Annotated in this window: 105 protein-coding genes and 1 tRNA gene; 39 read left to right on the plus strand and 67 right to left on the minus strand. The window is 57.7% G+C overall.

Annotation, left to right across the window (positions count from 1 at the left end; all coding sequences use genetic code 11):
- Nucleotides 1–76 (plus strand) — tRNA-Lys (locus tag BM007_RS17375).
- A 47-nt stretch (nt 77–123) separates the two neighbouring features.
- On the opposite strand, the gene BM007_RS17380 is transcribed toward BM007_RS17375, so the two are convergent.
- The 3 genes from BM007_RS17380 to xapA all read right to left on the minus strand — a co-directional run bounded on the left by BM007_RS17380 (nt 124) and on the right by xapA (nt 3,214).
- A complete protein-coding gene (locus BM007_RS17380) occupies nt 124–1,014 on the minus strand; it encodes a LysR family transcriptional regulator (RefSeq protein WP_061714688.1) in 891 nt (296 codons plus the stop codon).
- Between the two features lie 67 nt (nt 1,015–1,081).
- Nucleotides 1,082–2,338 (minus strand): nucleoside permease, encoded by a 1,257-nt coding sequence (locus BM007_RS17385; protein ID WP_090420055.1) that lies wholly within the window; start codon nt 2,336–2,338, stop codon nt 1,082–1,084.
- A gap of 51 nt (nt 2,339–2,389) precedes the next feature.
- A complete protein-coding gene (gene xapA / locus BM007_RS17390; protein WP_061714686.1) occupies nt 2,390–3,214 on the minus strand; it encodes a xanthosine phosphorylase in 825 nt (274 codons plus the stop codon).
- A gap of 207 nt (nt 3,215–3,421) precedes the next feature.
- On the opposite strand from xapA, the gene BM007_RS17395 reads away from it, so the two are divergent.
- Complete coding sequence (locus BM007_RS17395; protein WP_032659298.1) at nt 3,422–3,760, plus strand: FlxA-like family protein; 339 nt, start codon at nt 3,422–3,424, stop codon at nt 3,758–3,760.
- Here BM007_RS17395 and BM007_RS17400 read toward each other — a convergent pair.
- Nucleotides 3,757–4,692, minus strand: a complete 936-nt coding sequence (locus BM007_RS17400; protein WP_024907616.1) for a LysR family transcriptional regulator — start codon at nt 4,690–4,692, stop codon at nt 3,757–3,759. The genes BM007_RS17395 and BM007_RS17400 overlap by 4 nt on opposite strands.
- 89 nt (nt 4,693–4,781) lie before the next feature.
- Between BM007_RS17400 and BM007_RS17405 the strand changes: the two genes are divergently transcribed.
- Complete coding sequence (locus BM007_RS17405) at nt 4,782–5,777, plus strand: bile acid:sodium symporter family protein (protein ID WP_024907615.1); 996 nt, start codon at nt 4,782–4,784, stop codon at nt 5,775–5,777.
- Here the strand turns inward: BM007_RS17405 and BM007_RS17410 are convergent.
- The 3 genes from BM007_RS17410 to zipA form a co-directional block, all read right to left on the minus strand.
- On the minus strand, nt 5,774–5,989 hold the full coding sequence (locus BM007_RS17410) for a DUF3820 family protein (protein WP_090420059.1): 216 nt from the start codon (nt 5,987–5,989) through the stop codon (nt 5,774–5,776). The two genes, BM007_RS17405 and BM007_RS17410, sit on opposite strands and share 4 nt — an antisense overlap.
- Nucleotide 5,990: 1 nt before the next feature.
- On the minus strand, nt 5,991–8,006 hold the full coding sequence (gene ligA / locus BM007_RS17415; RefSeq protein ID WP_090420062.1) for an NAD-dependent DNA ligase LigA: 2,016 nt from the start codon (nt 8,004–8,006) through the stop codon (nt 5,991–5,993).
- 69 nt (nt 8,007–8,075) lie between these two features.
- On the minus strand, nt 8,076–9,074 hold the full coding sequence (gene zipA / locus BM007_RS17420) for a cell division protein ZipA (RefSeq protein ID WP_090420065.1): 999 nt from the start codon (nt 9,072–9,074) through the stop codon (nt 8,076–8,078).
- A gap of 230 nt (nt 9,075–9,304) precedes the next feature.
- Between zipA and cysZ the strand changes: the two genes are divergently transcribed.
- The 5 genes from cysZ to crr all read left to right on the plus strand — a co-directional run bounded on the left by cysZ (nt 9,305) and on the right by crr (nt 14,098).
- Nucleotides 9,305–10,066: a sulfate transporter CysZ gene (gene cysZ, locus BM007_RS17425; RefSeq protein WP_024907612.1), complete on the plus strand. Its 762-nt coding sequence runs from the start codon at nt 9,305–9,307 to the stop codon at nt 10,064–10,066.
- Nucleotides 10,067–10,229: 163 nt separating this feature from the next.
- Nucleotides 10,230–11,201, plus strand: a complete 972-nt coding sequence (gene cysK / locus BM007_RS17430; protein ID WP_014884739.1) for a cysteine synthase A — start codon at nt 10,230–10,232, stop codon at nt 11,199–11,201.
- 317 nt (nt 11,202–11,518) lie between these two features.
- On the plus strand, nt 11,519–11,776 hold the full coding sequence (ptsH, locus tag BM007_RS17445) for a phosphocarrier protein Hpr (RefSeq protein WP_000487600.1): 258 nt from the start codon (nt 11,519–11,521) through the stop codon (nt 11,774–11,776).
- A gap of 44 nt (nt 11,777–11,820) precedes the next feature.
- Entirely contained in the window at nt 11,821–13,548 is a 1,728-nt protein-coding gene (gene ptsI, locus BM007_RS17450) for a phosphoenolpyruvate-protein phosphotransferase PtsI (protein WP_032646702.1), read from the plus strand.
- Between the two features lie 40 nt (nt 13,549–13,588).
- Nucleotides 13,589–14,098, plus strand: a complete 510-nt coding sequence (crr, locus tag BM007_RS17455; protein WP_003861316.1) for a PTS glucose transporter subunit IIA — start codon at nt 13,589–13,591, stop codon at nt 14,096–14,098.
- A gap of 44 nt (nt 14,099–14,142) precedes the next feature.
- Here crr and pdxK read toward each other — a convergent pair whose 3' ends face one another.
- The 10 genes from pdxK to BM007_RS17505 form a co-directional block, all read right to left on the minus strand.
- Nucleotides 14,143–14,979, minus strand: a complete 837-nt coding sequence (pdxK, locus tag BM007_RS17460; RefSeq protein ID WP_090420067.1) for a pyridoxine/pyridoxal/pyridoxamine kinase — start codon at nt 14,977–14,979, stop codon at nt 14,143–14,145.
- Between the two features lie 5 nt (nt 14,980–14,984).
- Nucleotides 14,985–15,896, minus strand: coding sequence for a cysteine synthase CysM (gene cysM / locus BM007_RS17465; protein ID WP_061714682.1), 912 nt, complete (start codon nt 15,894–15,896; stop codon nt 14,985–14,987).
- A gap of 117 nt (nt 15,897–16,013) precedes the next feature.
- Complete coding sequence (gene cysA / locus BM007_RS17470) at nt 16,014–17,108, minus strand: sulfate/thiosulfate ABC transporter ATP-binding protein CysA (protein ID WP_008501607.1); 1,095 nt, start codon at nt 17,106–17,108, stop codon at nt 16,014–16,016.
- Nucleotides 17,098–17,973: a sulfate/thiosulfate ABC transporter permease CysW gene (cysW, locus tag BM007_RS17475; RefSeq protein WP_090420070.1), complete on the minus strand. Its 876-nt coding sequence runs from the start codon at nt 17,971–17,973 to the stop codon at nt 17,098–17,100. Before cysW ends, cysA begins: the two co-directional genes overlap by 11 nt.
- Nucleotides 17,973–18,806 carry a sulfate/thiosulfate ABC transporter permease CysT gene (gene cysT, locus BM007_RS17480; RefSeq protein ID WP_004123378.1) on the minus strand — a complete coding sequence of 278 codons (834 nt, stop codon included), beginning with the start codon at nt 18,804–18,806 and terminating at the stop codon, nt 17,973–17,975. The genes cysW and cysT overlap by 1 nt, the downstream gene beginning before the upstream one ends.
- A complete protein-coding gene (locus tag BM007_RS17485) occupies nt 18,806–19,819 on the minus strand; it encodes a sulfate ABC transporter substrate-binding protein (RefSeq protein ID WP_032646709.1) in 1,014 nt (337 codons plus the stop codon). The genes cysT and BM007_RS17485 overlap by 1 nt, the downstream gene beginning before the upstream one ends.
- A 173-nt stretch (nt 19,820–19,992) precedes the next feature.
- Entirely contained in the window at nt 19,993–20,892 is a 900-nt protein-coding gene (locus BM007_RS17490) for a Dyp-type peroxidase (RefSeq protein WP_023332959.1), read from the minus strand.
- A 92-nt stretch (nt 20,893–20,984) separates the two neighbouring features.
- On the minus strand, nt 20,985–21,560 hold the full coding sequence (locus BM007_RS17495; RefSeq protein ID WP_032659315.1) for an RpoE-regulated lipoprotein: 576 nt from the start codon (nt 21,558–21,560) through the stop codon (nt 20,985–20,987).
- A 63-nt stretch (nt 21,561–21,623) separates the two neighbouring features.
- Complete coding sequence (locus BM007_RS17500; RefSeq protein ID WP_090420073.1) at nt 21,624–22,073, minus strand: DUF2919 domain-containing protein; 450 nt, start codon at nt 22,071–22,073, stop codon at nt 21,624–21,626.
- Nucleotides 22,060–22,485: a GNAT family acetyltransferase gene (locus BM007_RS17505; protein ID WP_024907604.1), complete on the minus strand. Its 426-nt coding sequence runs from the start codon at nt 22,483–22,485 to the stop codon at nt 22,060–22,062. The genes BM007_RS17500 and BM007_RS17505 overlap by 14 nt, the downstream gene beginning before the upstream one ends.
- 212 nt (nt 22,486–22,697) lie before the next feature.
- Here BM007_RS17505 and amiA point away from each other — a divergent pair, with 212 nt between their 5' ends.
- Nucleotides 22,698–23,573 (plus strand): N-acetylmuramoyl-L-alanine amidase AmiA, encoded by an 876-nt coding sequence (gene amiA / locus BM007_RS17510; RefSeq protein WP_024907603.1) that lies wholly within the window; start codon nt 22,698–22,700, stop codon nt 23,571–23,573.
- The gene (gene hemF, locus BM007_RS17515) at nt 23,573–24,472 is read left to right on the plus strand and encodes an oxygen-dependent coproporphyrinogen oxidase (RefSeq protein ID WP_032646715.1); all 900 of its coding nucleotides are present in this window, start codon (nt 23,573–23,575) and stop codon (nt 24,470–24,472) included. Before amiA ends, hemF begins: the two co-directional genes overlap by 1 nt.
- A 108-nt stretch (nt 24,473–24,580) precedes the next feature.
- Here hemF and eutR read toward each other — a convergent pair whose 3' ends face one another.
- The 18 genes from eutR to maeB form a co-directional block, all read right to left on the minus strand.
- A complete protein-coding gene (gene eutR, locus BM007_RS17520; RefSeq protein ID WP_090420076.1) occupies nt 24,581–25,633 on the minus strand; it encodes an HTH-type transcriptional regulator EutR in 1,053 nt (350 codons plus the stop codon).
- A gap of 48 nt (nt 25,634–25,681) precedes the next feature.
- Nucleotides 25,682–26,212 (minus strand): ethanolamine utilization microcompartment protein EutK, encoded by a 531-nt coding sequence (gene eutK, locus BM007_RS17525; RefSeq protein WP_090420079.1) that lies wholly within the window; start codon nt 26,210–26,212, stop codon nt 25,682–25,684.
- A gap of 11 nt (nt 26,213–26,223) precedes the next feature.
- Entirely contained in the window at nt 26,224–26,883 is a 660-nt protein-coding gene (eutL, locus tag BM007_RS17530) for an ethanolamine utilization microcompartment protein EutL (RefSeq protein ID WP_024907599.1), read from the minus strand.
- A gap of 9 nt (nt 26,884–26,892) precedes the next feature.
- Entirely contained in the window at nt 26,893–27,789 is an 897-nt protein-coding gene (eutC, locus tag BM007_RS17535) for an ethanolamine ammonia-lyase subunit EutC (RefSeq protein ID WP_024907598.1), read from the minus strand.
- 20 nt (nt 27,790–27,809) lie between these two features.
- The gene (gene eutB, locus BM007_RS17540; RefSeq protein WP_003038029.1) at nt 27,810–29,171 is read right to left on the minus strand and encodes an ethanolamine ammonia-lyase subunit alpha; all 1,362 of its coding nucleotides are present in this window, start codon (nt 29,169–29,171) and stop codon (nt 27,810–27,812) included.
- A gap of 11 nt (nt 29,172–29,182) precedes the next feature.
- Nucleotides 29,183–30,586 carry an ethanolamine ammonia-lyase reactivating factor EutA gene (eutA, locus tag BM007_RS17545; RefSeq protein WP_090420082.1) on the minus strand — a complete coding sequence of 468 codons (1,404 nt, stop codon included), beginning with the start codon at nt 30,584–30,586 and terminating at the stop codon, nt 29,183–29,185.
- Complete coding sequence (gene eutH / locus BM007_RS17550; RefSeq protein ID WP_032646725.1) at nt 30,583–31,815, minus strand: ethanolamine utilization protein EutH; 1,233 nt, start codon at nt 31,813–31,815, stop codon at nt 30,583–30,585. The genes eutA and eutH overlap by 4 nt, the downstream gene beginning before the upstream one ends.
- Before the next feature lie 27 nt (nt 31,816–31,842).
- Entirely contained in the window at nt 31,843–33,030 is a 1,188-nt protein-coding gene (eutG, locus tag BM007_RS17555) for an ethanolamine utilization ethanol dehydrogenase EutG (protein ID WP_024907595.1), read from the minus strand.
- Complete coding sequence (gene eutJ, locus BM007_RS17560; RefSeq protein WP_090420084.1) at nt 33,020–33,859, minus strand: ethanolamine utilization protein EutJ; 840 nt, start codon at nt 33,857–33,859, stop codon at nt 33,020–33,022. Before eutJ ends, eutG begins: the two co-directional genes overlap by 11 nt.
- A 12-nt stretch (nt 33,860–33,871) precedes the next feature.
- Nucleotides 33,872–35,275: an aldehyde dehydrogenase family protein gene (locus BM007_RS17565; protein WP_024907593.1), complete on the minus strand. Its 1,404-nt coding sequence runs from the start codon at nt 35,273–35,275 to the stop codon at nt 33,872–33,874.
- A gap of 11 nt (nt 35,276–35,286) precedes the next feature.
- Nucleotides 35,287–35,574, minus strand: a complete 288-nt coding sequence (gene eutN, locus BM007_RS17570) for an ethanolamine utilization microcompartment protein EutN (protein ID WP_090420087.1) — start codon at nt 35,572–35,574, stop codon at nt 35,287–35,289.
- Between the two features lie 114 nt (nt 35,575–35,688).
- Nucleotides 35,689–35,982 (minus strand): ethanolamine utilization microcompartment protein EutM, encoded by a 294-nt coding sequence (gene eutM, locus BM007_RS17575; RefSeq protein WP_003835054.1) that lies wholly within the window; start codon nt 35,980–35,982, stop codon nt 35,689–35,691.
- 40 nt (nt 35,983–36,022) lie between these two features.
- On the minus strand, nt 36,023–37,039 hold the full coding sequence (gene pta / locus BM007_RS17580) for a phosphate acetyltransferase (protein WP_090420090.1): 1,017 nt from the start codon (nt 37,037–37,039) through the stop codon (nt 36,023–36,025).
- Nucleotides 37,036–37,839: an ethanolamine utilization cob(I)yrinic acid a,c-diamide adenosyltransferase EutT gene (gene eutT, locus BM007_RS17585; RefSeq protein WP_061714675.1), complete on the minus strand. Its 804-nt coding sequence runs from the start codon at nt 37,837–37,839 to the stop codon at nt 37,036–37,038. The genes pta and eutT overlap by 4 nt, the downstream gene beginning before the upstream one ends.
- 9 nt (nt 37,840–37,848) lie before the next feature.
- Nucleotides 37,849–38,553 (minus strand): ethanolamine utilization acetate kinase EutQ, encoded by a 705-nt coding sequence (gene eutQ / locus BM007_RS17590; RefSeq protein ID WP_024907589.1) that lies wholly within the window; start codon nt 38,551–38,553, stop codon nt 37,849–37,851.
- The gene (eutP, locus tag BM007_RS17595) at nt 38,531–39,010 is read right to left on the minus strand and encodes an ethanolamine utilization acetate kinase EutP (protein ID WP_032646741.1); all 480 of its coding nucleotides are present in this window, start codon (nt 39,008–39,010) and stop codon (nt 38,531–38,533) included. The genes eutQ and eutP overlap by 23 nt, the downstream gene beginning before the upstream one ends.
- A 12-nt stretch (nt 39,011–39,022) precedes the next feature.
- Nucleotides 39,023–39,358, minus strand: coding sequence for an ethanolamine utilization microcompartment protein EutS (gene eutS, locus BM007_RS17600; RefSeq protein ID WP_024907587.1), 336 nt, complete (start codon nt 39,356–39,358; stop codon nt 39,023–39,025).
- 160 nt (nt 39,359–39,518) lie between these two features.
- Complete coding sequence (maeB, locus tag BM007_RS17605; RefSeq protein WP_024907586.1) at nt 39,519–41,798, minus strand: NADP-dependent oxaloacetate-decarboxylating malate dehydrogenase; 2,280 nt, start codon at nt 41,796–41,798, stop codon at nt 39,519–39,521.
- 246 nt (nt 41,799–42,044) lie between these two features.
- Here maeB and tal point away from each other — a divergent pair, with 246 nt between their 5' ends.
- Both tal and tkt read left to right on the plus strand, forming a co-directional pair.
- On the plus strand, nt 42,045–42,995 hold the full coding sequence (gene tal, locus BM007_RS17610; RefSeq protein WP_090420094.1) for a transaldolase: 951 nt from the start codon (nt 42,045–42,047) through the stop codon (nt 42,993–42,995).
- Between the two features lie 19 nt (nt 42,996–43,014).
- Nucleotides 43,015–45,003: a transketolase gene (tkt, locus tag BM007_RS17615; protein WP_032646746.1), complete on the plus strand. Its 1,989-nt coding sequence runs from the start codon at nt 43,015–43,017 to the stop codon at nt 45,001–45,003.
- A 71-nt stretch (nt 45,004–45,074) separates the two neighbouring features.
- On the opposite strand, the gene BM007_RS17620 is transcribed toward tkt, so the two are convergent.
- Nucleotides 45,075–45,407 (minus strand): tRNA-binding protein, encoded by a 333-nt coding sequence (locus tag BM007_RS17620; RefSeq protein WP_024907583.1) that lies wholly within the window; start codon nt 45,405–45,407, stop codon nt 45,075–45,077.
- A 138-nt stretch (nt 45,408–45,545) separates the two neighbouring features.
- On the opposite strand from BM007_RS17620, the gene ebgR reads away from it, so the two are divergent.
- The 6 genes from ebgR to ygjK all read left to right on the plus strand — a co-directional run bounded on the left by ebgR (nt 45,546) and on the right by ygjK (nt 55,155).
- Nucleotides 45,546–46,529, plus strand: coding sequence for a transcriptional regulator EbgR (gene ebgR, locus BM007_RS17625; RefSeq protein WP_090420097.1), 984 nt, complete (start codon nt 45,546–45,548; stop codon nt 46,527–46,529).
- 146 nt (nt 46,530–46,675) lie between these two features.
- Nucleotides 46,676–49,759 (plus strand): beta-galactosidase subunit alpha, encoded by a 3,084-nt coding sequence (gene ebgA, locus BM007_RS17630; RefSeq protein ID WP_090420100.1) that lies wholly within the window; start codon nt 46,676–46,678, stop codon nt 49,757–49,759.
- Nucleotides 49,756–50,205: a beta-galactosidase subunit beta gene (locus tag BM007_RS17635; protein ID WP_032646754.1), complete on the plus strand. Its 450-nt coding sequence runs from the start codon at nt 49,756–49,758 to the stop codon at nt 50,203–50,205. Before ebgA ends, BM007_RS17635 begins: the two co-directional genes overlap by 4 nt.
- Before the next feature lie 56 nt (nt 50,206–50,261).
- Nucleotides 50,262–51,698 (plus strand): amino acid permease, encoded by a 1,437-nt coding sequence (locus BM007_RS17640; protein WP_090420104.1) that lies wholly within the window; start codon nt 50,262–50,264, stop codon nt 51,696–51,698.
- Between the two features lie 38 nt (nt 51,699–51,736).
- The gene (gene ygjJ / locus BM007_RS17645) at nt 51,737–52,795 is read left to right on the plus strand and encodes a protein YgjJ (protein ID WP_090420106.1); all 1,059 of its coding nucleotides are present in this window, start codon (nt 51,737–51,739) and stop codon (nt 52,793–52,795) included.
- A gap of 14 nt (nt 52,796–52,809) precedes the next feature.
- On the plus strand, nt 52,810–55,155 hold the full coding sequence (gene ygjK / locus BM007_RS17650) for an alpha-glucosidase (protein WP_090420109.1): 2,346 nt from the start codon (nt 52,810–52,812) through the stop codon (nt 55,153–55,155).
- A gap of 47 nt (nt 55,156–55,202) precedes the next feature.
- Here ygjK and BM007_RS17655 read toward each other — a convergent pair whose 3' ends face one another.
- From BM007_RS17655 to aegA, 3 genes are all read right to left on the minus strand, one after another.
- Nucleotides 55,203–56,246, minus strand: a complete 1,044-nt coding sequence (locus BM007_RS17655) for a DUF1176 domain-containing protein (RefSeq protein WP_024907576.1) — start codon at nt 56,244–56,246, stop codon at nt 55,203–55,205.
- A 101-nt stretch (nt 56,247–56,347) separates the two neighbouring features.
- Nucleotides 56,348–56,941 carry a GDP-mannose pyrophosphatase NudK gene (nudK, locus tag BM007_RS17660; RefSeq protein WP_090420112.1) on the minus strand — a complete coding sequence of 198 codons (594 nt, stop codon included), beginning with the start codon at nt 56,939–56,941 and terminating at the stop codon, nt 56,348–56,350.
- A gap of 66 nt (nt 56,942–57,007) precedes the next feature.
- Complete coding sequence (gene aegA, locus BM007_RS17665) at nt 57,008–58,984, minus strand: formate-dependent uric acid utilization protein AegA (RefSeq protein WP_048989331.1); 1,977 nt, start codon at nt 58,982–58,984, stop codon at nt 57,008–57,010.
- Between the two features lie 152 nt (nt 58,985–59,136).
- Here aegA and narQ point away from each other — a divergent pair, with 152 nt between their 5' ends.
- Complete coding sequence (narQ, locus tag BM007_RS17675; protein ID WP_090420115.1) at nt 59,137–60,831, plus strand: nitrate/nitrite two-component system sensor histidine kinase NarQ; 1,695 nt, start codon at nt 59,137–59,139, stop codon at nt 60,829–60,831.
- Nucleotides 60,832–60,973: 142 nt separating this feature from the next.
- Nucleotides 60,974–64,087, plus strand: coding sequence for a multidrug efflux RND transporter permease AcrD (gene acrD / locus BM007_RS17680; RefSeq protein ID WP_090420118.1), 3,114 nt, complete (start codon nt 60,974–60,976; stop codon nt 64,085–64,087).
- 109 nt (nt 64,088–64,196) lie between these two features.
- Here the strand turns inward: acrD and ypfM are convergent, their stop codons facing one another.
- The gene (ypfM, locus tag BM007_RS23085) at nt 64,197–64,256 is read right to left on the minus strand and encodes a protein YpfM (protein ID WP_015572204.1); all 60 of its coding nucleotides are present in this window, start codon (nt 64,254–64,256) and stop codon (nt 64,197–64,199) included.
- Nucleotides 64,257–64,643: 387 nt separating this feature from the next.
- Between ypfM and BM007_RS17685 the strand changes: the two genes are divergently transcribed.
- The 3 genes from BM007_RS17685 to BM007_RS17695 are packed head-to-tail and all read left to right on the plus strand — an operon-like array spanning nt 64,644 to nt 66,354.
- Nucleotides 64,644–64,994, plus strand: a complete 351-nt coding sequence (locus BM007_RS17685; RefSeq protein WP_090420121.1) for an ArsC family reductase — start codon at nt 64,644–64,646, stop codon at nt 64,992–64,994.
- A 10-nt stretch (nt 64,995–65,004) separates the two neighbouring features.
- The gene (gene dapE, locus BM007_RS17690) at nt 65,005–66,132 is read left to right on the plus strand and encodes a succinyl-diaminopimelate desuccinylase (protein WP_048991267.1); all 1,128 of its coding nucleotides are present in this window, start codon (nt 65,005–65,007) and stop codon (nt 66,130–66,132) included.
- A gap of 24 nt (nt 66,133–66,156) precedes the next feature.
- Complete coding sequence (locus tag BM007_RS17695; protein ID WP_014171111.1) at nt 66,157–66,354, plus strand: YpfN family protein; 198 nt, start codon at nt 66,157–66,159, stop codon at nt 66,352–66,354.
- A 38-nt stretch (nt 66,355–66,392) separates the two neighbouring features.
- On the opposite strand, the gene ypfH is transcribed toward BM007_RS17695, so the two are convergent.
- The 6 genes from ypfH to dapA all read right to left on the minus strand — a co-directional run bounded on the left by ypfH (nt 66,393) and on the right by dapA (nt 72,850).
- Nucleotides 66,393–67,088, minus strand: coding sequence for an esterase (gene ypfH / locus BM007_RS17700; RefSeq protein ID WP_048991268.1), 696 nt, complete (start codon nt 67,086–67,088; stop codon nt 66,393–66,395).
- A gap of 73 nt (nt 67,089–67,161) precedes the next feature.
- Nucleotides 67,162–69,108: a tRNA(Met) cytidine acetyltransferase TmcA gene (locus BM007_RS17705; RefSeq protein ID WP_090420125.1), complete on the minus strand. Its 1,947-nt coding sequence runs from the start codon at nt 69,106–69,108 to the stop codon at nt 67,162–67,164.
- On the minus strand, nt 69,108–69,977 hold the full coding sequence (locus BM007_RS17710; RefSeq protein WP_023308754.1) for a KPN_02809 family neutral zinc metallopeptidase: 870 nt from the start codon (nt 69,975–69,977) through the stop codon (nt 69,108–69,110). Before BM007_RS17710 ends, BM007_RS17705 begins: the two co-directional genes overlap by 1 nt.
- Nucleotides 69,978–70,097: 120 nt before the next feature.
- Nucleotides 70,098–70,811, minus strand: a complete 714-nt coding sequence (gene purC / locus BM007_RS17715) for a phosphoribosylaminoimidazolesuccinocarboxamide synthase (RefSeq protein WP_023332985.1) — start codon at nt 70,809–70,811, stop codon at nt 70,098–70,100.
- Between the two features lie 109 nt (nt 70,812–70,920).
- The gene (bamC, locus tag BM007_RS17720) at nt 70,921–71,955 is read right to left on the minus strand and encodes an outer membrane protein assembly factor BamC (RefSeq protein ID WP_032646781.1); all 1,035 of its coding nucleotides are present in this window, start codon (nt 71,953–71,955) and stop codon (nt 70,921–70,923) included.
- A gap of 16 nt (nt 71,956–71,971) precedes the next feature.
- Nucleotides 71,972–72,850, minus strand: a complete 879-nt coding sequence (gene dapA, locus BM007_RS17725; protein ID WP_090420128.1) for a 4-hydroxy-tetrahydrodipicolinate synthase — start codon at nt 72,848–72,850, stop codon at nt 71,972–71,974.
- A gap of 145 nt (nt 72,851–72,995) precedes the next feature.
- On the opposite strand from dapA, the gene BM007_RS17730 reads away from it, so the two are divergent.
- Nucleotides 72,996–73,565, plus strand: coding sequence for a glycine cleavage system transcriptional repressor (locus BM007_RS17730; protein ID WP_023325845.1), 570 nt, complete (start codon nt 72,996–72,998; stop codon nt 73,563–73,565).
- Nucleotides 73,565–74,035, plus strand: coding sequence for a thioredoxin-dependent thiol peroxidase (bcp, locus tag BM007_RS17735; protein WP_008501635.1), 471 nt, complete (start codon nt 73,565–73,567; stop codon nt 74,033–74,035). Before BM007_RS17730 ends, bcp begins: the two co-directional genes overlap by 1 nt.
- 95 nt (nt 74,036–74,130) lie before the next feature.
- Here the strand turns inward: bcp and BM007_RS17740 are convergent, their stop codons facing one another.
- Nucleotides 74,131–75,195 carry an AI-2E family transporter gene (locus BM007_RS17740; RefSeq protein WP_061714661.1) on the minus strand — a complete coding sequence of 355 codons (1,065 nt, stop codon included), beginning with the start codon at nt 75,193–75,195 and terminating at the stop codon, nt 74,131–74,133.
- A gap of 221 nt (nt 75,196–75,416) precedes the next feature.
- Here BM007_RS17740 and bepA point away from each other — a divergent pair, with 221 nt between their 5' ends.
- Together bepA and arsC are read left to right on the plus strand one after the other, a co-directional pair.
- Nucleotides 75,417–76,880, plus strand: coding sequence for a beta-barrel assembly-enhancing protease (gene bepA / locus BM007_RS17745; protein WP_090420130.1), 1,464 nt, complete (start codon nt 75,417–75,419; stop codon nt 76,878–76,880).
- 18 nt (nt 76,881–76,898) lie between these two features.
- Nucleotides 76,899–77,255: an arsenate reductase (glutaredoxin) gene (arsC, locus tag BM007_RS17750; RefSeq protein ID WP_024907564.1), complete on the plus strand. Its 357-nt coding sequence runs from the start codon at nt 76,899–76,901 to the stop codon at nt 77,253–77,255.
- Here the strand turns inward: arsC and BM007_RS17755 are convergent.
- Nucleotides 77,252–78,076 (minus strand): hypothetical protein, encoded by an 825-nt coding sequence (locus BM007_RS17755; RefSeq protein ID WP_090420133.1) that lies wholly within the window; start codon nt 78,074–78,076, stop codon nt 77,252–77,254. The two genes, arsC and BM007_RS17755, sit on opposite strands and share 4 nt — an antisense overlap.
- 146 nt (nt 78,077–78,222) lie before the next feature.
- Here BM007_RS17755 and celB point away from each other — a divergent pair, with 146 nt between their 5' ends.
- From celB to BM007_RS17770, 3 genes are read left to right on the plus strand one after another with little or no spacing between them, the layout of a single operon-like run.
- Nucleotides 78,223–79,542, plus strand: a complete 1,320-nt coding sequence (gene celB / locus BM007_RS17760; protein WP_024907562.1) for a PTS cellobiose transporter subunit IIC — start codon at nt 78,223–78,225, stop codon at nt 79,540–79,542.
- Between the two features lie 3 nt (nt 79,543–79,545).
- A complete protein-coding gene (locus BM007_RS17765) occupies nt 79,546–80,502 on the plus strand; it encodes a glycosylasparaginase (protein WP_024907561.1) in 957 nt (318 codons plus the stop codon).
- A complete protein-coding gene (locus tag BM007_RS17770; RefSeq protein WP_090420136.1) occupies nt 80,502–81,920 on the plus strand; it encodes a leucyl aminopeptidase family protein in 1,419 nt (472 codons plus the stop codon). The genes BM007_RS17765 and BM007_RS17770 overlap by 1 nt, the downstream gene beginning before the upstream one ends.
- An 89-nt stretch (nt 81,921–82,009) precedes the next feature.
- Here BM007_RS17770 and BM007_RS17775 read toward each other — a convergent pair whose 3' ends face one another.
- From BM007_RS17775 to BM007_RS17790, 4 genes are all read right to left on the minus strand, one after another.
- Complete coding sequence (locus tag BM007_RS17775; RefSeq protein ID WP_166792068.1) at nt 82,010–82,711, minus strand: DnaA inactivator Hda; 702 nt, start codon at nt 82,709–82,711, stop codon at nt 82,010–82,012.
- A gap of 95 nt (nt 82,712–82,806) precedes the next feature.
- Nucleotides 82,807–84,096 (minus strand): uracil permease, encoded by a 1,290-nt coding sequence (gene uraA / locus BM007_RS17780; RefSeq protein WP_024907558.1) that lies wholly within the window; start codon nt 84,094–84,096, stop codon nt 82,807–82,809.
- Nucleotides 84,097–84,182: 86 nt separating this feature from the next.
- Nucleotides 84,183–84,809: a uracil phosphoribosyltransferase gene (gene upp / locus BM007_RS17785; protein ID WP_008501641.1), complete on the minus strand. Its 627-nt coding sequence runs from the start codon at nt 84,807–84,809 to the stop codon at nt 84,183–84,185.
- Between the two features lie 215 nt (nt 84,810–85,024).
- Nucleotides 85,025–86,455 carry a 6-phospho-beta-glucosidase gene (locus tag BM007_RS17790; protein WP_048991281.1) on the minus strand — a complete coding sequence of 477 codons (1,431 nt, stop codon included), beginning with the start codon at nt 86,453–86,455 and terminating at the stop codon, nt 85,025–85,027.
- A 266-nt stretch (nt 86,456–86,721) separates the two neighbouring features.
- Between BM007_RS17790 and purM the strand changes: the two genes are divergently transcribed.
- The 4 genes from purM to ppx all read left to right on the plus strand — a co-directional run bounded on the left by purM (nt 86,722) and on the right by ppx (nt 92,207).
- Nucleotides 86,722–87,759: a phosphoribosylformylglycinamidine cyclo-ligase gene (gene purM, locus BM007_RS17795; RefSeq protein ID WP_024907556.1), complete on the plus strand. Its 1,038-nt coding sequence runs from the start codon at nt 86,722–86,724 to the stop codon at nt 87,757–87,759.
- Nucleotides 87,756–88,397 (plus strand): phosphoribosylglycinamide formyltransferase, encoded by a 642-nt coding sequence (gene purN / locus BM007_RS17800; protein ID WP_032646794.1) that lies wholly within the window; start codon nt 87,756–87,758, stop codon nt 88,395–88,397. Before purM ends, purN begins: the two co-directional genes overlap by 4 nt.
- Before the next feature lie 207 nt (nt 88,398–88,604).
- Entirely contained in the window at nt 88,605–90,665 is a 2,061-nt protein-coding gene (gene ppk1 / locus BM007_RS17805) for a polyphosphate kinase 1 (protein WP_024907554.1), read from the plus strand.
- Nucleotides 90,666–90,668: 3 nt separating this feature from the next.
- Nucleotides 90,669–92,207 carry an exopolyphosphatase gene (gene ppx, locus BM007_RS17810; protein WP_048991287.1) on the plus strand — a complete coding sequence of 513 codons (1,539 nt, stop codon included), beginning with the start codon at nt 90,669–90,671 and terminating at the stop codon, nt 92,205–92,207.
- 4 nt (nt 92,208–92,211) lie between these two features.
- Here the strand turns inward: ppx and BM007_RS17815 are convergent, their stop codons facing one another.
- A complete protein-coding gene (locus BM007_RS17815; protein WP_090420139.1) occupies nt 92,212–94,452 on the minus strand; it encodes an EAL domain-containing protein in 2,241 nt (746 codons plus the stop codon).
- A gap of 351 nt (nt 94,453–94,803) precedes the next feature.
- Between BM007_RS17815 and BM007_RS17820 the strand changes: the two genes are divergently transcribed.
- Nucleotides 94,804–94,992, plus strand: a complete 189-nt coding sequence (locus BM007_RS17820) for a YfgG family protein (RefSeq protein WP_139210922.1) — start codon at nt 94,804–94,806, stop codon at nt 94,990–94,992.
- Here the strand turns inward: BM007_RS17820 and BM007_RS17825 are convergent.
- Nucleotides 94,989–95,879 carry a LysR family transcriptional regulator gene (locus BM007_RS17825; protein ID WP_090420142.1) on the minus strand — a complete coding sequence of 297 codons (891 nt, stop codon included), beginning with the start codon at nt 95,877–95,879 and terminating at the stop codon, nt 94,989–94,991. The genes BM007_RS17820 and BM007_RS17825 overlap by 4 nt on opposite strands.
- A gap of 97 nt (nt 95,880–95,976) precedes the next feature.
- Between BM007_RS17825 and BM007_RS17830 the strand changes: the two genes are divergently transcribed.
- Genes BM007_RS17830 through BM007_RS17840 form a run of 3 tightly spaced genes read left to right on the plus strand, consistent with a single transcriptional unit; the run spans nt 95,977 to nt 98,480 of the window.
- Entirely contained in the window at nt 95,977–97,206 is a 1,230-nt protein-coding gene (locus tag BM007_RS17830; protein ID WP_090420145.1) for an MFS transporter, read from the plus strand.
- Nucleotides 97,207–97,257: 51 nt separating this feature from the next.
- Nucleotides 97,258–97,725, plus strand: a complete 468-nt coding sequence (locus BM007_RS17835; protein ID WP_090420148.1) for a DUF6130 family protein — start codon at nt 97,258–97,260, stop codon at nt 97,723–97,725.
- A gap of 11 nt (nt 97,726–97,736) precedes the next feature.
- Entirely contained in the window at nt 97,737–98,480 is a 744-nt protein-coding gene (locus tag BM007_RS17840) for an alpha/beta fold hydrolase (protein ID WP_090420151.1), read from the plus strand.
- 54 nt (nt 98,481–98,534) lie between these two features.
- Here the strand turns inward: BM007_RS17840 and iolB are convergent, their stop codons facing one another.
- The 10 genes from iolB to BM007_RS17890 form a co-directional block, all read right to left on the minus strand.
- Nucleotides 98,535–99,359, minus strand: coding sequence for a 5-deoxy-glucuronate isomerase (iolB, locus tag BM007_RS17845; protein WP_090420154.1), 825 nt, complete (start codon nt 99,357–99,359; stop codon nt 98,535–98,537).
- A 9-nt stretch (nt 99,360–99,368) separates the two neighbouring features.
- On the minus strand, nt 99,369–100,259 hold the full coding sequence (iolE, locus tag BM007_RS17850) for a myo-inosose-2 dehydratase (RefSeq protein ID WP_090420156.1): 891 nt from the start codon (nt 100,257–100,259) through the stop codon (nt 99,369–99,371).
- Nucleotides 100,260–100,270: 11 nt separating this feature from the next.
- A complete protein-coding gene (iolC, locus tag BM007_RS17855) occupies nt 100,271–102,175 on the minus strand; it encodes a bifunctional 5-dehydro-2-deoxygluconokinase/5-dehydro-2-deoxyphosphogluconate aldolase (protein WP_090420159.1) in 1,905 nt (634 codons plus the stop codon).
- A 12-nt stretch (nt 102,176–102,187) separates the two neighbouring features.
- Entirely contained in the window at nt 102,188–103,321 is a 1,134-nt protein-coding gene (locus BM007_RS17860) for a Gfo/Idh/MocA family protein (protein WP_090420162.1), read from the minus strand.
- A gap of 8 nt (nt 103,322–103,329) precedes the next feature.
- Nucleotides 103,330–104,358 carry an ABC transporter permease gene (locus BM007_RS17865; RefSeq protein WP_008502116.1) on the minus strand — a complete coding sequence of 343 codons (1,029 nt, stop codon included), beginning with the start codon at nt 104,356–104,358 and terminating at the stop codon, nt 103,330–103,332.
- Nucleotides 104,359–104,369: 11 nt separating this feature from the next.
- Nucleotides 104,370–105,917 (minus strand): sugar ABC transporter ATP-binding protein, encoded by a 1,548-nt coding sequence (locus tag BM007_RS17870; RefSeq protein ID WP_024907543.1) that lies wholly within the window; start codon nt 105,915–105,917, stop codon nt 104,370–104,372.
- 54 nt (nt 105,918–105,971) lie between these two features.
- On the minus strand, nt 105,972–106,901 hold the full coding sequence (locus tag BM007_RS17875; protein ID WP_008502118.1) for a sugar ABC transporter substrate-binding protein: 930 nt from the start codon (nt 106,899–106,901) through the stop codon (nt 105,972–105,974).
- Between the two features lie 31 nt (nt 106,902–106,932).
- The gene (iolG, locus tag BM007_RS17880) at nt 106,933–107,919 is read right to left on the minus strand and encodes an inositol 2-dehydrogenase (protein WP_032675319.1); all 987 of its coding nucleotides are present in this window, start codon (nt 107,917–107,919) and stop codon (nt 106,933–106,935) included.
- 301 nt (nt 107,920–108,220) lie between these two features.
- Entirely contained in the window at nt 108,221–110,146 is a 1,926-nt protein-coding gene (gene iolD, locus BM007_RS17885; RefSeq protein ID WP_090420165.1) for a 3D-(3,5/4)-trihydroxycyclohexane-1,2-dione acylhydrolase (decyclizing), read from the minus strand.
- 11 nt (nt 110,147–110,157) lie between these two features.
- Nucleotides 110,158–111,663 (minus strand): CoA-acylating methylmalonate-semialdehyde dehydrogenase, encoded by a 1,506-nt coding sequence (locus tag BM007_RS17890; protein ID WP_090420168.1) that lies wholly within the window; start codon nt 111,661–111,663, stop codon nt 110,158–110,160.
- Between the two features lie 292 nt (nt 111,664–111,955).
- Here BM007_RS17890 and BM007_RS17895 point away from each other — a divergent pair, with 292 nt between their 5' ends.
- Nucleotides 111,956–112,789: a MurR/RpiR family transcriptional regulator gene (locus tag BM007_RS17895; RefSeq protein ID WP_024908667.1), complete on the plus strand. Its 834-nt coding sequence runs from the start codon at nt 111,956–111,958 to the stop codon at nt 112,787–112,789.
- 71 nt (nt 112,790–112,860) lie between these two features.
- Here BM007_RS17895 and BM007_RS17900 read toward each other — a convergent pair whose 3' ends face one another.
- From BM007_RS17900 to BM007_RS17910, 3 genes are all read right to left on the minus strand, one after another.
- Nucleotides 112,861–113,241, minus strand: coding sequence for a DUF1641 domain-containing protein (locus BM007_RS17900; protein ID WP_061714647.1), 381 nt, complete (start codon nt 113,239–113,241; stop codon nt 112,861–112,863).
- Nucleotides 113,241–114,437 (minus strand): NAD(P)/FAD-dependent oxidoreductase, encoded by a 1,197-nt coding sequence (locus BM007_RS17905; protein WP_090420171.1) that lies wholly within the window; start codon nt 114,435–114,437, stop codon nt 113,241–113,243. The genes BM007_RS17900 and BM007_RS17905 overlap by 1 nt, the downstream gene beginning before the upstream one ends.
- A 204-nt stretch (nt 114,438–114,641) precedes the next feature.
- Entirely contained in the window at nt 114,642–115,004 is a 363-nt protein-coding gene (locus tag BM007_RS17910; protein ID WP_308327249.1) for a YcgJ family protein, read from the minus strand.
- Nucleotides 115,005–115,343 lie beyond the last annotated feature (339 nt).

Here is a 115,343-nt window from a genome sequence, read left to right on the forward strand (position 1 = left end):
GGGTCGTTAGCTCAGTTGGTAGAGCAGTTGACTTTTAATCAATTGGTCGCAGGTTCGAATCCTGCACGACCCACCAATGTAAAAAAGCGCCCTAAAGGCGCTTTTTTGCTATCTGCGATTTGTCTACTTCCCAGCCGTCAACGTCGCAATTAACGTCTTCACCGCTGGCGTCGCCTGCTTCTCGTCATACACCACATATAAATCTGCCGGTATCCGCTCTTTCAGCGGACGGAACACCACGCCCGGCCACTGCATTTGCGCGTAGCTGTCTGCGGCGAGCGTAATTCCCATGCCCATGCTGATCATCGCCAGCACCGTTTGCGGTTCAACGGCTTCGCGCACAATCATCGGCGAAAAACCGGCCTGCTGGCAGACGCGATGTAAAAACGCCCAGTCAGAGTGAGCCGACGGCATCGTGACAAAATACTCGTCCTGCAATTCTGCGAGCGCAATAGAAGGTTCCCTGACCAGCCGGTGATCTTCCGGCATCGCCACCAGAAAAGCCGCCTCACGTAACCGCACGCTGGTAAACCCCGCGGTAGGTTCCGTTGCCATTCGCCAGATCCCGACATCCAGCTCCCGGCGCTCAAGCAGCGCCATCTGCATGACCGGGGATTTCTCGCGAAAAACGACATCAACATTCGGATGTTCTTTCAAAAAAGCGCGCATAACCGTGCGCACCTCACTCCACATGGCGGTGCCCACAATCCCCAGCTCAATGCGCCCTGCTTCCCCCCGGCCAATTTGCTCGACGCGAGCCAGAGCCTGGTTTGCGCTGGCGAGCAGCCGTCGTGACTCTTCCATCAGCACTTTACCGGCATGCGTCAACGCGACGCTCCGCGAGTGGCGAATAAACAATAACGTGCCCAGCTGGCTTTCCAGCTCTTTAATATGCAGGCTTAACGGCGGCTGAGACATATTGAGACGGGCCGCAGCCCGTCCAAAATGCAGTTCCTCCGCCACGGCCAGAAAATAGCGCAGCAGCTTGAGATCGGTCCGATAGACGCGTTCCATCAAAACATATCCTGGCGATAACACTTATGCGCCTACCTTAAAGCCTTTCCGCGTCCGGAGGGGAAATTTAGTGCGCAACTGTGCGCATCCCGCTGTTTTTGCTGGTGTGGCGATAGTTAAAGCTGAAGTAAAAGACTACCGCGAGCGCCAGGGCATAGGCCGCAAATACCAGCCAGATCGTCTGCCAGTCCTTCACCCCGTCCAGCGAGAAATAATCAACGGCCATACCGCTCAATACCGATCCGAAATACGCCCCGATACCGTTAACGGTCGTCATAAACAGCCCTTGCGCGCTGGCGCGGATATCGGCGCTGACCTCCTGTTCAACAAATACCGAGCCGGAAATATTGAAGAAGTCGAACGCGCAGCCGTAGACAATCATTGAGAGCATGAGCAGCACGAAGCCCGTCGCGGACGGATCGCCAAAGGCGAATAGACCGAACCGCAGCATCCAGGCCACCATGCTCATCAGCATAACGGCTTTAATGCCAAAGCGTCCGAGGAAGTACGGAATGGTCAGAATGAAGAACACCTCAGACATTTGCGAAACGGAGAGCAGGATGGACGGGTATTTGACAATAAAGCTATCTGCATACGCCGGATTACGCGCAAAATCATGCAGAAAGGGGCTGCCAAACGTGTTGGTTATCTGCAGCACGGCGCCCAGCAGCATCGCGAATAAAAAGAACACCGCCATGCGGGGCTGTTTAAACAGGATAAACGCATTGAGGCCCAGCTTGCTTGCCAGCGACTGAGAGGTTTTCGCCTGTGCAACTGGAATGGCTGGCAATGTCAGAGAATAGAGCGCCAGCAGCAGGGAAGCGGCAGCCGCAATATAGAGCTGCACGTTGCTCAGCTCCGCCCCCATCAGGCTTATGGCCCACATCGCGGCAATAAAGCCCACGGTGCCATACACCCGTACTCGCGGAAAATGGCTCACCGTATCCAGCCCTGCCTGTTCAAGACAGGAGTAAGAAATCGTATTCGACAGCGCAATCGTGGGCATGAAGGCCATCGCATTCACCAGCATGACCCAGAACATCAGGCCGGGCTCATTGACCTGTGCGGCATAGCAGAGCGCGACGGCGCAGACGAGGTGGCAAATCACGTAAGCACGGTCTGCCCGCAGCCATTTGTCGGCAATAATTCCCACCAGCGAGGGCATAACAATCGCGGCAAGTCCTTTGGAGCTGTACACCATGCCCACGTCGGAGCCGGTAAAGTGTAGGGTGTTAATCATGTAAGCGCCGAGAGTTACCAGCCAGCTCCCCCAGATAAAATATTGCATAAAGGACATCAGCTTTAAGCGAGTCGTGATGTTCATAACCCATTCCTTATAGCAGTGTGGCCCTGGCGGGCCACTTTATTGTTTTACTCAGGCAATATGGCGAAGAAAACCGCAGATAAGATTGATAAAGTTCTGGCGGGAGAGCTCGGCGGCGGCAAGGGTTTGTTCATGCGAGAGTTTGACCTCCCCCAGCCCTTCGGCGAGATTGGTAATTGCAGAAACGGCCGCGACCTTCAGGCCGCAGTGGCGCGCGGCAATCACTTCCGGCACCACGGACATCCCCACCACATCGCCGCCGATAATTTGCATCATGCGGATCTCAGCCGCCGTCTCAAAGTTCGGGCCGGGATAAGAGACAAACACCCCTTCATGGAGCGGGAAGCCTTCTTTCGTTGCCACAGTTTGCAGAACGGCACGGTAATCCGCGTCGTAAGCATTGGCCAGAGAGAAGAAACGATCGCCAAAGCGCTCATCGTTCAGCCCCACCATCGGCGTGCCCGGCATGGTGTTGATATGGTCGCTCAGGGCAACCAGGCTTCCTGGCTGAACCTCCGGGCGCAGCGAACCCGCCGCATTGGTGCTAAACAGCAGCTCGCACCCCAGCAGCGTAAAGGTGCGGATCGCATCGGTCATGATGGTCATCCCGCGCCCTTCATAGAAATGGCCGCGCCCCTTCATGCAGGCAACCGGCACCCCGGCCAGATGCCCGAGCACCAGCTCGCCGGCATGGCCATGCACGGTGCTCACCGGGAAGCCCGGCAGCTTTTCGTAGCTCAGGGAAACGGCGTCATCAATCTGGTCGGCAAGTGCGCCCAGGCCAGAGCCGAGAATAAACGCCACGCGAGGCGTGAAGTTCGGCTTAGCGGCGCGAATGATATCGGCGCAGTACCACGGGTTATTCGAGAGGGTCATAGAGGCTCCTTAAGGATGAAAATCGCGATAGCGGGGATCGCATGACTTACGTCTTATATCCGCAGCCTGCCGGTGACCTCCAATACACTTTCACCGCACCATCAATACTGATTGTGTATCGATGCAACTCCCTGCCAGATATGGCAGTTTTGCTCAAGCTAATCCCGTCGGTGCCGATACCTCTGTTTTATAACGCGAGGAAAAAGTATGACGACCATTCAGGCTTCAACCCAACAGATTCAAACCAGCGGCGCGAGTGGCACTTCGAGCAGTAACGATATCTCTGCGCAAATCACCCGCATTCTCGACAAGATCAAAAAGCTGACCCAGCAGTTAAAAGAGCTGGCGAACAGCCCCGTCAGCACGGATGAGAAGAAGAAGCAGCAGGAACTTATTCAGACCCAGATCAAAGTGCTGCAGGCGCAGCTCGCCGCACTGCAGCGCCAGCAGGCTGAAGAGGCCCAGAAGAAGCAGGATCAAAAACTGGGCAAAGTGGAAGGGGTGAACAGCCCGTCAGACAATAATCAGATCGATATCTACATCTAATCTTCTGATGCGTTAAACAGTGGGTCGCGTATGCGGGCTTCGGTTAATCGTTGTGCCTGGATACGCACCACTTCCCAGATAGCCTGCGCCGCCCCCGAGAGTGAACGATTTTTTCGCCGCACCAGCATCAGCTTTCGCTCGACAACGGGCGTTAATCGCTTGACGGCCAGCCGGCTTCCCTGCGGCAGGGGAAGCGCCAGGGCTGGCAACACGCTGATGCCAATCCCGGCTTCCACCATCGGAAACAGCGTCGCCGGGTGACCAATCTCCTGGACAATCGTTGCCTTTACGCCCTGATTCACCAGCGCGGAATCAATCAGCGGACGGCTGCCCGAGGCATAATCCTGTAAAACCAGGTTCGCGCCCTGCAGGGACTGCCAGCTGACTTCCGGCAATGTGGCCAGCGGATCGTCGTCACGACAGAGCAGCAAAAAGGGCTCCGAAAGTATGCTTTCGCACGCCAGATCGCTCACCTGACCGGGATCGATAACAATACCAAAATCCACATCTCCCTGACGGATGCTCTCCAGCACCCACTGTTGCGGCCTGTCATGCAGGACAAAATCAATGTCCGGGTAGCGATGACTGCCCTCGGCTATACACTGCGGAATAAGGTGCGCAGAGATCGTCTGGCTGGCCGCGACCCGCACGGTACCCGAAAGCTGCTGCCCCAGCCTCCCCACGTCTCTGAGCGTGCTGTTCAGCTCATCCAGCAGCCGCTCGAGGCGCAGGGCCAGCTGCTGACCTGCTTCGGTCAACACCACTTCGCGCGTGGTGCGGTCAAGCAACTTCACCCCGGTCTGATTCTCCAGCTCTTTCACGCTGTGGCTGACCGCCGACTGGCTCAGGCCAATCATCTCCCCTGCCCGGCTAAAACTACGAGCCTGCGCCACGGTGACAAAAACACGAAGCTGACGTAATGAATAATTCATCTATTTAATTCATGAATGGATGCAATAAATCAATTTTATTTCTCAAACGGAAGAAAGCACAATAGCGACATCTGTTTTCAGGAGAGATTATGAAACTTTTTCGTATCCTTGATCCGTTCACGCTTACCCTGGTGGTTACCGTTTTACTGGCCTCGTTTTTCCCGGCTCGCGGCGGTTTCGTCCCATTCTTTGAAGGCTTGACCACGGCGGCCATCGCCCTGCTGTTCTTTATGCACGGCGCCAAACTCTCCCGCGAAGCCATTATCGCAGGCGGCGGACACTGGCGACTGCATCTGTGGGTGATGTGTAGCACCTTTATTCTGTTCCCGATCCTCGGGGTGCTGTTTGCCTGGTGGGCACCGGTTAATGTTGACCCGGCACTCTACACCGGCTTCCTGTATCTCTGTATTCTGCCGGCCACGGTGCAGTCCGCCATTGCCTTTACCTCTCTCGCGGGAGGGAACGTGGCGGCCGCGGTCTGCTCGGCATCCGCATCCAGCCTGTTAGGGATTTTCGTCTCTCCGCTGCTGGTGGGCCTGCTGATGAACATGCACGGTGCGGAAGGTAACCTTGAGCAGGTGGGTAAAATCTGTCTGCAGCTGCTGCTGCCGTTTGTCCTGGGCCATCTCTCCCGTCCGTGGACCGGCGCATTTGTGGCGAAGCATAAAAAGTGGATCTCAAAAACCGACCAAACCTCGATTCTGCTGGTGGTTTACTCCGCCTTCAGCGAAGCGGTCGTGAACGGGATCTGGCACAAGGTGGGGGCAGGCTCGCTGCTGTTTATCGTGGTGGTCAGCATTGTCCTGCTGGCGATTGTAATAGCGGTAAACGTCTTTGTGGCACGCAAGTGCGGCTTCAACAAAGCGGATGAAATTACGATTGTGTTCTGCGGTTCGAAGAAGAGTCTGGCTAACGGTATCCCGATGGCCAACATTCTGTTCCCGACCTCGGTGATTGGAATGATGGTGCTGCCGCTGATGATTTTCCATCAGATCCAGCTGATGGTCTGCGCGGTGCTGGCGCGTCGCTACAAACGCCAGACCGAAAAGCTGGCGCAGGAAGAGACCCGCGCCGCGAAGGCTTAAGGACGTTTCAGGGGCTGCACCAGCTGGGTCAGCCCCTCGGTTTTGATCAGTAACGTGATAGCCATCAGCTCGCCCAGTCGCCCTGCCGGGAATTCATCCTTGCGGGCAAACCACAGCAGATACTCCTCCGGCAAATCGATCAGCCTGCGGCCCTTGTATTTACCGAACGGCATCTCGGTATTGGCGATCTCAACGAGCTGCTCTTTCTGCACGTTACTCTCCTAACAGACGCATCATTTCCGCTTCGTCGATAACCTCAATGCCGAGCTCCTGGGCTTTCGCCAGCTTCGAACCCGCCGCTTCCCCGGCGATCACCAGGTCGGTTTTCTTCGACACGCTGCCCGCCACTTTTGCCCCCAGCGCCACCAGACGCGCTTTTGCATCGTCGCGTGAAAGCTGGCTCAGGCTGCCGGTCAGCACCACCGTTTTACCGGCGAATGGGCTGTCGATCTCTTCGGCGTTGACCACTACCGGTGCAGGCCACCTGATGCCCTCTTCCAGCAGTTTGCCGATGACTTCGCGGTTGCTCTCTTCGGCGAAGAAGTTAAAGACGTGCGTGGCGACAACGATGCCGACATCCGGAACTTTCTGCAGCTCCTCGATGCTCGCCTTTTCCAGCGCGTCCAGCGTACCAAAGTATGCTGCCAGACCTGCTGCGGTTGCTTCACCCACTTCACGAATGCCCAGCGCGTACAGGAAACGGGCGAAGGTGGTCTCTTTTGCCGTTTCCAGCGCGTTAACCACGTTCTGGGCTGACTTCGGCCCCATGCGGTCCAGACCGGTCAGTTTGCCCGCCGTCAGTTTGAAGAGATCCGCTGGCGTGTGGACATACTCTTTCTCAACCAGCTGATCGATAATTTTATCACCCATGCCGTCGACGTCCATCGCCCGACGGGAGACGAAGTGCTTCAGTGACTCTTTACGCTGTGCGCCACAGATTAAGCCCCCCGTGCAGCGCGTCACCGCTTCACCTTCCACACGCTCTACGTCAGATCCACACACCGGGCAATGGGTCGGGAAGACAATCTCGCGCGTATCATCAGGACGTTCTGACTCCACAACGTTAACCACCTGCGGGATCACGTCCCCCGCGCGGCGAATCACCACTTTGTCACCAATGCGCAGGCCCAGGCGTTCGATTTCATCGGCGTTATGCAGCGTGGCGTTACTCACCAGCACGCCCGCAACCTGCACAGGCTCCAGACGGGCAACCGGGGTAATGGCGCCCGTACGGCCGACCTGGAACTCTACGTCGCGAACGAAGGTCATCTGCTCCTGAGCCGGGAACTTAAACGCCACCGCCCAGCGCGGCGCGCGCGCCACAAAGCCCAGCTGCTCCTGCAGCGCCAGTGAGTTCACCTTGATGACCACGCCATCAATATCAAACCCGAGCGTCGGACGGTCCTCTTCCACTTTGTGGTAGAACGCCAGTACCGCTTCCGGCGAGTCGCAGAGCTGAACGCGGTTGCTCACCGGCAGGCCCCACGCTTTAAACTGCAGCAGACGCCCGAGATGGGTATCCGGCAGCTCGCCGCCCTCCAGAATACCGACGCCGTAGCAGAAGAAAGTAAGCGGTCGCTTCGCGGTGATACGCGGGTCAAGCTGGCGCAGAGAGCCCGCCGCCGCATTACGCGGGTTAGCAAACACCTTCCCACCGGTGCGACGCGCCTCTTCGTTAATTTTCTCGAAGCCCGCCTGGGGCAGGAACACTTCGCCGCGCACTTCCAGACGCGCAGGAATGTTGTCGCCCTGCAGCTTCAGCGGGATCGCTCGGATGGTACGCACGTTGGTGGTGATGTCTTCACCCGTCGTGCCGTCGCCACGCGTCGCGGCACGCACCAGCACGCCGTTTTCGTAGAGAAGGCTGACTGCCAGGCCATCCAGCTTCAGCTCGCAGCACCAGGTGAGGGAGTCGCTGCTTTTCAGGCGATCCTGCACGCGCTTGTTAAACGCGAGGAAGCTCTCTTCATCGAAGACGTTATCCAGCGACAGCATCGGCACTTCATGACGCACCTGGCTAAAAGCCCCCAGCGGCTCAGCGCCGACGCGCTGGGTGGGGGAATCCGGTGTGATGAGGTCAGGATGCTGCGCCTCTAATTCGCGCAGCTCGCGCATCAGGCGGTCATACTCCGCGTCCGGAACTTCCGGTGCGTCCATAACATGATAGAGGTATTCATGATGGCGAAGCGTGGTTCGCAGTTCAGTGAGTTGTTGTTCGATTGAGTCCATATCGCACCATCAATGAGAAAAAACCCCCGACAGGCGGGGGTTGAGGAGGAGTTGAAGTCAACGCGGCGATTACGCGTTGGCTTCCTTAACTTCGCGGATGCGGTCCTGATACTCGCGCAGTTTCTGCGGGGTCATCATTCGACGCTGATCGTCGAGCACCACACCGCCGACTTCGTCAGCGATATGCTGGGCAGACTGCAGCATCAGCTTAAAGTTTTGCAGTTCATCGCCGTAGGACGGCACCTGCATAAAGATAGTCACACCCGGGGTCATAAAATCACCGGTCATTTCCGGATCAAAGGTGCCAGGGTTAACCATGTTGGCCAGGCTGAACAGCGCCGGACCGCTACCGTCAGGACTCAGGTGGCGATGGAAAATGTTCATATCGCCAAACTTGAAGCCTGCCTGTTGAATACTGTTAAGCAGCACGTCACCGTTAAGATGGCTACCGTGATGCGCGGCCACGTTCATAATGATCACCGCTTCTTTACGCTGCGGTTTTTCAACAACCGGCTCTGGCTCTACAACGGGCTCAGGCTCAACGTGCGGTGCCGGAGCAGGTTGAGGCGCAGGCTGGACATGAACAGGCTGCTGCGGTTGTTGTACCGGCTGAGCAGGCTGTTGTACCGGCTGAGCAGGCTGTTGTTGCACGGGCTGCTGCACCGGTTGCTGTTGAACCGGCTGGGCAGGCTGCTGATAGACAGGCTGTTGCGGCGGCTGGCGCACCGGCTCTTCCACAGGCTGCTGCGCTGGCTGGCGCGGCTGTGCGGAAGCATACGGCGGTTGATACTGGTGCTGCGAAGGACGAGGTGCTTCTTGCTCCCCATGGCCTGCGCCGGGCGCAGTATTGACCCGATGAACACGAACTTCACCCACGCCGTCGTCGTCGCTGCCGTCGATGTCATCTTCACTGTCATCGTCATCACGACTGGACTTCATGCGCTTCAGTGGGCGATCGCGAAACATCGAGGAACGCTCTTTACGGCTGGTCCAGAAACCATGTACCAGTAAAGCGATTATGGCGATCGCGCCAACAATGATTAATATCAGACGCAAATCCTGCATCATTATATTCTCTGTTGTTCTAACACCTTGCCACCACGGCAAACATTTACTCACTAAGAGTATTTGCCGTTTACGTCAAGTGCAAGTGTGTGCAGAGCATTCACAGCATAAAGATGAAGGAAATCGTGCTTTTTGCTGGTTTTTCGAACATTTCCGAACTGGTCATTGCTCCGTAAGTGGATAATATAGGCGGGCAATTCCACTGGTTGTGTAAAAAGGAGTACAGCCTGGCTATGGTTTCAACATCTTCTTCTCCCCCGCGCAGCGGCGTCTGGTATTTTTCTCAGGGCTGGAAACTGGTCTCCCTGCCGGGGATTCGACGCTTCGTCATTCTCCCACTGTTGATCAATATTATTCTGATGGGCGGCGCGTTCTGGTGGCTGTTCACCAAGCTGGAGAGCTGGATCCCGTCGCTGATGAGCCATGTGCCGGACTGGCTGCAGTGGCTGAACTACCTGCTCTGGCCGGTGGCGGTGATTTCCGTGCTGCTGGTGTTTGGCTATTTCTTCTCGACGATTGCGAACTGGATAGCCGCACCGTTTAACGGTCTGCTGGCGGAACAGCTGGAAGCGCGGCTTACCGGCGCGACGCCGCCGGACACGGGCATATGGGGGATCATGAAAGACCTCCCTCGCATTATGAAGCGTGAATGGCAAAAGTTTGCCTGGTACCTGCCCCGCGCGGTTGTGCTGCTTATCCTCTACTTTGTGCCAGGCATTGGCCAGACGGTGGCACCCGTGCTGTGGTTCCTGTTCAGCGCCTGGATGCTGGCCATCCAGTACTGTGATTATCCGTTCGATAACCACAAGGTGCCATTTAAAACGATGCGCACCGCCCTGCGCAGCCAGAAGGTCGCCAATATGCAGTTTGGCGCGCTGACCAGCCTGTTCACCATGATTCCCTTCCTGAATCTGTTCATCATGCCCGTCGCCGTCTGCGGCGCGACGGCGATGTGGGTCGACTGCTACCGTGCTAAGCACGCGTTATGGAAATAATGCAAAAATGTGTAAAGCAGGGGTGGCTTATGCCGCCCCTTATTCCATACTGATCCCCATTATTTCCTTGCAGTATATAGATATGCGAATTCCTTACTTCCCCCTACCTGCTTAGCAGGTATGCTGGGTCGGTATCCCAATTTCATACAGTTAAGGACAGGCCATGAGTAAGATTTATGAAGACAACTCGCTGACTATCGGTCATACGCCCCTGGTTCGACTGAACCGTATCGGTAATGGACGCATTCTGGCGAAGGTCGAATCACGTAACCCGAGCTTCAGCGTAAAATGCCGTATCGGTGCAAACATGATTTGGGATGCTGAAAAACGTGGCGTACTGAAGCCAGGCGTTGAGCTGGTGGAACCGACCAGCGGCAATACCGGTATCGCTCTGGCCTATGTGGCTGCCGCGCGCGGCTACAAGCTGACGCTGACCATGCCAGAAACCATGAGCATCGAGCGTCGTAAGCTGCTCAAAGCGCTGGGCGCGAACCTGGTGCTGACCGAAGGCGCGAAGGGCATGAAGGGCGCCATTCAGAAAGCCGAAGAGATTGTGGCCAGCGATCCGGCGAAATATCTGCTGCTGCAGCAGTTCAGCAACCCGGCTAACCCGGAAATTCACGAGAAGACCACCGGTCCGGAAATCTGGGAAGATACCGACGGCCAGGTTGACGTCTTTATCTCCGGCGTGGGTACCGGCGGTACGCTGACCGGCGTGTCGCGCTATATTAAAGGCACAAAGGGTAAAAAAGACCTGATCACCGTTGCCGTTGAGCCAACCGACTCACCGGTTATCACCCAGGCACTGGCGGGTGAAGAGCTCAAACCCGGCCCACACAAAATTCAGGGTATTGGCGCAGGCTTCATTCCGGGCAACCTGGATCTGAAGCTGATCGATAAAGTGGTTACCATCACTAACGAAGAAGCCATCTCTACCGCGCGTCGCCTGATGGACGAAGAAGGCATTCTGGCGGGTATCTCTTCCGGTGCGGCCGTTGCGGCAGCGCTCAAGCTTCAGGAAGATGAAGCCTTTACCAATAAGAATATTGTGGTTATCCTTCCGTCCTCGGGTGAGCGTTACTTGAGCACCGCACTGTTTGCCGATCTGTTTACCGAAAAAGAGCTGCAACAGTAGTGCCAGCATGTTAATAACGCGTAAAAAAGCACCTTTTCAGGTGCTTTTTTGTGGCCTGCTTCAAACTTTTACCCCTCCTGGCATTGCTTCACCCCGAAGGGTCTGGTATTTAAACCAGCAATTATTTTGATGCGTGAAATTAATCGGCAAACGAAATAGCCTTGCTGAATCGATTTTATGATTTGGTTCAAGTCTTGCTTTCGCTGCATAATGTTTAATGACGATCGAAACGTCAGCGCTAACAATACAGGCTAAAGTTCAGTCGCCAGGCTAGACTTTAGTTCCACAACACTAAACCTATAAGTTGGGGAAATACAATGTTCCAGCAAGAAGTTACCATTACCGCTCCGAACGGTCTGCACACCCGCCCTGCTGCTCAGTTTGTTAAAGAAGCAAAAGGCTTCACTTCTGAAATCACTGTGACTTCCAACGGCAAAAGCGCGAGCGCAAAAAGCCTGTTCAAACTGCAGACTCTGGGCCTGACTCAGGGCACCGTTGTCACCATCTCTGCAGAAGGTGAAGACGAGCAGAAAGCAGTTGAGCATCTGGTTAAACTGATGGCTGAGCTCGAGTAAGTTTCCGGGTTCTTTTAAATATCAGTCACAAGTAAGGTAGGGTTATGATTTCAGGCATTTTAGCATCCCCGGGTATCGCTTTCGGCAAGGCACTGCTGCTGAAAGAAGACGAGATCGTCATCGACCGGAAAAAAATTTCTGCCGACAAGGTTGATCAGGAAGTTGAACGTTTTCTGAGCGGTCGTGCCAAGGCATCTGCGCAACTGGAAGCAATCAAAACTAAAGCTGGCGAAACTTTCGGTGAAGAAAAAGAAGCCATCTTCGAAGGGCACATCATGCTGCTCGAAGATGAGGAGCTGGAGCAGGAAATCATAGCCCTGATTAAAGATAAAGGCATGACGGCCGACGCGGCTGCGCATGAAGTTATCGAAGGTCAGGCAACTGCCCTGGAAGAACTGGATGATGAATACCTGAAAGAGCGTGCGGCTGACGTACGTGACATCGGTAAGCGCCTGCTGCGCAACATCCTGGGCCTGGCCATCATCGACCTGAGCGCGATTCAGGATGAAGTGATCCTGGTTGCCGCTGACCTCACCCCGTCTGAAACCGCACAGCTGAACCTGAAAAAGGTCCTCGGTTTCATCACCGACGCGGGTGGCCGTACCTCCCACACCTCTATCATGGCGCGTTCTCTGGAACTGCCTGCCATCGTGGGTACCGGTAGCGTCACCTCTCAGGTGAAAAATGGCGACTATCTGATTCTGGATGCCGTAAACAATCTGGTTTACGTCAACCCAACCAATGAAGAGATCGATAAACTGCGCGCGGTTCAGGAGCAGGTTGCGACTGAAAAAGCGGAACTCGCTAAGCTGAAAGACCTGCCAGCCATCACCCTGGACGGCCATCAGGTTGAAGTGTGCGCAAACATCGGTACCGTCCGCGACGTTGATGGCGCTGAGCGCAACGGTGCGGAAGGTGTCGGTCTCTATCGTACAGAATTCCTGTTCATGGACCGCGACGCGCTGCCAACGGAAGAAGAGCAGTTTGCTGCTTACAAAGCCGTGGCTGAAGCGTGTGGCTCTCAGGCGGTTATCGTCCGTACCATGGACATCGGTGGCGACAAAGAGTTGCCGTACATGAACTTCCCGAAAGAAGAGAACCCGTTCCTGGGCTGGCGTGCCGTGCGTATCGCGATGGATCGTAAAGAGATCCTGCGTGACCAGGTTCGTGCGATCCTGCGCGCCTCTGCTTTCGGTAAACTGCGCATCATGTTCCCGATGATCATCTCTGTTGAAGAAGTGCGTGCACTGAAGAAAGAGATCGAAATCTACAAACAGGAACTGCGTGACGAAGGTAAAGCGTTTGACGAGTCAATCGAGATCGGCGTGATGGTGGAAACACCTGCGGCGGCGACCATTGCGCGTCATTTAGCCAAAGAAGTTGATTTCTTTAGTATCGGTACCAATGATTTAACGCAGTACACCCTGGCAGTTGACCGTGGTAATGATATGATTTCACATCTCTACCAGCCAATGTCACCGTCCGTACTGAACTTGATCAAGCAAGTTATTGATGCTTCTCATGCAGAAGGTAAATGGACTGGCATGTGTGGTGAGCTTGCAGGCGACGAACGTGCTACACTTCTGTTGCTGGGTATGGGTCTGGACGAATTCTCTATGAGCGCCATTTCCATCCCGCGCATTAAGAAGATTATCCGTAACACGAACTTCGAAGATGCGAAGGTATTAGCAGAGCAGGCTCTTGCTCAACCGACAACGGACGAGTTAATGACGCTGGTTAACAAGTTCATTGAAGAAAAAACAATCTGCTAATCCACGAGATGCGGCCCAATTTACTGCTTAGGAGAAGATCATGGGTTTGTTCGATAAACTGAAATCTCTGGTTTCTGATGATAAAAAAGACTCCGGAACTATTGAGATTGTTGCTCCGCTCTCCGGCGAGATCGTCAACATCGAAGACGTGCCGGATGTAGTGTTTGCTGAGAAAATCGTTGGTGATGGCATTGCTATCAAACCAACTGGCAACAAAATGGTTGCTCCAGTTGACGGCACCATCGGTAAAATTTTTGAAACCAACCATGCGTTCTCTATCGAATCTGATAGCGGTATCGAACTGTTCGTTCACTTCGGTATCGACACCGTTGAACTGAAAGGCGAAGGCTTCAAACGTATCGCGGAAGAAGGCCAGCGTGTGAAAGTTGGCGACCCGGTGATTGAATTCGATCTGCCACTGCTGGAAGAAAAAGCCAAGTCTACCCTGACGCCGGTTGTTATCTCCAACATGGACGAAATCAAAGAACTGATCAAACTGTCTGGCAGCGTCACCGTGGGTGAAACCCCGGTTATCCGCATCAAGAAGTAATTCTTGCCGCACAGAAAAATGGCGCCTTCGGGCGCCATTTTTGTTTATGCGGGAAGAATGAGCTCGTCGTAGCCTTTCGACTGGGTATAAAGCATCACGTCCGTCACCCGATCGCCGGCCATGCGAATGGCATCGGCAACGGTTTTCCCCTCAACAATGCCGCTCACCAGCTCTGAACAGAACAGGTCTCCCGTCCCTTTCAGATTGGTTTCTACCCGCGGATGCGCGCTGACGGTCACGCCTTCATTCGTCACCAGCACCACGTGGATGTTTTGCGGGTCGTCAGCGACCGGCGCGCTGGTGATCGCCACCCACTTCAGGCTGTCAGAGAGCAGTCCCTGTGCCGCCGCGATGGCGCTTTCCGGCGTACGGCACGGTTTGCCGCTTAACACTTCCAGTTCAAAGACGTTTGGCGTGATCCCCTGCGCCAGCGGCAGCAGATGCTCCCGATACGCTTCGGGGATCTCGGGCTTCACGTACATTCCGCTGTCGATATCGCCGATAACCGGGTCGACCAGCACCAGCAGGTCGGGATGCTGCGCTTTGACCGCCTTCAGCCACTGCGCCAGCAGGACGATCTGGCTGGCATTTCCCATATAGCCGGTAGTGACCGCCTTAAGCTCGCGCAGGATCTCGCGCTCTTCCAGCGCCTTCAGGTAACCGCTGAACCACTCGTCGGGGATCACTCCACCATAAAATGTGTCGTAGTGCGGCGTGTTGCTAAACAGTACCGTCGGCACGGCGGTGACGTTCAGCCTGTGGGTTCGAATATTCGGTACCGCAATGCTGTTCCCCACGCTGCCGTAAACCACCTGCGACTGCACGGCGACAATATCGGTTTGCTGCGCCCGGGTATTATCCCGGAATAGAATCATCTCCATGACGCTTAAATCCCCGCCCCCTGCGAATAACTCTCTTCACCAAAGACGCCGGTAGACAGATAGCGATCGCCGCGATCGCAAATAATCGCCACCACCACCGCGCCCGGATTTGCCTTTGCTACCCGAATCGCACCCGCTACCGCGCCGCCCGAGCTGACGCCGCAGAAGATGCCTTCGCGCACGGCCAGCTCACGCATGGTATTTTCCGCCTCGCGCTGGTGAAGATCCAGCACCAGGTCCACAAGCTGCGCATTAAAGATGCCGGGCATATACTCCGCAGGCCAGCGGCGAATGCCCGGAATGCTGCTCCCCTCTTCCGGCTGCAGGCCGACAATGGTGACGGCTTTATCCTGCTCGCGCAGAAAGCGCGATACCCCGGTAATAGTGCCGGTGGTACCCATGCTGGAGACAAAATGGGTGATACGCCCGTCGGTTTGCTGCCAGATTTCCGGGCCGGTGGTGGTGTAGTGCGCGTACGGGTTGTCCGGGTTATTAAACTGATCGAGCAGTTTACCTTCGCCGCGCTCGGCCATTTCTAACGCCAGGTCGCGCGCGCCTTCCATCCCCTGCTCTTTGGTCACCAGAATCAGCTCGGCTCCGTAGGCACGCATCGCGGCGCGGCGCTCCTGGCTCATGTTGTCCGGCATCAGCAGCTTCATGCGATAGCCTTTCAGCGCCGCAATCATCGCCAGCGCGATACCGGTGTTGCCGCTGGTGGCTTCAATCAGCACGTCGCCCGGCTTAATCTCGCCGCGCTTTTCGGCCTGGACAATCATCGACAGCGCCGCGCGGTCTTTCACCGACCCCGCCGGGTTATTGCCTTCGAGTTTGACCCAGATTTCGCTGCCGTTGTCTGGCCCCATGCGCTGAAGCTTGACCAGAGGCGTGTTGCCGATGGTGTTTTCGAGTGTATTCACGTTTTTTACTCAATAAAAAAGCCGGGCGCGCGCAGCGATCCCGGCCTACAAGACGCAGTGATAACTGTAGGCCCGGTAAGCGCAGTGCCACCGGGCGATAAACATCCTAATAACCTATCAGGCTGACTCCGCGAGAGCAATATCCTCGCGCGTCTCGATGCGCTCCTTGCCGTGATAGATACGGGCGTGCTGCAGACCGACAAACAGGCGCTCTCCCCGGTGCGGCGGCACGTCGTCGCGCATGACCACGGTCAGCGGCTCGGTATACCAGCCCAGGGGCTGTACCACCAATTGGGTGTAGTGACCTTTAGGGCTAGCTTCCAGCACCTGCACCGGCAGCGGTGAATCCAGGCTGGTTCGGCGGCTCACGTCCACTTCCCACGGACGCAGGAACAGATCGACCGGTCCCTGATGCGCGGAGGTATAGCCCAGCGGCCAGCGGTGCGCGCCCACGTGGAACTGCCCACCGCGAATAGTACCCTGAAGACGGTTTACCTCGCCCATAAACTCCAGCACGAAGCGGGTCGCCGGTTCGCGCCAGAGCTGCTCCGGCTCGTCAACCTGCTCAATGTTGCCCTGGCTCATGACCACCACGCGATCCGCGACTTCCATCGCCTCTTCCTGGTCATGGGTCACGAAGACGCTGGTGAATTTCAGCTCTTCATGGAGCTGACGCAGCCAGCGGCGCAGCTCTTTACGCACCTGTGCATCCAGCGCGCCGAAAGGTTCATCCAGCAGCAGAATTTGCGGCTCAACGGCCAGCGCACGCGCCAGCGCCACGCGCTGTTTCTGCCCGCCGGACAGCTGGGCCGGGAAACGATCCGCCAGATGAGCCAGCTGCACCATCTCCAGCAGTTTGGTCACCTTCGCCTTAATGGTTGCTGCATCCGGGCGCTCGCGACGCGGCAGCACGGTCAGGCCAAACGCGATGTTGTCGAACACGGTCATGTGGCGGAACAGCGCGTAATGCTGGAACACAAAACCTACTTTACGATCGCGGGCATGCAGGCGGCTCACGTCGGTGCCGTGAAAGCGGATATGCCCGCTGGTCTGATGCTCAAGCCCGGCGATAATACGCAGCAGCGTAGTTTTACCCGAGCCAGACGGCCCCAGCAGCGCCACCATTTGTCCGGAAGGGATATCCAGCGAGATATCATTCAGCACCTGGGTGCGACCAAAAGACTTCTTAATATTGGCAATCTCAATGCTCATGATTTCCCTCCTGATGCTGACGTTTTTCCTGATTTTCTAAACGCCACTGCACCACACTCTTCAAAAACAGGGTCAAAATGGCCATCAGCGTCAGCAACGCTGCGGCAGTAAACGCGCCGATGGTGTTGTAGTCCTGCTGCAGCAGTTCAATCTGTAGCGGTAGCGACAGGGTTTCACCGCGAATGGAACCGGAAACAACGGAAACGGCACCGAACTCACCAATCGCGCGGGCGTTGGTCAGCACCACGCCGTAAAGCAGCGCCCAGCGAATGTTCGGCAGCGTCACGCGGCGGAACATCTGCCAGCCCGAAGCCCCCAGCAGCACCGCCGCTTCGTCTTCGTTGCTCCCCTGGCTTAACATCACCGGCACCAGCTCGCGCACCACAAATGGACAGGTCACGAAGATGGTAACCAGCACCATGCCTGGCCAGGCGAACATGATCTGCAGGTTATTCGCATCCAGCCAGCCGCCCAGCGGGCCGTTGGAGCCGTAAAAGAGCAGGTATACCAGGCCCGCCACCACCGGCGACACGGCAAACGGAATATCCAGCAGGGTAAGCAGCAGCTGACGTCCCGGGAAGTTAAAGCGCGTTACCAGCCACGCCAGCAGGGTACCGAACACCAGGTTCACCGGAACGGTAATCAGGGCAATCAGCACGGTCAGCCAGATGGCGTGCAGCATATCCGGGTTCGCCAGGTTTTCCAGCGCGGGCATCAGACCCTTGCTGAACGCCTGAACGAAGATATAAATCGTCGGCACGACGAGAATGAGGGCGGACACCAGTACGCCCGCCCCAATCAGAAACCATTTACCCCAGTTGATGCGGGGTGCATCGTATCGCTTCAATTGCGTAACTTCCGCCATCAGTGACCTACCACACGTCGACCAAAGCGACTTTGCAGAGTGTTAATCGAGTACAGCAGCAGCAGCGAGGCCGCCAGGATCACCGAGGCAATTGCGCTCGCCGCCGGATAATCAAACTCCTGCAAACGGATGAAAATCATCAGCGAAGTGACTTCCGTTTTCCAGGCGATGTTCCCGGCGATAAAAATCACGGCGCCGAACTCGCCGAGGCTGCGGGTAAACGACAGCGCGACGCCCGCCATCAGCGCCGGAGAGAGCTCCGGCAGCACCACCTTGCGGAAGCTCTGCCAGCGCGTGGCGCCCAGCGTTTCCGCCGCTTCTTCGTATTCCGGACCCAGTTCTTCCAGCACCGGCTGCACGGTACGGACCACAAATGGGATGCTGGTAAAGGCCATCGCCACCGCGATACCGAGCCAGGTATAGGTCACCTTGATGTCAAATTTCGCCAGCCACTCGCCGTACAGCCCGTTCACGGAGAAGAGCGACGCGAGGGTTAAGCCCGCCACCGCCGTCGGCAGCGCAAACGGCAGATCCATCAGGGCGTCAAGCAGCGTGCGGCCCGGGAAGCGATAGCGGGTTAAGATCCACGCCATCAGCAGGCCAAACACGCCGTTAAAAATGGAGGCGACAAACGCCGATAGCAGGGTCACCTTATAGGCCGCCACCACCTGCGGGTTGGTGACCACGTCCCAGTACTGCGCCCAGCTCATCTGAGCAAGCTGCATCACCAGCGCGCTGAGCGGCAACAGCAGGATCAGGCAGACGAACAGCAGGCTGGTCCCGAGGCTTAAGGTAAAGCCCGGCAGCACGCGTTTTGTCGAAACTGCAAACATTACTTATGCCCCGCAGCCAGCAGTTTGTCTAACTCACCGCCGCTGGCAAAATGCGTTTTCATCACGTCTGGCCAGGAGCCGAAATGATCTTCCACGCGGAACAGCGCGGTCTGCGGGAATTTGTCTTTCAGCTTGTTCATCACGTCCGGGTTGTTCACGCGGTAGTAGTAATCGGTAATGATGGTCTGCGCCTGCGGGCTGTACAGGTAGTTGAGATAGGCTTTTGCCGCTTTCTCGGTGCCGTTTGCCTGCACGTTTTTATCCACCCACGCCACCGGGAACTCGGCCAGGATGTTAGTTTTCGGGATAACGACCTCGAAGCCCTGCGCTTCGTACTGTTTGCGGATGTTGTTCACTTCCGACTCGAAGCTGATCAGCACATCGCCGAGACCGCGCTCTGCGAAGGTCGTGGTCGCCCCGCGGCCGCCGGTATCAAACACTTCGACATTTTTCAGGAACTGGGTCATGAACTGCTCGGTTTTGGCTTTATCGTTACCGTCAGCCTTGTCCGCCGCGCCCCACGCGGCTAAATAGGTATAACGCGCGTTACCGGAGGTTTTTGGGTTTGGGAAAATCAGCTTCACGTCGGAACGGACCAGGTCGCTCCAGTCGTGGATATTCTTCGGGTTGCCCTTACGCACCAGGAAGCCCATGGTGGAGTAGAACGGCGAGCTGTTGTTCGGCAGACGACTCTGCCAGTCCGCCGGAAGCAGCTTGCCTTTGTCGTGCAGGATCTGCACGTCAGTGACCTGATTGTAGGTCACCACATCCGCTTTCAGGCCCTGCAAAATCGCCAGCGCCTGCTTGGACGACCCGGCGTGGGACTGCTTGATGGTCAGCTTATCGCCGTTATTGTCTTTCGCCCACTGCTGTTCGAACGGTGGGTTAAGGGCGGCAAACAGCTCGCGGGAGACGTCATACGAACTGTTTAACAGTTCAGTCGCCTGCGCCTGTGCCACCAGCAGTAAACCTGCCAGCGCCAGAGTTCCTTTTTTTAGTACAGTAACGGCCATTGCGCACCCTTATAAATGTGATGACTATCTTATAGTCATAATATTTATAACGGGGATGAAAGGAGTAACGGTTTTATATACCGTTTGGTGATTTAGAAGCAGAAAAGGGAATAAGGGGTGCGGCCTGATGCCCTCACCCCAGCCCTCTCCCACAGGGAGAGGGAGTAAGGCTATTACAGCGCCAGCAGACGCTCAACGGACGGTGCAAAGTAGTAGCCGCCGGTCACCGGTTTGGTGAAGCGCAGCATGGCGTCGCGCTTACCGTCGGTATCGCCGAACATGCTCAGCAGCTGCTGCTCAATGTTATACAGGCGCGCGCAGTAGGCGCAGAAGTAGAGGCCGTGCGTGCCGCTTGCGGTACCGTACGGCAGGCTCTGGCGAACAATCTTCAGCCCTTTGCCGTCTTCCTTGAGGTCAACGCGGGTCAGGTGAGAGGTAACGGGACGGTCGTCGCCGTCGATCTCTTCGTTGGCTTCTTTAGTACGACCAATCATCATCTCCTGGTCGTGCACGCTCATACGGTTAAGCTGCTTGAGGTTGTGCTCCCAGCGCTGCACGAACACGTAGCTGCCGCCCGCGTCCACGCCGTCTTTAATCACCGCCACGTCGCGACGAACCTCTTCACCCGCCGGGTTTTCCGTCCCGTCGACGAAGCCGCTCAGATCGCGCTCTTCCACCCAGCGGAAGCCGTGAACCTCTTCCTGCACCTCAATGCTGTCGCCAAAGGCCGCCACAGCGGCCTGGGCAACGGAAAAGTTCACGTCGTGACGCAGGGAGAGAATGTGGATCAGCACATCATATTGGGTCGCAGGTGCCAGACCTTTGCCGTAAGGGATGAAGTCCTTCAGCTCTTCCGCCCCTTCGCCACCGCTCAGCTGACGCCAGACGTTATTGCCAAAGGCAACAACGGCGCCGAGGTGGGCTTCCGGGAATTTGGCCTGGAAGGTGGCCAGCTTATCAACAAACGCTTTACTGGCCGCACGCAGGGCATCCACGTCCCCTTTAACATTGGCTTCAATCCAAATCGCCGCGCGGCAATGTTCTGGCAAAATGCCACTCTGAACCTGAGACATCGCTCCTCCTGAAATAAAGATGCCACGTCAGCGTGGCATTGATGGCGGGTATTATACCCGGATTTCAGCGAGGCGGTTTGTTCAGGCGCAAATTACTGCTTCCAGAGTATTTTGCTCACTTTCCAGCTCTTGAGCGTGTCGTCAGACGGCATCAGTCCTTCCGGTCCGCTCCAGGTTCCGGTGAAGACATAGCTGATGTGCTGGCTGCCTTCCGCCTTACATTCCACCGCGACCTTGTCGTCAGACGGCACGCTGGTGCAATTGCCAAAAGCCTGCTTATAAAGATCGCTAAACGGGGTCCCTACTTTCACGCCGCTAGCGGTCGGAATATCTTCATCCATCACCGCAATTCGGTTTACCGTGCCTTTGTCACCGTTGATCACCAGCGCCAGCTTGTCGCCCTTCAGCGCTTCGTAATAGCGAACAATATTGCCATTCTCCGTTTTCATGCCGCTGCGCAGACGGTAATCGCTGCTGAGCGCATCCTGAATAGCATTCTGATCCAGCGCCGTCGCGGCGGTAATTTTCCCCACGCCCTGCTCGGTCACTTCCGTTGATGAGCCAAACCAGTTCCACGGATACGCGGCGGACCAGTTAATGGAGGAGAGCGTCGAACAGCCGGTCAACGCCAGCGGGAGAGCGCATAAAAGTAAACGCAGCGATTTCATTGAAACGTCCTTTCTAATTAAATCAACGCTTGTTGGAGTGCGACATCGGCAAAAAGTGCCGGATTAATCATCCTGAGGCGCAAAACAGGCGCGAAGACGCGGGTTTGTCAGCAGCCACAGCAGCGCCACAATATCGGCAACCACCAGCGCAACGCCGGTGCCCGTCAGCGGCTCACCGTACCACCAGAGTACCGGCTGCCAGAAGAGCAGCGCAATCTGGGCAAGGATCAGCAGCCCGCGAAGCGCGCGCCACAAACGCGGGATCGCCTGCCGCCGGCCGCTACACAAAAACGCCACCACCGCCGGTACGCCCGGCAGTAGTCCGAGCCAGAAGGCGTCGTGATCGGGATAAAAGAGATTCAGCAGCGTGTCGCCCTGCCCACGCGACGCGGCGGCCATCACAAACAGCACCCAGGTCCGGGCCTGTAGCAGCAGAACGCACCAGAATAAAAAGGGCAGCCTGACACGACCCTGCGCGTCATAGTCTGCCGGATGGATCTCAGTACTCTTCATCTTCGATCAGACGCTTGCCCAGAGTCAGCACGTCAGCGTGCTCGTAGCCCAGACGCTCATACATGCCCAGCACGACGTCGTTATCTTCCCGCACCATGATCTGGATCTTTGGGCAGCCGCGGGCGATCAGCTTCTTCTCGAGTCGGTTCAGCAGCGCATTGGCAATGCCGCGGCCACGGTATTCCGGGTGAACGCCCAGATAATAGGCCGAGCCGCGGTGGCCGTCGTAACCGCCCATTACCGTCCCCACAACCTCGCCATTAACTTCCGCGACCAGAAACAGACTGACGTCGTGATTCACCTTACGTTCGATATCCATTTCCGGATCGTTCCACGGACGCAGCAGATCGCAGCGCTCCCAAAGGGTGATCACCTCTTCGAAATCTTCCTGGCGAAAAACGCGTATCTCCATGGTATTAACCGCCTTTTCGGGTTTAAAAACAGTGATTATGGCGCGAAGCACGCCTTTAGCCAATAACCGGGGAAAATCTCGCCAAAATTTGGCATAATGTCACTTTGTCACGTATTGAAATGAAAAGTAAAACAATTCTCAATATGGACTGTCGTAACGGGAAACACGATACGATATAACACCAGGACCCCATTTTTTAGTATTCAGGCCGCATGAGCACATTCAAACCATTAAAAGCACTCACATCGCGTCGTCAGGTTCTCAAAGCGGGGCTGGCGGCCTTAACGTTAACGGGCATCGCAAAGCAGGCTCAGGCGAAAGACGAGAGCACGCTCAAAACCAGTAACGGACACAGCAAACCGAAAGCCAAAAAGCCGGGCGCGAAGCGTCTGGTGATGCTCGACCCAGGGCACGGCGGTATTGATACCGGCGCCATCGGCAAAAACGGGTCGAAAGAAAAACACGTCGTGCTGGCAATTGCAAAAAATGTGCGCGCAATTTTACGCAGTAACGGCATTGACGCCCGTCTGACGCGCTCTGGCGATACCTTTATTCCGCTGTATGACCGCGTAGAGATCGCCCACCAGCACGGTGCGGATCTGTTTATGTCGATCCACGCCGACGGCTTTACCAACCCTTCTGCGGCTGGTGCCTCGGTGTTTGCACTTTCCAACCGTGGCGCCAGTAGCGCCATGGCGAAATACCTCTCCGACCGCGAAAACCGGGCGGATGAAGTCGCCGGGAAGAAAGCCACTGACAAAGACCACCTGCTACAGCAGGTGCTGTTCGACCTCGTGCAGACGGATACGATCAAAAACAGCCTGACGCTCGGCTCGCATATTCTGAAGAAGATTAAGCCAGTGCATCGTCTGCACAGTAAAGGCACCGAGCAGGCGGCGTTCGTGGTCCTGAAATCACCGTCCATCCCGTCCGTGCTGGTGGAAACCTCCTTCATTACCAACCCGGAAGAGGAGCGACTCCTCGGCACCACGGCGTTTCGTCAGAAGATCGCCAACGCCATCGCCTCCGGCATTATCAGTTACTTCAACTGGTTCGATAACCAAAAAGCGCACTCCAGGAAACGTTAATGAAACCCGATGCTCAACTGGTCAAAACCTTCCTGCTGCAGCTGCAGGATGAAATCTGCCAGAAACTGGCCGCCGCAGACGGCGGTGAATTTCAGGAAGATACCTGGCAGCGCGAGGCCGGAGGCGGTGGGCGCAGCCGCGTGCTGCGAAACGGCGGCATCTTCGAACAGGCGGGCGTGAATTTTTCCCACGTTCACGGCGACGCCATGCCTGCGTCTGCGACGGCACATCGTCCCGAGCTCGCAGGCCGCAGCTTCGAGGCGATGGGCGTCTCGCTGGTGGTGCATCCGCACAACCCGTTTGTGCCGACCAGCCACGCCAACGTGCGCTTTTTCATTGCGGAAAAACCGGGCGCCGACCCGGTCTGGTGGTTCGGCGGCGGTTTCGACTTAACGCCCTATTACGGCTTCGAAGAGGATGCCGTGCACTGGCACACCACCGCGCGGGATCTTTGCCTGCCGTTTGGCGAAGACGTCTATCCGAAATTTAAAAAGTGGTGCGACGACTACTTTTACCTGAAGCACCGCGACGAGCAGCGCGGCATCGGCGGGCTGTTCTTTGACGATCTCAACACGCCGGATTTTGATACCGCGTTCAGCTTTATGCGCGCGGTGGGTGAAGGCTATACCGACGCGTACCTGCCGATTGTCGAACGCCGTAAAAACACCAACTATGGCGTGCGCGAACGTGAGTTCCAGCTCTACCGTCGGGGGCGCTACGTGGAATTTAATCTGGTGTGGGATCGTGGGACGCTGTTCGGCCTGCAGACCGGCGGGCGCACGGAGTCGATTTTAATGTCGATGCCGCCGCTGGTGCGCTGGGAATATGACTGGCAGCCGGAAGCGAACAGCCCGGAAGCTGCCCTTAGCGAGTTTATTCAGATCCGCGACTGGGTGTAGTTTACCTGACCTGATGACGGCTAGCGCCTTATCAGGCCTGCAACGACTGAGGCACCGCCCCGCAGGCTGGATAAGGCGCAAAGCGTCGTATCCGGCACAATAATGTCATCACGCCCACTGGCGCATACGCTGATGCAGCGTCAACGACGGTTTCTCCGCAAACAATTGCTGATAGTCAGTGGCAAACTGCCCCAGATGCCAGAATCCCCACTGCATGGCGGCGTCTTTTACCGTCACGCTTTGCGACCACGGGCTTATCAGCTCGCGACGCACGGCGTTCAGACGAATACGTTTTAACCAGGCATTCGGACCAATTCCGAGTATCGTATGAAAGGCGTTTTGCAGCGTCCGACGGCTGACGTGCAACTGATTACACAGGTCAAGTACGGTCAGCGGCTCTGACATATTTTCCAGCACATATTCGCGCGCACGCGACAGCAGGCGACGATAGCTCTGATGGCTGATACTCTCGGCCGTGATTATCGGCTGCGCTTCTTCCAGCATTGTGCCCATCGCCAGCAGCAGGTTATCGCCCAGCACTTTGCGTACCGCAGGTTGATGGAGGTTTACCGGATTCTCGCTAAATGTCGCCAGCGCCTGCTGCACAAAGCCCCATAGAGCAGCTTTGTGTTGTTCTTTCACTTCCAGCGCCGACTGGTTACGCAGCATATGCATCACCCTTTCCGGGTTATGCAGGAAGTTGGCCTGACGGGCAATCGCCTCTTCCGAAATAACGACGCCCAGAATGGTGTAATCATCTGGCGTACTCAGTTCAAACTCCGTCCCGCCCGGGCGGGTGGCAATTTCAGCGTTACCCAGACACTGGGTGCCGATAAATCCCTGTTCGCCGCGCGTGGCCGGAATACCAAACCAGAACGAGTTCGGCCAGACAAGACATGACTGACGCAGCGCCAGTCCGGTGTATTCACGGAAAACCTGAATATCGTCGAGCAGGATTTCCGTGAACTCGCCATGAAATTTTCCCGGATGCAGCTGGTCGTAGATTTGCTGCCAGGCGGTAATCGTCAGCGCATGCTCATACACATCCGTTGTGCGCCGCTGATGAACGTTGTCCACCTCCACTTTCGGCGTAAGTTTAACGTCTTCGGGTAATGCTTCATGATAAAGATGGTGCAGGTTTGCAGTTCGGGTCTTTTTCATGATCTTTTAAGCCGGAAGCCTCCACGAAGCCCCCGGCCCTCCGACAGGTTAATTTTTTAAGCGATAGCGACTACTGCGTTTACGCAACGCTCCGTGAGAAAAGAGCTGTTCCAGCGCCTTTCTGGCTTCATCCAGTGACCAGCCAAAGTGGGCAGCCACTTCCCCTGCCGTCATTCCTTGACGGACCGATGCCAACAGCGTCAGAAGTTGCTCAGAGGATTCAGACGTCAACGGGGCATCCTGCGTCTTCTGCGGATTTACCTCTGTTTTCACTTCTGGCTTCTGTTCTGGTTTCTTCGGCTGGCGCGTAAAACCGCCGATCAGCCACTGGGTGTCATCGTCCGGCCGGCCTATTTCCTTACGGCTGATAACACGGCCTGTACGCGCTGCGGCAGCGCTGCCGGCATCCAGCGCTGCGCGGCACGCAGCCAGATCGCCTTCCACCACCAGCGTCAGCCGGCCAGGATCGAGCACTTCGTGGCTCAGCAGACGCACGTTAGCGGCTTTCAACATGGCATCTGCCGCGTCGACGGCAGCCACCATGCCATCCACTTCCAGTAATCCCAGTGCATTGATCATCACTACCTCTCTTACGCGCGCTGGACTGGATTACGGGCAATATCCAGCACGGCATCAGCAAAGGCGTTACAGGCGGCTTTACAGGCGGCCTGGCTACCGGTCAAAAACGCGGCCGAATAGTTGGTTTCTGACGGTGGCGGCACATAGGTGACAATCTGCACATCGGCAGATTTCAGCGCAGCATCAATACCCAACGTCGCCTCCAGCGGCGGCGCCACCAGATACGCCATCGGATCGCCAGGTCGGCATCCTGCGGTCGCCGAGAGATACGACCCGGTACGCGAAACCACATGCGCCAGGAAAGCGGTATCTTCTGCGTCATTTGCCCACTGGAAAGCCGCACCGCTTTCAATATTGGCCACCATCGCGTCCAGACCTGCGCGAACTTCGGCCGGGTTTGGCCCTCCGAGCATAATCAGCACTTCGCCCGAGGTTGGAGAGGGGCTGTGCGCCGCGCCGGCATACAGCGAGCGGCCATAAACCACTTCGACCATTGCCTGTTTTGTCGCTTCGTCTGCGGCAATATACGCCACGTCATCAGAATCTGCTGTGATGAGTCCAAGGCTACGTATATGTGGCGGTAATTTAAGTTCACGGGCAAAACCGTCATTTACCGAGGCAATCACGCGCATTGCGGTGACTGAAGGTCTAATCAAATCTAATGCTGGCATGATGCCTCCTTAACGGGTCATATTGATGCCGGATGCTTTTTGCTCCAGCATGCGCCTGGCCAAATCCACAATCACCGCCGCCGCTTCAACCGGTGGCGTACCGCCCTGGTGAATATTCGAGATACAGGTACGGTCAGCTTCAACGGTCGTCGCCACGCGCGGCGAATAGACGGCATAGCAGGAAAGGCTTTCAGACTGGCCAAGGCCCGGACGTTCCCCAACCAGCAGGATCACCGCTTTCGCACCAAGCAGTTCGCCGATCTGATCTTCGATTTTCACGCGACCATAGCGAACAAAGAACGGTGTCCCAACCTTCAATCCAGCCTGTTTTAAGCCCGACAACAGCGGCGGCAGGATCTCTTCGTAGTTGGCGGTGATGGCGTCGGTAGACAGGCCATCAGAGATAATCACCTGCACATCCGGGTTCATTACACACTGTGATTTCAGCGCTTCAATGGCTTCCGCACTCAGACGACGCCCCAGATCCGGGCGCGTCAGGTACAGGTTTTTGTCACTGATTTCCGAGCGTACTTCCAGCAGCCCCTGGGCTTTTACCCACTCTTCGGGCACTTCTTTCAACACCGTGTCTTTTGAACGCGAGTGATCGGCCAGGAAACGCAGCAGCGCCTGAGTGCGCGGGCGTGGACCGGCACGGCCGGTACATACACGCGCGGCGGTGCTGCGACGCAGCTCGGTCAACACCTCTGCGCGATGCGGGTTCTCAACGCCAATCCACGCTTTGGCCTCGGCTGAGCCTAAATCCATTGCACAGCTTTCACCCGTTGGTGCAGCACACTGCGCGGTGCTACATTTCTCTTCAGGTGACGACGCTTGCGCCTGCGGCTGCGACTCTCCCATTGACGCCATAACGCTGCGTACAATTTCTTCAATCTGTTTTTGATCCATCGTGTGTCATCCCCGCGTCATCAGAAGAACAGTGACGGATCGCCCGCCCGTTTGGTCAGGCGACCGTTTGCCATAATGCCCATGGTTTCCAGCCAGCGTTCAAACTCCGGCGACGGCCGTAAATTCAGCAACTGACGGACGGTGGCGGTATCGTGAAAGGCGGTGGTCTGATAGTTGAGCATGATGTCGTCACCGAGCGGCATGCCCATGATGTAGTTGCAGCCAGCGGTGGCGAGCAGAATCATCAGGTTTTCGTTGAGGTTCTGGTCAGCATCAGCATGGTTGGTGTAGCAGCAGTCGCAGCCCATTGAGATGCCACTCAGCTTGCCCATAAAGTGATCTTCCAGACCCGCGCGAATAATCTGACGATCGTTGTACAGATACTCCGGCCCGATAAAGCCCACCACGGTGTTCACCAGAAACGGATCGTAGTGACGCGCCAGCCCGTAGTTACGCGCTTCCATCGTCACCTGATCGGCACCGAAGTTAGCGCCTGCGGAGAGCGCAGACCCTTGTCCGGTTTCGAAGTACAGGCAGTTTTCACCGGCGATGCGGTTAAACTCCGCGCCCACTGCGCGTGCTTCATCCAGCATCGCCAGCTCAACGCCGAACTCTTTTAAGCCTTTCTCGCTGCCGCAGATACTCTGGAAAATCAGCCCGCCCGGCGCGCCGCGACGGATCGCTTCGATCTGGGTGGTAACGTGTGCCAGTACGCAGCCCTGGGTCGGGATGTTGAATTTATCGATAACGCCGTACACGGTATCCAGTACGCGGCTTAAGTTTTCCACATCATCCGTCACCGGGTTTACGCCAATTACCGCATCGCCCGCACCGAAGGAGAGTCCCTCGTAGATTTGTGCCGCAATACTCTGCACGTCATCACGGGTGTCGTTCGGCTGTAAACGACAGCTGAAAGTGCCAGGCAGACCAATAGTGGTGTTGGCCTTTTTGATCACCGGCATTTTCTTACCGCCGTAGATCAGGTCCGCGTTAGAGCAGATTTTTGCTACCGCGGCGACCACTTCCGACGTTAACCCTTTACGCGTAAACGCAATGTCATCAACGGAGGTTTCATCGCTCAGCACGTACTCGCGCAGTTCGCTGATGCTCCAGTTTTTGATGCGGTTATAGGCCGTTTCGTTGACGTCATCCTGAATCAGACGCGTGACGCAGTCCTCTTCATAGGAAATCACCGGGTTATTGCGGATATCCGCCACCGTCATTTCTGACAGCACCTGCTTGGCCGCCACGCGCTCCTGCGAACTGGTTGCAGCTACCCCTGCCAGCACATCCCCCGAACGCAGTTCGTTGGCTTTTGCCAGCACCTCTTTCACATCCTTAAACTGATAAACATTGCCGAACAATGTGGTCTTTAGTTTCATAAGTCGTTCCCTCAGGAAGGAAATGCGAGTGATTTCACCGTCATCGGCACAACCGATCCGCCAAAAAGAGGCGTACCAATGTCGATATAGTCCCCCGCCCGGACAACCACCTCATCGATGACCGCCAGCGGGTGTTGCTGTAACTGTGGGCGTAACAGCATGCCCAGGGCTTTACCAAAATCCTGCTCGGCTACCACCAGCAGGGGATGCGGATTCGGATAGCGCGCGACAAAGGCCAGCAGCGCATCAATCACCGTTAATAGCGCGGCGTAGCGCACCGGCAGCGAACCGGGCAGCGCCAGCACGTAGGCGTCCGTTTGCGGATCCAGATCGAGTTGCATCAGCGCTTGCTGCCAGGCGGCAACCAGATCAGCCTCATCAACCGGAATCGCCACCGGCAGATTGCGCAGCGGAAGCGCCACGCCTTCCAGCCAGATAGTGCTGCCCGAAAGCGACAGCGTATGCGCACCGGCACCAATCACCGTGGCACGCACGGTCTGCGCCGGGAACTGCACGTTCATCTCACGCAGACGCGGATGTTCATGCAGCGCCGTAGCAAGAAGCGGCCCGATATCGGAAAAACAGAACGGATCGGCAGGTTGGTTGCGGTAGCATTCGCCCACTCCCCCTGAAAGCGTAATCACATCCGGTTTCACACCCGCAGGCAGTAAACCGGTTTGCATCATCGCCTGCGCCAGCGGTGAAAGCGTGCCGTCAATCACCTCCACAATCAGCGCCGCCATCCGTCTGGCCACCTGAACAAGCTGCCCCGCATTGAGGGCTCGGGCGTCAAAGCCAGGACCAAATACGTCATCAACAATCATCTGCCCCGGTTGATGCGCGTGCACCACTCGCCCCTGCCCGTCCGTTTCCAGAAGCCTTCCACCAACGTTCAGGCAGGCCGAACCGCTGACCTTTCCGGCATCGAACAGGACGTAGTTCGACGTCCCGCCGCCGATGTCGATATTCAGTACCCGGCACATTTTTTGCTCGGACAGGGTTTGCACTCCCGCGCCTTGACCGGCAATCACCGATTCCAGATGCGGACCGGCGCTGGCAACCACAAAGTCCCCCAGCGACTGGGAGAGCGCCATCACTGCGGGTCGTGCGTTGCGGGTTTTGGCGCTTTCTCCGGTAATGATGATCGCACCGGAATCGACGGCCTCAGGCTTGATGCCCGCCGCCTGATACTGGGCGAGGATCAGCGCCTTAAGTTCGGCCTCTTTCAACCCGCCCTGCTTATCAACCGGGGTAAAAAACACCGGGCTTTGCCAGCTAATTTCGCGTTTGATGAATTCGTAGCGCGGCACCTGCGACACTGCCGCACGGTTGACCAGCTCAAGGCGCGAGAAGATCACCTGAGTGGTGGTGGTGCCGATATCGATACCGATGCTGAGTAGCTGGCGAATATTCACGATTGCGCCTCCGGATGAGTGTCTGCTGGTGCCGGAACATCTTCGTCTTTCGGTACTAACAGCATAGCCACGCCAATCGCCGTCACACCGCCGATCAACTTGCCGACAATCATTGGGAAGATCATCGCGTTCATGTTGGCAGCGGCGAAGCCTAAGTGGTCCCCCAGAGCAAAGGCCGCAGAGACCGCAAAGGCGCAGTTGATCACTTTGCCGCGGGTATCCATATTCTTCATCATGCCGAACATCGGGATGTTGTTCGCCAGCGTCGCGACCATCCCCGCAGCCGCAATGTTATTAACGTTTAACAGGTTGCCGACGCTCATCAGCGGTTTTTCAAACCAGCGGGTCAACAGCAGCACCATCGGGTAGGCGCCCAGCAGCACACAGGAGATAGAACCGATAACTTCGATGGCGCGCATCACTTCACCCGGCCTGTCTCCCGGTGCCATGAAGATAGGATCAAGACCCGGAATCAGCTCCCAGCCGAGCAGGAATTTGATCACCGCAGCCGCCAGGCCGAGGGTGATCAGCGCCACGAGGAATTTCGCGAAGATCTGGAAGCCGTTGATCATTTTTTCCGGGATGAATTTCAATCCCAGCGCCACCAGCACGGCCACGATCAGCACCGGGATCATGTTCATCAGGATCAGCGCAAAGGTGAACTCCACCGGCTGACCATTGATTTCGACGCCGGAGTACATCGCGACCAAACCACCCGCAATACAGCCAACTGGAATGGTGACAATACCGGCCAGCACGCCCAGCGCCAGATAACGACGATCGGACGGTTCAATAATTCCCAGCGCAACCGGAATGGAGAAGACCAGCGTCGGCCCCATCATCGCTCCGAGGATCAGGCCAGAGTACAGCCACGCCGCAACGTCGCCGCCCGCCAGTTCTTTCGCCAGGAAGAAGCCGCCCATATCGCACGCCAGCAGCGTTCCGGCAAACATCGACGGGTTTGCGCCCAGCATTTCGTACAGCGGAATAATCACCGGCCCAAGCACATGCGCCAGTACGGGTGCCAGCGCGGTCATACCGACCATTGCCAGGCCCAGCGCGCCCATCGCCATGAAACCTTCTTCAAACTGGCCGCCAGAACCCTCAATACTCTTACCGAACTTACCGAGGAAGCGCGCCGAACCGCCGAACTGCGACAGGATCCTGTCCACGGCGGCAATCAGCATAAAGAACATCATGATGTACATGATGATTTCGTTAATTCCCATAACCTTCACTCCCTGTCATATGTGTATTTATTGTGCCGTCGCATACAACGCGATAATGTCGGCCTGCGTGGCGGTGCGTGGGTTACTGCGAATACAAATATCCTCCAGCGCGGCATGCGCCCATGCGCTGTAATGCTCGGGCTTTGCCCCAACGTCAGAGAGTCGTTTTGTCTGGCCCACTTCACTAATCAGCTCGCTGACGGCGTTGATGGCATCGCGATCGTCCGACTTTTTGTTGGTTAACGCCCGTCCGATATGGCTGAAGCGCTCACGACACACCATGCGGTTGAACCCCATTACCGTGGGCAGCAGCATGGCATTAGCCTGTCCGTGCGGGATATGCAGCGCAGCGCCTGGCTGGTGCGCCATCGCATGACACAAGCCCAGTCCCGCGCTGGAAAACGCCATTCCCGCCATGCAGGACGCCAGCAGCATGCTTTCCCGCGCCGCCAGATCCTGACCGTAGCCGACGGCCTTTGGCAGCGATTTACCGATCATCGCAATCGCGCCAATCGCCAGGCTGTCGGTAAACGGCGTCGCGTTCAGCGCGCTATATGCTTCAACGGCGTGCGTCAGCGCATCGATCCCGGTCATCGCCGTGACGTGTGCGGGCACACCTTCCGTCAGCGCGGCGTCAAGGATCGCCACATCCGGCATCAGCAGTGCGTGGGCCAGCACTTGTTTAAGTCCTGTCGCGGCGTCGATAATCACCGTGACGTTAGTGGTTTCTGAGCCTGTTCCGGCGGTAGTTGGCACCGCAATCAGCGGCAGACGCGCACGCAACACGCTGTGCTCCGTCATGTCAGCCAGCGTCTGCGTGGGGTTGGTCACCAGCAACGCGACTGCCTTTGCGGCATCCAGTACGGAACCGCCGCCGAAGGCCACAACGCTATCGCACTTAGATTCACGCAATTGCGCGACCGCCGCGCAGACGTCCGTAATGCACGGTTCGCCCGCCGGACATGGCCACAGCGTCATCGCCACGCCTTTCATCGCCAGGCTGCGCTCCAGTGCAGCGGTCATCCCCGCCTGATGCAGGAAACGATCAACCATGACGAACATATGCGTCAGTCCGCGCGCTTTTGCTTCCTGCCCACAGGTACTCAGCGCTCCCAGTCCACATAACGTAACCGGTGGAACGCTAAACGTTTTTACGCGTTGCAGATTCAGGGTATCGAATGCCTGAAAGAGCGCGGTCTGCAATTCAGCTTGCATAGATTCCTTCCGCTTTTTCTTTTCCGCTATTTGCAATCGCCAGCGGAGTCATAAACAGGCTGTGCTGGGGTAAATGCACCTGCAGCTTCGGGAAACGCTTACGGAACAGTTCATCAACGCCCGGCTGCATACAGGAGCCACCGGCCAGCCACAAGTCAGCGACGCCCTGTCCGGCTATATGGTGAGCCACGATTTCCGCCATCTTTTCGTAGACCGGCTTAACCACTGGCCAGATTTCTTTGCCATTGCTGCGCTTGTACTGCTCGGCTTCCTCCAAATGGATGCGACGGTTCCCGGCGAGCGTCAGAGAAATATGGTGCCCGCCGGTCGCTTCATCGGCGGAATAGATCACTTTGCCCTGTTTAACAATGGCAATCCCGGTGGTACCGCCCCCGATATCCACCACGCCAGCGTTATCGAGCTGCAACAGGTCCGCCACCGCGGTCGGTTCGTCGAGCACATGACTCACTTCAAGTCCGGCAGACTCCAGCACGTTGATCGAAATGCGCCGGTCCGTTCCCGGTGGAAACGAGGTTGCTGCATGGGTAAAGCGGCAACCCAGCTGTTGTTCGAGCGTATCGAGATGGCGACGAACGAGGGTCACCGCGCCGAAGAAATCCCAGACGATGCCATCGCGCACGACATCGGCCCAGTCCAGGTAAACCGCAACCGGCAGTCCGTCACTGTCGACAACCATCGACACCACATCACACGTTCCCAAATCAACGCCCAGCCACAGCGGCGAATCGCTCGCAGCAGGCGTCTGGTTACATAGCGCTGCCGCTTTTAGCAGCCTGGGTGTCAGCCAACGCTGTTCGTCGTGCGCCATCCCTTTTACTCCTTATACAATTCTGAAGGCGTCCACCAACACACAGCGACGCAGACGCACAAACGTGCGCGCGCTGGTCACCCCTTCCCCGGTTGGTGTGGTAATGGTCATCGTGGTCCAGCCTTCGCCGCCGAGCCCAAGCCCCGCAATACACGGTCCGTTCTTGACGAAAATGCTGGTATCAATGGCGTTTGCCATGCGGTTCATGTTGTCGATATTGCGCGAATGCATCGCCGCCGTATGGTGACAGCCGCCTTCAAGCTTGACCGCCAGTTCAATGGCCTCATCGACGCTGGCGACCCGCACGACAGGCAGCACCGGCATCATCAATTCGGTGACGGCAAACGGATGCGTCGCTGAGGTTTCGACGAATAACAGCCGCGTTTGCTCTGGTACGGTCAGACCAATCGTCGCCGCGATTTTTCCTGCATCGCGGCCTACCCAGTCACGACTGACCGTGCCTTTACCGCGCTCATCGATATTTTTCAGCAGCACAGGTTGCAGCTGTTCGGCCTGAGCCGCTGTCAGTTTCACCGCATGCTGGCTTTCCATCAGGCGCATCAGTTCGTCGGCAACGCTATCCACGACGATCAGGACTTTTTCATCGGCGCAGATGATGTTGTTATCAAACGATGCGCCTTTGACGATCGACTGCGCCGCGCGGGCCAGGTCGGCCGTTTCATCCACCACCACCGGCGGGTTACCCGCACCGGCGGCAATCAGACGCTTGTTGGTGTGCTTACGCGCAGCATCCACTACGGCTTCACCGCCGGTCACCACCAGCAGGCCGATGCCTGGGTACTTGAACAGGCGCTGGGCGGTTTCGATATCCGGATTGGCAACGGTCACCAGCAGGTTTGCCGGGCCGCCTGCGGCAACAATCGCCTGGTTAAGCAGCGTAATGGCGCGCTGAGAGACTTTTTTTGCCGCAGGATGCGGGGCGAAGACCACGCTGTTGCCAGCGGCAATCAGGCTGATGGCGTTGTTGATAACAGTTGCGGCAGGGTTGGTAGACGGCGTCACCGAGGCCACCACGCCCCACGGCGCATTTTCAATCAGCGTCAGACCGTTATCGCCGGTCAGGACCTGTGGAGACAAGCATTCCACCCCCGGCGTACCGCGTGCCTGCGCCACGTTTTTGGCAAATTTATCGTCAACGCGTCCCATGCCGGTTTCTGTGACGGCAAGTTCCGCTAATTCTCTGGCGTGCTTTTCGCCCGCCTCGCGAAGAGCCGCGATAGCCAACTGACGCATGGCGACGCTTTTCAACCCCTGCTGGGCCAGTTTTGCTGCCGTCACTGCGTCATCCAGGGAGGCAAAAACGCCCATTTCTTGAACGGCACTGACGGGCTGGCTGCTGTCTTTCATTTTCAGCAGCACCGCTTTCACGACCTGTTCAATATCCTGTTGATTCATGATTTTCTGCCTTATTTATGGAAGATCACCTGGCCACCAGCCACCACTTCATCGACGATGCCAATCACGCACAGATCGACAGGTGATGATTCGTGACGGTGCGCCTGACGGGCTGAGCTGCCGCTGACCAGCAGCACCCACTCCCCGGTTCCCGCTCCGATGCTGTCGATAGCAACAGAGCACTGGCCGTCGGGATTACCCTGGGCATCAATCATTTCCACCATCAGCAACTTGTCGTGCGCGAGCCCCTGATGGCGTACGGTACAAACAATTTGTCCTGTGACGATTGCCAGTTTCATACGCGCCTCCGTGGCATATTTCAGGTAAAACCTCCCCCTACCCTCCGCAGAAGGTAATGTGAAAAGGAGAGAGGGTGACGCCAGCAATGAAATTTGTGGCGTCACATGGACGACTTACATGTCGTTGCTGTCGCCTTTAAAGCTAATCGGGAACACTTCTTCCAGATCGCCATGTGGACGCGGGATCACGTGTACGGAAACCAGCTCGCCAATACGCTGTGCAGCCGCAGCACCTGCGTCTGTTGCCGCTTTACATGCCGCTACGTCACCGCGGACCATAGCAGTGACCAGACCGCCACCGATCTGCTTCACGCCAACCAGTTTCACACGTGCCGCTTTAACCATTGCGTCAGAAGCCTCAATCAGTGCAACCAGGCCCCGGGTTTCAATCATTCCTAATGCTTCCATTTTGCTTTCCTCTTAAGTCAAAGGGGTCCAGAACGGGACCTTATACAACCAGTGTGTGCGAGGCGTTTTCACGACTCACGTCAGTCTGGCGCGGCACAGCGGCCACCAACGCCAGTTCGATAATTTCCTGTACGCTACAGCCGCGAGAGAGGTCGTGAAGCGGTGCGGCAAGCCCCTGAATCAAGGGGCCAACGGCGCGATACCCTCCCAAACGCTGGGCAATTTTGTAGCCAATATTGCCTGCCTCCAGCGACGGGAAAACCATCACGTTGGCATTGCCCTTTAACGGACTGGCGGGCGCTTTTTGCGCGGCGACTTCCGGAACAAAAGCGGCATCAAATTGCAGTTCGCCATCCACGATAAGCTGCGGGGCACGCTCACGAACAATCTCCGTCGCCTGCTGCACGTTAGCGACGTTGGGATGGCGAGCGCTGCCATTACTTGAAAACGACAGCATGGCCACGCGCGGCTCTTCCCCCGTGATCCCCTGCCATGTCTGCGCGCTGGCAATCGCAATATCCGCCAGCTGTGCGGCGGTGGGCTGCGGCACGACGCTGCAATCGGCAAACCCTAATGACGGCCCGAGATACTGTGGCAGCATCAGGAAAATTGACGACAGCGTTTTACAGCCTGGCTGTAGCCCAATAATGCGCAAACCGGCGCGCAGCACGTTTGCCGTCGACGATAGATTGCCCGCAATACAGACGTCAGCTTTACCCGCGCTGACCATTGCCGCGGCGAACATCAGCGGATCGTTGAGTTTTTCCCGGGCATCCGCAGGCGTTTTATCTCCCGCGCGGGCCAACCAGCGCAGCGCAAACTCTTCACGCATTGGCAGGTTGCTTTGCGGATCGATAACCTGAATGCCATCCATCCCCACCCGGTGGCTGAGAGCAAACTGGCGCAGCGCAAACGGACTGGCGACGAGAATGGGACGCGCCAGACGGTGCTGATGCAGATAATTTGCCGCCTTCAGTACCCGAACATCCAACGCATCCGGAAACACCACCCGTGCAGGTGAGCGGTGGGAGAGTTGACGAGCACGTTCAATGATCATGGTTTCTCCCCCAGTCGCTGTTGAATTTGGCTAACCGTCAGCGGGTGCTTCGCAACGCTCAGAATCATCATGACGTAGACCGTACTGGAAAGGCGGTTGAGCGCCTGCATGATGTCCGGTCGCATGACTTCAAAACTACGGGTGATGAAAACCTGGGCCGCCACCGTCTCCGTTTCACGGACTTTGGTACGCAGCAGATTAAGCAGCGCGCAATCATGTCCGTGACTGGCTTCAGGCACCAGATGGTCGTGGTCCAGATAGCGCAGCGGCTGATGCGAAAGGCGGTGTAAATCGTCGTCACTTAAGCCGACGATAGCTTGTGCTCCCAGCAACTCGCCCATCGCATCGGCGCGCATAATGTTGCCCAGGCGCGAACGGATATCCGAAAGCCACGGCTGCCACGGTTGCCCAAGCTCTATCTGCAACCACACGGCCAGCGCGATGGTGCTGTCCAGCGCGGCGCGAAATCCCAGGCGCGGATCACTTTTGGCAACCATCTTGTTCGCCGTCAGATGCGTCAGCGTGTCAGGTTTCTTCGCCACCGGTTGATGACACAGTTCGCAGCTGGCCTGTGGATGCGTATCGCTGCTGGTTAACCCATGCACCGGCTGCGGCTGCTGGTCTTCGTCAGCAATAAACAGGCTGCCCTGCTCGTCGATAAACTTAATGCGCAGATGTCGGCTTTCCAGTAATTCCCGGGCAGAAGGCGTCAGGCGAGCATCAGCGGGGAGATGAATTTCAGCCCCTTCGCTGAGCGTATGATTCGCTCTGAGCCATGCTTCGGTAATGAAATCCTTCATACATCCGCCTTAGCAGGACTGCCAGTTCGCAGGCCAGGCCACATACAGAAACTTCACCGTCGAGGGCGTACCAAATTCGATGCTGGAGCCTTTCGGGATAAACATCACGTCCCCGGCTTTAGCAATCATGGTTTCACCTTCGTGACGAACGTGCAGCTCACCTTCCAGAATCATGTCGATTTCGTCGTAGTTCAGCGTCCATGGGAAAAAGGCGTTATCCCACTGCATGAACCCGGCGGCCATACTGCTGCCGTCCTGGTCGGTCACCAGATCGGTTAACCCCACACAGTGCGGCTGTGCGCCGTCAAAACGACCAAACTTCACGCTACTGCCGTCGATGACTTTGACGCCGCCTTTGCCAGTCACCGAGTTAAAGCTCGGCTGCATTCCGCCCTGCTCCAGCGACTGTTTCTCCTTCATGACTTTGTCCATCAGTTGGGCAACCAGGCTTTCGGTAAACTGTCCTTCCGGTAACTGTGCAATGATGGTTTCGCGAATGCGTTGGTTTTCCGTTTTGCCATCAATCACCGCAGCCGGTTTAGCAGCGGCTGCGCATGGCGTGGATTCATCGCATTCGCTGATGGTGACGCCCAGCAGCTCCGCAACTTCGCGCGCCTCCGGGGTGATGATGCTGGCGCGCAGAACAACTGACATTTCCTGTTCACCGCGTGCGTGGGCCGCACGAATATCGTTAGCTGTGATGAGTTTTTTCACCTGCCCTTTCCTCCTTTTGGCTGAGCTCAGTCAGATAATCCACCAGATGCTGCACGCTGCGCGGGTCATGGCTATTGAGCTCAAAAATCGGCTCCTGAAACCCCATCCCGCAAAGAAGTTGTTGCGTTGCGGCGACGTCGGCATCCGGCAGGTCCGTTTTGCTGATAACGGCGATTTGTCGTTTACTTGCGCCAATATCCAGCAGTCCGGCAGGTAAGCGACTTTCTTTATCATTTGCCGCATGTATATAAATCAACGTATCGACATCCTGCAGCGTAGTAATTAAGGCGTGATACCAGCGAGGATGGCTAAAATATTCCCCTGGCGTATCGATATCGCCATTCTCATTAAACTCCACGGCCTGTGTTTTTCTGGCGAGGGAATAATTTCCCTGTAGCGCATTAAAGAGCGTCGTTTTCCCCGCCCCCACCGTACCGACAAACGCAATACGTTTCATCGCCGCCTCAGATTAACTTTTTGTCAGATTGCACAATGTGAAATTTAATAACCGGCCCAGACCACTTACCGTCTGTAATAACGCTTCTTCTACCGCGCCTACCGAGCCGTAGATAACCAGCGCACCGCTGAATCGATCGAGAAAACCGATATGTACATCTGCCGCCTTCAGGGCTAAGTCACCGGCAATCATCGCCGTTTCCCCTGGCGTCAGCGTCATGATGCCGATGGCACCGGCTTCGGGAACGCCGATCTTTTTCGCCAGTTCCTCTCCGGGGTGCGCAATGAGATGCGCCAGCGTGACCTGTTTCCCCGGCACAAATTCCTGGATAATGCGTTCTTTTTCCATTGCTCACCGCCTCCTCTAAAACTGCCCTCATCGTGGCAATTTTTTGTCAGAGCAAATAACAAAATTCGGCAACCAGGTTTAAAAGGTGAAGTGGATCACTAAGAAAGGGAAAATAAAAAGACGCGGGAGAAACCCGCGCCGGAAATAAATTAAAGTGATATTACAGCGGCTGCGTCTGCGCCTCAACCACCGCCAGCGCCACCATGTTCACGATACGACGCACGGAGGCAATCGGCGTTAACACATGCACCGGTTTCGCCACGCCCATCAGTACCGGTCCTACGGTCACCCCTTCAGAGCTGGAGACGCGCAGCAGGTTATAGCTGATACGTGCCGCTTCCACGTTCGGCATAATCAGGATGTTAGCCGATCCCTTCAGCGGGCTGTCCGGCATACGTTCGTTACGGATGCTCTCTACCAGCGCCGCATCGCCATGCATTTCCCCGTCAATCATCAGCTCCGGCGCGCGCTCGCGCACCAGCGCCAGCGTCTCACGCATTTTGCAGGCCGCCGCGGATTTAGACGAACCAAAGTTAGAGTGCGACAGCAGCGCCACCTTCGGCTCGATACCAAAGCGACGCACGGTCTCGGCGGCCATCACGGTGATCTCCGCCAGCTCGTCCGGGGTAGGATCGTCGTTAACGTAGGTATCAGCAATAAAGGTGTTGCCGCTTGGCAGCAGCAGCGCGTTCATCGCCCCGGCGGTATGGACGCCGTCGCGATAGCCAAAGATCTCCTGCACCACGCTAAAGTGCTCGTGGTAATCGCCGATGGTGCCGCAGATCAACGCATCCGCCTCGCCGCGATGGACCATGATCGCGCCGATCACCGTCGTGTTGCTGATCACCGCTTTCTGCGCCTGCTCCTGAGTGATCCCCCGACGCTTCATGATCGCGTAGTATTCGCTCCAGTACTCTTTGAAGCGCGGATCGGATTCGTTGTTAACGATCTCGAAGTCGACGCCCGGCTTAATCTGCAGGCCCAGCTTCTGGATACGCATCTCAATCACGCTCGGACGACCAATCAGGATCGGTTTCGCCAGGCCTAAGGTGATCAGCTCCTGGGTGGCGTGCAGCACGCGCGCCTCTTCCCCTTCCGCCAGCACCACGCGCTTCGCGTCGGCGCGCGCCTGGGAGAAGATTGGCTTCATGAACAGGTTGGTTTTATAGACAAACTCGGTGAGCTTATCGACGTAAGCGTCGAAATCGTGAATCGGACGCGTCGCCACGCCGGAGTCCATCGCCGCTTTGGCCACCGCGGGAGCAATTTTGACAATCAGACGCGGGTCGAACGGTTTTGGAATGATGTAGTCCGGACCGAAGCTCAGATCCTGGTCGCCATACGCAGACGCGACCACTTCGCTCTGCTCGGCGTGCGCCAGCTCCGCGATGGCGTGAACGGCGGCAAGCTTCATCTCTTCGTTGATCGCCGTTGCGCCGACGTCCAGCGCACCGCGGAAGATGAACGGGAAGCAGAGCACGTTGTTGACCTGGTTCGGGTAGTCAGAACGACCGGTACAGATAATGGCGTCTTCACGCACCGCTTTCGCCAGCGGTGGCAGGATTTCCGGCTCCGGGTTCGCCAGGGCCAGGATCATTGGCGCACGCGCCATCTTCTTCACCATCTCCTGGGTCAGCACCTTCGGACCCGAGCAGCCGAGGAAGATATCCGCGCCGTCGATCACGTCGTCCAGGGTGCGTTTACCGTCGTCTTCCACCGCATAGGCCGCTTTGGTTTCCGCCATGTTCGGCTCGCGGTCTTTATAGATAACGCCTTTGGAATCGCAGACCACAATGTTGTGTTTCTGCATACCCAGCGCCACCAGCAGGTTCATACAGGCGATGGCCGCGGCGCCTGCGCCAGAAACCACCATGCGCACGTCGGAGAGATTTTTCTCTACCACGCGCAGGCCGTTCAGAATCGCGGCGGTGCTGATAATCGCGGTCCCGTGTTGGTCATCATGGAACACGGGAATGTTCATACGCTCGCGCAGCTTCTGCTCGATATAGAAACATTCCGGCGCTTTGATGTCTTCCAGGTTAATCCCACCGAAGGTCGGCTCCAGCGCGGCCACCACGTTGATGAATTTGTCAGGGTCGAGCTCATCCACCTCGATATCGAACACGTCGATACCGGCGAATTTCTTGAACAGTACCCCCTTCCCTTCCATCACCGGTTTACCGGCCAGCGCACCGATGTTGCCCAGCCCCAGCACCGCCGTGCCGTTAGAGATCACGGCGACAAGGTTGCCACGCGCGGTGTATTTGTAGGCCGCCAGCGGGTCTTTTTCAATTTCCAGACACGGGGCAGCTACGCCCGGCGAATAGGCCAGCGCCAGATCGCGCTGGGTTGCCAGCGGCTTGGTTGGGGAGACCTGGATTTTCCCCGGGACAGGAAACTCGTGAAAATCGAGGGCACTCTGTTTTAACTGATCGTCCATCTTGTTATTCCTTTTACGTATCGGTCAGATAGTATCGCCGCAGGACAGCGCATAAACTTTGAAGGCTGCCAAACTCTCACCATCACACATTAAAAATTGTTATCAATTTATAACAGCCATGTTACCCGTCTCAAAAGCAATGCCTCCCCCGTCTGCTATGCTTTTTTGTTAAGTCCATCATGATTTTTCCAGAAGTGTGAACTAACGCACTCAGCTAACGCTTTTATTTCCAAGGAGTAATCATTTATGAACCAGCTAGACGGCATCAAAAAATTCACCACCGTGGTTGCAGACAGCGGCGATATCGAGTCGATTCGCCACTATCAGCCGGAGGATGCGACCACCAACCCTTCGCTGCTGCTCAAAGCGGCCGGGCTTGCCCATTTTAGCCATCTGATTGATGACGCCATTGCCTACGGTAAACAGCGCGGGAAAACGCAGGAGCAGCAGGTCGCCGAAGCCAGCGACAAGCTGGCGGTTAATTTTGGTACAGAAATTCTGAAAAGCATTCCGGGACGCGTCTCGACCGAAGTCGATGCCCGCCTCTCATTTGATAAAGAAAAAAGCATTAATAAGGCGCGTCGTCTGGTGGAGCTCTACCAGGATCAGGGCATCGATAAATCACGCATTCTGATCAAGCTCGCCTCCACCTGGGAAGGCATCCGCGCGGCAGAGGTGCTGGAAAAAGAGGGTATCCACTGCAACCTGACGCTGCTGTTCTCGTTTGCCCAGGCGCGCGCCTGCGCGGAAGCGGGCGTGTTCCTCGTCTCACCGTTTGTCGGGCGCATCTACGACTGGTATCAGGCAAAACAGCCGATGGATCCGTACGTGGTGGATGAGGATCCGGGCGTGAAATCGGTCCGTAACATCTACGATTACTACAAACAGCACCGCTACGAAACCATCGTGATGGGGGCCAGCTTCCGCCGTACCGAGCAGATCCTCGCCCTGGCAGGCTGTGACCGTCTGACCATCTCCCCTAACCTGCTCCAGGAGCTACAGGACAAAGAAGAGACGGTGATCCGTAAGCTGGTGCCCACCTCCACCGTTCTGCCAAAACCGAAAACCATGACCGAAGCGGAGTTCCGCTGGGAACACAACCAGGACGCGATGGCTGTGGAAAAACTGGCGGAAGGTATCCGCCTGTTCGCCGTCGACCAGCGCAAACTTGAAGACCTTCTCGCCGCCAAACTTTAACCTTGCCACGGAGTGAACTATGTCCCGTAAAGAGCTCGCCAATGCCATCCGCGCCCTCAGCATGGATGCCGTGCAGAAAGCCAATTCCGGCCACCCCGGCGCACCGATGGGCATGGCCGATATTGCCGAAGTGCTGTGGAACGACTTCCTGAAGCACAACCCGAATGACCCCACCTGGTACGATCGCGACCGCTTTATTCTCTCCAACGGTCACGCCTCAATGCTGCTCTACAGCCTGCTGCACCTTTCCGGCTACGATCTGCCGCTTGAGGAGCTGAAAAACTTCCGCCAGCTGCACTCCAAAACCCCTGGGCACCCGGAGATTGGCTATACGCCGGGCGTAGAGACCACCACCGGGCCGCTCGGTCAGGGGCTGGCCAATGCGGTCGGGCTGGCGATTGCCGAGCGTACGCTGGCGGCACAGTTTAACCAGCCGGACCACGAGATTGTCGATCACTACACCTACGTGTTTATGGGTGACGGCTGCCTGATGGAGGGGATATCCCACGAGGTCTGCTCCCTGGCGGGCACGCTGGGGCTCGGCAAGCTGATCGGGTTCTACGATCACAACGGCATCTCCATCGACGGGGAGACCGAGGGCTGGTTTACCGACGACACGGCAAAACGCTTCGAGGCCTACCACTGGCACGTGGTGCATGAGATTGACGGTCACGACCCTGAGGCGGTGAAAAAAGCGATTCAGGAAGCGCAGAGCGTGAAGGACAAACCGTCCCTGATTATCTGCCGCACGGTCATCGGCTTCGGCTCGCCGAACAAGGCGGGCAAAGAGGAGGCGCACGGCGCGGCGCTGGGCGAGGAGGAAGTGGCGCTGACCCGGCAGAAGCTGGGCTGGAAATACCCGCCGTTTGAGATCCCAAAAGAGATCTACAGAGCCTGGGATGCCCGTGAAGACGGCGAGAAGGCCCAGCACGCCTGGAACGAGAAATTTGCCGCTTATAAAAAAGCGCACCCGGAGCTGGCCGCCGAGTTCTCCCGCCGCATGAGCGGCGGTCTGCCGGAAGACTGGGACGATAAAACCCAGGCGCTGATTGAAAACCTGCAGTCCAACCCGGCGAAAATCGCCACCCGTAAGGCGTCGCAAAATACCCTGAACGCAATCGGCCCTATTCTGCCCGAACTGCTCGGCGGCTCGGCGGACCTGGCGCCAAGCAACCTGACGATCTGGTCCGGCTCGAAATCGCTGAAAGAGGACATTGCCGGGAACTATATCCACTACGGCGTGCGCGAGTTCGGGATGACCGCCATTGCCAACGGCATCGCCCATCACGGTGGGTTTGTGCCGTACACCGCCACCTTCCTGATGTTTGTCGAGTACGCCCGTAACGCGGCGCGCATGGCGGCGCTGATGAAGGCGCGGCAGATTATGGTCTATACCCACGACTCCATCGGTCTGGGAGAAGACGGCCCCACCCACCAGGCGGTTGAACAGCTGGCTAGCCTGCGCCTGACGCCAAACTTCAGCACCTGGCGTCCGTGCGATCAGGTCGAAGCGGCAGTGGGCTGGAAGCTGGCGGTAGAACGCCATAACGGCCCAACGGCATTAATTCTGTCCCGCCAGAATCTGGCGCAGATTGAACGCACGCCGGAACAGGTGAAAAACATCGCCCGCGGCGGCTACATTCTGAAGGACAGCGGCGGCAAGCCGGACGTGATCCTGATTGCGACCGGTTCCGAGGTGGAAATCACGGTGAAAGCGGCGGAAAAACTGACCGCCGAAGGCCACGCGGTGCGCGTGGTATCCCTGCCTTCTACGGATATTTTTGACGCTCAGGACGAGGCGTACCGGGAGTCGGTGCTGCCCTCTAACGTCGCGGCGCGCGTGGCGGTGGAGGCCGGTATCGCCGACTACTGGTACAAGTATGTCGGGCTCAAAGGGGCGATTGTGGGCATGCGGGGCTACGGTGAGTCCGCCCCTGCCGATAAGCTGTTCCCGTACTTCGGCTTTACCGTTGAGAACGTGGTGGAGAAGGCGCTGAGCGTGCTGTAGTGCGGTCTGCGTTGCCGGGTGGCGCTGTCGCTTACCCGGCCTGGAAAATCGGGTGGCTTTGCCACCCTTTTTTATACTACCCGGACACCCGCCGCCATCGCCCGCTCCGGCGTTAACAACACGCTTTCGCTGGCGTCATCGGTTTCCGCGCAGAGCAGCATGCATTCAGACGTTTCGCCGCGCATCTTCGCTTTCGCCAGATTACACAGCACCACCACCGTTTTTCCCATAAGCTCTTCTTCCCGGTAATACGGCACCAGGCTGGTGACGGTTTGCAGCGTTTTTCCGCCCACATCAATCTGCGCGATATAGAGTTTGTCTGCGTTGGCGTGGCGCTTAACGTCCACAATCGTCCCCACGCGGATCTCCAGCTTTGCAAAGTCATCGTAAGCTATCGTGTCCATGCTCTCTCCTTGGTAAAGTTTTACTAAATACTAGCACGCTATTTGCCGGAAGCAATGGGCAGGATATTTAGTAAAAACGGATGCATGTCCTGATTCATCCTTTACAATGGGTCATCACGTGGGGGAATAAGGACAAACATGGCTACGCTCAAAGACATCGCGACGGAGGCTGGCGTTTCGCTGGCGACGGTATCCCGGGTTTTAAACGATGACCCAACGTTGAACGTAAAAGAAGAGACCAAGCACCGCATTCTGGAGATTGCGGAAAAGCTGGAATACAAAAGCACAACGTCCCGCAAAATGCAGTCTGCCGCGGTGGGTCAGCAGCACATTCTGGCGCTCTACAGCTACCAGCAAGAGCTGGAGATTAACGACCCTTACTACCTTGCCATCCGCCACGGTATTGAGACACAGTGTGAAAAACTGGGCGTCGAGCTGAGCAACTGTTACGCCAATGCCACCCTGCCAGAGAGTAAAAAACTTACCGGCGTACTGATTGTGGGCAAACCTTCTTCAGCAACCTGCCGTAGCGCAATGGCCCTGACGGACAACGTCTGCTTTATCGATTTTCACGAGCCCGGCAGCGCGTTCGATTCCGTCGATATTGACCTCTCGCGCATCAGCAAGCAGATCGTTGATTTCTTCATTGATCAGGGCGTTAAGCGTATTGGCTTTATCGGTGGGGAAGATGAGCCCGGCAAAGCCGATATCCGCGAAGCCGCTTTTGTCGAGTATGGTCGCCTGAAAGGGGTGGTGTCAGAACAGGATATCTGGCGCGGCGGTTTTTCCAGCTCATCCGGATACGAACTGGCAAAAACCATGCTGGCTCAGACAAGCTGGCCTACCGCCCTGTTTGTGGCCTCTGATTCGATAGCCATCGGCGTCTTGCGCGCTATCCATGAAAAAGGGCTGGCGATCCCGGAGGACATTTCGCTCATCAGCGTGAACGATATCCCGACCGCCCGCTTCACCTTCCCGCCGCTCTCTACCGTACGCATCCACTCGGAAATGATGGGCAGCCAGGGGGTTAACCTGCTGCTGGAAAAAGCCCGCGATGGCCGGACGCTGCCGCTGCAGGTTTTCGTGCCGAGCGTACTGAAACTGCGCGGCACCACCCGCTAATTCCCCTCGATTAACACACTGCCGGGCATGCCCGGCATTTTTTTATTTCGTGATCGAGTTAAAGCAAATCAATATTACTGATTTTATTTAGTAAAATATTTACTAAAATCTCCAGCAATGATGTTTACCCCCTACAGGGAGATCGCATGAATCGCTGGGAAAATATTCAACTCACGCATGAGAACCGGCTGCCGCCGCGAGCGTACTTCTTCTCATACGACACCGTCGCGCAGGCTCGCACCTTTGCCCGCGAGGCCAGCAGCCACTTTCTGTCTCTGAGCGGTAAGTGGAACTTTCGCTTTTTCACCCACCCCCTTCTGGTACCGGAAAACTTCACCTCTGAGTACCTGGCCGACTGGGGCGACATTACCGTACCCGCCATGTGGCAGATGGAAGGCCACGGCCAGCTGCAGTACACCGACGAAGGCTTCCCCTTCCCGGTCGACGTGCCGTGGGTGCCTACAGACAATCCGACCGGGGCGTATCAGCGCCACTTCACGCTATCGGACGGCTGGCAGGGGAAGCAGACCCTCATCAAGTTTGACGGCGTCGAAACGTATTTCGAAGTCTACGTGAATGGTCACTACATTGGCTTTAGCAAGGGCAGCCGGCTGACCGCCGAGTTTGATATCAGCCACGCGGTGCACGGCGGGCAAAACCTGCTGTGCGTGCGGGTGCTGCAGTGGGCGGATTCGACCTACATTGAGGATCAGGACATGTGGTGGACGGCCGGCATTTTCCGCGACGTCTATCTGATCGGCAAAAATCCCACTCACGTGCGCGACGTCACGATCAAAACCACCTTTGACGAGGCATGGAAAGACGCCACCCTCTTCTGTCAGCTTGAGCTGGAAAACCTGGCCCCGCACGCATCCGCCGTGTCGCTGGAGTATGCCCTGTATGATGGCGAAGCAGCGATCCATCAGGGCACTACCGACAGCCTGACCGTGACCCGCAGCGTGGAAACCGCCTTTAGCATTGAGGTCAAACAGCCTCAGCAGTGGTCTGCGGAATCGCCCTACCTCTACCATCTGGTCGTAACGCTTAAAGATGAGCACGGACAGACGCTGGAGGTTATCCCTCAGCGCATTGGGTTCCGCGACATCAAGGTGCGAGACGGCCTGTTCTACGTGAACAACCGCTACCTGAAGCTGCACGGCGTAAACCGTCACGACAACGATCACCAGAAAGGCCGCGCCGTGGGCATGGATCGCGTCGAGCGCGACCTGATCCTGATGAAGCAGCACAATATCAATTCGGTGCGCACCGCCCACTACCCCAACGATCCGCGCTTCTACGAGCTGTGCGACCTCTACGGCCTGTTCGTGATGGCGGAGACGGATGTGGAATCCCACGGCTTTGCCAACGTCGGCGACCTGAGCCGCATCACGGACGATCCGGTGTGGGAACATGTCTACGTTGAGCGCATCGAGCGCCATATTCACGCCCAGAAAAACCACCCTTCCATCATCATCTGGTCGCTTGGAAACGAGTCCGGCTACGGCTGTAATATCCGCGCCATGGCCCGGGCTGCAAAGGCGCTGGACGACACGCGCCTGCTGCATTACGAAGAAGATCGCGACGCCGAGGTGGTGGATATCATCTCCACCATGTACACCCGCGTGCCGCTGATGAACCTGTTCGGCGAGTATCCCCACGCCAAACCGCGCGTTATCTGCGAATACGCCCACGCGATGGGCAACGGCCCCGGCGGTCTGAGCGAGTATCAAAACGTCTTCGATCGCCACGACTGCATTCAGGGCCACTACGTCTGGGAGTGGTGCGACCACGGTATTCAGGCGGCAGATGCCAGCGGCAATACGTATTACGCCTACGGCGGCGACTTTGGTGACTATCCGAATAACTACAACTTCTGCCTCGACGGGCTGATCTACTCCGATCAAACGCCGGGTCCGGGCCTGCGTGAATATAAGCAGGTGATTGCCCCGGTCAAACTTCGCTGGCAGAACGGCGAGCTGCACGTTGAAAACCGCTTCTGGTTCACCAGCCTGGATGATTACACCCTGCTCGTTGAGGTGCGTGCCGAAGGTGAAACCCTGCACAGCCAGCCGCTGACAATTTCCGGGCTGGCCCCCAACAGCACCCGCAGCGTGAGCCTGAACCTGCCCGAACTCGACGAGCGCGAAGCGTTCCTGACCGTGCGCATCAGCAAAAACAGCCGCACGCGCTACAGCGAAGCGGGGCACGAGATTGCGGTGTATCAGTTCCCGCTAAAAGCGTGCACGGCTCACGCCACGCCGTTTAGTAACGCTAACGCCACACCGCTGCGGCTGGCAGAAGACCGTCTGAACTGTACCGTGATCGGGCATAACTTCCGCGCACGCTTCTCAAAAGTGACGGGGAAACTCTGCTCCTGGCTGGTTAACGGTGAGGAAAACATCACCCGTGAACCAAAGATTAACTTTTTCAAACCGATGATTGATAACCACAAGCAGGAGTATGAGGGGCTGTGGCAACCCAACCATCTGCAGATTATGCAGGAGCACCTGCGCGGTTTTGAGGTCGAGCAGCAGGACGATGCGATCGTCATTACCACCCGCACGCTGATTGCCCCGCCGGTGTTTGATTTTGGTATGCGCTGCACCTATCGCTGGCGCATTGCCGCCGACGGGCAAATTAACGTTGAGCTGAGCGGTGAACGCTACGGTGATTATCCGCACATTATCCCGTGCATCGGCTTTACCCTCGGCATCAACGGCGAATTCGACCAGGTAAGCTACTACGGACGCGGCCCTGGAGAGAACTACCCGGACAGCCAGCAGGCCAGCACCATAGACCTGTGGCACACCACGGTGGACGAAATGTTCGAAAACTACCCGTTCCCGCAGAACAACGGCAACCGTCAGCAGGTGCGCTGGGCAACGCTCGCCAGCCGTCACGGCAGCGGCCTGCTGGTGATGCCTGAGCAGCCCATCCATTTCAGCGCCTGGCACTACACGGCAGAGAACATCCACGCCGCGCAGCACTGCAACGAACTGCGTCGCAGCGAGGACATCACCCTCAATCTCGACCATCAGGTACTGGGCTTAGGCTCTAACTCCTGGGGAAGCGAAGTGCTGGATACCTGGCGCGTCTGGTTCCGGCCGTTCCGCTACGGCTTCACCCTGCTCCCGCTGGAAGGCGGACACACCGCCGCGCAGACGCTGGCGCGCCATCGGTTCGGCAGCGGTTTCTTCTCCATGAATTCGCATAGCGAGGCAGAAAAATGATCGTTCTCGACAGCCTGGAACAGTTCCAGCAGCGTTATCGCACGGGCCGCAAATGGCAGCGCTGCACAGAGGCCATTAATAACATCGACCACATCCAGCCCGGCGTTGCCCACTCGATTGGCGACTCTCTGGCCTACCGCGTGACCCATGATGCCAGCACCGACGCGCTGTTCGTCGGCCATCGCCGCTATTTCGAGGTCCATTACTACCTGCAGGGCGCGCAGAAAATTGAGTACGCCGCAAAAGACGCCCTTCAGCTTGTGGAGTGCTACCGGGATGAAACCGACCGCGAATACCTGAAAGGCGTGGGCCATACCGAACAGGTGCGGGAGGGACAGATCGTGATATGTGAAAACCACGAGGCGTATCGCTTTATCAGCGAAACGCCAGCCAAAAAAGTCGTCCTCTATGTGACCATCGAAGACGGTTATTTCCATAACAAATAAAAAATCCAGCGGTGCCAATGAAGCACCGCTATCCTCCTCGTACCCGGAGATAGGTTATGTCTGAAACTACCAAGCGTAATACCATCGGCAAATTCGGCCTGCTGTCGCTGACGTTTGCCGCCGTATTCAGTTTTAACAACGTGATTAATAACAACATCGAGCTGGGGCTGGCCTCCGCGCCGATGTTCTTTTTAGCCACCCTGTTCTACTTTATTCCTTTCTGCTTAATCATCGCGGAGTTTGTCTCCCTGAATAAAAACTCCGAAGCGGGCGTGTACGCCTGGGTGAAAAGCTCGCTGGGCGGGCGCTGGGCGTTTATTACCGCCTACACCTACTGGTTCGTGAACCTGTTTTTCTTCACCTCGTTATTACCGCGCGTCATCGCCTACGCCTCTTACGCCTTTTTGGGCTATGAGTACATTCTTACGCCGTTTGCCACCACGGTACTGAGCATGGTGCTGTTCGCCTTCTCGACCTGGGTGTCCACCAACGGGGCGAAGATGCTGGGGCCGATCACGTCGGTGACCTCAACGCTCATGCTGCTGTTGACCCTCTCCTATATTCTTCTGGCCGGCGCGGCGCTGGTGGGCGGCGTGCAGCCAGCCGACCCGATTACCGTTGACGCGATGATCCCCAACTTCAACTGGGCCTTCCTCGGCATCACCACCTGGATATTTATGGCCGCCGGGGGCGCAGAGTCCGTTGCGGTATACGTTAACGACGTGAAGGGCGGGTCAAAATCCTTCGTCAGGGTGATCATTCTGGCGGGGATTTTCATCGGCGTGCTCTACTCCATCTCCTCGGTGCTGATTAACGTCTTTATCAGCAGCAAAGAGCTGAAATTCACCGGTGGTTCGGTACAGGTGTTCCACGGCCTGGCGGTATGGTTTGGCCTGCCGGAAGTGCTGATGAACCGCTTCGTCGGCCTGGTCTCCTTTACCGCAATGTTCGGCTCCCTGCTGATGTGGACGGCAACCCCGGTCAAAATCTTCTTCTCTGAGATCCCAAGCGGCATCTTTGGGCCAAAAACCGTGGCGCTGAACGAGAACGGCGTACCGGCGCGGGCGGCGTGGATCCAGTATCTGATCGTCATTCCGCTCATGATTATCCCAACCATGGGGTCGAATACCGCGCAGGAGCTGATGAATACCGTCATTAATATGACCGCCGCCGCGTCAATGTTACCGCCGCTGTTCATTATGCTGGCCTACCTGAACCTGCGCCGTAAGCTCGATCATCTCCCGCGCGACTTCAAAATGGGCTCACGCACCATGGGCATGGTGGTGGTGTCGATGCTGATTGTGATTTTTGCCATCGGCTTTGTGGCCTCAACTTTCCCCACCGGTGCCAATATTCTGACGATTATTTTCTATAACGTCGGTGGCATTGTGTTATTCCTCGGATTTGCCTGGTGGAAATACAGCAAATACGTCAAGGGATTATCAAAAGAACAACAACAAACAGAAGCGTCACCTGCCTCAAATCTTCACTAACGCTGAAGGCATGGATATTTTTTCACTGGGATGAGTGCATGAAAATTAAAGAGAAAACAATTGGGGCACTCGCTGCCCTCTCTTTCTGCTGCCCGGCATTTGCCGCAGAAGAAGCCCGACCCGCTGAACATGACGATACCCGAACCCCGGAAATTACCTCTCCGTCGTTTCGTTTTTATGGCGAGCTGGGGGTTGGCGGATATATGGATTTAGAAGGTCAGAATAAACATAAATACAGTGACGGCACCTACATTGAGAGCGGTCTGGAAATGAAATACGGGCACTGGTTCGGCCTGATTTACGGCGAGGGCTGGACCGTACAGGCTGACCATCAGGGGAACGCCTGGGTGCCTGACCACAGCTGGGGCGGATTCGAAGGTGGGCTTAACCGCTTTTACGGCGGCTACAAAACCGACGGCAACACCGAGATCATGCTCAGCCTGCGTCAGGACTCCTCCCTTGATGACCTGCAGTGGTGGGGAGATTTCACGCCCGATCTGGGCTACGTGATCCCCAACACCCGCGACATTATGTACGCGCTCAAGGTACAAAACCGCTCCGGGAACCTGCGCTACAGCGTCACCGCCACGCCTGCGGGGCACCATGACGAGAGCAAAGCCTGGCTGCATTTTGGTAAATACGATCGCTATGACGATAAGTATACCTATCCGGCGATGGCGAATGGCTATATCCAGTATGACATCGTCAAAGATGTCACCTGGATGAACGGACTTGAGGTCACCGACGGCACGGGACAACTGTTTCTGACCGGCATTCTGTCCCCCAACCTGGCGGCGCGCGCCTGGCATCACACCGGACGCGCCAGCGGCAAGGACGTCTCCGGGACTGAAACCGGCTATATGGTCAGCGCCATGGTTGAAGCGTTAAAAGGCGTCTATCTCTCCACCGCTTACAGCTACGCAAAGCATCGCCCGGACCATGCCGCCGATGAAACGACCTCGTTTATGCAGTTCGGCATCTGGTATGAGTACGGCGGTGGACGCTTTGCCACCGCAGCCGACAGCCGCTTTTACATGAAAAATGCCTCCGGCGACCCGAGCGACCAGGTCTTCCTGATGCAATACGTCTACTGGTAAAAGGATCTTCCGATATGAAACTCAGCCTTACACCGCTGGCCTGCGCGCTGGCGCTCAGCTTTTCGGCTCACGCCACCGCTCCTGCTGATTTTAAAAACGTCATCAACCGTACCGGTGCGCCGGAATACATGCACGATTTCGACGCTGACGACCACCAGCGGTTTAATCCCTTTTTCGATTTGGGTGCCTGGCATGGTCATTTGCTGCCGAACGGGCCGCAGACCCAGGGAGGATTTCCCGGCGTAGCGCTGCTCACCGAAGAGTACATTAACTTTATGGCGACCAATTTCGATCGCCTGAATGTGTATCAGAACGGCAAAAAAGTCGATTTTACCCTTGAGGCTTACAGCCTTCCCGGCTCGCTGGTGCAAAAGCTGAGCGCGAAAGATGTGCAGATCGTAATGACGCTGCGCTTTGCCACCGCGCGCACCTCGCTGCTGGAGACCCGCATCACCAGCAAGGCACCGCTGGAACTGGTGTGGGACGGCGAACTGCTGGAAAAGCTGGAGGCCAAAGAGGGCAAACCGCTGTCGGATAAGACCATCGACGGCGCGTATCCGGACTATCAGCGCAGGCTGGTCCCCACCCGTGACGGCCTGAAAGTGACCTTTGGCAAAGTGCGCTCCACCTGGGATCTTCTGACCTCCGGCAGTTCCGAATATCAGGTGCATAAATCCCTCCCCGTCGAGACCACCGTCGACGGGCATCGCTTTACCAGCCGGGCACACATTACCGGCAGCACCACGCTGTATACCACCTACTCCCATCTGCTGAATGCCGATGAGGTGAAGCGCGAGCAGGTGCAGATCCGCGATATTCTGGCGCGCCCGGCCGCTTATATGACGGCCTCGCAGCAGCGCTGGGAGGGCTATTTGCAGAAAGGGTTAACTAACCCTAACGCCACGCCAGAGCAAACCCGCGTGGCGGTGAAGGCCATCGAAACGCTGAACGGCAACTGGCGCTCGCCGGGCGGCGCGGTACGCTATAACACGGTGACGCCATCCGTCACCGGACGGTGGTTCTCCGGCAACCAGACCTGGCCGTGGGATACCTGGAAACAGGCGTTTGCCATGTCGCATTTCAACCCGGATATCGCCAAAGAGAACATTCGCGCGGTCTTCTCCTGGCAAATCAAACCCGACGATCCGGTACGCCCGCAGGATGCCGGCTTTGTGCCGGATCTCATCGCCTGGAACCTGAGCCCGGAACGCGGCGGCGACGGCGGCAACTGGAATGAGCGCAATACTAAACCGAGCCTGGCAGCGTGGTCGGTGATGGAGGTATATCACACCACGCAGGATAAAGCCTGGCTGGCAGAAATGTACCCTAAACTGGTGGCCTACCACGACTGGTGGCTGCGCAACCGCGACCATAACGGCAACGGCGTGCCGGAGTACGGCGCGACGCGTGACAAAGCCCATAACACCGCCAGCGGGGAGATGCTCTTTACGGTCAAAAAAGGCGATAAAGAGGAATCGCTTTCCGGCCTGAACAACTATGCCCGGGTGATCGACAAGGGCCATTACGACAGTCTGGAGATCCCGGCGCAGGTTGCGGCCTCGTGGGAATCAGGTCGCGATGACGCCGCCGTATTCGGTTTTATCGATAAAGCCCAGCTGGATAACTACGTCGAAAACGGCGGCAAGCGCAGCGACTGGACGGTGAAGTTTGCTGAAAATCGCGATAACAAGGGCAAGCTGCTGGGCTATTCGCTGCTGCAGGAGTCCGTCGACCAGGCGAGCTACATGTACAGCGATAATCACTATCTGGCGCAGATGGCGAGCCTGCTGGGTAAAGAGCAGGAGGCCAGCCGCTACCGCCAGCTGGCGGATAAGCTCGCGACCTACATCAATACCTGTATGTTCGACGCGAAAAGCGGTTTTTACTATGACATCCGTATCGAGGATAAACCGCTGGCGAACGGCTGTGCGGGCAAGCCTATCGTCGAGCGCGGTAAAGGACCGGAAGGCTGGTCGCCGCTGTTTAACGGTGCGGCAACGCAGGCGCATGCGGATGCCGTGGTGAAGGTGATGCTGGATCCGAAAGAGTTCAACACGTATGTGCCGCTCGGGACTGCCGCGCTAACCAACCCGGCCTTTGGTCCGGATATCTACTGGCGAGGCCGGGTGTGGGTCGACCAGTTCTGGTTTGGGCTGAAAGGGATGGAACGCTATGGCTACCGGGAGCAGGCTCAAACGCTGGCAGAAAACTTCTTTAAGCACGCGAAGGGGTTAACGTCCGACGGCCCGATTCAGGAAAACTACAACCCGCTGACCGGCGCGCAGCAGGGCGCGCCTAACTTTTCCTGGAGCGCGGCGCATCTTTACATGCTGTATAACGACTTTTTCCGTAAACAGTAACGAGGGTGCGGTCTGCTTTGCCGGGTGGCGCTTACCCGGCAGAAAAGCTACCGCGTGATCCACAGCGTGGGCCAGGCATCTGGCCCATTCCAGTTGTCGCAGCTGGGCTCCTCGGCGTAGCGCACCAGGCGGAAACGCTGGCCGTCGAAACGCCAGCGCGTCTGGATCCCGCAATCGCCCATACCGCGTCCCAGCGCGAGCGTTGTCAGCTCGCGCGTCTTCTCATCGAAGCTGGCGTTCATCAACTCCATCTCACTGCCGTCGCTTGACGGCGTAAACGGCAGACGCAGCCTGACGCTGCGGGCGGTGAACGGTTTTTTACGTGATACCAGCCACGCCAGATCGACCGTGTTATAGGCCCCCGCCTCGCAGCTGACGATCAGCAGCGCTTTGTCATCGGTTAACGCGGTGACGCGCACTTCCCGGCGGTTAGGATCCAGCGAGCACTGGCTGCTGTTCATCCGTCCGGTACCATAGTCCAGCAGGTCGTTCAGTTCGGCGTGGGAGAGTGGCGTCGGGGTCGGATTGACGACCGCCACCTTTTTTAAGGCGGGTGCAGGCGGAACGCTTAACGGCGGATCGTCACCTTTCTTGATCCACGCGGTTTCGCTGCCGACGCGCTTTTGCTGCGCATCAATGAACAGCAGCGCGGCTTTCAGACCGCTCAGTGAAATGACCTGCTTACCGCCGCGCAGGGTCAGGGCCTTCCCTTCCTGGATGTTTTTCAGAAAGGCGGTGATGGTGGCCGCATCGTCCGTTTTCAGATGCCAGGGCGTGAGCTGCCAGCGCTGTTTGTCGAGCTTCAGAGGAACGTTATCCAGCAGCAGACGGGGAGCAATCTCAGGCTCTTTAACGGAGGGCGTATCAAGACCGCCGAGATCGATACGCAGCGTGGCATCCGTTTTCGCCCCGGCGCTTCGGGTGAGCGTCATGACCAGACCACGATGTTCGCCCGTGTTGCGGGCAAGGCAAAAGTTCTGGTTATTGCAGGTCACCTGCCAGTCAGAAAAGGCTTGCTGCGCGGGTGCAGCCCGCACCTGCGGCGCGAGGAGCACCCAAAACAGGGAAAATAAAAAGACGCTGTAGCGCATGAATGACACAATCCCGGAACGAAAACGCATAACTGGGCAGTATCTTCGTGTTCCCGCCGGGGTTGCTCAATCGGATTTATCAGATATACCCGAAAAACAGGCTATATCCGTTCGAAAGGGGTATTCATCAGCCCGGTAGTCTGTAAATACTGCAGTAATATCACTGCCTTACCATCCCTGATTTCCCCTGATCGCACCATCTCCAGCGCTCGGGAAAAAGGAAGCTCCAGCACTTCGATATCTTCATCCTCGACCCCACCGCCCCGGTGAGTGCGCTGCGCGTCGCTGTATTCCGCGATGAAGAAATGGACGATTTCCGTCACGCCGCCGGGCGACATAAACAGCTCGAAGACCTTTTTGACCTCGCCCACTTCGAAGCCGGTTTCTTCAACGGCCTCTTTGCGGATGCAGACTTCCGGCTCATCATCATCGAGCAGGCCCGCGCAGGTTTCAATCAGACGTCCGTCAGGGTTGCCATTGACCCATGTCGCCACCCTGAACTGGCGGATCAGCACCACGCTCCGCTTTTCACGGTTATAGAGCAGAATAGTTGCTCCATTGCCACGGTCGTAGACCTCGCGTTTGTGGCGGATCACTTCACCGTTGTTACGCGTAAGGTCATAGGTGATGTTACGCAGGACAAAGTAGTTTTCAGAGAGAATTTTGTCTTTGATAACGTCAATTTTCAGGGTCATACGGGCTCCACGACACAATGAGTCGTCCTATACTACGCCGTGAATCCCGCTTTGTCGCCCGCCGGTTTAATGATGTTTTGGCGCGTTAACCCCAAGCCAGTCGAGTATCCCTTGCGCCGCATGACGCCCTTCCGCCATGGCGGTCACCACCAGATCCGCGCCGCGTACCGCATCGCCCCCGGCGAAGATCTGCGGGTTAGTCGTCTGGTAACGGTAACGGCTCTCGACGGAGGCTACGATCCGCCCCCAGTCATCCGTTTCGACACCCTGCGCCTGCAGCCACGGCATCGCGTGCGGGTTAAAACCAAACGCCATGATGACTGCATCCGCGGCCATCACGAACTCACTGCCCGCCACGGGAACCGGTCGCCGCCGTCCCTGCGCATCCGGCTCTCCGAGTTCGGTACGCAGCATCCGGATACCGTTGACTCTACCGTTCGGATCCAGCGTCAGCTCAACCGGCTGGACGTTAAATTCAAACGCCGCGCCCTCTTCTCTGGCGTTCTTCACCTCTTTCTTCGAGCCCGGCATGTTGGCCTCATCCCGACGATAGGCGCAGGTCACCTTCGCCGCACCGTGGCGTAACGCGGTGCGGACGCAGTCCATGGCGGTATCGCCCCCGCCAAGCACCACCACGTTTAAGCCATGGGTGTCGATGAACGGTTCGCTGGCCGTCGCCTCCAGCCCCATAACATGCCGCGTGTTGCCCACCAGGAAAGGCAGCGCGTCATAGACCCCTGGCGCGTCTTCATGCGGGATACCCGCCTTCATCGAACGATAGGTTCCCACGCCAATAAACAGGGCGTCGTAATCGTGCTTTAACTGCGACATCGACACGTCCTGGCCCACCTCGCAGTTCAGCTCGAAGCGGATCCCCATCGCAGTAAATATCTCTCTGCGCCGCGCGAGCAGCGATTTGTCCAGCTTGAATGCCGGGATGCCAAAGGTCAGCAATCCACCGATTTCCGGATGCCGGTCATAGACCGTCACGCTCACGCCGCGACGCGCCAGCACGTCGGCGCACGCCAGCCCGGCAGGCCCCGCGCCGACAATCGCGACACGTTTATCTGTCGGCGTGACGGCGGACATATCCGGCCGCCAGCCCATCGCCAGCGCCCGATCGGAGATATAGCGCTCGATGTTACCGATGGTCACGGATCCCGCCTCTTCACGTATTGCGCAGGCCCCTTCGCATAATCGGTCCTGCGGGCAGACGCGGCCGGTAATTTCAGGTAAACAGTTGGTCTGATGAGAAAGCTCGACCGCGCCGGCGATATCCCCCGCGTTGAGGCGCTCAATCCACTGTGGGATGTGGTTATGCAGCGGGCAGGTCCATTCGCAAATGCTGTGCTCTCCGCATTTCAGGCAGCGCGACGCCTCGCGGGCGGCCTGCCCGTCCCGGAACGGCAGGTAAATTTCGTTAAAATGGCTTACGCGCTCTGCGGCAGCCAGTTTATCGGGCTCGCCGCGTGGCGCCGTCCCCTGCATCTGCTGCAGTTTGGTGCGCGGAGCATCTTCTCCGACGGCCTCCGCATGCCAGGGCCGCGCCTCCAGGCAGGCCGTGCGCTGTCGGCGCGATTTCGCCAGATGATCAAGGACAGCAGGCGTCGCCAGTGAGAGGACATCTGCCGGGCAATTTTCGATACAGGCCGGGCCGTGTGGCCGCGTCAGACAGAGATCGCATTTATTTGCCGAGGCCTTCACGCTGCCGTTGTCGAGCGGGGTGACGATAATCTCCATCGTGCCAAACGGGCAGGCCACCACGCAGGCCTTACAGCCGATGCATTTTTGTTGATTCACCTGTACGCTGTCATCGCATTTGCTGATGGCACCGTTCGGGCAGCTTTGCGCGCAGGGTGCATTTTCACAATGATGACAGGTCACGGGGCTGCTCTTCTCACCGGATCTCAGGACCGTAATACGGGGATGAAAATGGCGCTCGCTCAGGACATGCTGCTCATCGTTGTGCGCCATCACGCAGGCCACTTCGCAGGCGCGACACCCGATGCACTGCTGGCTGTTAGCCATAATAAAACGATTCATAACCACACCTGTTTTTGGTTCAATAACCTTTCTCTTTATAAGAGTATGGTATTTACGCATCACGGCGCGATCGGGCAATGTTCAAATGCCCGGAATGCCCAATTATTTCCAGTGAACCTGTGGCAGATCAATTTTATTCAGAGAGCCGTTCTGTGACCGTTAAACGACCCGTTTCCGGAAGCCTTGCCTGGGCTTTCTTTTCGATCATTGTTTTATCCGTGCTGACCAGCACCGTCGCGCTGCTGACGCTGGCCAGCAGCCAGCGTGATGCCGAAGCCATTAATATCGCCGGCTCGCTGCGCATGCAGAGCTATCGTCTGGGCTACGAGATGCAGCGCAACAGCCCTTCCCTTGCTGCACATCGCGAGAGCTGGCAACAGACGCTCGGCGCGCCTGCGCTGCAGAAGCTGAACCGCTGGTACGTTCCGGACAATGTTAAAGCACGCTACCAGCAGCTGCACGTGGCCTGGCAGGAGATGGATGCTCACATCGCCCGCGGCGACAGCGCGTGGTATCAACACAATATTGAAGATTTTGTCGGCCGCATTGATGCCTTTGTCCTCGCCCTTCAGCACTACACCGAACATAAAATTCAGACGGTGACCCTGCTTTCCCTGGCAGGCGCTCTCGGGATCCTGCTGCTGACGCTGTTTACCCTGCGACGCATCCGTCGCCAGGTGGTGCTGCCGCTTAACAATCTGGTGGCGGCCAGCGAACGGGTTGAGCGCGGGGAATTTGCAACCCCGGCGCCGGATTCCGCCCTGCCGAATGAGCTGGGCCAGCTCTCCCGCGCCTTCAACCACATGTCCGCCGAATTAGATACGCTCTACCGTTCGCTTGAGGCTTCGGTCGCGGAAAAAACGCGGCACCTGCACGAAGCCCACCAGCAGCTCGACATGCTGTTCAAGTGCTCGCAGGCGCTGAATACCGGCCAGATAGACAGCCACTGTTTCCGGCATATCCTGCAGATTGTCCATGACTATACGCAGATGAATTATCTGGAGCTGCGCACCAGCGACGACTGGCGGCTGTGTGAAGGGAAGGAGTCCAGGGGGATCCCTCTACAAAACCTGCCGGTACTGATGCAGGACACCCTTTACGGCGAGCTGCGCTGGCAAAGCGAAACGGACAGCGTCCCCCTTCCGCTGATGAGAAGCGTGGCGACCATGCTCGGGCGCGGGCTGTACTTTAACCAGGCGCAAAAACATTACCAGCAGCTGCTGCTGATGGAAGAGCGCGCCACCATCGCCCGCGAGCTGCACGATTCGCTGGCGCAGGTGCTGTCGTATCTGCGCATTCAGCTTGCGCTGCTCAAACGCGCCGTGCCGGAGGAAAATACTCCGGCGCAGACCATCATCTCCGACTTCTCCCGCGAGCTGAACAACGCCTGGCAGCAGCTGCGCGAACTGCTCACTACCTTCCGCCTGACGCTGAACCACGCGAATTTACCCGCGGCGCTACAGGAGTCCCTGGACATCCTGCAGAGCCAGACGCAGGCTAAGCTGCATCTCGACTGTCGCCTCTCCTCGCTGGCGCTGGACGCGCAAAAGCAGGTGCATCTTTTACAGATCGTGCGTGAGGCCGTGCTGAACGCCATTAAGCACGCGCAGGCCAGCGAAATCGCGGTGAACTGCGTGACGGCAGCGGACGGTACGCACTGCGTCAGCATTCGTGACAACGGGATCGGAATTGGCGAGGCCAGCGAGCCGCCGGGACACTACGGGCTGAACATTATGCGTGAACGCGCGCAACGGCTTGGGGGAACACTACACTTTTCACAGCCGCAAAACGGCGGCACGCTGGTCAGCGTGACGTTCCCGGTGCCCACACCGTTAACAGGTAAATAACGGTAAAGGGGCAAGCGCAGGGAAAAGCGCATGATAATTTACATTATCTCCTTTATTTCTCCACGTTTGACCTGGCCCTTACCGCTAAAGTTATGCGGGCAATAAACAATAATGACGTGCAGCAAAACGAGGTCACACTTTCATGGCGAATTTCTTCATCGATCGCCCCATTTTTGCCTGGGTGCTTGCCATCCTGTTGTGTCTGACAGGTGTCCTGGCGATTACTTCACTTCCTGTTGAGCAATACCCCGACCTGGCACCGCCTAACGTGCGCGTCACCGCCAACTACCCCGGCGCGTCCGCGCAAACGCTGGAAAATACCGTGACGCAGGTTATCGAGCAGAACATGACGGGTCTGGATAACCTGATGTACATGTCCTCGCAAAGTAGCGCCACGGGTCAGGCGACGGTGACCCTGAGCTTTAAGGCGGGCACCGACCCGGACGAAGCGGTGCAGCAGGTCCAAAACCAGCTGCAGTCGGCCATGCGCAAGCTGCCCCAGGCGGTGCAGAACCAGGGCGTGACCGTGCGTAAAACTGGCGATACCAACATATTGACCATCGCGTTTGTCTCGACAGATGGCTCGATGGATAAACAGGACATCGCGGACTACGTCGCCAGTAATATTCAGGATCCCATCAGCCGTATCAACGGCGTCGGGGATATCGACGCCTACGGCTCACAATACTCCATGCGTATCTGGCTCGATCCCAACAAGCTGAACAGCTATCAGATGACGGCAACCGACGTGACGGATGCCATTAAAGCCCAGAACGCCCAGATTGCAGTGGGGCAACTGGGGGGAACGCCTTCCGTTGATAAGCAAGCCCTGAACGCCACCATTAATTCGCAATCCCTGCTGCAGACGCCGGACCAGTTCCGCAATATCACCCTGCGCGTGAATCAGGACGGGTCGGAAGTGCGTCTGGGCGATGTCGCCACGGTGGAAATGGGGGCGGAGAAATACGACTACCTGAGCCGCTTTAACGGCAATCAGGCCTCCGGCCTGGGGATTAAACTGGCCTCCGGCGCGAACGAAATGGCGACGGCGAAACTGGTGTTAGATCGTCTGGACGAGCTGTCGCAGTATTTCCCGCACGGGCTGGAGTATAAAGTCGCCTATGAAACCACCTCCTTCGTTAAAGCGTCGATTGAGGACGTGGTGAAGACCCTGCTGGAAGCCATCGCGCTGGTGTTCCTGGTCATGTACCTGTTCCTGCAAAACTTCCGCGCGACGCTGATCCCCACCATTGCCGTCCCGGTGGTGCTGCTGGGGACCTTTGCGGTGCTGTACGCGTTCGGGTACAGCATTAATACCCTGACGATGTTTGCCATGGTGCTGGCGATTGGCCTTCTGGTGGATGATGCCATCGTGGTGGTTGAAAACGTCGAGCGCATCATGAGCGAAGAAGGACTCACTCCGCGCCAGGCGACGCGCAAATCCATGGGGCAAATTCAGGGGGCGTTAGTCGGGATTGCGATGGTGCTGTCGGCCGTCTTTATCCCGATGGCCTTCTTTGGCGGCACTACCGGGGCGATTTACCGTCAGTTCTCGATCACCATCGTCTCGGCGATGGTGCTCTCCGTGCTGGTGGCGCTGATCCTCACCCCCGCGCTGTGCGCCACCATTCTGAAACCGCTGCACAAAGGGGAGCATCACGGTCAGAAAGGCTTCTTCGGCTGGTTTAACCGGATGTTCAACCGCAACGCCGCGCGGTATGAATCTGCCGTCGGTCGCGTACTGCACCGCAGCCTGCGCTGGATGATGATTTACGTTGTGCTACTGGGCGGCATGGTCTGGCTGTTCCTGCACCTGCCCACCTCGTTCCTGCCGATGGAAGACCGGGGAATGTTCACCACCTCGGTGCAGCTTCCGAGCGGCGCAACGCAGCAGCAGACGCTGAAAGTGGTCCAGAAAGTGGAACAGTACTTCTTCACCAAAGAGAAAGATAACGTGGTGTCGGTCTTCTCTACCGTCGGCTCCGGTCCGGGCGGGAACGGGCAGAACGTCGCCCGCATGTTCGTCCGTCTGAAGGACTGGGACGAGCGCGATACCAGAACGGGAACGTCATTTGCCATCATTGAACGTGCGACCAAAGCCTTTGCGCGCATCAAAGAGGCGCGCGTCTTTGCCAGCAGTCCACCGGCGATAAGCGGGCTGGGCAGTTCTGCCGGTTTCGATATGGAGCTGCAGGATCACGCAGGGGCGGGCCACACGGCGCTGATGGCGGCACGCGATAAGCTGCTAGCGCTGGCGGGCAACGATCCGGGCCTGACCCGCGTTCGCCATAACGGCCTTGATGATAGTCCGCAGCTCCAGGTGGATATCGATCAGCGTAAGGCGCAGGCGCTGGGCGTCTCGATCAACGATATCAATGACACCCTGCAGACGGCGTGGGGCTCGAGCTATGTGAATGACTTTATGGACCGCGGACGCGTGAAAAAAGTGTATGTCCAGTCCGCCGCGCCGTTCCGCATGCTGCCGGACGATATAAACCGCTGGTTTGTCAGAAATAATGCTGGCGGCATGGTGCCGTTCTCCGCCTTTGCTAATTCGCACTGGGAGAGCGGCTCGCCGCGCCTGGAGCGCTATAACGGCTATTCTGCAGTTGAAATCGTCGGGGAAGCCGCGCCGGGCGTCAGTACCGGTACTGCCATGGACACCATGGAAAAACTGGTGCAGCAGTTGCCCGCCGGTTTTGGTCTCGAGTGGACGGCCATGTCTTACCAGGAGCGTCTCTCCGGGGCGCAGGCCCCTGCGCTTTACGCGCTCTCGCTGCTGGTGGTCTTCCTCTGCCTTGCCGCACTGTATGAGAGCTGGTCGGTCCCGTTCTCGGTCATGCTGGTGGTGCCCCTTGGGGTTATCGGTGCGCTGCTGGCGACCTGGATGCGCGGCCTGGAGAACGATGTCTACTTCCAGGTGGGCCTGCTCACCGTTATTGGGCTGTCGGCGAAAAACGCCATTCTGATCGTTGAGTTTGCCAACGAGATGAATGCCAAAGGCCACGAGCTGATGGCCGCTACGCTGCACGCCTGCCGTCAGCGCCTGCGTCCGATTCTGATGACGTCGCTGGCGTTTGTCTTTGGTGTTCTGCCAATGGCAACCAGTACGGGTGCAGGCTCCAGCAGCCAGCATGCGGTCGGGACCGGGGTGATGGGCGGCATGATTTCGGCCACCATTCTGGCCATTTACTTCGTTCCGCTGTTCTTTGTGCTGGTGCGTCGCCGCTTCCCGCTGAAGGAACGTCCTGAGTAAGTGGTTGAAATAAAAAAAGGCGGCTTTATCGGCCGCCTTTTTATTGTGTGATTAATTCACACTATGGTTATTTTACTTATTTTAGTGCTCTTGCAATTCTTACTGAATGTCATTTACGAAGCATGCCTTCGATAAAATCTTTCCAGTTCCCCAGTTCACGTTCAATCATAACAACCTCTCTTATTATTATGCGCATTCTACAAAAACGTACCATCATTGTGAAGACTATTTAACCAATTGCTGTGATTGTACCCCACGTCCTGCGGGGATTTATGATAAATATGAACGGAGAGCCCTCAATTTTTTGTGACGGCCAGCAATATTTTGAAATAACCCTACGGACGGGTGAGTTTTATTTTATTGGCTGACTTTATTGGGTTTTTAAAGTTTATGGACATCTATGCTTAAATGATGAAAGAATATTCAGCGTACAGTTGTGAGTCGAATTAAGAAGACACATTAATCCAGACGATTCCTGAATGTGTTATATTCCACTTAAGGATATATCTTCGAATTTACTGAACATTTAATTATCAGAACATCAAAAGGATTCACCATGGTTGTGATGTACGGCATTAAAAATTGCGACACCATCAAAAAAGCCCGCCGCTGGCTGGAAGCAAACGGCGTGGAGTACCGCTTCCACGATTACCGTGCCGATGGGCTCGATGCAGAATTTCTGCATAGCGCTATTCGCGAACTGGGCTGGGAAGCCCTGCTGAACACCCGCGGTACCACCTGGCGTAAACTGGACGACTCTCTGCGCGCCAGCATCAAAGATGCCGACAGCGCGGCAAAACTGATGCTCGAGATGCCGGCAATTATCAAACGCCCATTGCTCTGCGCGCCAGGGCAGCCTATGCTGCTGGGTTTCAGTGAAACCCTTTATTCCGACTTTTTTCGTTGAGGTGTAGTTTATGTCATGCCCGGTCATTGAGCTGACTCAGCAGCTTATTCGCCGTCCTTCCCTTAGCCCGGACGACGCAGGTTGTCAGGCTCTTATGATTGAACGCCTGCGTGCCATCGGTTTTACCGTTGAACACATGGATTTTGGCGATACCCAGAACTTCTGGGCGTGGCGCGGCCAGGGCGAAACGCTGGCCTTTGCCGGGCATACTGACGTCGTTCCTGCAGGTGATGCGGATCGCTGGATTAACCCGCCGTTTGAGCCGACCATTCGCGATGGCATGCTGTTTGGTCGCGGCGCGGCAGACATGAAAGGCTCTCTGGCGGCGATGGTCGTGGCGGCAGAACGCTTTGTGGCGCAGCATCCGAACCACAAAAACCGTCTCGCGTTTTTGGTCACCTCCGACGAAGAAGCCAGCGCGCACAACGGTACCGTGAAGGTCGTTGAAGCGCTGATGGCGCGCAACGAGCGTCTCGACTACTGCCTGGTCGGTGAGCCGTCCAGCACCGAAGTGGTGGGTGATGTCGTCAAAAACGGGCGCCGTGGCTCGCTGACCTGTAACCTGACCATTCACGGCGTTCAGGGGCACGTCGCGTATCCGCATCTGGCCGATAACCCGGTACATCGCGCTGCGCCGATGCTGAACGAGCTGGTGGGCATCGAGTGGGATAAAGGCAACGAATTCTTCCCACCAACCAGCATGCAGATTGCGAACGTCAAGGCCGGGACCGGCAGCAACAACGTGATCCCGGGTGATTACTTCGTCCAGTTTAACTTCCGCTTCAGCACCGAACTAACCGATGAGATGATCAAGGCGCGCGTTATCGCCCTGCTGGAAAAATATCAGCTGCGCTACACCGTGGAGTGGTGGCTTTCCGGCCAGCCGTTCCTGACGCAGCGCGGTAAGCTGGTGGATGCGGTGGTGAACGCCATCGAGCACTATAATGAAATTAAGCCACAGCTGCTGACAACGGGTGGCACTTCAGACGGACGCTTTATCGCCCGTATGGGCGCCCAGGTTGTCGAACTGGGGCCAGTAAACGCAACCATTCATAAAATAAATGAGTGTGTCAATGCGGCAGATTTGCAACTGCTGGCCCGTATGTATCAACGTATTATGGAGCAACTCGTCGCCTGACGAACGCTCTGAGAGGAATAGCGAATGGATTGGCTTTCAAAGTACTGGTGGATTCTGGTGTTGGTTTTTCTGGTTGGCGTATTGCTGAACGTGATTAAAGACCTTAAGCGCGTTGACCATAAAAAATTTCTCGCCAACAAACCGGACCTTCCCCCGCACCGTGATTTCAACGACAAGTGGGACGATGACGACGACTGGCCGAAGAAAGACCAGAAGAAGTAATCGGTCTGTATCCCCTCTCCTGTGGAGAGGGGATAACCTCACATAAACTCAACAATATCATCATTATCAGGCTTACCGCCGCTGAGCGCTTCATCAAAGTAGTGCTTCGGTACGGTATAGCGCAAACGATCGAGCGCGAACTGCATGCTGCGGTCGTCGATGGCGTGGCCCAGATCGTCAACGATATCCAGCGTCACATCCCCACCTTCGCGAATCAACGCTTCCTGGGCAGCAACCGCATGCGAGAGCTCGATCACCCGGTCTTCGCCGCCGTGGATCAGGTGGATCGTGGTCTGCGTGGTTGCGCTTGTCGGTAACGTCGCAAAACGGCCGTTAAACGCGATTACCCGTGAAACCAGACCCGGCTGCGCTTTAACGCTTTCCAGCGACATGATTGACCCCTGTGAGAAGCCAATCAACGCGGTCGCGTCGGCACCCACGCCGCTCTGCTGTTGCCAGTAGCGGACGATATCGATAAAGGTCGGCATGATGGCATCGATGCGCGCCTGACGGTTCTCTTCCGTCACGCCCTGAACCGAGAACCACTGGCGCCCGTTCGGGCCGCATGGCTCAACGCCACCGATGCTGACAATCAGCGCTTCGGGGAAAACGGGCGCAAACCAGCTGCCAATCTGACCCATATTGACGGCATTATCGCCAACACCATGAAACAGAAGCAGTAACTGTTTAGCCGGTTTGTCAGGGCTTTGAACAACAAAATGGTCGTGTTTCATGGTGGTCTCCTTAATAGATGACCTGGATTCTACGCCTCCCGGCGGGAATGACCATGCCACTTTACTGAAGAAGTCATTGAAAAAATTGCCATTGCAAAATGGCTTCCTTCAACCGCTGGCAGCGCGGATAATCAAGGCTTTCAAGCGCTTGCGCGGTTTCACTGCGCAGCTTTGCCAGCAACGCTTTTCGCCCGACCTCATCCGCTTTCCCTGCCATTTTCCCCCGCAGGGCCGGAAGCGGCATATCAACGGTGAGCAACAACCGCGTCAGCGCGGCAACCGAGGTTGAAAACGCCCGATGGGCAAACGCAAACCCCGCCAGCTCCCGCCAGTCGTCACTATTAAGGGTAGCTTCCCAGCCGTCTTCCACCGGGATCTTTTCACCGTTCCAGGCCGACAGGACGCGCATATCCCGGCACAAACGCTGATGTTCCTGCGCGCACAGCTGACGCCCGGCTTCGTTCAGCGGCAGCAGCGCCATCGCCGTGTAGCAGCCGCTGCTGGCTTCCCGATGGCTCCCCATCCGCACCAGCACAAACCCACATTGATGCCAGAAATGCCACAGCTCGTCGGTATAACCAAAACTCACCGACAGATAGTCTTCCCCGCTGGCGCTACGGATAAGCCGTTGCCCGATGCCTTCCCGCTGGCGCAGGGGGTGAACCGCAATGCGGCTAACCCGTCGCCCTTTCAGCGTCGCCGCGAGTGGCGATCCGCCGTGCGCCGCCAGCGACTGCGCCACGAGATTCCCGCGTGGACGCCGGAATCCCGCCCACACGGCGCGGCTAAGCTCAGGGGACAACCCGCCCTCTTCCACCAGCCAGAGCGCGCCGGCGATCTCTGCCTCCGTCCCGGCAACAGCAAAGTGCTGGCCGGGCGCGTCCATCATCCGGCGTAAATCGAGCGGTGAAGTACGGTAATGTGCAGCACACAGCAGTTCATAAACGCTTGCCACGCGTGCCGGGTCACTCTCCCACGTCCGCGGCGCCAGCGGCGTTATACGCACGTCGCCTTCCGGTTTGCGATCGATAAGCGCATCATCAAATAACAGTGCATTCGCCACGAATCGCTCAAGCGGGCATCCGGCAGCCCAGCGAATGGGGGTCGATAAGGCATAATGCCGCAATCCACTGAAACGAGCGCAGAACTTCAGCAGGAATCCCCTGCCCGTCCCCTCATAGCCCTGGACCGTGGTGGTTAACACTACGCGCGGAAAACGCGTCACCAGCTTCTCCAGCAGCGGACCAGGGATCGCAGCCGCTTCATCGACAATCAGCCAGTCAGCCTGATGTGAAGAGGCCAGCAGCGCGTCCGGAGCCATAAAGTGGAAATGCTCGCCCGCAAAGCGCGCAATGACATCCGTTGCCCCTTTAGCCGGTGCCGTGACCAACGCACTCCCCTGAATGCGACTGAGCAGCATCCCCGCCAGCGCTGACTTTCCGCGTCCGCGCGGTGCCGTTACCGCTGCAATGCCCGCAGGCATGGTCAGAAGCACATCGAGGATCTCCGCCTGCTCGCGCTGCGGTGCGCCGCTGGCAGGCTGCCAGGCGGGTAAATCCGGCGCAACGGGAACGGACAAGGGACGGTACTGATGCCAGACAATCGCATCCGAATCGGCGGCAAGCGTCCGGCAGAAGTGGTGCACAAAGTGTGGAGTGGCGATCGGCTCCGCGCTGTCGCTCCAGCGCAACGAATCGCTGTCAGGCCTGTTGGCCCAGTCAGCAAGCGGCGGAACCCGCAGCACCAGAAGGCTTCCGGCGCTCAGCGTTCCGCTCAGGGCGGCAAAGGCGGCGACATCAAACCCGGTGCTGGCGTCAAAAACGGCATGCCGGAACTCGCGTCCCAGCAGGCCGCTGATGGCTTTTGAAGGATGTTCGTCAAGCCTTACCCAGTCTCCGGGCAAGGCGTCACGCAGGGCAACCGCCTGGCTTAACGTCCACTGCGCCTCACCGCTGAGCACCACCAGCCGACGATGGCCGGTGCGCTCAAGCTCGCGTATCAGCTGATCAAACGCCAGCATTACATCGCTTTGCCGAAGGTATTACACTGCGCCGGGTCGCCGCTGTCGAAACCGCGTTTAAACCAGCTGTAGCGCTGCTGTGAGGTACCGTGAGTGAAGCTGTCCGGTACGACGCGCCCCTGGCTCTGCTGCTGAAGACGGTCGTCACCGATAGCCTGAGCGGCATTCAGCGCCTCCTCAAGATCGCCGGATTCCAGCACGCCCTGCTGCTGCATGCTGTGACCCCAGACGCCCGCGAAGCAGTCCGCCTGCAGCTCCATTTTGACGGACAGGCGGTTCACTTCAGCCTGCGACGCATTTTGCTGCAGCTGGCGTACCTTTGGCTCAATCCCCAGCAGCTTTTGCACGTGATGGCCAACCTCATGTGCGATCACGTAGCCCTGAGCAAAATCACCGTCGGCACCAAGCTTGCGTTTCATGTCATCGTAAAAAGAGAGATCGATATAGACGGTACCGTCTGCCGGGCAGTAGAACGGCCCCATCACGGATTGTCCGGTGCCGCATCCGGTGCGGGTTGCCCCCCGGTACATCACCAGCTTCGGCTGCTGGTAGGTACGCCCCATTTTCTCAAACAGCTGACTCCAGGTGTCTTCTGTTGTGGCGAGAATAACGGAGGTAAATTTGGCCGCTTCATCTTCATTCGGGCTGATGGAGCGCTGAGAATGCTGCTGCTGTTGCAGCGGCTGACCGGTCATCAACCCGGTGAGGTCAACGCCGTAGTAACCCGCGACTAACACCACAATCAGCAGGATGATGCCGCCCTTGCCGCTGGGTAACCGGAAGCCGGGCCCCCCCATTGAAGGACCGCCGCCACCATCACTGCGTCTGTCTTCTACATTGTCACTTTCACGACGCCCTTGCCAGCGCATAACCACCTCGAACTATTCCATTTATAATAGCTATGATCGTAGGCGGTTAACGGCAAGATTACCATAGGAAACAAAGGTAAGACGCCAAAGGATGCGAACATCCTTTGGCAGGTGAGGGAGTTAGTCGAGCTTAACGCCTAAACGGTGAGCAACCGCTTCGTACGCTTCAATCAGGCCCCCCAGGCTCTGACGGAAACGGTCTTTGTCCATTTTATCCAGGGTTTCTTTGTCCCACAGGCGGCTACCGTCTGGTGAGAACTCATCGCCCAGCACCACTTCGCCTTTGAACAGACCAAACTCCAGCTTGAAGTCGACGAGAATCAGGCCCGCGTCATCAAACAGTTTTTTCAGCACGTCGTTGGCTTTATAGGTCAGCTCCTGCATACGCGCCAGGTTCTCTTTGCTCACCCAGCCGAAGGTTTCGCAGTAGGATTCGTTGACCATCGGGTCGTGCATGGCATCGTTTTTCAGGAACAGGTCGAACAGCGGTGGGTTCAGTTCGATACCTTCTTCAATGCCGAGACGCTTCACCAGGGAGCCCGCCGCACGGTTACGAATAACGCACTCAACCGGAACCATATCCAGTTTCTTCACCAGACATTCCGTATCGGACAGCAACGCTTCCATCTGAGTCGGGATACCCGCTTCGGCCAGTTTGGTCATAATGAAGTGGTTGAACTTGTTGTTCACCATGCCTTTACGATCGAACTGCTCAATGCGTGCGCCATCCCCTGCTGACGTATCATTGCGGAACTCGAGCACCAACAGATCCGGGTTTTCCGTGCTGTATACGGTCTTCGCTTTGCCACGATACAACTCAGCTTGCTTCTGCATCTTCATTACTCCTGGTGTGATGATTTGTGTTCAAAACTGGGCATATTATGCCACGCACACGTTTGCGTGGCACGAAAATAAAAAGGGCTGGATTCACCAGCCCTCGTATTTATTTGCTGAATGCTGCCTGGAAGACAGCGACCAGCGCATCGTTCTGCGACTGGGTCAGCGTGTGACCTTTTGGATCGATAAACTGCAGGCTACTGCGGTTATCAAGGTCACCGACCTGAATTTTGTAGTCACCGGAGGCAAGCTGAGGATCTTTCGCGCCCAGTTCCTGCCATGCGCTGTCGGAGAGCGGCTTATAGGTTGCCGTCATGCTACCGGTTGAGCGGGTGCTGTCGGTCACTTTCATGCCCACTTTTTCCAGCGTCGCTGGCAAACGCTGCCAGGTCTGGTTAAACGGTGCACGAACCACCAGCATTGGCAGGCCGGTATCATCCGCACCGCTTTGCACATCGAAGGTCACACCGTTGCGGCTCTGCGCGGCGTTGGCGGCATCGGTCGCGGTTTTATCCAGACCCGCAGCAATCACGTTCAGCATTTCGGTGCTGTAACGCTGCAGGGACGCGGCATCCGCAACCGGTTTACCCGCCTGCTCCAGGTTCAACAGCTTAACGTTGACCGCCTGCTGGTAACCCTGTGGTTTTACGGAGACTTGATAACGACCGCGGTATTGCTGGTCTTCATCCAGACGGTTCCACTCGATCCAGTCGGTGGTTAACGTCTGGCTGGCGTCATCGCGTTTATCGATGGTGTAGTTCTTCGACTGAATGACGCTGACAACCTGCGGCCACAGCGTGCTACCGCGCGCGCTCTCAACCATCAGAGACGCCGTATCACCGGTGAACTGGGTACGCGCCCCGTTAACCAGCGCCAGAGGCTGTGCTGGCGGACGAATATCAAGCGCTTTACCGACCGGGCCGCTGCCGTTGGTCACGGGAATATTATAATCGCCGTTCTGAATCGGCAGGATCATACCAGCCGGTGCGTGAAGTTCAGCAAGCGGGGTCGCATCCAGATAGGATTCATCACCGCTCACCTGGCGCTTGTAGCGCGAGTCTGAACTACAGGCAGCGAGCAGCATAACAAGCGAAACACTCGCAACCTTCGCCAGGCGCGACTTCTGTACTGAATAAGCCATCAAATCTCCCTAAACTCTACAGCAAACCGGCATGCTTCAGCGCCGCCCTGACGATGTCACGACCTTGGTCGGTAATCGGTGTCATTGGCAGACGCAGCGTATCGGTTGCTACAAGCCCCAACTCCTTACATGCCCATTTCACTGGGATCGGATTGGGTTCGACAAATAATTTATTGTGCAGCGGCATCAGACGCTGATTAATGACACGGGCTTCATCAAAGTGACCGGCTGCGGCCAGTTTGCACATTTCAGCCATATCGCGCGCCGCAACGTTTGCCGTTACGGAAATCACGCCATGGCCACCGAGCTGCATAAAGTCCAGCGCGGTCGCATCATCACCACTCAACAGGATAAAGTCGTCTGAAACCAGCTCTTTGATCTGATGAACGCGGCTTAAGTTCCCTGTCGCCTCTTTAATACCGATAATATTTTTTACTTCCGAGAGACGACCAACGGTTTCCGGCAGCATATCGCAACCGGTACGGGACGGCACATTATACAGAATTTGTGGCAAGTCAGTATGTTCAGCGATGGCTTTGAAGTGCTGGAACAAACCTTCCTGAGTAGGACGGTTGTAATAAGGGGTCACCGTCAGACAGCCAACGATGCCGCTGTCGTTAAAACGTTTGGTCAGGCTGATAGCTTCTGCGGTTGCATTAGCACCAGTTCCCGCGATGACCGGAATACGTCCGTCAGCCAGTTCCAGGGTCAGCATCACTACATCGCCGTGCTCGTCGTGGCTCAGCGTTGCGGATTCACCGGTAGTCCCTACCGAAACGATCGCCGAGGTTCCATTGGCGACATGGTAATCAATGAGCTTCTTCATGCTTGACCGGCAGACATTACCTTTTTCATCCATCGGTGTAACAAGCGCGACAATACTTCCCGTGAACATGAGCCATCCTCTGTGCGAACAAGAGTCTCAATGTTACGTTTGGAACTGTAATAAAAGCAAGCGACCTGAGGCTCTCAGGCGGTTGTATGCATGTTTTTTTTATGCTTTCCTTAGGAAGACTTAACCATGCAAAGGAAGAACAGGTTTGACAACCTCATCACAACATTACCTGGTTATCACTGCGCTGGGTGCCGACAGGCCGGGTATCGTGAACACCATCACCCGCCACGTAAGCAGCTGCGGCTGTAATATCGAAGACAGCCGTCTGGCCATGCTTGGCGAAGAGTTCACATTTATTATGTTGCTTTCCGGGACATGGAACGCCATTACGTTGATTGAATCGACCCTGCCGCTGAAGGGCGCCGAGCTGGATTTGCTGATTGTCATGAAGCGCACCACGGCGCGGCCGCGTCCGGCTATGCCTTCTACCGTCTGGGTGCAGGTTGAAGTGCCTGATTCTCCCCATCTGATAGAGCGCTTCACCGCGCTGTTTGACAGCCATCAGATGAACATTGCCGAGCTCGTTTCCCGCACACAGCCGGGCGACGCAAGTACGGTTCCCACGCTCTTTATTCAAATTACCGCGCACAGTCCTGCATCACAGGATGCGTCAAATATCGAGCAAGCGTTCAAAGCCCTCTGTACAGAATTAAACGCGCAGGGCAGTATAAGCGTCGTCAATTATTCGCAGCACGAACAGGATGGAGTTGAGTAATGAACCCACTGAAAGCCGGTGACATCGCACCGAAATTTAGCTTACCGGATCAAGACGGCGAGCAAGTAAATTTGACCGACTTCCAGGGACAGCGTGTTCTGGTCTATTTCTACCCGAAAGCCATGACCCCCGGCTGCACCGTACAGGCCTGCGGCTTACGCGACAACATGGACGAGTTGAAAAAAGTCGGCGTGGAAGTGCTGGGTATCAGCACGGATAAACCAGAAAAGCTGTCACGATTTGCTGAAAAAGAGCTGCTGAACTTCACGCTGCTTTCTGATGAAGACCATCAGGTGTGCGAGCAGTTCGGCGTCTGGGGCGAGAAGACGTTTATGGGTAAAACCTACGACGGTATTCACCGCATCAGCTTCCTGATTGACGCTGACGGAAAAGTTGAACACGTGTTTGACGACTTCAAAACCAGCAACCACCACGACGTGGTGTTGAACTGGCTGAAAGAAAGCGCCTGATAAACAGCAAAACGGCAACCCAGGTTGCCGTTTTTCGTGTTTTCCCCCTCTTCCCGTGGGAGAGGGTCGGGGGGAGGGCATCAGGCCGCTCAAAACTACTTCTCTTCCACCGCCGGCACATCCGGCCACGCGTGGACCACGGCTTTAATCAGCGTCGCCAGCGGAATGGCGAAGAACACGCCCCAGAATCCCCACAGCCCGCCGAAAATCACCACCGATAAGATAATCACCAGCGGATGCAGGTTCACCGCTTCGGAGAACAGTACCGGTACCAGCAGGTTACCGTCCAGCCCCTGAATAATCAGATACACCGCGAAGCAGCTCCAGAACTCAGTCCCCAGCCCAAACTGGAACAGCGCCACGCCAACCACCGGAATGGTCACCACAAACGCGCCGATATACGGAATCAGGACAGACAGCCCCACCAGCACCGCCAGCAGCAGCGAGTAGTTCAGGCCGAAAATCAGGAAGCCAATCCAGGTGGCGACCCCCACGACAATCATCTCCAGCACCTTGCCGCGAATGTAGTTGGTGATCTGCTGGTTCATCTCTTCCCAGACCTGCCCCGCCAGCCCGCGGTTGCGCGGCAGAATACGGCGAACGGCGTTGAGCATCTGGTCTTTATCTTTCACCAGGAAGAAGACCATCAGCGGCACGAGCACAAGGTAAACCGCCAGCGTCAGCAGTCCGACCAGCGAGGCCAGAGAGTATTTCACCACCGAATCGCCCATCGTCATGATGCGGGCGCGCATATTTTCCGCCATCGCGTCGATAATCCCGGCATCCATCAGGGCTGGGTAACGGCGCGGCAGCGTGGCGGCAAAATCAGAAAGCTTGTTCAGCATGCCGGGCATATCGCGAATAAGGTAGATCCCCTGCTGCCAGGCAACCGGCATCACTACAAAGGCCATTAACAGCAGGATGCCGACAAACAGCACCAGCACGATGCTGGTCGCCCAGCGACGGGAACAGCCGATGTGCTCCAGGCGCACCGTTGGCCACTCCAGCAGGTACGCCAGCACAATCGCCACCAGCAGGGGCGCGAGCAGGCCGCTGAAGAAGAACAGAATACCGAACCCGGCAACCAGAATAACCAACAAAGCAATGGCTTCCGGGTCGCTGAACCGACGCCGGTACCACTGCATTAACATTTCTAGCATACAACCCTTCCCTGAATCGAATGGCGGGAGTGAGACGATGAATTGTATCTAACTGTCACAAAAAAGACTTTCGCTTTTTGTATCCCGATCACAATCCGCAAAAGCCTGATGAATGGGATTTTCTTCATGCTACAACACGGCTACACTCCCAAAGCAGCAGAGATGAACGATATACCGGTTCATCGGTCAAATTAGCACATCCAACATACAGGACAGTGGTTATGTTCAGGCAGTTGAGAAAAACACTGGTTGCGACACTGATTGCCGCGGTGACGGTCGGTCAGGTGTTGCCCGCTTTTGCTGACTCGTCCGATACATTGCCGGACATGGGCACCACAGCAGGAAGCACGCTCTCTATTGGGCAAGAGATGCAAATGGGGGATTACTATGTTCGCCAGCTGCGCGGCAGCGCCCCGCTGATTAACGACCCTTTGCTGGTACAGTACATTAACGGGCTGGGGATGCGTCTGGTTTCGCACGCCGACTCGGTAAAAACCCCCTTCCATTTCTATTTAATCAATAACGACGAAATCAACGCCTTCGCCTTCTTTGGCGGTAACGTGGTGCTGCATTCGGCGTTATTCCGTTACTCTGACAACGAAAGCCAGCTGGCCTCGGTAATGGCGCACGAAATTTCGCACGTCACCCAGCGCCATCTGGCGCGTGCGATGGAAGACCAGAAACGTAACGCCCCCCTCACCTGGGTGGGTGCACTGGGCTCTATTCTGCTGGCGATGGCCAGCCCGCAGGCCGGGATGGCAGCACTGACCGGTACGCTGGCGGGAACGCGCCAGGGGATGATCAGCTTCACCCAACAAAACGAGCAGGAAGCGGACCGCATCGGGATTCAGGTGCTGCAGCGTTCGGGCTTTGACCCGCAGGCCATGCCGAGCTTCCTCGAAAAACTGCTCGATCAGGCGCGTTATTCTTCCCGTCCGCCGGAAATTCTTTTGACCCACCCGTTGCCGGAAAGCCGTCTGTCGGACGCGCGTAACCGTGCCAACCAGATGCGTCCGGTCGTGGTCCAGTCTTCGCAGGATTTCTACATGGCGAAGGTGAGAACCCTGGGGATGTACAATTCCGGGCGTAACCAGCTCACCAGCGACCTGCTGGATACCCTGGCAAAAGGCAACGTGCGTGAGAAGAACGCCGCGCAGTATGGTCATGCGCTCCTGGCAATGGAAGCCAGCAAATACGACGAGGCGCGTAAAGCGCTGCAGCCGCTTCTGGCAGCCGATCCGAACAACCCGTGGTACCTCGATCTGTCGACGGATATCGATCTGGGGCAGAAGAAGCCTGCCGATGCGATTAACCGCCTGAAAGGGGCGAAAGATGTCCGTACCAACCCGGTGCTGCAGCTTAACCTGGCGAACGCTTACTTGCAGGGCGGCCAGCCCGGCGAGGCGGCGACCATCCTCAACCGCTACACCTTTAATAATAAAGACGATCAAAACGGCTGGGATCTGCTCGCTCAGGCGGAAGCCCAGCTCGGCAACCGCGATCAGGAGCTGGCGGCGCGTGCCGAAGGTTTTGCCCTGGTGGGCCGCCTCGATCAGGCGATTTCCGCGCTCAGCAGCGCCAGCTCGCAGGTCAAACTCGGCAGCCTCCAGCAGGCTCGCTACGACGCGCGTATCGATCAGCTACGTGGCCTGCAGCAGCGCTTTAAGCCGTACGAGAAGATGTAATAAAGGAGAATTCACGTCATGACAGACGCCGTAAAAATCTATCATAACCCTCGCTGCTCCAAGAGCCGCGATACCCTGAGCCTGTTAAAGTCTAACGGCGTGGAGCCGGAGGTGGTGCTGTATCTTGACACCCCACCTGACGCGCAAACCCTCCGCCAGCTGCTGCACATGCTGGGAATGGGCAGTGCAAGAGAACTGATGCGCCAGAAAGAAGATCTGTATAAGTCGCTTAACCTGGATGACAACCGCCTCACCGAGGCTGAACTGGTCCAGGCGATGGTTGAAAATCCAAAGCTGATTGAGCGCCCGATTGTGGTGGCGAACGGCCAGGCGCGCATTGGACGCCCGCCGGAAGACGTGCTCGAGATCCTTTAGTCCTTATGCCGCAGCGCTTCCAGAAAGGCCTGCGGCGTACTCTCTCCCAACTTTTTCTGGGCTTTCTCCCGGTTGTAAAGTTCGCACAGCTGGATCAACAGCTCGCCTGCCGGTTCACTGTTCAGACGTGGAATGATGTCGCATAGCGGCAGAGCAACCTGAACGGCGGGGTATTGCTGTGGATGCACTGTCACGGTGGTATTGCGTTTCTCAAGCTTCACCTCGAAACCAAAAGTCTCAATAGATTGAATATCAGCCGGACAGGCTTCCAGCACGTCGTTCACCCAGTGGACCAGCAGCTGCGGAGAAATGCCCGCGTACAGCCGGGCGGAGCACCAGCCGCTCACGGGTTCACGCGCCCAGAGCAGATGCTGTTCACCGCCATCGTCCATATGCAGAGACAGAGGCTGATGATGTAACAGGAGTTTTTGCGGCACGATACCTGCCCTCAGCGCCTTTTTCCCCTGCAACGTCGCGCCCTTCTGCTTTACCGAAGCCGGTTTGAGGTAGCGGTTCAGGGTCGCGCGGGATACGGCGATCCCGAGTCCGTTATTGACCATCTGCAGCAGTTCGTCCAGCGGGGCACCCGTGATATCCCGCAGGGCATTGACCAGCGCAACCTGCTCCTGTCTCAATGCTTTGTGTATCACTTTTGGCGTCGTGTGGTTATCCGAAACCTGGTCGCGGTTACGCCAGCGCCTGACTGTAGTGACCGATATCCCCAGCTCAACGGCGAGCTCCCTGTCGCTTTTATCTGATTGCTGAAGATAGCGACGGATGCGCGGCGTCGTGGTGGCATTAGCATGCAGTTTAATTTCCATCGCAGGATCCTCAGAACCAATCTTGTGAGATTTATACTATACCAGCGATTGCTTTGTGACCGATTTCACCTTTCGCTCGCCACGCTTCACTGATAATCCTCAGACATAACACAAACAACACCCCTCAATCTTGTACGGAGTTCACAATGAACAATGTTCTGGGATTTCTTGAAGCAAAACTGATGCCGCTGGCGGCCAAAACGGCCCAGCAGCGGCATCTCGGGGCCATTCGCGGCGCCTACGTCTCCTTCATGCCGTTTATCATCGTCGGCTCTATTCTGCTGGTGATCTCGTCGTTCCCGAATCAAGCCTATCAGCAGTTTATGTCTCAGGCCTTTGGTGAGAGCTGGAGCGCCATTATCGAAATCCCGTTCAACGCGGTGTTCTCCACTATGTCGCTGTTCATCAGCTTCCTGGTCGCCTTCCGCCTGGCGGAACACTATGGCGAGGATCGCATCTCCTGCGGCATCCTGGCGCTGGTCGCCTTTCTCATCCTGACGCCCTTTATCAAAGTGGCGGAGAACGGCGGTATTACCGTCATTCCGGTGGAGTGGATTGGCAGCAAAGGGCTGTTCGTAGCGATGATTGGTTCCCTGCTCTGGACGGAGCTGTTCTGCTGGCTCAAGCGCAAAAAACTGGTGATCAAAATGCCGGACGGCGTGCCTCCGGCGGTGCAGGAGTCGTTCGCCGCGCTGATCCCGGCCCTGCTGGTGATGATTCTGGTGCTGGGTATCCGCATCGTGTTTGAAAACACCCACTACAACACCATCCACCAGTTTATTTACGAAGTGGTTGCCACGCCGGTGCGCCACTATGGCACCTCATACTTTGGCGCGCTGATGACGGTGTTCAGCATCACCATTCTGTGGTCAGTAGGCATTAACTCCGGCTCAATGATCAACGGCATCATTCGACCGCTGTGGATGGAGAACCAGACCGACAACATCGCCGCGATTCAGGCAGGCACGACGCCGCCGCACATTATCACCGAACAGTTTTTTGACATGATCTGGATGGGCGGCGCGGGGGCCACGCTGTCGCTGGTGATTGCAATGCTGATTTTCGCCCGCAGCAAAAACATGCGTGAAGTGGCGCGCCTCGGCGCCGGGGCATCGGTATTTAACATCAACGAACCGATCCTGTTTGGCCTGCCGGTGATCATGAACCCGATCATGCTTATCCCGTTCAACCTGGTGCCGCTGGTGCTGGTCACCGTGCAGTATGCGGCGATGAAGATTGGCGCGGTTGCCGTTACCACCGGGGTGTTTATTCCCTGGACGCTGCCGCCGGTCATCAGCGGTTTTATCGTCACCGGGCACCTGAGCGGCAGCGTGATGCAGCTTATCAACCTGCTGATTGGCGCCATGCTGTATCTGCCTTTTATGCGTATCGTGGACAAACAGTACCGCGCGGCGGAAATGGCCACCGTTACGCAAACCGACACCACCCTTGCAAAACAGGAGTAACGCATGTGGGGAATTATCGCGACCTGGCGAATGGCGCTTGAAGGCGTCACCGAGTCTGCATCTGCGCTGGCTGCGGGGAAACCGGTCTCGGCAGCGGTGGTGGATGCCGTCGCCGCCGTCGAAGACTTTCCGTTTTATAAATCCGTCGGCTACGGCGGGCTGCCCACCGAAAATGGCGAGGTGGAGCTGGACGCCGCCTATATGGACGGCGACACGCTGGCGTTTGGTGCCGTGGGCAACCTGGTGGATATCGCCAACCCGGTGCGCGTGGCGCATGCGTTAAGCCGCCAGCGCTACAACAGCCTGCTGGTCGGCCAGGGCGCGCGGGAATGGGCGCTGAGCCAGGGCTTTGCCGACAAAACCATGCTCACCGACCGCGCCATGCAGCACTACCGCAAACGCTGCCGCGAAACGCTGGATAAGGGCTTAAGCCCTTACGACGGACATGACACCGTCGGCATTATCGGCCTCGATAAACAGGGCTCAATGAGCGTCGCTACCTCCACCAGCGGCCTGTTCATGAAAAAACGCGGTCGACTCGGCGATTCGCCGATCATCGGCTCCGGCTTTTACTGTGACAGCGAAACCGGCGCCGCAACCGCCACGGGCGTCGGTGAAGATCTGATGAAAGGCTGCACCAGTTACGAAATCGTTCGCCGCATGGCGCAGGGTATGACGCCGCAGCAGGCGGCGGATTCGGTGGTGTTCGAACTGGAGGACAAGCTGATGTCGCGCTTTGGCCGCGTGGGCGATCTCTCCGTGGTGTGCATGAATAACAGGGGCGAATTTGGTGCCGCTACCAACATCAAAACCTTTTCGTTCGTGGTGGCGACGGCTCGCCAGCCCCTCACCGTTTTTCGTACCGAACGCCTGCGGGAGAAAACGCATTATCACGCGGTAGACGATGAGTGGATGCAGGCCTATGCAGCGCGGATCCGCGCGCCGATTGAGGAGTCATGATGATTACGTATCAGTTTACCACCGCGCTTTCCGACGCGAAGCCGCAGAGCCATTTGATTGCCTCCGCCTCCTGTACGCTTTTGCCCGAAACGGCGCTTGTCGCGGAAATGCGCGAGTCTGCCAGCATCGCTGACACCCGCTTTGGCTGCGCCCCGTTTGCCCGGATCACCCTGCTGCCCGATGCGCTCTGGCAGGATAGCCTGACCGAAGGATTACTGACGGCGCTGCGCCCGCTGCTGGCCTCGCCCGTCAGTCCCGAGCTGATACTGGACGTGACTGATATCGACGATGTGGTGCTGGCGCAGGTGCTGCGTTTTCTCTTTAATCAGGCGCACAGGCTTAGCGATTTGCAGTTGAAGGAAACCAGCGACAGCATCCGTCTTGAGCGCATCGCCGCGCTCTGCTTACCCGAACAGCAGGAGCGACTGGCGGTTATTTTCCGCCAGCAGCAGGCCATCGCCCACGGCATGGTCGCGGCGCGACGTCTGGCGGATACCCCGTCCGACCGCTGCACGCCGCAGTTTGTGGTGGAAGAGGCGCAAAAACGGTGTGCCGCCTTCCCTGCCCTGCGGTGCGAAGTGCTGAATGAAAAGCAAATCGTTGAGGACGGTCTGGGGCTGCTGCACGCCGTCGGCAAAGGGGCGACCTGTCCGCCGCGCCTGCTGGCGATTCATTATGACGGTGTCAACGACGGCCCGGTGCGCTGCTATGTGGGTAAAGGCATTACCTTTGATACCGGCGGCCTGTGGCTGAAGGAAGGCGCGGGCATGTACACCATGAAATACGACATGTGCGGTGCGGCTAACGTGCTGGGCCTGATGCTGACCGTCGCAGAGCTGGCGCTGCCCGTACGCATTATGGGCGTGCTGGCGCTGGCGGAAAACGCCATCGGCCCGGACGCCATGCAGCCCGGCACGGTAGCAACGGCCTGCAACGGGATCACCGTTGAAATCAACAACACCGATGCCGAAGGCCGACTGGTGCTGGCGGACGCCATCGCCTGGGCCAGCCAGCGCCATCCGCAGGCGCGCTATATCATTGATATGGCCACCTTAACCGGTGCGGTCGTGAAGGCGCTGGGGTATGAGCTGAGCGGGCTGATGACGCAGGATGAACCGCTGCGCGCGGCGCTTACGCTGGCGGGTAAGCAGAGCGGTGATGAAGTGTGGTCCCTGCCGCTGGATGCGCGGCTGAAAAAGCAGACCGACAGCGCGATTGCCGATCTGTGCAACACGCCGACCAACAATGCGGCGATCAGCGCCTCGGCGGCGTGGCTGCTGCATCACTTCTGCCCGCCGACAATTCCGTGGGTCCATCTGGACATCAGCGGTACGGCGCTGTGGCGTGAAAGTGGGCGAAGCGTGGCATCGGGAAGACCGATTCCACTGCTGGTTGAGCATCTAATGGGGGATCTTTAGCCGGGTGGCGGCTGCGCCTTACCCGGCCTACAAAGTGCGGCAGGTTTTCCTAGGCCCGGTAAGGCGAAGCCGACACCGGGCGAGCAAATTCAAAGCTTGAGAATATCTTTCACAAACGGGATGGTCAGCTTGCGCTGGGCGGTAATGGAGGCGCGATCGAGCTGATCGAGCGTGTCAAACAGCGTGCGCATTTCGCGATCCAGACGCTTCAGCAGGAAGCGCCCTACGTCTTCCGGCAGCTCAAACCCGCGCTGCTTCGCACGCAGCTGTAACGCCTGAAGCTTATCTTCATCCGACAGCGGCTGAAGCTTGTAGATTTGCCCCCAGTCCAGGCGAGACGCCAGATCCGGCAGTCCCAGATTCAGCTGGCGAGGCGGACGATCGCCGGTGATCAGCAGCCGGGTTTTCCCCGATTCCAGAATGCGGTTGTAGAGGTTAAAGATCGCCATTTCCCACGGCTCATCCCCCGCCACGCATTCGATATTATCAATGCACACCAGCGAGAGATGTTCCATTCCCTCAAGCACCTCAGGCACGAACCAGGTACGTTTATCCAGCGGCACGTAGCCTACCGCATCGCCGCGCGCCGAAAGCTCCGCGCAGGCGGCATGCAGCAGGTGGCTGCGCCCCGCGCCTTCGCGTGACCAGATATAGATGTATCCGCTGTGTTCCTGGCGCAGCACGTTTTGCAGTGCAGCCAGTAAAGAGGGGTTATCACCCGGCCAGAAACTCGCGAAAGTTTCGTCGTCAGGGAGATAGAGTGGCAGAGAGAGCTGTGCCGGTCCGTTCAGAAGTACCTCAACCAGATCTTACATAAAATCGGAACGGAGTTTAGCACGGAACCTGCGAGGAGAGAACCGGGCGGATCGTCCACCCGGTTAAAGGATCAATGTGGTGCTTTTTCGCTGTCGTCCGCGTCCAGAATTTGTTCTTCCGGGCGAATTACCGAGATCAGCTTGAAGATCAGGCTCAGGCCCACGCCGACGATGGTCGCCAGCGCCATGCCTTTCAGCTCGGCCGCACCAATGTGCACCTTCGCGCCGCTGACGCCGATAATCAGGATCACCGAGGTCAGGATCAGGTTCTGCGCCTTGCTGTAATCCACTTTGGATTCAATCAGCACGCGAATACCGGAGGCACCGATCACGCCGTACAGCAGCAGAGAAACGCCGCCCATCACCGGAACCGGGATGATCTGAATCGCTGCCGCCAGCTTACCGACGCAGGAGAGCAGAATGGCGATGATCGCCGCGCCGCCGATAACCCAGGTGCTGTAGACGCGGGTAATCGCCATCACGCCGATGTTTTCACCGTAGGTGGTGTTTGGCGTAGAACCAAAGAAACCGGAGATGATGGTGGAAAAACCGTTCGCAAACATGGAGCGGTGCAGACCCGGGTCGCGGATTAAATCGCGCTTAACGATGTTCGCCGTTACCACCAGGTGGCCGACGTGCTCCGCAATCACCACCAGCGCCGCAGGCAGAATGGTGAAAATCGCAAACCATTCGAAGCGCGGCGTGTAGAAGGTTGGCAGCGCGAACCAGTGCGCCTCGGCAATCGGGGTAGTATCCACCACGCCCATCACGAAGGAGAGCGCGTAGCCCGCCAGCACGCCGATCAGGATCGGGATAATCGCCATAAAGCCGCGGAACAGCACGGAACCAAACACCGTTACGCCCAGGGTCACCAGCGAGATGATAATGGTTTTGGAATCCGGTGACTGGCCGTCAGCAGGCAGCAGGCCGGCCATATTCGCCGCGACGCCCGCCAGCTCAAGACCGATGACGGCCACGATGGCGCCCATCGCCGCAGGTGGGAACATCACGTCCAGCCAGCCGGTACCGGCTTTCTTCACAATGAAGGAGACCAGGCAGAACAGCACGCCACACATGATAAAGCCGCCCAGCGCGACCTCATAACCCAGCGGCAGCAACAATAACACCGGAGAGATAAAGGCGAAGCTCGACCCGAGATACGCCGGAATTTTGCCTTTACAGATGAAGAGGTACAGCAGCGTACCGATGCCGTTGAACAGCAGCACGGTAGCCGGGTTAATGTGGAACAGGATTGGCACCAGCACGGTTGCGCCAAACATGGCGAACAGGTGCTGCAAACTAAGCGGGATAGTCTGTAAAAGCGGCGGTCTTTCACTCACCCCGATAGCACGGCGCGTCATAGTGTTTTCCTCTGAGTAGTATCGTTGTTGGTGTTTTATTCAAAAAAAAGCCGACTATCAAAGTCGGCTTATTTATCGTTATTCGATTATTTCGTACCAAAGATCTTATCGCCGGCATCGCCGAGCCCCGGGATGATGTACCCGTGCTCGTTCAGGCCCTGGTCGATAGAGGCGGTATACAGCTCAACGTCCGGGTGCGCTTTTTCCAGCGCCGCGATCCCTTCCGGTGCCGCAACCAGCACCAGCACTTTAATGCTGCTGCAGCCCGCTTTTTTCAGCAGGTCGATGGTGGCAATCATTGAACCGCCGGTTGCCAGCATCGGGTCAACCACCAGCGCCATACGCTCGTCGATGTTGGACACCAGCTTCTGGAAGTAAGGAACCGGCTCGAGGGTTTCTTCGTTACGGTAGATCCCGACCACGCTAATGCGCGCGCTTGGCACGTGCTCCAGCACGCCTTCCATCATGCCGAGACCGGCACGCAGGATTGGCACAACGGTAATTTTCTTACCTTTGATCTGCTCAACCTGCACCGGGCCGTTCCAGCCTTCGATGGTGACTTTTTCCGTTTCCAGATCGGAGGTCGCTTCGTAGGTCAGCAGGCTGCCGACTTCAGAGGCCAGTTCGCGAAAACGCTTCGTGCTGATGTCATGCTCACGCATCAGGCCCAACTTGTGTTTAACGAGTGGGTGTTTCACTTCCACAATCTTCATTCTCTTTCTCCTCTGAATGGCATCCGCAAAAAAATCGCGGGATTATACCGCTTTTTTCGGATTAGGCCATACCCATGTTGCTTGACAGGGATCAAGCAAAGACAAAAAAGCCGGAGACTGAGTTCCGGCTTGGGTGCGGGTTCTGCCCGGTGGCGCTGCGCTTACGCGGGCCTACGTGTATTGTAGGTCGGGTAAGCGTTAGCGCCACCCGACAATTACAGGTTATCCCCGTTGCTCGCAATCACCTGCTTATACCAGTCGAACGACTTCTTCTTGCTGCGGTTCAGCGTGCCGTTGCCTTCATTGTCTTTATCGACAAAGATAAAGCCGTAGCGTTTTTTCATTTCACCGGTACCGGCAGACACCAGGTCGATACAGCCCCACGGGGTATAGCCCATCAGGTCTACGCCATCTTCCACCACCGCTTTTTTCATCTCGCGGATGTGGGCGGCCAGGTAGTCAATTCGGTACTGGTCGTTCACCGTGCCGTCGCTCTCCTGCACGTCGATTGCGCCAAAGCCGTTCTCAACGATAAACAGCGGCAGCTGGTAGTGATCCCAGAACCAGTTGAGGGAGTAGCGCAGCCCCACCGGGTCAATCTGCCAGCCCCAGTCGGATTTCTGCACGTACGGGTTAGAGACCAGGCTCTTGCTCTCGTCGTAATCCAGCTGCGGGTTGTCCGCCGTCGCCTTGGTGGCGAAGGACATATAATAGCTAAACCCGATGTAGTCCACGCAGCCCTGCGTCAGCGCCGCTTTATCTTCTTCGGTAATATCCAGCGCGAAGCCGCGACGTTCGAAGTAGTTGAGCAGATGCTGCGGGTACTTGCCGCGCACGTGCACGTCGGTGAACCAGTAGCGGCGGTGCATGGCGTTCATCGCCATCATCATATCGTCCGGCGCGCAGGTCAGTGGATAGATAGGACACATGGCAATCATGCAGCCGATCTGCAGGGACGGGTTAATCTCGCGCCCCGCCTTCACCGCCAGCGCGCTGGCCACCAGCTCATAGTGCGCGGCCTGGAACATTACCGGCTCGCGATCTTCGCCCGGCGCGTACTTCAGCCCCGAGTTGGTGAATGGGGCAAAGTCTTCGTGGAAGTTGGCCTGGTTGTTGATCTCGTTAAAGGTCATCCAGTACTTCACCTTGTGCTGATAGCGCTGGAAAACCACTTTTGCAAAACGAACGAAGAAGTCGATCAGCTTACGGTTGCGCCAGCCGCCGTATTCCGTGACCAGATGAAACGGCATCTCGAAGTGAGACAGGGTAATAACCGGTTCGATGCCGTGCTTCAGACACTCGTCGAACAGGTCGTCATAGAATTTCAGGCCTGCCTCGTTCGGCTCAAGCTCGTCGCCTTTCGGGAAGATCCGCGTCCAGGCAATAGAGGTGCGGAAGCATTTGAACCCCATCTCGGCAAAGAGTTTGATGTCTTCTTTATAGCGGTGATAGAAATCGATGGCTTCATGGTTAGGGTAGTTTTTCCCGTCCAGCACGCCGTTGGTGATTTCACGCGGCACGCCGTGCGCGCCTGCGGTCATCACATCGGCCACACTCACCCCCTTGCCGCCCTCTTTCCAGCCGCCTTCGAGCTGGTGCGCCGCAACCGCACCGCCCCACAGAAAATCTGCTTTAAATCCTGACATTCACTTTCCCTCATTCTGCGTTATTTTCTGCAAAAACAATTACAGAAACCGGTTTCAGTTGAATGATGTGCAAAGCCGTTTCGGGTTGCAAGGAGAATACCGAAACCGGTTTCATTTTCGTGAACAGACGCAAGTTTGGGCGCACTGGCAGGCTGCGCGTAAAAAAAGATCCCTACGTCCAGAATAGGCTCGCAAACGTTTGCCTGGACTGTTAGAATTGCGCCGATTTTTCTTACTAGCTATGCAATCGCGTGGGGATTTAAGCCGTGACCAACAAAACTTCTCTCAGCTACAAAGATGCCGGTGTTGATATTGACGCAGGTAATGCGCTGGTTGACCGAATCAAAGGTGTGGTGAAAAAAACCCGCCGCCCGGAAGTGATGGGTGGTCTGGGTGGATTCGGCGCACTGTGCGCGCTGCCGCAAAAATATCGTGAACCTGTTCTGGTCTCGGGAACTGACGGTGTAGGCACTAAACTGCGCCTGGCGATGGATTTAAAGCGTCACGACACAATCGGTATCGATCTGGTCGCGATGTGCGTGAATGACCTGGTGGTTCAGGGCGCAGAGCCGCTGTTCTTCCTCGATTACTACGCGACCGGCAAACTGGACGTAGATACCGCGGCAAGCGTGATCAACGGTATCGCCGAAGGGTGCCTGCAGTCTGGCTGTGCGCTGGTTGGCGGTGAAACCGCGGAAATGCCGGGCATGTATCACGGCGAAGATTATGACGTCGCGGGCTTCTGCGTCGGTGTAGTAGAAAAATCAGAAATTATCGACGGCAGCAAAGTGGCCGATGGCGATGTGCTGATCGCGCTGGCCTCCAGCGGCCCGCACTCCAACGGCTACTCCCTGGTGCGTAAAATCATCGAAGTGAGCGGCTGTGACCCGCTGACGACCGAACTTGACGGTAAACCGCTGGCTGACCATCTGCTGGCCCCGACCCGCATCTACGTGAAAAACGTGCTTGAGCTTATCGAGAACGTCGACGTTCACGCTATCGCTCACCTGACCGGCGGCGGCTTCTGGGAAAACATCCCGCGCGTCCTGCCGGACAACACCCAGGCGGTGATCGACGAATCCTCATGGCAGTGGCCAGCCGTGTTTAACTGGCTGCAGACCGCAGGCAACGTGAGCTCCCACGAAATGTACCGCACCTTTAACTGCGGCGTGGGCATGGTTATCGCCCTGCCGGCAAGCGAAGCGGATAAAGCGGTCAAGCTGCTGACTGAAAAAGGTGAAAACGCGTGGAAAATCGGTACGATTAAAGCCTCCGATTCCGAACAGCGTGTGGTCATTGAATGAAAAACATCGTGGTGCTCATTTCCGGCAACGGAAGCAATTTGCAGGCGATAATTGACGCCTGCAAACAGAAGAAAATCAATGGCACCATTCGGGCAGTTTTCAGCAACAAGGCCGACGCGTTCGGCCTTGAGCGCGCGCGGGAAGCGAACATCCCTGCGCACGCGCTGGAAGCCAGCCAGTTCGCCGGGCGTGAAGCCTTTGACCGCGAGCTGGTGCATGAGATTGATGCCTACGCGCCGGACGTGGTCGTACTGGCGGGCTATATGCGTATTCTGAGCCCGGCTTTTGTAGAACACTTCGCCGGACGTCTGCTGAATATCCACCCTTCCCTGCTGCCGAAATATCCCGGCCTGCACACCCATCGTCAGGTTCTGGAAAACGGCGATGAGGAGCACGGCACCTCCGTGCATTTCGTTACCGACGAGCTGGACGGCGGTCCGGTGATCCTGCAGGCAAAAGTCCCGGTCTTTGACGGCGATAGCGAAGAAGACGTGACCGAACGCGTGCAGACCCAGGAGCATGCCATCTACCCGCTGGTGGTAAGCTGGTTTGTCGACGGGCGTCTCGAAATGCGCGACGGCGCAGCCTGGCTGGACGGCGTGAAGTTACCCCCGCAGGGTCATGCGGCGGAAGAGTAGTTTGTTATGTCGGGTAGCGCAGCTGCGCTTACCCGACCTGTTCATTGCATTACCCGATATCCCCTTCTCCAACCCTCTAAAATCCCCAACAAAAAAAATAACTGTCATACTTTTCTGGCACTGTTGGACATATCGTGGAAATGCTCGCCATAATAAGGACGAGACGGATTTACCACGTCCTGTGATTGAACTGGAGTGTGAGCTGTAATGGGTCAGGAAAAGTTATATATCGAGAAAGAGCTAAGCTGGTTAGCATTTAACGAACGTGTACTCCAGGAAGCGGCAGACAAAAGTAACCCGCTGATCGAGCGCATGCGTTTTTTGGGCATCTATTCCAACAACCTGGATGAGTTCTACAAGGTTCGCTTTGCCGAGCTGAAAAGACGCATCATCATCAGCGAAGAACAGGGCCTAAACTCGCACTCGCGGCACCTGCTGGGCAAAATCCAGTCCCGCGTGTTGAAAGCCGATCAGGAATTTGACGGCCTGTATAACGAACTGCTGCTGGAGATGGCGCGTAATCAAATCTTCCTGATTAACGAACGTCAGCTTTCCGTTAACCAACAAAACTGGCTGCGCCACTATTTTAAACAGTACCTGCGCCAGCACATTACCCCGATTCTCATCAACCGCGAAACCGATCTGGTGCAGTTCCTGAAAGATGACTACACCTATCTGGCCGTGGAAATTATTCGCGGTGAATCCATCCGTTACGCGCTGCTGGAGATCCCGTCCGACAAGGTGCCGCGCTTTGTGAACCTGCCGCCGGAAACCCCGCGCAGACGCAAGCCGATGATCCTGCTCGATAACATCCTGCGCTACTGTCTGGACGATATCTTCAAAGGCTTCTTCGATTACGATGCGTTAAACGCCTACTCGATGAAGATGACCCGTGACGCCGAATATGACCTGGTGCACGAGATGGAAGCCAGCCTGATGGAGCTGATGTCGTCCAGCCTGAAACAGCGCCTGACGGCCGAGCCGGTACGCTTTGTCTATCAGCGCGATATGCCGGACGCCATGGTGGAAATGCTGCGCGAGAAACTGACCATTTCGCGCTATGACTCCATCGTACCGGGTGGTCGTTACCACAACTTTAAAGACTTTATTGGCTTCCCGAACGTCGGCAAAGCGAATCTGGTGAACAAGCCGCTGCCGCGCCTGCGCCATCTGTGGTTCGATAAATTCCGCAACGGATTCGACGCCATCCGCGAACGCGATGTCCTGCTCTACTATCCGTATCACACCTTTGAGCACGTGCTGGAACTGCTGCGTCAGGCCTCGTTCGACCCGAGCGTGCTGGCGATCAAAATCAACATCTACCGCGTGGCAAAAGATTCCCGCATCATCGACGCGATGATCCATGCGGCGCACAACGCCAAAAAAGTGACCGTGGTGGTTGAGCTGCAGGCGCGCTTCGACGAAGAGGCGAACATTCACTGGGCGCGTCGTCTGACGGAAGCCGGTGTGCACGTCATCTTCTCCGCGCCGGGGCTGAAAATTCACGCCAAGCTGTTCCTCATCTCCCGTAAAGAGGGCGACGAGGTAGTGCGCTACGCCCACATCGGTACCGGGAACTTTAACGAGAAAACGGCGCGAATCTATACCGACTATTCGCTGCTGACCGCCGATGCCCGCATCACCAACGAGGTGCGCCGGGTCTTTAACTTTATTGAGAACCCGTACCGTCCGGTGAACTTTGACTATCTGCTGGTCTCGCCGCAGAACTCGCGCCGTCTGCTGTACGATATGATCGATAAAGAGATCGCCAATGCCCAGAAAGGGCTGTCATCCGGCATCACGCTGAAGCTTAACAACCTGGTTGATAAAGGGCTGGTGGACAGGCTGTACGCGGCGTCCAGCTCCGGCGTGCCGGTTAATCTGCTGATCCGCGGCATGTGCTCGCTGATCCCGGAACTGGAAGGCATCAGCGACAATATTCGCGTGATCAGCATTGTTGACCGCTACCTGGAACACGATCGCGTCTATATTTTCGATAATGCGGGTGATAAACAGGTCTATCTCTCTTCGGCAGACTGGATGACGCGCAACATTGACTACCGAATTGAAGTCGCGGCACCGCTGCTGGATCCGCGCCTGAAGCAGCAGATCCTCGACATCATCGAGATTCTGTTCAGCGATACCGTGAAAGCACGCTATATCGACAAAGAACTCAGTAACCGCTATGTACCGCGTGGCAACCGCCGCAAAGTGCGGTCGCAACTGGCGATTTACGACTATATCAAATCACTCGAGCAACCCGATTAACCTATGCCGATAAATGATAAGACCCCACGCCCGCAGGAATTCGCCGCGGTCGATCTTGGCTCTAACAGTTTCCACATGGTCATCGCCCGTGAGGTGGATGGCGCACTGCAGATCATCGGTCGTCTGAAGCAGCGGGTACACCTGGCGGATGGCCTTGATGAACGCAGCATGCTCAGCGAAGAGGCAATGGAGCGTGGGTTAAACTGCCTGTCGCTGTTTGCTGAACGCCTGCAGGGCTTCTCGCCCTCCAGCGTGTGCATCGTGGGCACCCACACCCTGCGCCAGGCGCTGAACGCGCCGGAGTTCCTCAAGCGAGCTGAAAAAGTGATCCCCTACCCGATTGAGATCATCTCCGGCAACGAGGAAGCGCGTCTGATTTTCATGGGCGTTGAGCACACCCAGCCGGAAAAAGGGCGCAAGCTGGTTATCGATATCGGCGGCGGCTCAACGGAGCTGGTGATCGGTGAAGACTTTGAGCCTCGCCTGGTGGAAAGCCGCCGTATGGGCTGCGTCAGCTTCGCGCAGATGTATTTCCCGGGCGGCACCATCACCCGCGAGAACTTCCAGCGTGCGCGTATGGCGGCCGTCCAGAAGCTGGAAAACCTGGCCTGGCAGTACCGAATTCAGGGCTGGAACGTGGCGCTGGGCGCGTCAGGCACCATCAAAGCGGCGCATGAGGTGCTGCTGGCGATGGGTGAAAAAGACGGGATTATTACCCCTGAACGCCTGGCTCTGCTCACCGAAGAGGTGCTGAAGCATAAAAGCTTCGACGCCCTGAGCCTGCCGGGCCTGTCCGATGAGCGTAAATCAGTCTTCGTACCGGGGCTTGCGATCCTGTGCGGCGTGTTTGATGCGCTGGCGATTAAGGAACTGCGTCTCTCCGACGGCGCGCTGCGCGAAGGCGTGCTGTACGAAATGGAAGGCCGCTTCCGCCATCAGGATATTCGCAGCCGTACCGCGCAAAGCCTGGCCAACCAGTACAACATCGACCGCGAACAGGCGAAGCGCGTGCTGGACACCACGGTGCAGATGTACGAACAGTGGGAAGAACAGAATCCGAAGCTCGCACACCCGCAGCTTGCCGCGCTGTTAAAATGGGCCGCGATGCTCCATGAGGTGGGGCTGAACATCAACCATAGCGGCATGCACCGCCATTCGGCCTATATTCTGCAAAACAGCGATCTGCCTGGCTTCAACCAGGAGCAGCAAACCATGATGGCGACCCTGGTGCGGTATCACCGCAAAGCCATCAAGCTCGACGACCTGCCGCGCTTCACGCTGTTCAAGAAAAAGCAGTTCCTGCCGCTCATTCAGCTGCTGCGTCTTGGCGTGCTGCTCAATAACCAGCGTCAGGCGACCACCACGCCGCCCACGCTGAAGCTTAAAACCGACGACCATCACTGGACGCTGAGCTTCCCGCACGACTGGTTCAGCCAGAACGCGCTGGTCCTGCTGGACCTGGAAAAAGAACAACAGTACTGGGAAGCGGTCACCGGCTGGCTGCTCAAAATTGAAGAAGAGAGCGCTGACGTCGCCGCGTAACGGTTCAGGCGTCCGCGCAGGACGCCTCCGTTTCCAGCAGTGATTCAAGCGGCGCTGGCCTGCCAATCAGATAGCCCTGCACATAATCGATACCTAGCGCGTGAACCGCGCTACGTATCTCTTCCGTCTCGACATACTCAGCCACCACCAGCATCTTCTTCATGCGCGCCAGATGGCAGATAGACGCTACGATCTGATAATCCAGGCTGTTATTGACGATATTGCGGATAAAGCTGCCGTCAATCTTGAGAATGTCGGCATCCACGCTTTTCAGCCGCGCATAGCTCGCATACCCGGTACCAAAATCATCAATCGCAATGCGTACCCCCATTTTCTGCAACTGCTGGAGGATGTGTAGCGCCTGCTCCCCGCTGCCGAAGGTGCTGCACTCCGTCACTTCAAAAATCAGCTGCCACGGCTCAATGGCGTATTTCGCCAGCAGGCGACTTACCTCAAGCGGGAACTGTACCCGACACACGGTCGACGGGGCCAGATTAATGGCAAAGCGCTGACCGGGAAGTGTTTCGCGATGCGCTGCAAGGAAGCGCAGGGTATGCTCCAGCACCCACAAATCCACCCGCGAGGAGAGACCAAACTCCTGCGCGACGGGCAGGAATTGGTCGGGGGAGATCAATAGCCCGTTGATATCCGGCATCCGCAGCAGAACTTCGTGATAGCGATCGCCACGCAGGCCGCGAACGGGTTGAACCAGCAGGGCGAATTCGTCGTTATCGAGTGCCTTTTGCAGGCGGCTCATCATCGCGACTTTATCCTTCAGGCTGCGCTGCAAATGGATGGCCCCACGCTGCTGAAGATTTTCCGGATGGTTGGAGGAGAGCGACAGATCGGCAACCACGCCCAGTTCGCCCAGCACCAGATAAAGGTGGTTAACCGGGGACCGGACATAGCAATAGCTCACGCCCACCTGCGGCTGCAGCGGCATCCCGTCCCAGACAAAGCGAAACTGTTTGATATGCTCGTCCAGGGCTTCAATCCGCTGCTGGTGTGATTCCGCATTGAGCCGTACCGCCATGTCATACCCGGTGAGGTGATACACCTGCTCGTTGGGCTGGAGCGTGCCATTCACCCACTGCGCCAGCTGCTGTTTGTACTGAATGCGCAGCAACACGCCGTAATTTCGGCCCAGAATTTCCAGCTCCGGAATGCGCAGCAGGCAGAGCGCCGACCACGGGTTTTTCGCCAGTTCGCGCGACAGCGCCCGCAGGTTAGGCATATGGACGACCGGGTCAAGTAGCGCCAGCCTGCGGGAGCGTTTGTTCACCGCGCGCTGCCGGGTCGCCAGCATCGACATATAAATCACCACAAACGAGAAGACCAGGTAACTGGAAGAGGTGATCGCCAGCTGAATGTCATACCCCTGGTTCACCGGGATATAGTGGTAAAAATAGTGAATAGACACCAGCAGCACCGGTATCCAGATCAGCGACACCAGCTTATAGCCAAAACGCATCGCGCCCCAGAGCATCACCGGCATCAGCAGCGACAGGGTGTAGTTGGTGGTAAAAATGGAGCTGTTTTCATTCATCGGGAGCAGCAGCAGCGAAAGCAGCCCGCCAAGCGCGATTGCCCACACCAGAAACTCAACGATCGTCACCTTTTTGTCTATCTGGGAACGGACCTGCGAGATAAGGCTTTTAAGATAGCGCGGATGACGAATCAGGCGGATCAGCAGATAGCTCAGCGGCACGCCCGTCAGCCCGCTGACCAGCAGCGCCTGGTAGTTAATGAGCGTACGAATATTAAGAGGGTTTAATCCCGCCAGGCTCTGGCGGCTCTCATACACGCCTAAATACACCGCAAACTGAAACAGCAACAGAAACAGCGTCGCGGGGCAGAAGGCCTGCCAGAAGATGCGCTGCGCCATCAGCCGGATGTCGCCGTACGCGGTCATGTTCCGTCTGGGCGCAAACACCCGGTAGCCGCCCCAGCTGAGCACTAAAGGGACGATAAAATGGAGCACGCCGGCGACGGTTTCAAACATCCCGACCGAGGGGTAATAGCGGATAAACAGTGACAATACGATCCCGGGCAGCGCTTCCAGGCCAAAGAACATCATCAGCGAAAGCAAAAATGAGAGAGGTAAATAATAGAGTGCCACAATGCCGTCGCCAAGCTGCGTGAGCGTATTCGCAATGCTCAGCACGGGAAGTAAAACCACCGGTAAAATAAGCGGCAATGCCCACCAGCGGTTTTCATTTTTTTTCAGGAAAGCGAGAATGTTCATAGATGCCCGGTTAAACCCCTATCGCTCCAGAGGGAAATAAAGACAGGCATCCGACCTGACGTACGTCCCGCCCGGCAGCGTGCCGGGCGAACAGTGTGGAGGAAGGATTTTAAATATCAGGGCCAGGAATCCGTTGACATAAATCAAACTACTTTACGCAAATAACGTTTTGCGACGTTTTTCTACAATTATTTTCTTCATATTATCAATATGGTAAATGTATTAATTAATCTCAATAACATTAATTAATGTAAACATTGACGGTTATTTACACATCACAGAATTGACCCCATCTTCCCGCTGTGCCTTAATATCCTTATCGCCCAAAAGGGCTTACCCAGGAAAAACAGAGTGAGTCAGGTCACGCGTATGCGCAAACGACATCGATTTAACACCCGAATGACCCGCATCATACTGCTCATCAGCTTCCTGTTTTTCTTTGGCCGCTTCGTTTACTCTTCGATTGGCGCCTGGTACCACCATCAGGATAAAACCCAGTCGCAGCAGTCCAGCCTGACCGTCGACACCGCTGACCACTAAACCGCCGAAGGATGTTGCACGAGCCGAATAAGGGCCGCGATCCCTTTGCTGAGGATTTTGTCCTGCCGCATCACCACCGCCAGCTGCCGCTGCAGCATGGGCGTCAGCGACATCACGCATAGCCCTTCACGATCGACATCCTGTTCGACCGCCATGCGCGGCACAATACTGTAGCCCAGCCCCGCGCGAACCATGCGTTTGATCGCCTCGATGCTGCCAAGCTGCATCACCGGCGCGATTGCTAATCCACTGGCTGCAAACCAGCCGTCGATCAGCGCCCGGGTCCCGCTGCCTGATTCAAAGGCAATCAGCGGATGAGCGTGCAGCGCCTCCGGCGTGAAATCCCGGAAAACATCCTGCTGCTCCCGCGAGGCGATAAACATAAACTCTTCGTCCATCACCGGCATGACGTCCAGCGCTCTGCCGCTCACCGGCAGCGTGACCAGACCCACATCGAGACGGTTCTCTTCGATGGCCCTGACGATGTCGAGGGTGTTGCCCGTTGTCACCCCCACGCTCAGGAGCGGATAGTCGCGGCGCAGCTGCTCCAGCAGGGGCGGGAGAAGATGGATGCAGGCCGTTGCCCCCGTGCCAAGCGTAATGGTGCCGCTCACGTCGTGACTGAACGCACTCACGGACCGGATGGCGTCATCCACCGCCTGCTGAATACGCTCCCCATGCGTCAGCAAAGCCTGCCCGGCAGCCGTCGCCTTAATCCCCCGCCCGGTACGCTCTACCAGCCGCGTTTGCAGAAACTGCTCCAGCTGGCGTATTTGCAGGCTGACGGCGGGCTGTGAAATGCCCAGCACGTCCGCTGCCGCTGAAAAGCTGCCGCGCTGGATCACCAGACGGAAGGTGGCGAGATAGCCCAGATTAAGCGTCGTCATTCAAAGTTTCTCTTATACCGCGCATAAGGTTACGGCCCTGCCAGCACAATACCGCGCCCGTTATGCTCAGGACAACTGCATAGCGGAATGAAAAATAATGGAAACACCTGCCCTGCCACGCCGCCTCGCCCTCATGGCGGGATGTAATCAACTCATCAACTGGGGGATCTCGTTTTATATGCCCGGCACCTTTGCGCTGGCCATTGCAGCCGACCGGGGATGGTCGTCACCGCAGATTTACCTCGGCCTGACGCTGGCGATGCTGGTGATGGCGGCGGTTTCGCCCTTTGTGGCCCACCTGCTGGCACGCTTTGGCGGTCAGACGGTGGTGATGAGCGGCACGCTGCTGATCGCCGCAAGCTGCGCCTGTATGGCGTATACCCAGACGCTATTTGGCTGGTACTGCGCCTGGCTGGTCATCGGTGTAGGGATGCGCCTGTCGCTGTACGATGCGCTATTCGCCGCGCTGGTGAATCTTTACGGGCAGCAGGCGCGCAGAACAATCTCCCGCGTCACGCTGGCGGGCGGGCTGGCTTCCGCCGTCTTCTGGCCGCTGGGCGATGCTCTGCTTCATGTGATGAGCTGGCAGGAGGCGCTGCGCGTCTATGCTCTCTTCGGCCTGCTGAGCGCAGCGCTGATAAGAACGCTCCCCCATCAGCGGCTGACGGTAACGACACAGGTCGCCGCGCCGCCCCTGAACAACGAGCGGCGCAACGGCTGGCTTTATGCCGCCTTCATTGCCCTCATCACCTTTGTCTCTAACGGCACCTCCACCCATCTGCCGGAGTTTATTGCCCACTTCGGCCTGCCGGTCGCCATCGGCATGCTGTGGGGGATCGGCCAGACGGCTGCTCGCTCGCTGGAAGTGCTGGCGGGTGCCCGTTTAACCCCCTTCAAACTCACGCTTTTTACCGCGCTCGCCATGCCGCTCTGCTTTCTTCTGGGGTTGAGCAGCGCTCTGTTTGTGTGGTGTGCGGCCGGGTTTGTGCTGGGCTATGGCGCCATGAACGGGCTGGTCACCATCGTGAAAGCTACCCTGCCGCTGGAACTGTTCAGCGCGGAAAGCTATGCCCGTCGCACCGGCACGCTGCTTATCCCCGGCCAGCTGATGGCGGCAGCCTCGCCGTTTGCCTATGCGTGGCTGAATAAAACCCTGGGGATCGCGGGTGCAATGTGGGTTTCAACGGGGCTGACGCTGGTGATTGCCGGGCTGGCGATAGCCATTGTGCGCCGTCCCGGAAGGCAAAGTGTATCGCACTGTATCCCGCGGGCCACGGTGACAAACGGGTACAAAACGCCCCCTCCGGCAAATATCTCCGATACATAAAAATGGTTTTCTTTCCCTGTCGCCATTCAGAACCGATGAGGAGAGAGACCGATGATCCGTCGTTATGCACTTATCCCCCTGCTTGTCCTGGCATCTGTAGCCCATGCCCAGGCCACACCGCTGGACAACCTGAGCGCCGCGGACGTTAACGGCCCCGCCGCCGTTGCGCCGCTGGCGCAGCCGCAGCCGCCCGCAAAGCTGATAGTCGATCCGCCGCTTGCCGGGCCGCTGAGCAAAGGCGCGGTGTTTATTCAGTACCGCGCCGAAAACCTGCGCATCGAGCCGGTATTCGGCCCCGACGCGCTCAAGGTCACCCCGCGCATCGGGCACATTCACGTGGTGGTGGACGACGCGCCGTGGCACTGGGCTGACGCCAGCGGAGAGCCAGTGATCCTGGTCGGGCTGCCCGCAGGGAAACACAAGGTGACCATTATTCTGGCCGACCCGACGCATAAGCCGCTCGATCACAAAACCCTTGAATTCACCGTACCGCCCCACGCGGCGGTCCACCATTTTTAAGGAACCTGAAAATGAAAGCACTGTTTGTACTGACGGCAGGCCTGCTGGCGCTTTCCGCCAGCGCCTTTGCACAGAGCAAAACCAGCGTCGTGCTGGTACACGGCGCATTTGCCGACGGCAGCAGCTGGAATAAGGTCATTACCCTGTTGCAGAAACAGCACGCAGAGGTCATTGCCGTCCAGCTGCCGCTCACGTCGCTAAAAGATGACGTTGCCGCCACAAAGCGGGCCATCGCCCGCGCGCGGGGTGACGTAGTGCTGGTGGGTCACTCCTGGGGCGGCACCGTGATTAGCGAAGCGGGCAACGATGCGCGGGTAAAATCGCTGGTGTATGTGGCGGCTTTCGCGCCTGACTCCGGCCAGTCGACGGCGGACCTGGCAGGAAGCTACCCTGCACCGCCGGGCAGCGCGGGCATTGCCAAAACAGCGGACGGCTATTTATACCTGCCGACGGAAGCCGTCAGGAAGGATTTCGCGCCGGACGTGAAGCCAGCCATTCAAGATACGATTGCAGCCACGCAGGGGCCAATTAAGGCCGAGGCGTTTGGTGAAAAGGTCGCCCACGCGGCGTGGCATGACAAACCGAGCTGGTTTGTGGTCAGCAAGAATGACCGAATGATCAACCCCGATCTTGAACGCGCGATGGCGAAGACGATCCATGCGAAAACCACCGAGGTGGCGGCGAGCCACGTGTCGATGGTGAGCCAGCCGCAGATCGTTGCCCGGACGATTGAGCAGGCGATTGAAGCAAAGTAATTTTTTGCGAATTGTAGGCCGGGTAAGCGCAGCGCCACCCGGCAAAAAACAGCTTCAGCGCCCGCCATCCGCGGGATAATCCCGATTAATCCACGCGTGGTCCTCCTCCCAGGTGAACATCCATTTGCGCACCGGCCCGGCCATCACGTTGAGATAATAGCTGTCATACCCGGCCATCGTCGCCACCGGGTGGTATCCCTTCGGCACCATGACCACGTCACGGTTGTAGACCGCCATGCACTCATCCAGCGCTCTGTCGTCGGTGTAAACCCGCTGCATGCAGAACCCCTGCTCCGGGTTGAGGCGATGGTAGTAGGTCTCCTCCAGGTAAGTCTCCTGGGGCGGATTATCCGTGTCGTGCTTGTGGCTCGGGTACGAGCTGGTGCAGCCCTCGTTGGTCCAGACCTCCACCACCAGCAGGCTGTCGGCGGGCTTGTCTTCCGGCAGAATGTTATGCACGTAGCGCTGGTTGTGCCCCTTACCGCGCGCTTCGCCGGCGATATCCTGCGGGGCAATCAGCCGTGTCGGATGCGTGCCCTTGCCCGGCGCGGCGCAGACCGCCAGCTCCAGCGTCGTCAGCGCCTTCACCTGCACCGTCTCCTGCGGGGTGACGTACACCGCCCACGGCTTGATGCGCTCGAACGGGCTCATCCGCTCGCCGATGTCGTTAAACTGCGCGGAAGGTGTGCTGATGGAGGCGCGTCCGGCGACCAGCACCAGACAGCGCTCTTCGCGGACGGCGGGCAGCGTCAGCGTCTGCCCCTCCTGCAGCTCATACGCCTCAAAGCCGACGTATCCCCACCCTGCGCTCTCCGGCGTGACGGACTGGGTGCGCCCCTCCGCGTTCGGCTGTTGCCAGCGTGATAACAGACGTGACATGTCACCTCCTTAAATCAGTCCGGCGTCGCGCGCCAGGCGGTTCAGGTTGTTATATCCCAGACGGGCGTAGGTCAGCGGATGGGCGATGGCCGGATCCTGCTCGGCCTCGACCACCAGCCAGCCGTGATAGTCCTGCGCCTTCAGCAGCCGCATAATCGGCGGATAATCGACGCAGCCGTCGCCCGGCACGGTAAAGACGCCGCTCAGCACCGCGTCGAGGAAGCTGGTTTTACGGTTTTTCACGTCCGCCAGCACGTCGGCACGCACGTCTTTGCAGTGAACGTGGTTGATGCGCGACGCCCAGCGCTGCGCCACCGCCAGCGGATCGGCCCCGGCAAAGGTCAGATGGCCGGTATCAAGCAGTAGCCCCACCGCGTCGCCGGTGTGGGTCATCAGGTTGTCCACGTCGTCGGCGGACTCAATCACCGTGCCCATATGGTGATGGTAGGCAATCTGGACTCCCTGCTGCTGGGTGTAGCGGGCAAATTCGGTGAGCTTCTCGCCGTACTCTCTCCAGCGAGCCTGCGGGAAGCGCGGGCGCAGGTGCACCGGGGTCTGCTGCTCGCCGTGAATGCAGCCGCTCACTTCCGCAAAGACCAGCACCTTCGCCCCCAGCTCGCGCAGCAGCGTCAGGTGGGACTGCACGGCGGCGATCTCCTCCTCCACGCTGCGCTCCAGCAGGCGGCCGGAGTACCAGCCGGAGACCAGCTGCAGGTCGTGGCGCTGCAGGATGGGGCCAAGCAGGCGCGCTTCGCGCGGGAACTTATTGCCCAGCTCGAAACCGGCGAAACCGGCCTCTTTCCCTTCGCTCAGGCAGGTCTCCAGCGACGTTTCCGCGCCGAGAGAAGGCAGATCGTCATTCGTCCACGTCAGCGGGTTAATGCCCAGTTGTACACTCATTGTCGTCTCCATTATGCGTGTCCGCGCTCGCGCCACCAGGCGATAAGCTGCAGGTAGTTGTCCCGGATGCGCGCCACCAGCTGCGCATCGTCAATATCGTGTTTCAGCCACGCGCGGGAGGCATCGCCAAACAGCGTGCGCCCCACGGCGAAGCCTTTCACCAGCGTCTGCCCCGCTGCGGCTTTAAAGTCGGCGCGCAGCTGTTCCGCCGGGGCGTCCAGACCGAGGATCACCACCCCGCGGCAGTGCGGGTCCCGACGTTCGATAATCTCGCTCAGCGCCGTCCAGCCGTCGGCGGAGAGCGGCGGCAGCTTCCACCAGTCCGGGTAAATGCCGAGGTTGTAGAAGCGGGAGATGGCGCGCAGGTAGAGCTCGTCGCTGCGCGGCATGGTCGCAGGCAGGATCACCTCCAGCAGCAGCTCGTGCCCGGACTGGCAGCAGGCGTGGTACACCTCGGCGATTTTCTGCTCCTGCTCCAGGCGCAGGCCGTGGGCATCTTCCGGGTGGAAAAAGACCAGGCACTTCACCACATGCTCCTGAGGCCAGCTGATAAGCTGGGTGCCGATGTTGCCATGCTCCATCTCCAGCGGACGCGAGCCCGGCAGCTCGATGGGGCGACCAATCCACCACCCTTCCCCGGTGATGGCGTTCAGCGCGTCCTGACCAAAGGTGCCGTCGCACAGCAGACCGGCTTTGCCCTCCAGCCCGGCCCGGCTCGCCGCCTCGCGGCTGGCCTGCAGGATCAGCTGCTTCAGCGCCGGAATGCGCTTAAGCGACGCGCCGCACTGCAGCGCCATATCCTCAAGCTGGCTGCGGTGGTCGAAGGCCATCACGCACAGCTCCGGCCACTCGCGGCGGCGGGTGGTCACCCGGTGGAGGTGGTTAAGACGCGGGTCGAGATCCGGGCGCGGCACGTTCGCAGCGCGGGAGAGATAGTCATCCAGCTCGATTTTGCTCGGCATGGCCGGGGCGCAGCCGTGGCGCGAGACCACCAGCGCGCCGCAGGCGTTGGCGTAGCGGCACGCCTGCTCCCAGCCCTCATCGTTCAGGTAGCCGCGCAGCAGGCCGGACATAAACGCGTCCCCCGCCCCGAGGACGTTCAGCACCTCCACGCGCACGCCGGTCACCGTCAGGCCGTCGTCCAGCCGGGGCGGAATGGCGTCGGTGTAGACCGAGCAGCCGAGCGCACCGCGTTTGCAGACCAGCGTAGCTTCACTGACTGAGCGCACCTGCCCCAGCGCCTGCAGGGTCTCCGTGCTGCCGCCCGCAATGTGAAACTCCTCTTCGGTGCCGACAATGACGTCAAAGAGGTTCAGCACCTCCTGCAGCTCGCGGGTGACCTTATCGGCGGCGATAAAGCGCGTTTCACCGTCGCCTAAGGAGGTCAGCCCCCACAGCACCGGACGGTAGTCGATGTCCAGCACCGTGCGCACGCCGTGACGGCGGGCATAGCCCAGCGCCGTCAGCACCGCCTCGCGGGTCTGAGGATGAGAAAGGTGAGTCCCGGTGATGGCAAGACAACGTGCGGAGGCAATGTAGCTTTCGTCCACATCGCTGGCGGTAATCGCCATATCCGCGCAGTTATCGCGATAAAAAATAAGAGGAAAGGTGTCCCGGTCTTTAATGCCGAGTAGCACCAGCGCCGTGAGGCGGTCTTTATCGGTGATCAGATGGCTGGTATCGCAGCCCACCTGGTTGAGCTCTTCGCGCAGGAAGCGGCCCATATGTTCATCGCCGACGCGCGCCAGCATCGACGAACGTAAACCCTGACGCGCGGTGCCGTACGCCACGTTGCCCGACGACCCGCCGAGATATTTGGCGAAGCTCGACGCGTCCTCCAGACGGGCACCAATCTGCTGGCTGTAGAGGTCTACCGCCACGCGGCCCATGCATATCACATCAAACTGCTTTTCCACGTTGATACCTCATCAGACAATGTCGTTCACGTTCAGCCAGCGGCCTTCCCGGTGCGAGAGCGCAATCGCGTCCAGCACGCGCGACACCTTCCAGCCCTCTTCGAAGTCCGGCCACATCGGCGCGTCGGCGGCAATCCCGTCCACCAGGTCGCGCACCTCCACCGTTTTTTGATCGTTAAAGCCAATCCCGTGGCCTGCGCCCATGCAGAACGCGGCGTAGTCGGGGTGCGCCGGGCCGACGAGTAAGGTGCGGAACCCCTGACGGTTTACCGGATCGTCATGCAGATAGAGCTTCAGCTCCGCCATGCGCTCCTGGGTGAAGCTGATGGCGCCTTTCGTGCCGGTAATGACGTACGACAGCCCCATCTTGCGGCCGCAGGCAACGCGGGAGGTTTCAATCATGCCCTGCGCCCCGCCCGCGAAGCGCACCATCGCGTGGGCCTGATCCTCGTTTTCGACGGCAACCATGTCCGACGAGCCGGCCTTCGCCGGGCGCTCCGGGACCACGATCTTCAGGTCGCCGCAGACCTGCTCAATCTCCCCGACCAGGTACTGGGCCATATTGACGATATGCGCCGCGAGGTCGCCCAGCGCCCCCAGCCCGGCGGTCTCTTTGAAGCAGTGCCAGTGAATGGGCGAGCGTGGGTCGGCCATATAGTCTTCGTTGTGGGTGCCGTAGAAGTGGATCACCTCGCCAATCTCGCCGCGGGCAATAATCTCCTTCGCCAGCTGCGCCGTCGGGTTTTTCATGTAGTTGAAGCCCACCAGCGTTTTCACCCCGGCCCGCTTCGCGGCGTCGACCATCTCCCGTGCGTCGTGGGCGTGCAGCGCCAGCGGCTTCTCCGAGTAGACGTGCTTGCCGTGGCGGATCGCCTCCAGCGCCATCTCCTTATGCAGATGGTTGGGTGAGCAAATATCCACAACGTCTATCGCCGGGTCGGCCACCAGTGCCCGCCAGTCGCCGGTGGAGCGGTTGAAGCCAAACGCCTGCGCGCGCGCTGCCGCCAGCTCCGGCGTGACTTCCGCCACCATCTCGCGCACCAGCCTGCCGCGCAGGTTGAACACCGTCGGGGCCTGGGCATAGGCGATAGCGTGCGCCTTGCCGATATACCCGGTGCCAATCAATCCAATACGAACCTCTTTCATCGTGATCCTCACAGTGCGCCGCGACGGCTCTTGGCGTAGGTATCAAACGCCACCGCCAGAACGATAATTAATCCGGTGATAATCTGCTGGTAGTAGGCCGAGACGTTCATCAGCACCAGGCCGTTAATCAGAATCCCCATGATGATGGAGCCGATAATGGTGCCGCCGATGCGCCCGTAGCCGCCCATCAGCGAGGTGCCGCCAATCACCACCGAGGCAATGACGCGCAGTTCAAAGGAGATCCCGGCCACCGCCTCAGCGCTCCCCAGACGCGCGCTCAGAATGAAGCCCGCCAGCCCCGCCAGGCAGCCAATCAGCACGTAGACGCTGACCAGCACGCGCTTGACGTTCACCCCCGCCAGGCGCGCTGCCTCCGGGTTACCGCCGATGGCGTAGACGAAGCGGCCCCAGCGGGTTTTATGCAGCGCCAGATAGCCGCCGAGGGCGACGATGGCGAAGATCCAGATCGGAATGGAGATGCCGAGCAGCTCCCCGCGCCCCCACCAGCGGTAGCCCTGATCGAAACCGGCAATCGGCGCGCCGTCGTTGATCACCAGCGTCAGGCCGCGCCAGATGGTCATCCCGCCGAGGGTCACGATGAACGGCGGCAGGCGCAGGCGGGTCACGCCCAGGCCGTGCAGGAAGCCAATCGCCGTGCCCATCGCCAGACAAATCCCCAGCCCGATCAGCCAGCTCATGCCGCCCCAGGCGTTCGGATCGACGGTGGTGAAGTTGTCGCCCTTAATCACGTACGCCGCGGTCATGGCGCAGACCGCCAGAATGGAGCCCACGGAGAGGTCAATCCCGGCGGTCAGGATGACAAAGGTCATCCCCACAGCCATGATCCCGTAGATGGAAACTTCGGTCAGTATGTTGAAAATATTGCGTTCAGAGAAAAAGTTGCTGTTCTGCGACTGGAAGAAGATCAGCAGCAGGATCATGAAAATCAGTACCCCGAAGCGCTCGAAGAAGGCGATGGGATCGATGCGTCCGGCGCGTTTGACCGGGGCCTGCGTTTTAGAAATCATCTGCGTCATGAGAAACTCCGTTATGCCGCGTTCAGGGCGTTGTGGTTGATGGCCATCATCGTCATCAGCCGTTCTTCGTTAGCGTCGTCACCGTGGATCTCGCCGGTCACCCGGCCTTCGCTGAGGGTGATGATCCGGTCTGACACCGCCATCACTTCAGGCAGATCGGAGGAGATCACGATCACCGCCACGCCCTTTTTCGCCATGTCAAACAGCACCTGGTGCACTTCTGATTTGGTCCCCACGTCGATGCCGCGCGTCGGCTCATCAACGATCAGCACCCGCGGGTTGAGCGCCATGCAGCGCGCGAGGATCACCTTTTGCTGGTTACCGCCGGAGAGCTTGCGCACCTCCTGCGCGCTGTTGACCATTTTGATCTGCAGCGCCTTGCGGTAGGACTCGATCAGATCGTCCTCTTTGCGGGTGTTCACGAACCAGCGCCACTGCAGCAGCGAGGAGAGGCAGGAGAGCGACAGGTTGTCGCGAATCGACAGTCCCAGCACCGCCCCCTCTTTTTTGCGGTCTTCCGGTACCAGCGCCACGCCCTGGTCGAGGGCATAGAGCGGGTCGCGCGGCTGGTACGGTACGCCGTCCAGCTCAAAGCTCCCGGCGGTAAACGCGTCTGCGCCAAACAGGCAGCGCGCCACCTCGGTGCGTCCCGCGCCCACCAGTCCGGCAATGCCTAAGACCTCCCCGGCGTGAACGTGGAAGCTGATGTCATGCAGGGCGATGCCGTGCGGATCCAGCGGCGGCTTTTCGCGGCTCAGCCCCTTCACCGCCAGACGGACGGGTTTGTCCTCATGATGGGTTTCGCTGGCGGGACGGCGATTAAAGGCCACGTCGCGCCCGACCATCAGGCGGATCAGTTGTTCGACGTTGGTCTCCGCCACCGCGCCGGTGCCGGTGAAACGGCCGTCCTGGAAAACGGTGAAGCGATCGCAGAGCTGGAAAACTTCGTGCAGACGGTGGGTAACGTAAATAATGCTCACGCCGCGGTTTTTGAGCTCGCGCACCACGCGGTGCAGGCTTTCCACCTCGCTGTCGCTCAGCGCGGCGGAAGGTTCGTCCATAATGATGAGCCTGGCGTTGAGGGTCAGCGCCCGGGCGATCTCCACCATCTGCTGCTGGGCAACGCTCAGACGGGCGACCGGCGTGGTCGGCGCAACGTTCAGCTGCAGATAGTCGAGAATGACCTGCGCCTCCTGATTGACCGCCTTTTCGTCGACGATCAGGTTACGTTTACGCGGCTCGCGCCCGAGAAACATGTTTTCCGCGACGGTCATGTTGGGCAGCAGGTTGAATTCCTGATAGATGGTGATAATGCCCTTGTTCTGCCGTTCCACCGGGGAGTCGTCCACCGGCAGCGTTTCGCCGTTGAACCAGATATCCCCGCGGGTTTGCGGCTGCGCCCCCGCGAGCGCCTTCAGCAGCGTGGATTTACCCGCCCCGTTTTCCCCCAGCAGGGCGTGGATCTCGCCCGCACCGACGGTCAGTTGAGCGCTGCTCAGCGCCCAGACGCCGGAAAAGCTTTTTGCCAGGTCGGTCACTTTCAGTAAGGGTTGCGACATCGGTCTGCTCCTCCTTTAGAGTGAGTCGCCGCGCCAGCGGCGGCTGCGGATAAATCAGTTACCGGCCTCACCGATACGCTCAGCCTGCTGCAGGTTCTCTTTGGTGATCAGCGTCGGCGGGTAGTCGGCCCCGGTGATGGCTTTTTTCTCGCGCACGTTGGCCACCAGCTGGCTCATCGCCGTCTGCACCGCAAAGCCCGGACGCTGATCCGCCGTCACCGCCAGCCAGCCGTCGCGCACGCGGGCCAGCGCTTCAGGTACCGCATCAAAGCCGGTGACCAGAATTTCGCCCGGCTTCACGCCCTGGCTCTGCAGGGCTTCAATCGCCCCCAGCGCCATGTCGTCGTTGGCGGAGAGGATCACCTGAGGACGTTTCGGCAGCGAGGGCAGCACGCTTTCCACGATGCGCATCCCTTCAGAACGCATCCAGTTGCCGGTCTGATCGGCGACGATCTTGTACTTATCCCCGCCCGCCTTCAGGCTGTCGCGGATCCCTTTAGTGCGTTCGATGTTAGAGGAGGAGCCCGGCTGGCCGGTCAGCAGAATGATCTCCGCCCCGTCGGGGAATTTGGTTTTGACGAAGTCGCCAATCGCCTGGCCGCCTTTGTAGTTGTTGGCGCCAAAGTGCGGCACTTTCTTCTGGCTGTCGACGGAGCGGTCAAGGGTGACCACCGGCAGCTTCGCATCCTGAATTTCATCCACCGCGCTGGAGACCGCGTTCACGTCGTTCGGGGAGACGATAAAGCCCTGCGCGCCGCGGGTGATGGCGTTTTCCAGGTCAGCCACCTGCTTCGGTGAACTGCCCTGCCCGTCCAGTACCTGAAGCTTCACGCCCATCTCTTTTGCGGCTTTTACCGCCGTGCGCTGCATGTGAACTTCAAACGGCATGGCCAGGTTTGGCGTACTGAAAACAATTTGCTCGTTTTCGGCGAGGGCGGCCCCGGACGTCATGGCGATGAGGGCGGCTACGATCAGTTTTTTCATTATTATGTCTCTCTGTGTAGGGTTGTGGTGTTTAGAGGACGATCTCGCGCTGGCTGCGCAGTGACTCCAGCGCTTTATCCGCAAGGTACAGCGCACGTTCACCATCATCGCCGCTGCAGTCAGGCACCGCTTCACCGCGCAGGACCGCGACAAAGTGTTCCCATTCCGCGGCGTAAGCGGATTTGTAGCGCTGCAGGAAGAAGTGTTCCGGCAGCGCACTCGTGCAGCCCTGTTTGCCGTAGTGCTGCACCTGGTTTTCCAGAATGTTGCCCGCGCACAGCAGCCCTTCGGAGCCGTGCAGCTCCAGGCGCTGGTCGTAGCCATACGAGGAGCGGCGGCTGTTGACGATGGTCGCCATCGCGCCGGAAGCGTATTTCAGGACGATAAACGCGGTATCGATGTCGCCTGCCTCGCCAATCGCCGGATCCACCAGGTTGCTGCCCTGGGCATACACCGACACCGGCTCTTCGCCCATGATGAAGCGGGCCATGTCAAAATCGTGAATGGTCATATCGCGGAACATGCCGCCGGAGACGCGCACGTACTCCGCAGGCGGTGGAGACGGATCGCGGGAGATGATCAGCAGCGATTCCGGCTTGCCGATGCGCCCGGCCTGCACGTCGGTTTTCACGCGGCGGAACTGCGGGTCAAAGCGGCGGTTAAAGCCGATAAACAGCGGCACGTCGTACTCTTTGACCACTTTCAGGCAGTCGCGCACGCGGGCAAGGTCGAGGTGTACCGGCTTTTCACAGAAGATGGCCTTGCCGTGGCGGGCGGCCATTTCAATCAGGTCCGCGTGGGTATCGGTCGCGGAGGCGATCAGCACGGCGTGAACGTTAGGGTCGGTCATCGCTTCAGTCAGGCTCTGCTGGCGGGCCTGATACTGCGTGGCGAGGCGGGTGGCAAATTCCTGATTCGGGTCAACCACGGACCAGAGCGTGGTCGCGCCGTGGCTGGCGATGTTAGCTGCATGTACCTGGCCAATTCGGCCAGCGCCCAGTAAAGCAATGTTAAACATAACGGCTCCCGGTGTTGGTGAATGCTGTGAACTAACGACCCTATAAATAAAACATTTATTTCATTTTTATAAATAGTGAAAATTATGTTTTTGAGTGCGGGTTAACACTTTTGAGATGAATGAGATAAATTTTGTTATCAATCTCACAACATGGGAGGACATACAGCAGCTCCCCTCACCCCGGCCCTCTCCCCAAAGGGGCGAGGGAGAAAAGAGTGCACCACACCATCCCCTCTCCCCTTTGGGGAGAGGGTTAGGGTGAGGGGAAAATGAAATGAAAATTTCGTTACGGCGGAAAATCTTAATACTGACGGGCTTTTTTCACTTGCGCCTGCGTTTGCTCCGCGGCTTCACGCACGGCAGACGATTCCGCCACCTGCGCATCACCGGTTCGCCACCAGGAGGCGTAGTCGTGGGTCATCGTCTTCGGCAGTACCTTGATGTCCAGCAGCGTGGGGCCTGGATGCGCGCGAGACGCCTCCAGCGCCGTCAGCAGGGTTTGCTCGTCGTGCACCCGCCAGGCGCGGCAGCCGTAGCTCTCCGCGTTTAGCGCAAAATCGACCTTCACCAGCGGCCCGTCAAGCCGTCCGGTTTCCGGGTTGCGATGGCGGTTTTCCGTGCCAAAGCTGCCCATGCCGTGCCCCATCTGCAGGTTGTTAATGCAGCCGAAGCTGGCGTTATCAAACAGCAGAATGGTGATCTTAATCCCCTCCTGCACAGCGGTTTGCAGCTCGGAGTGCAGCATCATGTAGGAGCCATCCCCCACCATGGCATAAACCGGCTGCTCGGGTCGGGCAAGCTTCGCGCCGATAGCCGCCGCAATCTCATAGCCCATGCAGGAGTAGCCGTACTCCAGGTGATAGCTGTCCGGCGTTTTGACCTGCCAGAGGCGCTGTAAATCCCCCGGCAGCGAACCGGCCGCGCCCACCACGATGGCGTTATCTTCAATATGCTGGTTGATCAGCCCCAGCACCCGCGTCTGGGTCAGGCGGGTGTTGAGCGTCTCGCCGTACTCCGCCAGCTGCGCGTCCAGGTGCCCCGCCACTTCGGGCGCGTCGTCCGGACGCCATTGGCGATCCCACAGGCGACGGCACTCGTCGCGCCAGGCGGACTTCGCCTCAGCGATCGCCTCTCCCCAGCCGCTGCGGTAATCACCGAGCGCGTGGGTCAATGCCTGGAGCCCGGTTTGGGCATCGGCAATCAGCGCCGTGGCGTCCAGCTTCAGGGCGTCAAACTCGGCCACGTTCAGCAGCAGAAATTCGACGTCCGGATGGGAAAAGAGCGCCTTGGAGCCGGTGGTAAAGTCGGTCAGGCGCGTGCCGATGCCAATCACCAGATCAGCCTGCGGCGCGAGCTGGTTGGCCGCCATTCCGCCCGTCACCCCTACGCCACCGAGGTTAAGTGGGTGGTCACTTACCAGCGCCCCCTTTCCGGCCTGGGTTTCGGCAAACGGCAGCTGCAGCGTCTCGACAAAGTCGCGAAACGCCTCATGTGCGCCGGAATAGCGCACCCCGCCGCCGCACACCACCAGCGGACGACGCTTGCGGGCGATCAGCGCCCGCGCCTGCGCCAGACGCTGCGGATCGGGCGGACGACGCTCGATGTGGTGCACGCGACGCGCGAAGAAGCTCAGCGGGTAATCCCACGCTTCCCCCTGCACGTCCTGCGGCAGGCAAATTGTTACCGCACCGGTATCTGCCGGGTCAGTAAGCGTTCGCATCGCGCTGAGCATCGCGCTCATGAGCTGCTCGGGACGGTTAACGCGGTCCCAGTAGCGGGAGACCGGACGGAAGCAGTCGTTGGTGCTGATGCTGAGGTCGTGATACTGCTCGATCTGCTGCAGCACCGGGTCGGGCTGGCGGCTGGCATAGATATCGCCCGGCAGCAGCAGCAGCGGGATGCGGTTCGCCGTGGCGGTTGCCGCCGCCGTTATCATATTGGCGGCGCCCGGCCCGACGGAGGAGGTGACGGCAAAGATGCGCTGACGACGGTGCTGTTTGGCAAATCCCGTCGCCATATGGGCGATGCCCTGCTCGTTGCAGCCCTGCATCACCTGCAGATGGCCCGGGTCCTGCTCCAGCGCCTGGCCGATACCCAGCACGTTGCCGTGCCCAAAGATGGTGGCGACGCCCTCCACGAAGGGCGTCTCGTAGCCATCCACGCTAACGTACTGTTGATTAAGGAACCGGACCAGCGCCTGGGCCATGGTCATACGTTCGGTTTGCATAACGCCTCCTGTCAGCCCAGCGTCGGCATGGAGAACGCAGCGCCTGTCTCCTGCTGCATTTCCGGCCAGCGCGCGGTGATGGTTTTCATTCGGGTGTAGAAACGCACGCCGTCGTTGCCGTGGACGTTGAGTGCCCCGAAGATGGAGCGCTTCCAGCCGCCGAAACTGTGGAATGCCATCGGCACCGGGATTGGCACGTTGACCCCCACCATGCCCGCCTGCACCTCTTCGCAGAAGCGACGCGCGCAGCCGCCGTCACGGGTGAAGATTGCCGAGCCATTACCATATTCATGGCGGTTAATCAGGTCCACCGCGCTGGCGTAATCTGCTACGCGCACCACAGAAAGCACCGGACCAAAGATTTCTTCTTTATAGATGGTCATCTCCGGGGTGACGTTATCGAACAGCGTCGGCCCGACGAAATAGCCCTGCTCGTGGCCCTTCACGCTAAAGCCGCGGCCGTCCACGCACAGTTTCGCTCCCTGCGCTTCCCCGCTGTCGATGTAGCCCAGCACCTTGCTGCGGTGCGCGGAGGAGATAAGCGGTCCCATTTCGTTTTCCGGCGTCTGGTCAAGACCAGGTCCGACGCGCAGCGCGGCAATCTGTTTTTCCAGCCGGGCGCAGAGGTCATCGGCGGTGTTATCCCCTACCGCCAGCACCACGGAGAGCGCCATGCAGCGTTCCCCCGCCGCGCCGTAGGCCGCGCCCATGATGGCGTTGGTCGCCATCTCCATGTCCGCATCCGGCATTAAAATGCAGTGGTTTTTCGCGCCGCCCAGCGCCTGACAGCGCTTACCGTGGGCGGAGGCGGTCTGGTAAATGTATTCCGCAATCGGCGTTGAGCCGACAAAGCTCACCGCCTGCACGCGCGGGTCGGTCAGGAGCACGTCAACGGACTCCTTATCGCCCTGCACCACGTTGAAGACGCCGTCCGGCAGGCCGGCCTCTTTCAGCAGCTGCGCCAGCGCGAGCGCGAGAGAAGGGTCTTTTTCCGACGGTTTCAGCACGAAGGTATTCCCGGTCGCCAGCGCAATCGGGAACATCCACATCGGCACCATCGCCGGGAAGTTAAACGGCGTGATCCCGGCGCAGACGCCGAGCGGCTGCATCAGCGAGTGGCTGTCAACGCCGGTACCGACGTTCGCCGAGTGTTCGCCCTTTTGCAGATGCGGAATACCGCAGGCAAACTCCACCACTTCCAGGCCGCGGGTCAGTTCGCCCACCGCGTCGGAGAAGACCTTGCCGTGCTCTTCGCTGATGAGGCGGGCCAGGCGATCCATGTTCTCTTCCAGCAGCGCTTTGAAGCGGAACATCACGCGCGCGCGCTTAAGCGGAGCATGACGCGCCCACGCCGGAAACGCCTGCTGCGCGGCGGCAATCGCCTGCTCCGTTTCCTGCGCCGTACTCATCACCACCTGGCGGATCTGCTCGCCGGTGGCCGGGTTGAAGATCGCCTGAACGCGCTGGCCTGAACCGGTGACACATTCGCCGTGAATAAAATTCGCTACCGTCTCCATCCTTAACCTCTCGCTGTTGATACGTGACTGTGACCTGAACACTGTGTACTGAACACTATATATGAAACAAATATTCCATTTTAAGTTGAAATAAAATAAATGATGATTATTGTGATCAAGGATGGATTTTTATGTTAACAGCCAGCACCACTGACGCCGCGTGCGCTATTAAGGAATTTCGGGCGAGGAAATGACTGAAGCTTCTGTTTCATTTTTGCTGCCAGATGGATGGCCGACATTTAAAAGACGCGGTTTTGCGTTTAGAATCATATGACTGTATTTGGGGGAAAAGATGACGACAGCAACCAGCCTGAACGAACTGCAGCAGCAAATCCGCGATCGCTACGATAGCCTGAGCAAGAGGCTGCAGCAGGTCTCCCGCTACGTGCTGGATAACACCAACAGCGTGGCCTTTGATACGGTTGCCGTCATTGCCGAGCGCGCCGACGTGCCGCCCTCGACGCTGATCCGCTTTGCCAACGCCTTTGACTTCACCGGCTTCAACGAAATGAAACAGCTGTTTCGCATGAACCTGGTGGAGGAGACCGCCAGCTACAGCGACCGCGCCCGACTGTTCCGCGAGATGGAGAGCGAGGCCGTGCCGGAAACGCCGCTCGATATCCTGCAGGAGTTCGCCCGTTCAAACGCGCAGGCGCTACAGCAGCTGGCCGCCCGCGCCGAGCCGGAGATGCTGGAGCGCGCGGTACAGCTGCTGGCCGATGCCGACACCATCTACATCGCCGGACTGCGTCGCTCCTTTAGCGTTGCCGCGTATCTGACCTACGCCCTGAGCCACCTGGAGTGTCGCCCTATCCTACTCGACGGGATGGGCGGCATGCTGCGCGAGCAGATCAGCCGCATTAAGGCGCGCGACATCGTGGTGTCGATCAGCTTCTCGCCGTACGCGGAAGAGACGGTGATGGTCAGCGAAACCGCCGCCAGCGTCGGCGCGCGGCAGATCGTGATTACGGACAGCCAGATAAGCCCCCTGGCGACGTTCAGCGATCTCTGCTTTGTGGTGAAAGAGGCGCAGGTGGACGCGTTTCGGTCTCAGTCGGCGACGCTGTGCCTGGTGCAGTCGCTGGTGGTGGCGCTGGCATATCGACTGGGGAGCGGGGAGAAATAGCCCCAATGCAGTTTGGTGGGCCGGGTAAGGCATAGCCGATACCCGACCACCTGAAGAGCATCAGCCAGACATTAACGGCTCCTTATCTCGGGGCAATCAGAATAACTGACGGAAGAGAGGGAATTCAGACGTTGCCCCGTAATCTGTAACACCCGCAGTAAAAGCATAATGCCGCGGCGGGTATCAGGATCGTTAAGCATGGTGAACACCTGCCGAAGCGAGATATCCCCTTCCCGGTTAATTTGCTCTCCCCACGCCATGCGTAGCGCGGTTCCCCCTTCCCAGCCGACGGTCACGACATCTTCAAAAACGCCAGCCAGTTTTTCGACCATCGCGCTATCGGCCATTTCCAGCAGGTCTGCGACGACGGCAAGCAGATCAACGAGATTATTCAGGCGATTGCCCGCCATAAGCGGGGCAAGGCTTTTTAGTAACTGTTCCTGGTCACTCATCAGAACATCCCCCTCACGACGCCCCAATACAGTCCACGGTTAAAACCGTTTCGCAGCATGCCGCCGAGTTTAGTCGCCGGCGTGGGGGTCACGTCATTGCGATAGTCATATACCAACGGCATGCCGGCCCAGAGCCCCATCTGCGCGACGGCCTGAACCCGTCCATCATAATGGTTACCGCTTCCGGGCGGTCTGCCGTACAGCTCCGCCACAATGTTGTCAGCAATGATGGGCGCCTGGTTGTGGCACGACCCTCCCGCTTTACTGATCGGGAGGTCAACGGTATCGCCGATCACATACACGCCTTCTAAGCCGTAGACGCCGAGCGTCTGGTGATCCGTCGGCAACCAGCCTTCACCGTTCTGAACCTCACTCAGTCCCGTATCACGCACCGCGTCGACCGCCCTGATGGGAGGCGTTGCCATCAGGATGTCGAAGTTCTGTGAATCGCCCTCGGCGGAATAGGCAATTTTGCTGTCAGGATCGACATGGCTTAGGGTAAAACCGCGCTGATGCTGTATTCCTTTGGCGGCAAAAATATCGCCCAGCGCCTCCCCCACCGGACGCTGCAGGAACAGACAGTTTCGCAGCAACTGCGCGACGGTCGGATAGGTATAAACAATCTCAACCTGATTACGCACCCCACGCTGGCGCAGATAGTCGTCAACCATCAGCGTGGTTTCAATAGGGGCAATGCCGCACTGGTGGGGAACATTCGGCGTTTCCGGGAAAGAGACGGTAATAAATATTCGCCCCTTTTTGATGGTGGCGAGCTTATGCGCTAGCTGTCTTGCCGCCGCATATTGATAAAAATGGTCGCCCGCGTCGGCAAGGCCAGGGATTTTTTGGGGGAAAGGCGTGCAGCCCGTTGCGATAACCAGCAGGTCCCAGTCGTAATATCGTTTACTGGCACCGTACAGTCGCCGCTGCTTAAAATCGAAAGATTCAATCCTGTCGGTAATAAATTGAATTTCCGGACTCAGTAATTGCCGTTCAGGCCGGGCCAGTTCATGGTGATGGAAGAGGTTAAAGGCGACGTACATAAAAGCGGGTTTGTAGTAGTGCACCGGTGATTCGGAAATCAGTACCAGCTCTACCTGACCGGCAGCAATTTCACGTCGTAATTTCCTGGTCAGAAGGTTGGCGACAATTGTTCCTCCCGTGCCGCCGCCGACAATCATTATGCGGTTTTTCATTCCTTTATTCGCTCATGGTAGTGAATGGGAATTCACGTAACCAGACCGCTTCACTGTTACGCTCAGCTAAAGGGTAGTAATAGAGTAATATTCCGCAACATAACCTTTCACGAGAAATTTAATTTTGATAACCACATTATTATTTATAAAATATACTGCAAAATATAATTTATATCCCTATAACGCAGTCTCTTTTCATTACCATTATTCGCCAAAGAGCAGCTTTGTGTACTTTTTAGATACCGCACCGGAGCGCTGTCCGTTCGCGCCATAATAGCGATCTTCACGGCACAGTCGCTCCTTCACATCGCAGAAAATACCGTTGGCAAAGGTGAATTCGGTCAGATCGACATTGCTCGACGTGAACACCTCGTTTGCAGCAGCCTTCTTACCGAGATACGTCTCTGTCAACGCGCGGGATAATCCCTTGTCATTGGCGCATACATATCGGTCGCAGAGCACGCCCGATACTGGCGACTTGAGCCTGGCGGGGGTCCTGGCCTGGGCGGACATGGCGGACACGGCCAGCAGCGCGGCCACAGAGCATGCGAGTATTGACTTGTTCAAGATGATAATCTCCGTTGGTTAATGAGTGTCGGCTTTGCACCGGGCGCGGTGGAACCATGATGAGGGTGAAAAATCCTGGAGGATTTTAAGCTTCAGCAGGGAACGCCCCGTATGGCTTTTTGTCGACCGAAACGTCGTCGAAAGTTCAGCTCGTAGGCAATTGTAAGGGCCCTATCCCGGTGAGTCATGCGATTTTAAAGAGCTGAACTAATATGCTGTATACGGAGTGGGTTTGTGGGGCGGGTTAGGTCCGCTCTGAGCGAAAACCGGAAGTTAAACTAAAATAAAAATGGCATGGATGCAGCCCCACTAACGAAATGCATTTATATTGAAGTAATG

The sequence above is a fragment of the Enterobacter sp. NFIX59 genome, assembly GCF_900113755.1.
Taxonomy (GTDB): domain Bacteria; phylum Pseudomonadota; class Gammaproteobacteria; order Enterobacterales; family Enterobacteriaceae; genus Enterobacter; species Enterobacter pseudoroggenkampii.

What these genes read in the sequence shown, in the direction of transcription:
- arsC (WP_024907564.1), top strand. Translation starts at nt 76,899, where the DNA reads ATGACAGACGCCGTAAAAATCTATCATAACCCTCGCTGCTCCAAGAGC.
- BM007_RS17860 (WP_090420162.1), bottom strand. Translation starts at nt 103,321, where the DNA reads ATGAAAGAGGTTCGTATTGGATTGATTGGCACCGGGTATATCGGCAAG.
- BM007_RS17815 (WP_090420139.1), bottom strand. Translation starts at nt 94,452, where the DNA reads ATGAACATTCTCGCTTTCCTGAAAAAAAATGAAAACCGCTGGTGGGCA.
- cysW (WP_090420070.1), bottom strand. Translation starts at nt 17,973, where the DNA reads ATGGCGGAAGTTACGCAATTGAAGCGATACGATGCACCCCGCATCAAC.
- celB (WP_024907562.1), top strand. Translation starts at nt 78,223, where the DNA reads ATGAACAATGTTCTGGGATTTCTTGAAGCAAAACTGATGCCGCTGGCG.
- BM007_RS17490 (WP_023332959.1), bottom strand. Translation starts at nt 20,892, where the DNA reads ATGTCTCAGGTTCAGAGTGGCATTTTGCCAGAACATTGCCGCGCGGCG.
- eutP (WP_032646741.1), bottom strand. Translation starts at nt 39,010, where the DNA reads ATGAAACGTATTGCGTTTGTCGGTACGGTGGGGGCGGGGAAAACGACG.
- maeB (WP_024907586.1), bottom strand. Translation starts at nt 41,798, where the DNA reads ATGGACGATCAGTTAAAACAGAGTGCCCTCGATTTTCACGAGTTTCCT.
- tkt (WP_032646746.1), top strand. Translation starts at nt 43,015, where the DNA reads ATGTCCCGTAAAGAGCTCGCCAATGCCATCCGCGCCCTCAGCATGGAT.
- BM007_RS17905 (WP_090420171.1), bottom strand. Translation starts at nt 114,437, where the DNA reads ATGAAAAACCGCATAATGATTGTCGGCGGCGGCACGGGAGGAACAATT.
- ygjK (WP_090420109.1), top strand. Translation starts at nt 52,810, where the DNA reads ATGAAACTCAGCCTTACACCGCTGGCCTGCGCGCTGGCGCTCAGCTTT.
- ppk1 (WP_024907554.1), top strand. Translation starts at nt 88,605, where the DNA reads ATGGGTCAGGAAAAGTTATATATCGAGAAAGAGCTAAGCTGGTTAGCA.
- ppx (WP_048991287.1), top strand. Translation starts at nt 90,669, where the DNA reads ATGCCGATAAATGATAAGACCCCACGCCCGCAGGAATTCGCCGCGGTC.
- pta (WP_090420090.1), bottom strand. Translation starts at nt 37,039, where the DNA reads ATGATCATTGAACGTGCTCGTCAACTCTCCCACCGCTCACCTGCACGG.
- dapE (WP_048991267.1), top strand. Translation starts at nt 65,005, where the DNA reads ATGTCATGCCCGGTCATTGAGCTGACTCAGCAGCTTATTCGCCGTCCT.
- BM007_RS17740 (WP_061714661.1), bottom strand. Translation starts at nt 75,195, where the DNA reads ATGCTAGAAATGTTAATGCAGTGGTACCGGCGTCGGTTCAGCGACCCG.
- eutJ (WP_090420084.1), bottom strand. Translation starts at nt 33,859, where the DNA reads ATGGCGCACGACGAACAGCGTTGGCTGACACCCAGGCTGCTAAAAGCG.
- iolB (WP_090420154.1), bottom strand. Translation starts at nt 99,359, where the DNA reads ATGTCACGTCTGTTATCACGCTGGCAACAGCCGAACGCGGAGGGGCGC.
- BM007_RS17635 (WP_032646754.1), top strand. Translation starts at nt 49,756, where the DNA reads ATGATCGTTCTCGACAGCCTGGAACAGTTCCAGCAGCGTTATCGCACG.
- BM007_RS17710 (WP_023308754.1), bottom strand. Translation starts at nt 69,977, where the DNA reads ATGCGCTGGCAAGGGCGTCGTGAAAGTGACAATGTAGAAGACAGACGC.
- BM007_RS17900 (WP_061714647.1), bottom strand. Translation starts at nt 113,241, where the DNA reads ATGAGTGACCAGGAACAGTTACTAAAAAGCCTTGCCCCGCTTATGGCG.
- BM007_RS17895 (WP_024908667.1), top strand. Translation starts at nt 111,956, where the DNA reads ATGACGACAGCAACCAGCCTGAACGAACTGCAGCAGCAAATCCGCGAT.
- upp (WP_008501641.1), bottom strand. Translation starts at nt 84,809, where the DNA reads ATGAAGATTGTGGAAGTGAAACACCCACTCGTTAAACACAAGTTGGGC.
- BM007_RS17380 (WP_061714688.1), bottom strand. Translation starts at nt 1,014, where the DNA reads ATGGAACGCGTCTATCGGACCGATCTCAAGCTGCTGCGCTATTTTCTG.
- xapA (WP_061714686.1), bottom strand. Translation starts at nt 3,214, where the DNA reads ATGACCCTCTCGAATAACCCGTGGTACTGCGCCGATATCATTCGCGCC.
- cysK (WP_014884739.1), top strand. Translation starts at nt 10,230, where the DNA reads ATGAGTAAGATTTATGAAGACAACTCGCTGACTATCGGTCATACGCCC.
- eutT (WP_061714675.1), bottom strand. Translation starts at nt 37,839, where the DNA reads ATGAAGGATTTCATTACCGAAGCATGGCTCAGAGCGAATCATACGCTC.
- bepA (WP_090420130.1), top strand. Translation starts at nt 75,417, where the DNA reads ATGTTCAGGCAGTTGAGAAAAACACTGGTTGCGACACTGATTGCCGCG.
- BM007_RS17865 (WP_008502116.1), bottom strand. Translation starts at nt 104,358, where the DNA reads ATGACGCAGATGATTTCTAAAACGCAGGCCCCGGTCAAACGCGCCGGA.
- bamC (WP_032646781.1), bottom strand. Translation starts at nt 71,955, where the DNA reads ATGGCTTATTCAGTACAGAAGTCGCGCCTGGCGAAGGTTGCGAGTGTT.
- ygjJ (WP_090420106.1), top strand. Translation starts at nt 51,737, where the DNA reads ATGAAAATTAAAGAGAAAACAATTGGGGCACTCGCTGCCCTCTCTTTC.
- ptsH (WP_000487600.1), top strand. Translation starts at nt 11,519, where the DNA reads ATGTTCCAGCAAGAAGTTACCATTACCGCTCCGAACGGTCTGCACACC.
- eutG (WP_024907595.1), bottom strand. Translation starts at nt 33,030, where the DNA reads ATGCAAGCTGAATTGCAGACCGCGCTCTTTCAGGCATTCGATACCCTG.
- BM007_RS17565 (WP_024907593.1), bottom strand. Translation starts at nt 35,275, where the DNA reads ATGAATCAACAGGATATTGAACAGGTCGTGAAAGCGGTGCTGCTGAAA.
- eutC (WP_024907598.1), bottom strand. Translation starts at nt 27,789, where the DNA reads ATGGATCAAAAACAGATTGAAGAAATTGTACGCAGCGTTATGGCGTCA.
- BM007_RS17840 (WP_090420151.1), top strand. Translation starts at nt 97,737, where the DNA reads ATGAAAGCACTGTTTGTACTGACGGCAGGCCTGCTGGCGCTTTCCGCC.
- ebgR (WP_090420097.1), top strand. Translation starts at nt 45,546, where the DNA reads ATGGCTACGCTCAAAGACATCGCGACGGAGGCTGGCGTTTCGCTGGCG.
- pdxK (WP_090420067.1), bottom strand. Translation starts at nt 14,979, where the DNA reads ATGGAGATGATTCTATTCCGGGATAATACCCGGGCGCAGCAAACCGAT.
- uraA (WP_024907558.1), bottom strand. Translation starts at nt 84,096, where the DNA reads ATGACGCGCCGTGCTATCGGGGTGAGTGAAAGACCGCCGCTTTTACAG.
- BM007_RS17870 (WP_024907543.1), bottom strand. Translation starts at nt 105,917, where the DNA reads ATGTCGCAACCCTTACTGAAAGTGACCGACCTGGCAAAAAGCTTTTCC.
- BM007_RS17655 (WP_024907576.1), bottom strand. Translation starts at nt 56,246, where the DNA reads ATGCGCTACAGCGTCTTTTTATTTTCCCTGTTTTGGGTGCTCCTCGCG.
- BM007_RS17395 (WP_032659298.1), top strand. Translation starts at nt 3,422, where the DNA reads ATGACGACCATTCAGGCTTCAACCCAACAGATTCAAACCAGCGGCGCG.
- aegA (WP_048989331.1), bottom strand. Translation starts at nt 58,984, where the DNA reads ATGAATCGTTTTATTATGGCTAACAGCCAGCAGTGCATCGGGTGTCGC.
- BM007_RS17705 (WP_090420125.1), bottom strand. Translation starts at nt 69,108, where the DNA reads ATGCTGGCGTTTGATCAGCTGATACGCGAGCTTGAGCGCACCGGCCAT.
- BM007_RS17685 (WP_090420121.1), top strand. Translation starts at nt 64,644, where the DNA reads ATGGTTGTGATGTACGGCATTAAAAATTGCGACACCATCAAAAAAGCC.
- iolG (WP_032675319.1), bottom strand. Translation starts at nt 107,919, where the DNA reads ATGTTTAACATTGCTTTACTGGGCGCTGGCCGAATTGGCCAGGTACAT.
- BM007_RS17620 (WP_024907583.1), bottom strand. Translation starts at nt 45,407, where the DNA reads ATGGACACGATAGCTTACGATGACTTTGCAAAGCTGGAGATCCGCGTG.
- purN (WP_032646794.1), top strand. Translation starts at nt 87,756, where the DNA reads ATGAAAAACATCGTGGTGCTCATTTCCGGCAACGGAAGCAATTTGCAG.
- ypfH (WP_048991268.1), bottom strand. Translation starts at nt 67,088, where the DNA reads ATGAAACACGACCATTTTGTTGTTCAAAGCCCTGACAAACCGGCTAAA.
- BM007_RS17505 (WP_024907604.1), bottom strand. Translation starts at nt 22,485, where the DNA reads ATGGAGATACGCGTTTTTCGCCAGGAAGATTTCGAAGAGGTGATCACC.
- BM007_RS17825 (WP_090420142.1), bottom strand. Translation starts at nt 95,879, where the DNA reads ATGACGACGCTTAATCTGGGCTATCTCGCCACCTTCCGTCTGGTGATC.
- BM007_RS17405 (WP_024907615.1), top strand. Translation starts at nt 4,782, where the DNA reads ATGAAACTTTTTCGTATCCTTGATCCGTTCACGCTTACCCTGGTGGTT.
- eutM (WP_003835054.1), bottom strand. Translation starts at nt 35,982, where the DNA reads ATGGAAGCATTAGGAATGATTGAAACCCGGGGCCTGGTTGCACTGATT.
- BM007_RS17640 (WP_090420104.1), top strand. Translation starts at nt 50,262, where the DNA reads ATGTCTGAAACTACCAAGCGTAATACCATCGGCAAATTCGGCCTGCTG.
- ptsI (WP_032646702.1), top strand. Translation starts at nt 11,821, where the DNA reads ATGATTTCAGGCATTTTAGCATCCCCGGGTATCGCTTTCGGCAAGGCA.
- cysA (WP_008501607.1), bottom strand. Translation starts at nt 17,108, where the DNA reads ATGAGCATTGAGATTGCCAATATTAAGAAGTCTTTTGGTCGCACCCAG.
- amiA (WP_024907603.1), top strand. Translation starts at nt 22,698, where the DNA reads ATGAGCACATTCAAACCATTAAAAGCACTCACATCGCGTCGTCAGGTT.
- BM007_RS17835 (WP_090420148.1), top strand. Translation starts at nt 97,258, where the DNA reads ATGATCCGTCGTTATGCACTTATCCCCCTGCTTGTCCTGGCATCTGTA.
- eutB (WP_003038029.1), bottom strand. Translation starts at nt 29,171, where the DNA reads ATGAAACTAAAGACCACATTGTTCGGCAATGTTTATCAGTTTAAGGAT.
- nudK (WP_090420112.1), bottom strand. Translation starts at nt 56,941, where the DNA reads ATGACCCTGAAAATTGACGTTATCAAAGACAAAATTCTCTCTGAAAAC.
- tal (WP_090420094.1), top strand. Translation starts at nt 42,045, where the DNA reads ATGAACCAGCTAGACGGCATCAAAAAATTCACCACCGTGGTTGCAGAC.
- cysT (WP_004123378.1), bottom strand. Translation starts at nt 18,806, where the DNA reads ATGTTTGCAGTTTCGACAAAACGCGTGCTGCCGGGCTTTACCTTAAGC.
- BM007_RS17495 (WP_032659315.1), bottom strand. Translation starts at nt 21,560, where the DNA reads ATGAAATCGCTGCGTTTACTTTTATGCGCTCTCCCGCTGGCGTTGACC.
- eutS (WP_024907587.1), bottom strand. Translation starts at nt 39,358, where the DNA reads ATGGAAAAAGAACGCATTATCCAGGAATTTGTGCCGGGGAAACAGGTC.
- bcp (WP_008501635.1), top strand. Translation starts at nt 73,565, where the DNA reads ATGAACCCACTGAAAGCCGGTGACATCGCACCGAAATTTAGCTTACCG.
- BM007_RS17500 (WP_090420073.1), bottom strand. Translation starts at nt 22,073, where the DNA reads ATGAAGAGTACTGAGATCCATCCGGCAGACTATGACGCGCAGGGTCGT.
- BM007_RS17400 (WP_024907616.1), bottom strand. Translation starts at nt 4,692, where the DNA reads ATGAATTATTCATTACGTCAGCTTCGTGTTTTTGTCACCGTGGCGCAG.
- eutL (WP_024907599.1), bottom strand. Translation starts at nt 26,883, where the DNA reads ATGCCAGCATTAGATTTGATTAGACCTTCAGTCACCGCAATGCGCGTG.
- BM007_RS17875 (WP_008502118.1), bottom strand. Translation starts at nt 106,901, where the DNA reads ATGAAAAAACTGATCGTAGCCGCCCTCATCGCCATGACGTCCGGGGCC.
- dapA (WP_090420128.1), bottom strand. Translation starts at nt 72,850, where the DNA reads ATGTTCACGGGAAGTATTGTCGCGCTTGTTACACCGATGGATGAAAAA.
- eutN (WP_090420087.1), bottom strand. Translation starts at nt 35,574, where the DNA reads ATGAAACTGGCAATCGTCACAGGACAAATTGTTTGTACCGTACGCCAT.
- BM007_RS17755 (WP_090420133.1), bottom strand. Translation starts at nt 78,076, where the DNA reads ATGGAAATTAAACTGCATGCTAATGCCACCACGACGCCGCGCATCCGT.
- eutR (WP_090420076.1), bottom strand. Translation starts at nt 25,633, where the DNA reads ATGAAAAAGACCCGAACTGCAAACCTGCACCATCTTTATCATGAAGCA.
- zipA (WP_090420065.1), bottom strand. Translation starts at nt 9,074, where the DNA reads ATGATGCAGGATTTGCGTCTGATATTAATCATTGTTGGCGCGATCGCC.
- ligA (WP_090420062.1), bottom strand. Translation starts at nt 8,006, where the DNA reads ATGGACTCAATCGAACAACAACTCACTGAACTGCGAACCACGCTTCGC.
- BM007_RS17765 (WP_024907561.1), top strand. Translation starts at nt 79,546, where the DNA reads ATGTGGGGAATTATCGCGACCTGGCGAATGGCGCTTGAAGGCGTCACC.
- BM007_RS17485 (WP_032646709.1), bottom strand. Translation starts at nt 19,819, where the DNA reads ATGGCCGTTACTGTACTAAAAAAAGGAACTCTGGCGCTGGCAGGTTTA.
- BM007_RS17385 (WP_090420055.1), bottom strand. Translation starts at nt 2,338, where the DNA reads ATGAACATCACGACTCGCTTAAAGCTGATGTCCTTTATGCAATATTTT.
- purC (WP_023332985.1), bottom strand. Translation starts at nt 70,811, where the DNA reads ATGCAGAAGCAAGCTGAGTTGTATCGTGGCAAAGCGAAGACCGTATAC.
- cysZ (WP_024907612.1), top strand. Translation starts at nt 9,305, where the DNA reads ATGGTTTCAACATCTTCTTCTCCCCCGCGCAGCGGCGTCTGGTATTTT.
- eutH (WP_032646725.1), bottom strand. Translation starts at nt 31,815, where the DNA reads ATGGGAATTAACGAAATCATCATGTACATCATGATGTTCTTTATGCTG.
- iolD (WP_090420165.1), bottom strand. Translation starts at nt 110,146, where the DNA reads ATGCAAACCGAACGTATGACCATGGCCCAGGCGCTGGTCCGGTTCCTT.
- hemF (WP_032646715.1), top strand. Translation starts at nt 23,573, where the DNA reads ATGAAACCCGATGCTCAACTGGTCAAAACCTTCCTGCTGCAGCTGCAG.
- BM007_RS17770 (WP_090420136.1), top strand. Translation starts at nt 80,502, where the DNA reads ATGATTACGTATCAGTTTACCACCGCGCTTTCCGACGCGAAGCCGCAG.
- BM007_RS17890 (WP_090420168.1), bottom strand. Translation starts at nt 111,663, where the DNA reads ATGGAGACGGTAGCGAATTTTATTCACGGCGAATGTGTCACCGGTTCA.
- ebgA (WP_090420100.1), top strand. Translation starts at nt 46,676, where the DNA reads ATGAATCGCTGGGAAAATATTCAACTCACGCATGAGAACCGGCTGCCG.
- BM007_RS17790 (WP_048991281.1), bottom strand. Translation starts at nt 86,455, where the DNA reads ATGTCAGGATTTAAAGCAGATTTTCTGTGGGGCGGTGCGGTTGCGGCG.
- acrD (WP_090420118.1), top strand. Translation starts at nt 60,974, where the DNA reads ATGGCGAATTTCTTCATCGATCGCCCCATTTTTGCCTGGGTGCTTGCC.
- iolE (WP_090420156.1), bottom strand. Translation starts at nt 100,259, where the DNA reads ATGAGTGTACAACTGGGCATTAACCCGCTGACGTGGACGAATGACGAT.
- eutK (WP_090420079.1), bottom strand. Translation starts at nt 26,212, where the DNA reads ATGATCAATGCACTGGGATTACTGGAAGTGGATGGCATGGTGGCTGCC.
- BM007_RS17830 (WP_090420145.1), top strand. Translation starts at nt 95,977, where the DNA reads ATGGAAACACCTGCCCTGCCACGCCGCCTCGCCCTCATGGCGGGATGT.
- crr (WP_003861316.1), top strand. Translation starts at nt 13,589, where the DNA reads ATGGGTTTGTTCGATAAACTGAAATCTCTGGTTTCTGATGATAAAAAA.
- BM007_RS17695 (WP_014171111.1), top strand. Translation starts at nt 66,157, where the DNA reads ATGGATTGGCTTTCAAAGTACTGGTGGATTCTGGTGTTGGTTTTTCTG.